Raw genomic sequence first — 83,940 nt, 5'->3', positions numbered from 1 at the left:
GGCCGCCGCGGAATCCGCCGCCGAAGCCGGCACCGAAACGGGGGTCCCACGGGGGGTTCATGGCGTTCATCTGATGTCTCCTGACAGTCGTGAGGGTGGATGCGGCCCGTTAGTCGATCGGATCGCGTGCCATCACGATATATCGCGACGGCTCGCGATGCAAACATAAGCCTCACGGAGTGTGCGCTGAGCCACAGGAGACGAGGTTCGGGAACACCGAGGGGTGTCCGGTTCGTATCCCGATGTTGCGCTCCGTCCGGAGCGCCGCGAGGAGGCGATGACGGTGGCGAGGTCGAAGGCGCGGACGGCGGCGGGCACCGGAACGACGGCAGGGGCGGCCGCCCGGTTCGGGCCCCGGCGCATCGCGGCGTTCCGCGCGCTGTGGACGCTCGTGCGCCAGGCCCGGCGACCCGGCGGGGCAGGCGTGGGGGAGATGCTGACCGCGGTCCCGCGGATGGCGGGTGCCGCGGTGACCGGCCGCTATCCCGGGTTGCCGGCGAGCAGGCTGCTGCTGTTCGTGCTCGCGGCGGGGTACCTGCTGTCGCCGGTCGACATCGTCCCGGAGCTGCTGCTCAGCGTGTTCGGACTCGTCGACGACGCCGTGGTCGCGCTGTGGCTGGGCGGCGCCGTACTGGCCGAGGCCGATCGCTTCCTGCGCTGGGAGCGGGAGTCCGGCCCGGACGCGCCCACCGTGCGCACGCGCACCGGCGTCGTCGACGGCGAGCTGGTCGACGTCCGCCCCGGCTGAGCCCCGGCCCCGGGTCGGGCGTGAGTGCCGCGCCGAAGCCCGGCTCCCGACCGATCCGGGGTCGGCCGCCGGTCGCGCACCCCGCGCGCAACCTCACGGTCGTGTCCGGGCTGATCGGCAGCGCGGGGCGTGCGATCTCCCGAGCGCTACCCGACCGGCCCGTCGGATCGGGATCGGCGCAGGTGCGTCCGGCATCAGGGGCGGCCGAGGAGCAGGAGGCGTCGTCGCAGGACGGCCCGGACCGAGGCGGCGGTCTCCTCGGATGTCTGCAGGATGTCGGCCGACACGAGGCGAACGGTCTGCCAGCCGAGCGCGCCGGTCCGGATGTCACGACGCCGGTCGAGGCGGTCGTCGTGCCCCGCGCCGTCGTACTCGATCGCCAGCCGCGCGTCCGGGTAGGCGAGATCGAACCGCGCGACGACCCGGCCGTCGACGACCAGCTCGTACTGGGGCACGGGCGTGGGCAGCCCGGCGTCGACGAGAAGGAGACGCATCCGGGTCTCCATCGGCGACTCCGCCCGTGCGTCGGCTCGGCTCGACGCGGCCCGCACCAACGCGGAGCCTCGGGTTCGCCGGAGGCGGGAAGCCATGTCCGCCAATGCCTCCAGTGGGAAGCTGCCGACCCGGGCGAGGGCATCGATGGCGACGACGGCGTCGGTCCGGCGCTCCCGGCGGGCGATGTCCCACGCGGTCCGCAGCGGCGTCGTGACCCGGCAGCCGTCGACGAGCGTGATCTCCTCGGGGAGCAGGCGCCAGCGGCCCACCTGGACGCCGGGGGTCGGCTTGACATAGCGCGGTACGACGATCTGTGCGTCGGCGTCGCGGGGTGCGCAGCCGGCGCCGAGCAGTTCGGCCGCCGACCATCCGCCGACGACCCCGCCGATGTCCTCGACGCGGCGGTAGGCGGCGATCGACCGCGTCGTGAGATCGAGGTCGGTGGGGGCGACGGCGTAGACGTCGGGTGCCAGCCGGACGAAGCCGCGCCCGCGCAGCCGTCCCGGGCTCACTCGCCCCGCCACCACGGCGGCGCTTCCTCGGAAGGGTTGGTTCTGCACCTCGCGATGGTCGCGATCGCGAGGTCGGCTGTCGGCGGATCGCCCGAGTCGTGCGCACGTGCGAAACCCCGCACCGACGACCTCGCTGCACACCCGGCGTCGTGTCGCGGCGCCCGCAGAGCAGTGGGGTTGCGCGCGGGGTGTCGGCCGCAACCTGACAGTCGGGAATCGTTCGTGCAGGAGCAGTGAGGTTGCGCTCGGTGGTGGGGGCCCGCCCGCGGGGGCATCGGCCGGCGTGGCCCGGCCCGCGCCACTGGGCGATCGGCCGGCGCGGCCCGGCCCGCGCGCCACCCCCGGGCGCAACCTCACGGTCGGTCCGCAGCCGACCGGGCGCGCTGAGGTTGCGCTCGGGGGTGGGGCGGGCGGCTGGGCCACCTGCCCCCGGCGGCCACCCCGACGGCCACCCCGGGGCGTCGGGCTGGGTCAGGGGGTGAGCTTGTCCCGGATCTCGGTCTTCACGATCTTGCCGACCTTGGAACGCGGCAGGTCCGGCCACACGAGGACCTGCTTGGGTGCCTTCACGCTGCCGACCCGGCCCTTCGCGAACGCGATGAGCTCGGCCTCCTGGGCGGCGGCGTCCGGGTGCAGCTCGACGACGGCCACGACGCGTTCGCCCCACTTGTCGTCGGGCAGGCCGACCACCGCGCAGTCGCGCACGGCCGGATGGGCCATGACGGCCTGCTCGACCTCGGCGCTGTAGACGTTGAACCCGCCGGTGATGATCATGTCCTTGGCCCGGTCGACGATGTAGAGCCAGTTGTCCTCGTCGAGGTAGCCGATGTCGCCGGTGTGGTGCCAACCGAACCGCGAGGCCTCCGCAGTGGCCTCCGGGTCGCGGTGGTAGCCGGCCATCACCAGCGAGCTGCGCACGACGATCTCGCCCCGATCACCCGCGGCCAGCAGCCGGCCGGCGTCGTCCATGATCGCGACGGTGACCAGCGGCGTCGGTCGCCCCGCCGAGGAGAACCGCTCGCGGGCGAGGCTCCCGTCGGGACGCAGATGGTCGGCGGGCGCCATCGTCGAGACCATCATGGGTGCCTCGGACTGGCCGAACAGCTGCCCGAGCACGGGCCCGAGCCGTCCGATCGCCTCCTCCAGCCGGGCGGCCGACATCGGCGCGGCGCCGTACCAGAGGCACTGCAGCGACGACGTGTCCGCGGTGTCGAGCGCGGGATGGTCGAGCAGCATGTAGATCAGCGTCGGCGGCAGGAACGTGTGCGTGACGTGCTCGCGCTCGACCAGGCCGATGAACTCGCCGAGATCCGGGCGCGGCATGACGACGATCCGGCCCCCCAGCGCCATCACGGGGAAGCACAGCACCCCGGCGGCGTGGGTGAGCGGCGCGAGCGCCAGGTAGACCGGGCGCCCGTCGAACGGGTAGCTCATCAGCGTGATCGCCGACATCGTCTCCAGCGAGCGGCCGGTGAGCACGACGCCCTTGGGCCGGCCGGTGGTCCCGCCGGTGCCGACGAGCATGACGACGTCGTCGGGTGGCGGTGTCTCGACCGGGCCCTCGACGGTGCCGGCCCGATCGAGCCAGTCCTGCAGCGCCGAGGCGCCGGGCACCTCGTCGTCGAGACAGACGAGCACGTCGAGCGCGGGCAGCGAGCCGGCGACGCTCTCCACCAGCGGCGCGAACGCCTTGGTGAACAGCAGCGCCCGGCACTCGAACAGGTCGAGCAGCTCGCGGTTCTCGGCTCCCTCGTTGCGCGGGTTGATCGGGCACCAGACCGCGCCGGCGCGGGCGATGCCGAAGACGCAGGCGAACGCCGTCGGGTCGTTGCCGGACAGGATGCCGACCTTGTCGCCCGGCCGGACGCCCGAGCGCCGCAGCGCCCGGGCGACGGAGTGGCTCAGGTCCTGCACGTCGCCGTAGGTCAGGACGCGGTCGCCCATGGTCAGGCAGGGCGCGTTCCGGCCGAGCGACGCCCCCTTGTCGAGGTAGGCGGTCAGCGACATCGGCGGTGACTCACATCCCCATGCCGCCGTCGACCGGGAGGCCGGCGCCGTTGACGAACCGTGACTGGTCGGAGGCGAGGAACACGACGGCGTCGGCCATGTCGGCGACCTCGCCGAGCCGCCCCGACGGGGTCAGCTCGACCACGGCGGCGACGGCGGCGTTCGGGTCGGGGAACAGGCCGAGCTCGGAGGTCTCGACGGCGAGCTTCATGCCCATCTCCGTCGGGACGAGGCCGGGGTAGACGCAGTTGACCCGCACGCCGTAGCCGAGCTTGCCCGACTCCATCGCCGCGACGCGGGTGAGCCGGTCGACCGCGGACTTCGTCGCCGAGTAGCCGGCGATGCCGGGGAAGGCGATCGTCGCCGCGACCGAGGCGACGTTGACGATGGCCCCGCCGTTGCCGGCCGCGCCACCGGGGCGCATCGCGCGCAGGCCGTGCTTGAGGCCGAGCATGGTGCCCAGGATGTTGACGTCGAGCATGCGGCGGACGTCGGCGGGCGCGGTGTCGACGATCAGCTGCGTGACCTCCACGCCGGCGTTGTTGACCAGCACGTCGAGGCCGCCGAGCTCGGCGACGGTGTGCGCGATCGCGGACTCCCACCCGGCGTCGTCGGTGACGTCGAGCTCGACGAAGTGCGCTCCGTCGATGTCGGCCGCGGTCTTCTGGCCGACGTCGGCGAGCACGTCGGCGAGCATCACCGTCGCCCCCGCGGCCGCCAGCGCCCGGGCCATGCCCTCACCGAGGCCGCGGGCCCCGCCCGTCACCAGTGCCCGGCGACCCGTCAGGTCGATCCCACCCATCGAACCTCCTCGTCCGGCCGCGCCGGTCGGGTCCCACGCGGCAAAGGTGATGCGGAGCACAACCCTGGAAGATCCTTGGACGACTGTCAAGATTCGTGGGAGACCGTCGCCCTACCGGTATCGTCGGGGCGGAGGAACGGTCCCGACCAGGGTGGATGCAGCACGTGACCGAGGCGGTCGAGCGGCCCGCGCGCATCTCGCGGCGGAGGGCCGACAAGGTCGAGGAGCGGCGTCGGGAGCTTGCCGACGCCGCTCTGCTGACCCTGTCCGAGCTCGGCTACGCCAGGACGAGCCTGCGCGAGATCGCGCAGAACTCCGAGTTCTCCCACGGCGTCCTGCACTACTACTTCCGCGACAAGGTGGACCTCATCACCTACTGCGTGCGCCGCTACAAGGCGGTGTGCGTGCAGCGCTACGACGACGTCGTCGCCACCGCCACGACAGCGCCCGCGCTGGCCGACGAGTTCGCCGCCGCGATGGCCGCGACGCTCGTGGCCGACGGGCTCATGCACCGCCTCTGGTACGACCTGCGGTCGCAGTCGCTGTTCGAGGCGTCGTTCCGCGACGACGTCGCCGCCATCGACGCGAGCCTCGAGCGGATGATCGAGCGGATCGTCGCGCGGTACGCGCAGCTGTCCGGCCGGCCGCCCGTCTGCGGCACCGGGGCGGCCTACGCGATGTTCGACGGACTGTTCCAGCAGGCGCTGTGGCGCCACCTCGCGGGCGACCCGCAGGCTCCCGACACCCTGCGGGCCGACGTCGTGCAGATGCTGGCGGTCGTCACCGGCACGACGTGAGGTCGCGAGTGGCGATGGTCGCTCCGGCGACCCCCGCCACTCACCGATCAACGACGCAGCAGCCGCAGCACGGCGGGCGGGCGGCCGCCGAAGCCCTCGGCCTCCAGCGCGGCGACCAGGATCCGCGGCAGGTCCCGGACGGCGGGGAACGCGACGTAGCGCGGCACCCAGCGCGGGCGGAACTTGTCGTTGAACCGGTAGAGGCTGTCGATCTGCCACCACCGCGACGCGAGCCGCAGCAGCTTCGCCCATGTCCGCGCGATCGGACCCGCGCCGATCCGCTCGCCGCGCTCCAGCGCGGCCCGGAACACCGCGAAGTTCAACGACACCCGCCGCACGCCCAAGCCCTCGGCCGCGGCCATCAACTCGGCGATCATCAGCTCGTTGAGCCCGTTCTCCGAGGTCGGGTCGCGGCGCATGAGGTCGAGCGACAAGCCGTCGGAGCCCCAGGGGACGAACTGCAGCAGCCCGCGGGTCCGTCCGTCGAGCTCGGCGACGACCAGCACGCCGCGGGGATCGCGGACGTCCGCGACCCGGGACAGCGCCATCGAGTAGCCGCGCTCGACCGCGTCGCCGCGCCACCGCGACGCGTGGGTCCGCAGCGCGGTGCGCTCGTCGTCGTCGAGCTCGTCGAGCCGGCGGACCCGGACGGTGTGCCCGGCGCGGGTGAGCCGGGCGGCCGCCTGCCGGATGCCCCGCATCGCGCGGCCCTCCAACGTGAAGCCGGCGACGTCGAGGACGGCCTCGTCGCCGAACTCCAGGACGTCGAGGCCGACGCGGGCCCACGCCGTCGCGCCCAGCTCGGAGCAGCCCAGCACCGCGGGAACCCAGCCGTAGGAGGTGCACTCGCCGAGGAACATCTCGATGGCTCCGGGCCAGGCCTCGTGGTCGCCGACGGGGTCACCCGAGGCCAGCGCCACCCCGGCCAGTACCCGGTAGGAGACCGCCGATTTTCCGGTCGGGGAGAAGACGACGGTCTTGTCCTCGCGCAGCGCGAAGTAGCCGAGCGAGTCGCGGCCGCCCTGCTTGTCGAGCAGTGCCCGCAGCCGGGCCTGGTCGTCGTCGGACAGCTGCGGCTCGGGCTCGGGGGAGCGCAGCAGGTGGTAGCCCGCGACGAGCACCGCGGCCACGCCGAACGACAGTCCCACGGCGCTCGTCAGGTCGTCGAGCCAGCCGGCCCGGAACTGGACCGGCCCCGACACCCCGACCAGCGACAGGGCGGCGTGGCCTGCCAGCTGCCACCACGGCGGCGCCCCGTCGAGGCGCCTGGGGTTGAGCGCCAGCAGCACCCACACGAGCACGAACCCGGCGACCGGGAGCTGCACGAGGACCAGCGCACCCCGGGTGAGCCCACCCGGGTCGGGCCGGGCGACGAACCGGTGGCGGGTGGCCACGAGGGCGACCAGCAGGGCGAGGGTCAGCCCGGCGGCGACGTAGCCGTGTCCGGTGGACAGCCCGTGCAGCACGTTGACGACGGTCAGCACCGCGCTGACGGCGATCGCGAGCGCCCAGGCCCGCCGCTTGCGCCGGCGCAGCCCCGCGGCCAGCAGCCAGAGCCCGACGGCCGCGACCAGCGAGATGACCGTCCCGGCCAGCCCGACGGCGGGCGGGAGGCCGAGCGAGGCGCGCAGCGAGGCCATGATGGCGCGCCGCGGCGCCGGGAACACCGAGGCGACGACCGTCACCAGCGCGACGACGCGCGCCGCCCACACGACGGCCCTGACGGCGGCGGCCTCGGTGAGCCGCAACCGCCTTGCCGCGGGGTCGGGCCGGACCGGCCCACGCCCGCCCGGCCCGCCGTGGGTCCGGGTGGCTCCCGCGAGGCCGTCAGAACGGGACATCGTCGGCTCCTGCCCGGTCCACAAGGGGTCCGGGGAGATGCTCCCCGAGCCAGCCGACGACGGCGCCGGGACCGTCCGCCGCGTCACGCAGAACGTAGTCCGTGACCTGTGCCGCCGGGGCCGGCGACGCGACCCGGTCGATGCCCCCGGTGTCCCCGGCGGCGGTCGTGACGGCGAGGAGCGCGGGCGGGGCGTCCGTCGTGCGCAGCGGGCCGATGTCGCAGGCCGGGCCGGCGGCCGCCGCGTAGGCGCCCGGCCGGGCAAGTGCCATCGCGAGCGGGCAGGCGGGGGAGCCGACCGGCGCGGCCAGCGCCCAGCCCGCCCGGTCGTCGCGGACGGCGAGCCCGGACCCGGACCGGGTGGCCCACGCGCGCAGGTCGGCCGCGTCGGCGACACCGGTGGCGAGCACGACGACCGGCGCGATGCGGTGCTGCGCGATCGCCCGGTCGACCTCGGTGACGAGCGGGTCGCCCGCGGCGAGCGGCCCGAGCCACTCGACGACGGGGAAACGCATCCCCGCCGACCCGGGGGAGGTCGCGGCCGAGGGCAGGTAGACCGTCAGCGGGGTGCCGCCGGGGCCCGCGACGGTGCGTACCGCGCCAGGGGTCAGGACCTCGGTCCGCGCCGCGCCGGGACCGGGAGCCGGCGGCCCGGAGGAGCCGGTCAGCGCGCCGAGGGTGGGGTAGAAGCTGCCGCTGCTGTTGGCGACGGCCGCGCCGGCCAGCACGATCAGCACCGTCGCGGCCAGCACGGAGATCGTCCGGCCGACCCGGAGGTGGCGCCGCCACCGGACGACGACCAGCACCCACGCCACGACGGCGAGGACCCCCGTACCGACGACGAACCACGGCGACGTGAGACGCACCGCCGAGGCATCGAGCGTGAGCACCGGGAGAACATGTCACGGCGCCGCAACCGGGCCGTCACCGGGCCGGATCGGGCGGTTCGCGCGTTTGGTCAGCTCGCGAGCGCCGACATCGACTTCCACGTGTTCCAGTCGATGGCCCAGTCGTAGACGTCGCCGTCGGCGGCCGACAGGTCGACGCCGCTGCCCGTGACCTCGACCGGGTCGCCGTACATCGCCGTGTCGTAGTAGGTCTTGGCGTTGGCCGTGGAGAGGTTGATACAGCCGTGCGTGACGTTGCGGCTGCCCTGGGCGCCGACCGACGCCGGGTTGGCGTGGATGAACTCGCCGTTGTTGGAGATCCGGACGGCCCACTTCTCCGGGACGTTCTGGTAGCCGTAGGCCAGGTTCGTCATCAGCACCTGGGGCGACTTCGTCATGACGATGTGGACGCCGCTGCGGGTGTTGCGGTTCGGGTCGCTGCTCAGCCCGTAGGACGCGGGCAGGTCCATCACCTGCTGCCCGTCCCGGACGACGATCATCCGGTGGCTGTTGACGTCGGCCTTGACGATCTGGCTGCGCCCGATGGTGAACGAGCTGGTCAGGTCGGCCGCGCCGTAGCCCGCGCTGCCCATGTCGACCCCGTAGACCGACGCGGTCATCTGCACCTGGGTGCCCGCGGGCCAGTACTCCTTGGGCCGCCAGTGCACCCGGGAGCCCAGCTGGTCGTCGGGCAGCCAGGCCCAGGCGCCCTCGACGGGCACCGACGTGGTGACCTTCAGGTTCTTCTCGACGGCGGCCTTCGCGGCCGCGTCGAGGTCGCGGTTGAAGTGCACCTCGATGGGCGCACCGACGCCGACGGTCTGCCCGTCGCCGATGTTGGTCGTGGCCTTCACCGTGCGCTTTGGGGTGACAGTGGTGAAGCTGCCGCCCAACGCGGTCGCGGTGCCGTCGGGGGCGACGGCGGTGCCCGACCACGTGTAGGTCCCGCCGTAGCCGAGCGGGGCGCTCGCCGTCCACTGCTTGCCGTCGGGGGAGAGCGTGCCGGCGACGGCGACACCCTTCGCGTTGGTCAGTGCCACGTCGCGCAGGGTCCCGGAGCCGCCGTCGGCCTTGATCTCCGCGGTCGGGTTGACGTCGGTGGCGCCCGCGGTCGGCGACACCGAGGCGGCGACGACCGGCGCGTTCTGCTGTGCCTGCTGCTGGGCGTGCGTGGCCCGCGCGGCGGCGGTCGCGCAGCCGCCGACGAGCGCCGTCGCGAGCACCGCGGCCAGCAGGGCCGTCACCCGTGGCGCCGTCCGACGCAGGCGCCCGCCCCGCGCCTGCGTCGCTCGGTCCCGCGGCCGCGCCGCCGGTCCCACCGCATTCCCCACACGCTCGGCCACGGCCGATCCCCCTCGTCATATCCGTGCTCGCCCGGTCGGGGCGCGGCGCCTCACCCCGCCGCGCGCCGCCGACAGGGCGGTCCGCCGGTCATGATCCCAGGCCGCAGCCGCCGGAACGCCCAGTTCAGGTTGCGTTTCGGTAGCGCTGCGGAGATCACTCCGATGGTCGTATCGATACGTGCCCGAAGCGGCGTTACCGCCGGGTTCGGTGATCACTCGTCCGGGGCCTGTGGTGCTCCGAACGGGTTGTGTGACACCGGCCCCGGACGGTTCCGTGTCACCGGTACGGCCGTCATGATGGGCGCCGCGGGCGTGTCCATCCCGGACGCGCGCCGCCGGACGGCCGGGCCCGGCAGCCGGCGACCGTTCGGACCCGCGACGCCGGCCGGGACGGGAGGTCGCCGTGGGCGAGCGCGTCCGGGCCTCGGCGGTCCGGCTCTGCACACTGCCGATGCCGGCCCACCTCGCCCGGCTGAGCGTCTTCGACGTCGTGCGCCGACTCGCCCGGCGCGAGCGCGTCACGGCGTGGTCGGGTGCGTGGTCGCGCGGCGCGCTGGTGACCTGCGACCCGGTGCGGACGGGCGAGGGCGACCCGTTCGCGGTGCTCGCCGACGTGCCCGAGGTCGTGGGGCCGGCCGGGCCGCCCGGTGCGGTGGGCGGCGGCTGGTTCGGTCACCTGCCGTTCCCGGCGAGCCGGTCCCGGCTCGCCGCGTCCCTCGCCTGGTACCGCGACGTGCTGCGCCACGACGGCTCCCGCTGGTGGTACGAGGCGCTGCTGGACGTCGCCGGCGACTTCGACGAGGCCGCCGCCCGGGCCCGGCGCGACGCGCTCGCCGCCGACCTCGCCGTGGACCCCGGACGCACCGACGTGCGGCTCGACGTCACCGCAATCCCCGACCCGGCCGAGCACGTCGCCGCCGTCGAGCACTGCGTGCAGGCCATCCGCCGCGGCGAGATCTACCAGGCCAACATCGCGACCCGCCTCGACCTGCGGCTGCACGGGTCACCCGCCGAGGCGTGGGCGCGCCTCGGCGAGGCGCTCCGGCCGGCGCGGGCCGGCTTCGTCGCCGATCCGCACTGCGCGGCCGTCGGTGCGAGCCCCGAGGTCTTCCTGCACCGTGCGGGTCCGACCGTGCGCACGGAGCCGATCAAGGGCACCCGGCCGCGGACCGGGACCGGCTCCGACGAGCGGGAGCGTGCCGTCCTCGCCGCGTCGGCAAAGGACGCCGCCGAGAACGTCATGATCGTCGACCTGATGCGCAACGACCTCTCGCGCGTGTGCGCGACGGGCACGGTCACGGTGCCGCGGCTGCTCGCGGTCGAGCCGCACCCGGGGGTCTGGCACCTGGTCTCGGAGGTCCGCGGCACCCTCGCCCCGGGTTCCGACGACGCCGCGCTGCTGGCCGCCACGTTCCCGCCCGGTTCGGTCACCGGCGCGCCGAAGATCCGCGCGGTCGAGGTGATCGAGGCGCTGGAGCCGGTGTCGCGCGGGCTGTTCACCGGCGCAATGGGCTACAGCGGCCCGCTCGCCGGCCTGGAGCTGGCCGTCACGATCCGCACGCTCGAGGTCTTCGCCGACGGCACCGCGCACCTCGGCGTCGGCGGCGGGGTCACGGTGGACTCGAGCCCGATCGAGGAGTGGCGGGAGTGCCTGACCAAGGCCGCACCGCTGCTCGCGGTCCTCGGCGGGCGGCTCCCGTCGGGCCCCGGCGTTCCGTCGGCGGGCGCCGCGCCGGACGCCGACCCGGCGCGTGGGGTCTTCGAGACGTTCCTGGTCGTCGACGGCCGGCCGCGCCGGCTCGCCGACCATCTCCGCAGGCTGCAGCGCTCCTACTGGGAGCTCTACGGCGTCGCGCTGCGCGCCGACGTGCCCGCCGCCGTCCGCGCCGCGGTCGCCGACACCCCCGGCCACCTGCGGGTCCGGGTCGACGCGCGGCCCGACGACCCGGGCCGGGTCGACGTCGTCGTCACGCCGTGGCCTGCGCCCGTGCCGCCCGCCGACCAGCCCGGGGTGACGCTCGTGCCCGTCCGGGACTCCGCGGGCCGCCCGCACAAGCTCGCGGACCGGGACCGGTTCGACGCGCTGGAGGCCGACGTGCCCGCGGGGACGTCGCCGCTGCTCGTCGGGACCGACGGCGCCGTCCTGGAGACGACGCGCGCGTGCGTCGCCGTCGTCCGCGGCGGCCGGCTCGTCACCCCGCCGCTCGACGGCCGGTTGCTCCCCGGCACCGCCCGGCAGGCACTGCTCGACGCCCTCGACGGGATGCGGCTGCCCTACGACCTGGTGCCCGTCGGGATCGACGAGCTCGCGGCCGCCGACGGCATGCTCGTCTGCAACGCGCTGCGCGGCGTGCAGTGGGTCCGGTCCGTGGCGGGGACGGGGGCGCGCTGGGAGCGACCGGACCCGCTCGTCGTCGCGCTGGGCGAGGCCCTCGCCGCGGACGAGCCCGGTGTCGACGCAGCGCGCCCGGGTGGGCACGGGGTGGCGCCGACGGTCCGGGTTCGCCCGCACGGGTAGTTTCGTGACGGACGGGCCGGTCGCGGAGTGCGCGGGCGGGCGACGAGCGACCGGCGAGGGGACGATGAGCGGCGTGACAAGCGAGCTGGGGGCGGCCCCGCTCGACCGTACGCTCGCCGAGCCGCTGTGGTCGCAGCTGCTGGGTGACCTGCGGCGCCGGTTGCGGGGCGGCGCGTTCGCCGACGCGTTCCCCGGCGAGCTCGCGCTGGTCGCCGAGTACGGGGTCAGCAGGCACACCGTCCGGGAGGCGCTGCGCAGGCTGCGCGACGAGGGCACCGTCGTCGCGGCGCGGGGCCGTGCGCCGCGGCTGGCCGATCCCGTCGAGATCGAGCAGCCTCTCGGCGCGCTCTACAGCCTCTTCGCCTCGGTCGAGGCCACCGGCCTGCGGCAGCGCAGCGTCGTGCGGACCCTCGACGTGCGGGCCGACGGCGTCGTCGCCACCCGGCTCGGGCTGGAGGAGTCGACGCCGCTGGTCTACCTGGAGCGGCTGCGGCTCGCGGGCTCGTCGCCACTGGCCGTCGACCGGGTGTGGCTGCCCGAGTCGCTGGCCGCCCCGCTGCTCGACGTCGACTTCACCCACACCGCGCTCTACGACGAGTACGCCGAGCGCTGCGGGGTGCGCCTCTCGGGCGGCGAGGAGCACATCCGGGCGGTGGTGCCGGTGGAGTCCGAACGCGAGCTGCTCGGCATCCCCACGGGCATCGCCGCGTTCTCGATCGAGCGCCTCGGCAAGGTGGGGCTGCGCGGCGTCGAGTGGCGCCACACCCTCGTGCGCGGCGACCGGTTCGCCGTGACGGCCCAGTTCTCCGCGCGCAGCGGCTACCGGTTCGGCCCGGCCGACGGTTCGTGAGCGGCGTCACCGGCCATGGTCGGTGCCACGGCCGGCAACGTCGTCCACGACTCAGGTGACCACCGCGCCGCGGAGCCGGTCCCTCGCAAGGCCCCGTGCGAGCTCCTCCAGCAGCGGGCCCGCGTCGGCGATGCACCGCGCGACGTCGGGTTCGAGGTCGGTGAGCGCGTAGGCCTGCTCGATCCCGGCCGCGCGCAGCCGGGCCGCGGTCAGCGCGCTGTGCCCGGTCACGGCGACGACGGGCACCCCGGCGGCACGGGCCACGGCGGCCACGCCGGCCGGGGCCTTCCCGGCGAGCGTCTGCTCGTCGAGCGCGCCCTCCCCGGTGACGACGAGATCGGCCCCGGCGAGGTGCTCGTCGAACCGCAGCAGGTCGAGCACGAGGTCGATGCCCGGGCGCAGCGCCGCCCCGAGCACCGCCCGTGCCGCGAAGGCCACCCCGCCCGCCGCGCCGGCGCCCGGGTCGTCGCGGTGGTCGGTGCCCGTCGCGTCGGCGACCAGGCCGGCCCAGTGGCCCAGTGCGGCGTCGAGCGTCGCGACGTCGGCCGGGGTCGCGCCCTTCTGCGGCCCGTACACCGCCGCGGCACCGCGAGGCCCGCACAGCGGGTTGTCGACGTCGCAGGCCACCACGAGGTCCGTCACGGCGAGCCGGGGGTCGAGCCCGGTCAGGTCGAGCGACGTGGCCCCGGCGAGCGCGGCCCCGCCGAGTGGCACCGGGCGGCCCGTCGCGTCGCGCACCACGGCGCCCAGCGCGGTGAGCAGCCCGGCGCCGCCGTCGGTTCCGGCACTGCCGCCGATGGCCACGACGATCTGCCGGCAGCCGGCCGCGAGCGCCGCCCCGATCACCTCACCGAGCCCGATGCTGCTCGCGCCCAACGGGTCCGGCCGTCCGCCGGGGAGCCGGACGAGCCCGCAGACTGCGGCCAGCTCGACGATCGCGACGTCGCCGCGACGCGCCCACCGGGTCTGCACGGGCTCGCCGGTCGGACCCGACGCCGTGGCGGGCACGGCGTGGAAGCCCGCCGCGAGGGCCACGTCGACGGTGCCGTCGCCGCCGTCGGCCACCGGGAGGGCGACGACGTCGACCTCCGGCGCGACCGCCCGCAGCCCGGCCCCGACGCGCTCGGCCACCTGGACGGCGGTCAGCGAGCCCTTGAACTTGTCGGGGGCGACGACGACCCGCATCAGACCGCCCGGGCGAGGATCGACGTCGGCGCGTCGGCCGGGTCCGAGGTGGCACCGCCGAACTCGTTCACGGCGTCGAGCGCCGTGCCCATCGCGATGTCGGTGACCCGCTCGAGGACGACCTCGACGACCACGGGGACCTTGTGCTCGGCCGCGAGCCGGCGTGCCTCGACGAGCGCGGGCGCGATGGCGTCCGGCTCGACGACCCGGATCGCCTTGCAGCCCAGGCCCTCGGCGACCTTGACGTGGTCGACGCCGTAGCCCTTGAGCCCGGGTGCGGCGTCGTCGTCGGCGTTGATGTTGTCGAAGGAGAGCTGGACGCAGAAGTCCATGTCGAAGTTGCGCTGCGCCTGCCGGATCAGGCCCAGGTAGGCGTTGTTCACCAGGACGTGGACGTAGGGCAGGTTGAACTGCGCCCCGACCGCCAGCTCCTCGATCATGAACTGGAAGTCGTAGTCGCCGGAGATCGCGACGACCTCCCGCGTAGGGTCGGCCGCGACGACGCCCAGGGCCGCGGGCACGGTCCACCCCAGCGGCCCGGCCTGGCCGGCGTTGATCCAGTGCCGCGGCCTGTAGACGTGCAGCAGCTGTGCGGCGGCGATCTGGGAGAGGCCGATCGTCGTGACGTAGCGGGTGTCGCGGCCGAAGACCCGGTTCATCTCCTCGTAGACCCGGTGCGGCTTGATCGGCACCTGGTCGTAGTGCGTGGTGCGCAGCATCGTCGCCTTGCGTCCGGCGCACTCGCCCGCCCACCCGGACCGGTCGGGCAGCGTGCCGTCCGACGCACGCTCGCGTGCGGCCTCGACGAGCAGCGCCAGGGCCGCGCGGGCGTCGGACGCGATGCCGAGGTCGGGGGCGAACACGCGGCCGATCTGGGTCGGCTCGATGTCGATGTGGGTGAACGTGCGGCCGGCGGTGTAGGTGTCGAGGTCGCCGGTGTGCCGGTTGGCCCACCGGTTGCCGATGCCCAGCACGTGGTCGGACGCCAGCAGGGTCGCGTTGCCGTAGCGGTGCGACGTCTGGATGCCCGCCATGCCGGCCATCAGCGGGTGGTCGTCGGGGATCGCGCCCCAGCCCATCAGCGTCGGGATGACGGGCGTGCCGGTGAGCTCGGCGAACTCGACGAGCAGGTCGGCGGCGTCGGCGTTGAGGACGCCGCCGCCCGCGACGATCACCGGGCGCTGCGCCGTGCACAGCAGGTCCAGCGCCCTGTCGATCTGTGCCCGCGACGCCACCGGCCGGTAGGAGGGCAGCGGTTCGTAGGCGTCGATGTCGAACTCGATCTCGGCGAGCTGGACGTCGATCGGCAGGTCGATGAGGACCGGACCGGGCCGCCCGGAGCGCATCAGGTGGAACGCCTGCGCGAAGGTCCCGGGGACCTGGGCCGGCTCGAGGACCGTCACCGCCATCTTGGTGAGCGGCCGGGCGATCGAGGCGATGTCGACGGCCTGGAAGTCCTCCTTGTGCAGCTTCGCGACCGGTGCCTGCCCGGTGATGCACAGGATCGGGATCGAGTCCGCGGCCGCCGAGTACAGCCCGGTGATCATGTCGGTGCCGGCGGGCCCGGAGGTGCCGACGCAGACGCCGATGTTGCCCGGCGCCGCGCGGGTGTAGCCCTCGGCCATGTGCGCGGCCCCCTCGACGTGGCGGGCCAGGGTGTGCCGCAGCCCCCCGTCGGCACGCACCGCCGAGTAGAACGGGTTGATCGCCGCGCCGGGCAGCCCGAACAGGTCGGTGATGCCTTCGCGGCGCAGGATCGCGACCGCCGCGTCGACCGTCCTCATACGAGGCATGACAGGTCCTCTCGTGGGTCGGGTCAGGAACCGGAGCGGCCGGAGAGCTGCTCGACGGTGGTGAACAGGGCGGAGTGGTCGAGGCCGCCGTGGCCCTGCGCGTTCAGCGCCGCGACCAGCTGGGCGACGTGCGCGCCGAGCGGGATCACCACGCCGGCCGCCCGCGCGGCGTCGGTCACGATCTTCATGTCCTTGTGGTGCAACGCGATCCGGAAGCCGGGCGTGAAGTCCCGGTTCAGCATGTTGCCCGCCTTGCGCTGCAGGACGGTACTGCCGGCCAGGCCCCCACCCAGTACCGTCACGCCCGCCTCGGTGTCGACGCCGTGGGCCTCCAGGAACACGATCGCCTCGGCGAGCAGCTGGATGTTCCCGGCGACGATGAGCTGGTTGGCGGCCTTCACGGTCTGGCCGGCGCCCGCCGGTCCCACGTGCACGATGGTCGCCCCGACGGCGTCGAACACGGGCTGTGCCGCGGCGAACGCCTCGGCGTCGCCGCCGACCATGATCGACAGCACGCCCTCGACCGCGCCCGCCTCGCCGCCGGAGACGGGGGCGTCCAGGACGCGCAGGCCGCGCTCGGCGCCCTGCGCGGCGAGCCGGCGCGAGACGTCGGGCAGGATCGTCGAGAAGTCGATGACGAGCGTGCCCTCGGCGGCGTTGTCGAACACGCCGTCGGGGCCCGCGAGGACCGCCTCGACGTCGGGGGAGTCGGGGACCATGACGGCGACGACGTCGGCGCCCTTGACCGCCTCGGCGATGCTGCCCGCCCCGCGGCCCCCCGCGGCGACGAGCGCCTCGATCGGCGCCGGGGAGCGGTTGTAGCCGACGACGTCGAAGCCGGCCGCGACGAGGTTGGCCGACATCGGGCGGCCCATGATGCCCAGGCCGATGAACGCGACGGTGGTGGTGCTCATTCTGGTGTCACTCCGGAGGTATCGCGGACAGGGAGGTCAGGCGGCGCCGCGCCGGGCGCGCGGCAGCCAGTGCAGGCTCTCGGCGGTGTCGCCGGTCGACGGCTTGTACTCCAGCGCGACCCAGCCGTCGTAGCCCTTGTCCTGCAGGGTCTGCAGCCGGCCCATGAGGTCCAGCTCGCCGGAGCCGGGCTCGCCGCGGCCGGGTACGTCGGCGATCTGCACGTGGGCGATCACGTCGAAGTGCCGGGTGATGGCCTCGTCGAGGTCGTCGCCGTTGGCCCCCAGGTGGAACAGGTCGAACAGGAAGCCGACGTTCGGGGCACCCGCGGCGCGCACCCGGTCGACGACCGCGACGACGTCGGCGGCGGTGCGCAGCGGGTAGGGCTTGGGCCCGCTGATCGGCTCGACGAGCACGGTGGCGCCCGCGGCCGCGACCGCCTCGGCGGCGAGGACGAGGTTCTCGGTGGCGAGCTCGTCCTGCTCCTGCGGGCTGACGCCGTCGGCACGGTTGCCGTACAGCGCGTTGAGGCCGCGGACGCCGAGGCGCCCGGCGATCGATGCCGCGACGGCGAGGTTCGCCCGGAACTCGGGCGAGCGCGCCGGGAGCGACAGCACGCCGCAGTCCGGGCCCGCGAGGTCGCCCGCGAAGAAGTTGAGCCCGACGAGCGCGACCCCGGCGTCGGAGATCGCGGTGACGAACGCCTCCACCTCGGCGTCGGCGGGCACGGCCTCGGCGAACGGCCACCAGAACTCGACCGCGTCGAACCCGGCGGCCTTCGCGGCGGCCGGCCGCTCGAGCAGCGGGAGCTCGGCGAACAGCAGCGAGCAGTTGGGCAGGTAGCGCATCGCGGGGCGGTTCACGGGGACGCCGCTCCTTCCAATTTCGTATCGTGGAAGTCAACTTCTGTTCTGCGAGAACTGTAAAGTGAGCGGGGACACCTGTCAAACACTCGACCTGCGTGGACGGCGGCCGACCGACGGATGCCGTGCGGGCGACGTCACGCCTGAGCAGGGCCTGGGCAGCACGGAGCAGCCGGCGGCCGGCGGGCTGCGCCCGGGGTGCGGCGGGTCCGGCCGCGGCGAAGGGGCGCGCTCGGCCTCGCGCGGCGTCCGGGGCCGGCCGGACCGGCGGGTAGGATTCCGGATGGCGGAAGACGATGTGCGCTTCCGGCCGGTTCGCGCATCGACACGGGAGCGGCGAGATGCCCAAGCAGTCCCCAGCGGGTCCGGAGCCCGGCGCGGACCCTGCGCCCGAGCGGGGGAGCGGCCGCGTCCAGTCCGTGGAGCGCACCTTCGAGCTGCTGGAGGCGATGAGCGACCTCGGTGGGACGGCAGGCCTGTCCCAGCTCGCGGCCCGTCTCGCGCTCCCGCTGCCGACGATCCACCGGCTCGTCCGCACCCTCGTCGACCTCGGCTACGTGCGCCAGCAGCCGTCACGGGAGTACGCGCTCGGGCCGCGCCTGATGCGCCTGGGGGAGCACGCCTCGCAGCTGCTGGGCACCTGGGCGATGCCCTACCTGCGCGAACTGGTCGACGAGATCGGCGAGAGCGCCAACCTCGCGATGCTCGACGGCGACCACGTCGTCTACACCGCGCAGGTCCCTGGCGTGCACGCGATGCGGATGTTCACCGAGGTCGGCCGCCGGGCGCAGGTGCACTGCACGGCCGTCGGCAAGGCCATGCTGGCGCTCATGCCGCCCGAGCAGGCCGACATGATCGTCGCCGGGTCGGTGATGCACCCGCAGACGGGGCACACGATCATCACGCCCGACGGGTTCCGCGCCGAGCTCGACCGGGTGCGCGAGGCGGGCTACGCCGTCGACAACGAGGAACAGGAGATCGGCGTCCGGTGCGTCGCGGTCGCCGTCCCGGGCCGCGCGCCCCGGGCGGCCGTCTCGATCTCGGGCCCGTCGCCGCGGATGTCCGACGCCCTGATCCAGCAGGCGGTCCCGCTGCTGCGCAGGGCCGCCGAGGGGGTCGCCGGTGAGCTGGAGCCGTTGCGCCCGGGAACGGCGCAGGCGGGCTGACCGCGGGTCGCGTCCGGCTCGACGGAGCTGACGGGTCGTCGAGCCGCGCCGAACGACGACGGCCCCGGGACCGCGGTCCCGGGGCCGTTCGCTCTTGAGGGTGGTCGTGAGTTCGTCGTGCGGCGCGACGGCTGGGGACGACGCTCCACGCCGTGGGTCGTGAGTGGCGATGTACCGCGGTAGCGACCATCGCCACGCACGGGTCAGTCGCCCTGCTGGGCCGCCTGCTCGGCCTGCTGCTGCGCGACGGCCTCGCGCACCTTCTCCATGTCGACGTCGCGGACCTTGCCGATGAGGTCCTCGAACGCCGGACCGGGCAGCGCACCCGGCTGCGCGTAGACGACGACGCCGTCGCGCACCGCCATCACCGTCGGGATCGACGAGATCCCGAAGGCCTGCGCCAGCTCGGTCTGGTCCTCGGTGTCGACCTTCGCGAACGTGATGTCGGTGTGCCGCTCGGAGGCTTCCTCGAAGACCGGTCCGAACTGACGGCACGGCCCGCACCACGACGCCCAGAAGTCGACGAACACGGTTCCGGGTCCGCCGACGACGTCGTCGAAGTTCTCGGTGGTCAGCTCAACGGTCGCCATGGTGGGGTCAACGGGTCGTGGGCGTGGTCTGTTCCCTCGCCGGTCGTCCGGTCCGTTCCGACGGCCCCGGCGTGGGGTGCTGCACCGCCGACCTGATCGCCCGCTCGAGGCGCGCGACGGCGACGCCGTACTCGGGCTCGAGCCAGTAGTCGCTGTGGATGCGCAGGTGCGGGTCGGCGAGGGCGGACGCGTCGACGGCCGGGTCGTGGACCGGCCCGCCGATCGGGTCGGTGTCGCGGTACAGGTTGCGCCAGCGCCGGTCGAGCGTGTCGACCAGCGCCGCCGTCGCTCCCGTGTCGAAGTAGCCGGGGAAGAACTCGCCGTAGAGGTGATGCCACGGCGAGCCGAACGTCAGCAGCGCGACCGGGGTCCGCGGGTTCGCGGCGAGCAGCGCGGTGCCCGCGATCACCGATCCCTGGCTGTGCGCCGCCACGACGAACACCTCGCCGGGCTCGACGTCCCCGATGCGGTCGGTCAGGCCCGTGACGGCGCGGTCGGAGTAGGTGGGCGGCGCGAGCGGATGGAACCACCGCGGCCAGAACGTGCCGACGTCCCACAGCACCCCGACGCCGCGCCGTGCGGCGACGCTGCGCACCGCGGCGTACATCCGCCGCAGCACCAGCGCCGTCGGCAGCAGGATCGCGACGACGAGCGAGAACTCGGCGAAGGTGCTCGGCGGCAGCGGCACCCCGAGGACCTGCCACGACCGGCCGGACCGCAGCGCCCAGACCACCACCGCGGCCACGGCGACGACCGCGACCGCGACGCCGATCGCGACCGGCGTCCGCACGTGGCGGTGCCGCAGCGCCGCGGCGAGCAGGCCGAGCGTGAGCACGATCAGCGTGCCGACGACCGTCGCCGACACCGCGACCGGGACCGCGCTCACCGGGGGGAGCCCGCCGCGGGCCAGCGCGACGGCGATCCCGGCGACGGTGGCCAGCGAGCCGAGCGCGCCGAGCAGCGCCGTCAGCCACGAGCCGCGGACGGTCAACGAGCGCAACGCGACCGCGGCCGGGGGTCGACGGCCGTCGGCCCGCGGGACGAGCCGCAGCGCGAGCCAGCACAGCGCGACGACCAGACCGACGGCCGCGAGGATCGAGGTGAACACGATGGCCATCCAGCCGACGGTGTCGCCGACGACCACGCACGGGCCCACACTGCACGTCGACCCGGCGAGCCGGGCCACCTGCTCGGCGATGCCCGCCCCCAGCGCGGCCCCGATCGCGGCGGCGAGCAGCAGGATCGACGGGGCGTTGGCCCGCCGCAGGTCCCGGCGCCGCGGCGGGGTTCCCGGCGCCGGGACCACCCTGCCCTGGACCACGCCGACCAGCGCCGCGACGACGAGTACGGCGAGGCTGAGCCACAGCGCGGAACCGCGCAGCGCCGGGAGGAACGGGTGTGCCCCGACCCAGGCCGTGTCGCCCCCGCCGGTGGCGACGGCGGCCAGCGCGAGTGCCGCCGCGGCGGGCGGCCACGTGCCGTGCCGCACGAGGGCCGCGGGCGGCAGCCCGTGCCCCCGCAGCGCCCGCGGAGGACCGGCCGGGTCGGCCGAGCCCGGCGCCTCGCCGTCCGCGAGGCTGATCCAGCAGGTCAGGACGGCGACGGCGGCCAGCGTCGCGACCGCGCACCACAGCCCCGCCGTCCGCCACGTCGTCCAGCCACCGGCGCTCGGCCAGCAGCCGGCGAGCGCCACGGCGCCCAGCGCGGCCGACAGGTGCAGCCGGCGCAGCCCGACGTTGATGCCCGGGCTGTTCCACATGGGAGGCTGGTCGTGGTGCAGCGACGCCCGGCCGGCCGGGTCGGTCCACACCGCCCAGGGATCGACGTGCCTGCGCGTCGGCCGGGTCCGGATCCGGCTGAGCCAGACGACCGCGAGCAGCACACCGGCCGTCACCGCGAACCCGGCGCCGACGGTCCAGCCGGGCCATCCGGCGTGCCGGACCAGCCACTGGTAGGTGACGAGATCGGCCACGACCAGCTGGGTCCAGAACGCGAAGATCGTCGTGACCAGCAGCGCCGCGAGCCGCACGAGCAGCACGCACCAGCGGATCCGGACGCCGCGCGCGGGACGTTCGCGGTCCGCGTGGTCGCCGGTGCCGGTCGGCGGGCCGCCGTCCGGGCTCGCCAGCAGCGCCCAGCCGGCGAGGTTCGCCAGCATGAACGGCAGCAGCACCAGATAGAACGCCTGGTACCAGCGGCCCGACGTCAGCGATCCCCACGACCACGCCCGCAGCTGCGGCCGGGCGGGCGGTTGGCGCCACTCGGTGATCGCGCCGTCGTCGTCGTCCGGCGGCTGCTCCGCGCGATCGGTCCGCACGGCGGGGACGAGCTGGAGCATGAGCTCCGGCGGGGTTCCCGCGACGCCGTGGACGCGCAGCTCCACAGGGGGGTCGCGGTCGTCGTGCGCGGCGGCGGGACCGGGCGCGTCGACGGGCGGTTCGGCGTCCACCGGCGCGAGGATTCCACGCACGGTCCACGTCGGACACCGCCGCGCCGGTGGCACGCGGTCGGCGGTGCGCGGGGTGGCGCCGAGTCGGCGGAGCGCGGGGTGGGGCCGAACCGGCGGACCGCGCGGTGGCGCCGGTCGGTCGTGGCGGAGTGGCGTCTGGTCGGCGCTGCGCGCGGTGGCGTCCGGTCGGGGCGGATCGCGCGGGGTAGCGCGCCGGGTCAGCGTTGCGGCGGTGGCGCCGGGGGGCGTCCCGCGCGCCGACGGCTGGCGGCGTAGACCGCGGCCTCGGTCCGGCGGGCGAAGCCGAGCTTGTGCAGCAGCGACGACACGTAGTTCTTGACGGTCTTCTCCGCGAGGAACAGCTCCGCCCCGATCTGCCGGTTGGTCAGGCCCGTCGCGATGAGGTCGAGGATCCGGCGTTCCTGTGGCGAGAGGGACTCGTAGCGCGGGTCCTCGGGCGTCCGCAGCCGTTCGAGCGCCCGGGCCGCGGTCTCCGGGTCGATGAGGCTGCCGCCCGCCGCGGCGGTGCGGACGGCCCCGACGAGGTTGGTCCCGGCCACGTCCTTCAGCAGATAGCCGGCCGCGCCCGCGACGATCGCGCCGAACAGCGCCTGGTCGTCGCTGTAGGAGGTGAGCATCAGGCACGCGGGCGGGGGGTCGAGCATCGACCGGACCTCGCGGCAGACGCTGATGCCCTCGCCGTCGGGCAGCCGCACGTCGAGGATCGCGACGTCCGGGTGCGCCGCGGGGATGCGCGCCAGCGCCTCCGTGGCCGACGCGGCCTCACCGACCACATCCATGTCGGGTTCGGCGTCGAGCAGGTGCGCGACGCCGCGCCGGACAATCTCGTGGTCGTCGACCAGGAACACGGAGATGCCCACCACGACCTCCTCGTCGAGCGGACACTGAACGTACCGAGGAACGGGCCGGACGGCATCGTCCGGCACCGTCCGATTCAGCAGTGTCGGCGGGCGTCGGGTGTCGAGGTGGGTCCGCGGCCGACCGCAGGACCCGCGGGGAGGGGATGTCGTGCGGGTGCTGATCGCCGCGCCGGGGTCGCGAGGGGACGTCGTGGGATTCGTCGGGCTGGGGCGCCGGCTGGCCTCCGCGGGCCACGAGGTCACCGTCGCCGCGAACCCGGAGTTCGAGCAGACCGTGCGTGTGGGCGGTGTCGCGTTCCGCCGCCTGGCGGGCGACGCGCGCACGATCGCGGACCTCGGCACCGGCCCGCGGAGCTCGCTGCGGTTCCTCACCGAGCAGGCCGAGGCGATGACGACGTACCTCTGCGGCGCGGCCGACGACCTCGTCGAGGCGGCCGCGCACGCCGACGTCCTGCTGGTCACCATGACGGCCCAGTTCGGTGTCGACGTCGCCGAGGGCCACGCCATCCCGAGTGCGGGGCTGTTCAGCCGGCCGGTCGAGCCGACCCGGGCGTTCCCGCCGGTCCTGTTCCACACCGCGCGGTCGCTCGGCCCGGCCGGGAACCTGGTGGCGGGCGAGCTCGCGCGGCTGTCGACGACGCCGTTCCACCGGGCGAGTGCGCACGTCCGCGCGGTGATGGGCCTGCCCCGGCGGTCGCCCGTCGCGTCGCTGCGCCGGTTGTGTGAGACCCGGTGGCCGGTGTGGCACGGGTGGAGCCCGCACGTGCTGCCGCGCCCGGTGGACTGGCGGCCCGGGCTCGAGGTCGTCGGCTACTGGTACCCGTACGTCCCCGACTCCTGGGAGCCGCCCGCCGATCTCGCCGCGTTCCTGCAGGCCGGGCCCGCGCCGGTCTACGTCGGGTTCGGGTCCATGGGTCCGGGACAGGGGGAACGGCTGTCGTCGATCCTCGCGGAGGCGTTGCGGCGCAGCGGAACCCGCGCGGTCGTGGGCCGGGGGTGGGCGGGTCTCGAGGTCGCGGGGGACGACGTCCTCGTCGTCGACGACGTGCCGCATTCCTGGCTCTTCCCGCGGACGGCGGCCGTGGTGCCGAGGCGCTCGCCTGCCGGATCACCACGGCCGTGACCCGGCCCGAGATGCGCCGGGCGGCGGCCAGGCTCGCCGAGCGCGTCGCCGGGGACGACGGCGCCGGCGCGGTCGCCGCGGCCCTGGAACGGCTGGGCCGCGGCGACCGCGCGCGGGTCGGGCTCGGCTGAGCGTGCGTCAGCGCTCGAAGACGCCCAGGTCGAACGCGCCGCCCTTGGGTCGGGCGATGCCCGCAGCGTCGACGGCCACCGCGAGGGTGCCCACGCCCGCGTTGATCGCGGGGGAGCCCGCCTGCAGGTGGAAGTCACCGGCCGCGGCGTCGACGAACTTCGGGTCGTCCGTCGTCAGGTTGTGGTCGACGGTGAAGCCGCCGGTGCCGCCACTGATCGGCGAGGGGTTGCCGGTCAGGATGTTGTTGCGGATGACGTTCGTGCCGCTGAACCCGCTGGTGCTGAACACGATCCCGGCCCGCTTGTTGGCGTAGGCCACGTTGTTGGTGATGTGGATGTCCGACATCGTGCCGCCGCCCTCCTTCCACAACCCGATCCCGCCGCCGGCGTTGCCGGTCAGGACGTTGTTGTAGACGTCGACGCGGGCCAACTTCTTCGTCGGCGAGTACGACTCGACGGCGATCAGGATCCCGGGCTTGCTGGAGTTCGTCGCGCCGGTCACGACGTTGTCGAAGATCTTCACGTCGTGCACGGAGTCGGCGTAGATGTTCGGTCCGCGGTTGTTGTAGACGCGGTTGCCGTGCACCTGGGCGTTGCGGGTCTCGTACTTGACGTCGATGCCCTCCTCGCCGTTGTCGTGCACCTGGTTGTTCTTGATGTCGACCGTGTCGTAGTTGACGAGGCTGACGGCCTCGTTCGACGCCGACGTCCCTGCCTGGTTGGTGTGGTGCACGTTGTTGCCGTCGATGACGGCGTTGGCGCCGTTGAGCAGCACGAGCCCGCCGTTGCGAGTGTTGGACACCTCGGTCTGCGAGATCTGGATGTTCGACGCGTTGGTGCCGTAGATGCCGTGCGTCGGGGAGTTCGTGATCGTCAGCCCGGAGATCCGGATGTAGGAGCGCCCGTCGAGGCTGACGAGCCCGTTGCCGCTCTTGAGGCTGTTGCGGCCGTCGACGACGACCTTGGCGCCGGCCTTGCTGCGCAACGTGATCCAGCCGGTGGAGGTGCCGCTGGTGGGGAACTTCAACGCCTCGGGGTAGGTCCCGGCCGACACCTCGACGGTGTCGCCGGGCCTGGCGGCGTTGAGCGCCGACTGGATCGTCTTGTACGACGATCCGCCTCCGACGCTGAGCGTCTGCGGCGCCGCGGAGGCGACGCCGTGGATGGCGAAGCCGGCTCCGATCGCGAGCACGGCCGCGGCGACGAACGTCTGCCGGCGACGGGCGCGCGACCATCGTCGGCGCACAGGGGTAGCCACTCGGTGTGAGGTCATTTCCTTCAATCCGCTTTCAGTCGCGTGGGGAGCGGGACTGCGCGGGTATCTTCGGCCACCCGTGACCATTGCGTTACCGAGCGTCTCGCCGAGATCGTGACGAACGGGGTGCATGTGGGTGGTCGTGGCAGCGAGAGGCCTCGAGGTTGGCCGACGAACGGGTGAAATACGGCGCGATCCGCGCAGGTCGCCGTGATGTGCCTGCACCACCCGGATGCCGAGGCGGTTCACCGTGACGGTCGCCAACCGAACGGCCCACCGGACGTCGCCGGCCGTCGGCCGCGCTCGGGAACAGCACCGCCGAGCGCCGGCTCCGGCACGGCTCGGCCGCACGGCGGGACCCTCGTCCGGAGGTGCCGAGGGCCGGGGCTCTGCCGCGGGCGCAGCGGTGTCCGTGGTCTGCGCGGCGCCACGGGCCGAGCGCGGCGCCGGACCGAGCGGCGCTGCGGGCCGGGCGTTGCGGTGCCGAGGGCCGGGGGCCGAGCCTCGGCGGGCCGAGCGGTGCCGCGCTCGTTCCCGCGCCGGGCCGACGAGCCCTCACGGTCGCTGCGGTGCGCGAGCCACCCGGCCGGGCGGACGAGGTGCGGGCGCCGCGGGCAGGGCGCGCCGGACGGCGCGATCTGGTTCGTGGTGCCCCCGGTGCGACTCGAACGCACACTGGGCGGATTTTGAGTCCGCTGCCTCTGCCGATTGGGCTACGGGGGCCTGACCGCACGACCGTCCGCCGGGGCGCCGGCGGGGGGTCCGGCGACGTGTCTCCGCCCACGAAACGGAGATCGTCGTCCGGGTCACGAGCTTATCCCGGTAGCCTTGCCCCTTCTCAGTCGCCCCAACCGTTCGAAGGAGAGACCCCGGTGGCTCAGCAGGTTTCCGAGGACGACGCCGCCGAGGCGGCCGGACCCGCCCCGGGCTGGCGAGTGCTCGTGGCCGAGGACGAGGCGCTCATCCGTCTCGATCTCACCGAGATGCTCACCGAGGAGGGCTATCAGATCGCGGGTGAGGCGGGCGACGGCGAGGCGGCGGTCGAGCTGGCCCGCAGCCTCGGACCCGACCTGGTGATCATGGACATCAAGATGCCCAAGAAGGACGGTATCGAGGCGGCGGGCACCATCGTCGAGGAGCGCATCGCTCCCGTCGTGATGCTCACCGCGTTCAGCCAGCGCGACCTCATCGAGCGGGCGCGCGACGCGGGCGCGATGGCCTACCTGGTCAAGCCGTTCGCCCGGCACGAGCTGGTACCTGCGATCGAGCTGGCCGTCTCCCGGTTCGCCGAGAAGAAGGCGCTGGAGGACGAGGTCGCGACGCTGTCGGACCGGTTGGAGACCCGCAAGGTCGTCGACCGGGCGAAGGGCCTGCTCATGAGCAAGCAGAACATGAGCGAGCCCGAGGCGTTCCGCTGGATCCAGCGCACCGCGATGGACCGGCGCACGACGATGAAGGCGGTCGCCGAGGCAGTGGTCGAGGGCCTCGCCGAGGCGCGCTGACCCGTACCCCGTGGCGACGACGACGCCCCGGCGGCCCACCAGGAGCCGCCGGGGCGTCGTGCGTCACGGCCTCAGGCCACGCCGAGGTAGGCCTCCTTGATCGCCGGGTCGGCGAGCAGCTCCGCGCCCGTCCCGGCCTTCACGATCCGTCCGGTCTCGATCACGTACGCGCGGTCGGCGCGGCTGAGCGCCTGCTGGGCGTTCTGCTCGACGAGCAGGACCGTGGTGCCCTGCTCGTTGATCTCGGTGATGATCCGGAAGATCTGGGCGATGAACTGCGGCGCCAAGCCCATCGACGGCTCGTCGAGCAGCAGCAGCCGGGGCTTGGCCATCAGCGCGCGGCCGATGGCGAGCATCTGCTGCTCACCGCCGGACAGGGTGCCCCCGGCCTGGGTGCGCCGCTCCGCGAGCCGCGGGAACAGCGAGAAGACCCGGTCGAGGTCGGCGCCCAACGACTTGCGGTCCTTGCGCGTGTAGGCGCCCATGTCGAGGTTCTCGAGCACCGTCATGCCCGGGAACACGCCGCGGCCCTCGGGGGACTGGGAGATGCCACGCACGACGCGCAGGTCGGCGCGTAGCGACTTGATGTCGTCGCCGTCGAAGAGCAGCTTGCCCGACGAGACGGGACGGATCCCGGAGATCACGCGCATGGTCGTCGTCTTGCCGGCGCCGTTGGCCCCGATCAGCGTGACGACCTCGCCCTCCTCGACGGTCAGGGTGATGCCGTCGAGGGCCTGGATCCGGCCGTAGTGGGCGCAGACGTCGTTCAGCTCAAGCAGTGGCATCGTCGGGCACCCCCAGGTAGGCGGCGATCACGGCCGGGTTCTCCCGGATCTCGGAGGGCAGCCCCTCGGCGATCTTGCGCCCGAACTCGAGCACGACGATCCGGTCGGTGACGCCCATGACCAGCCGCATGTCGTGCTCGATGAGCAGGACCGTGTAGCCGTCGTCGCGAATCTTGCGGATCAACCCCATGAGGTTGTCCTTCTCGGCGGGGTTGAACCCGGCGGCCGGCTCGTCGAGACACAGCAGCTTGGGCTCGGTCGCCAGCGCCCGCGCGATCTCCAGCCGCCGCTGGTCGCCGTAGGGCAGGTTGCGCGCCTTGTCGGCGGCCCTGTGCGCGATGCCGACGAACTCCAGCAGGGCCATGGCCCGGTCGATCGCCTGCCGCTCCTCGCGGTGGTGGCGGGGGAGCCGCAGCAGCGCACCGACGACGCTCGTGCGGTGCCGGGCGTCCGCCCCGACGACGACGTTCTCCAGCGCGGTCATCTCGCCGAAGAGGCGGATGTTCTGGAACGTGCGCGCGATGCCCAGGCGCGTGATCTGGTGCCGTGACCGGCGCCCGAGGGGCTGGCCCTCGAGCCGGACCTGACCCGACGTGGGCCGGTAGACGCCGGTGAGTGCGTTGAAGCACGTCGTCTTGCCGGCACCGTTGGGCCCGATGAGCCCGAGGATCTCGCCGCGCTTCAGGTCGAAGGACACCGCGTCGAGCGCCACGAGGCCGCCGAAGCGCATCGTGACCGCGTCCATGCTCAGCAGGGTGTCGCCGACCTCGACGGCGATGTCGCGGTCGGGCGCGACCACCTCCGCGACCTCGGCCTCGCGCTCGGCGAGCTCCTCCGCCGTCATGTGGGCGAGCTGCTCGACGATGCTGCCCTCGCCGTCGGGGACGAGGCCCGGGCCCTCGGCGGCGAGGTGCTCGGTGTGCTCGTCGGCCCGCTGGACGGCCTCCTCGCGGGTCTGCTCGTCGAGCTCGACGCCGCCCTCGGTGTGCGCGGCGGTGCCCGCGGGGGTCGCGTCGGCGGCGTGCCTGCCGATCCGCTCCGAGCCGGAGGCCCGCTCGGTGCCGGGATCCGGGGCGGCGGGGTCGCGCCGGTCGTCGCCTGTCGGCTCGGTCATGAGATCCGGTCCCCCTCGCCCTTCAGCGAGCTGTCCGAACTGAGTTGCTCGGGTTTGCCGACGATCCGCAGGTACGCCTGCCGCCCGTAGGCGAGCAGCCGCTGGCGGGCGCCGAGCAGACCCTGCGGCCGGAAGATCATCAGCACGATGAGCGCGACGCCGAAGATCAGGTACTTGTACGCCGCGAGCTCGACGAACCTGTTCGGGATGTAGGACACGACGAACGCACCCAGGATGACGCCGACCTTGTTGCCCGACCCGCCGAGGACGACGGCCGCGAGGAACAGCACCGACGTCGGCACGTCGAACTTCTGGTTGTTGACGAAGCCGATCTGCCCGGCGAACAGCGCGCCGGACAGCCCGCCGATGGCCGCACCGATCACGAATGCCCACAGCTTGAAGCGGATCGTGGCCACGCCCATGATCTCGGCGGCGTCCTCGTCCTCGCGGATGGCGACCCAGGCCCGGCCGACGCGGCTGCGCTCCAGGTTTCCGACGAGGAACAGGACGATGATCGTGATCGTGACGCACAGCCAGTACCAGGGTGTGCCGTTGGAGACGGCGAAGATCGCGTTGCCCTCGGAGTTGGTGCCCGGCGGGTGGCCGACGCTCTGGAAGCCGACCTGGCCCTTGAGGGGCTCGACGATCGTCGCGAGGAGCCGGACGATCTCACCGAACCCGAGCGTGACGATCGCCAGGTAGTCCCCGCGTAGCCGCAGCGTGGGCGCGCCGAGGATGAGGCCGAACACCATCGTCACGGCCATCGCCAGCGGCAGCGTCCACAGGTACGGGATGTGCCACAGCACGGAGTCCGGGCTGGTCAGCAGCGCCGCGACGTAGGAGCCGATCGCGAAGAAGCCGACGTAGCCCAGGTCGAGCAGGCCCGCCTGGCCGACGACGACGTTGAGCCCGATCGCGATGAGCGCGAACCGCGCGACGTCGAACAGCGCGAGCGGGAAGTTGGTCCCCGGCTCGGTGGTGAGCAGCGGCGGGTTGAGCAGCGGGAGCGCGTAGATCAGCACGACCACCGGGACGAGCCACGCCCACTGCTGCGGCCGCGGCAGGCTGTTCCACCGGTCGCCCAGCCCGAAGAACCAGCCGCGGCCCGTGGTGGGGGTGGCCTCGCTCGCGGTGCCGGTCTTCGGCGAGGTCGAAGAGGTCGTCATACCCGCGCCCTCCCGAGGGACTCGCCGAGGATGCCCGTCGGGCGGATCATCAGGATGCCCACCAGTACGACGAACGCGACGACGTCGGTCCACTGGGCGTTGCCCAGCAGCGTCTGACCGTAGTTGCCGATGACGCCGAGCAACAGGCCGCCGAGCAGGGCTCCGCGGATGTTCCCGATGCCGCCGAGGACGGCCGCGGCGAAGGCCTTGATGCCGAGGATGAAGCCGCCGTTGAACTGGACGCCCGCGGGCACCTTCATGACGTAGAACAGCGCCGCGGCGCCGGCGAGGATGCCTCCGATGAGGAAGGTCAGCACGATGACCCGTTCCTTGTTGACGCCCATCAGCGTCGCGGTGTCGGGGTCCTGGGCGACGGCGCGCAGGCCGCGCCCGAGCCGGGTCCGGTTCACGAACATGTCCGTGATGATCATCAGCACGATGGCGGCGCCGAAGATGACGAGCTGCTGGCTGTCGATGGTCGCGCCGAAGATCTCGAAGACCGGCTTCGGCCGGAACATGATCACGGCCGGCTCGGGGTTGGCGCCACGCCAGGCGAAGAGCGCGTACTGGATGGCGAACGACGCACCGATCGCGGTGATGAGGAACGCCAGCCGCGGCGCGTTGCGACGGCGCAACGGCCGGTAGGCCACCCGTTCGAGGGCGACCGCCACGAGCCCGGAGACGAGCATGGCGACGAGCATCGCGAGGACGAGGTCGCCGACCAGGGCGGCGACGCTCAGGTTCGGTGCCGACGGGCCGAAGCCCAGCGCGGAGAGCACGAAGAACACCGCGTAGGCGCCGACGATGAAGACCTCGGAGTGCGCGAAGTTGATCAGCTGCAGCACGCCGTAGACCATCGTGTAGCCCATCGCGACCAGCGCGTAGATCGAGCCGTACGCGAGCCCGTCGATGGTGTTGCTCCAGAACTGGCTCACGAAGGCCTCGACATCGAACTGGATCCAGTCGGGGCCTTGGGCGAGCACGATTGTCGAGATCACGGGCACACGTCCCTCATGTGCGACGGGCATGCCCGCCGACGACCCGTGAGGTCATCGGCGGGCATGCCCGAGAGTGTCGTACTGATGTGATGGCCGTGTCAGCCGATCGTTCCGATGTAGACGATCTTGCCGTTGTCGACCTTGTAGCCGTAGACGGCGGTGGTCGCGAGCTCGCCGGTCGAGTCCCACTTGAAGTGCTTGCTGAACCCGTCGGCGTCGTAGTTCTTGACGTAGTCCTTCAGCGCCGCCCGGTCCTTGATGCCGGAGTCGATGCCGCGCAGCAGGATCGTCGTCGAGTCGTAGCCCTCGAGCGAGTACGTGCCGGGGGCGGACCCGCCGCTCACGCCCTGGTAGGCGCTGGCGAAGTCGGGCAGCAGCTCACCCGGGACGCAGGGGCAGGTGAAGAACGCGTTGTTCGACGCGTCGCCCGCCTGCTGGATGAACTTGTCGTCCTTGACGCCGTCGGGGCCGACGAACTTGCCGGTGAAGCCCTTGGTGACCAGCTGCTGGTCGAGCGGGGCGCCCTCGGCGTAGTAGCCGGAGTAGAAGACCGCGTCCGGCTTGGCCGCGATCACCTTGCTGGCGACGGCCGAGAAGTCCTTCTGACCCGTGGTGACCTTGTCCTGGCAGTCGGCCGCGACGGCACCGAGCGCCTGGTTGGTCGCGTTGGCCAGGCCGATGCCGTAGTCGGAGTCGTCCTGGATGACGCAGACCTTCTTGGCGCCGAGCTTGCCGGTGATGAACTTCGCGGCGGCCGGGCCCTGCACGTTGTCGTTGCCCAGGGCGCGGAAGAACGTCGTCCAGCCGTTCTGCGTGAGCGTCGGGTTGGTCGCCGACGGTGTCAGGTGCACCAGGCCGGCCTGCTCGAAGATCGCGCCGGTCGCCTTCGACTCACCCGAGAACGGCAGCCCGACGACGCCGATGATGTCGGAGTCGCTCGTGACCTGGGTGACGATGCCGGGCGCCTTGCCCGGGTCGCCCTCGGTGTCGAACTTCTTCAGGGTCACCTGGCAGTTCGGGTTCGCCTGGTTGTGCTGGTTGATGGCGAGCTGGACGCCGTTGAGGATGTTGATGCCCAGCTGCGCGTTGCCGCCGGACTGCGCACCGGCGAACGCGATGCTCACGCCGCTGCAGGTCGCCTGGCCGTTGCCGGCAGGCTTCTGCGCGTCCGGCGGCACGGGCAGGGTCGTCACCGCCGGGATGTCGGCACTGGCGGACGCGGCGCCGGAGTCGGTGCTCGCCCCCTGGTTGGCAGCACAGCCCGCGAGCACGACGGCAAGAACCGCCCCGCTCGCGACCGCTGCGATGCGCCTTGCTCTAGCCACGTTGACCTCCTCGCACCTGCACCCCCCGGGCGTCAGGCTGGCCTCGGCCCCGCCACGAACGGGCGAGGCATAGGCGCGAAAGCTAGTCCCGGCCCCTGCGAGCTGGACAGTTCGCGCCGGACTGTTGTGTCCAAGTCGTGATCGGGACTCGGGCGACGGCCGTTACCTCCGTCCGGCGGGGATCAACCGGTCGGACCCGATCGTCCGGAGGGGCCCGGATCGGGCCGGGTGTCGCGGTGCAGACACGTCAGCCGGGCGGTCGCGACACGGCTGCCCGAATCGTCCGTGATCACGATCTCCGAGGTGGAGGTGCTGCGGCCGACGTGCAGCGGTCGCGCGGTGCCGGTGACCCACCCGCTCGTCGCGGACCGGTGGTGGGTGCACGCGAGCTCGAGGCCGACGGGGAAGCGGTCCGGGAGGGCGTGCAGCGCCGACAGCGTCGACCCCAGCGTCTCGGCCAGTACGCCGTTCGCGCCCCCGTGCAGGAGGCCGAACGGCTGTCTGTTGCCGGCGACGGGCATCCGCCCGACGACCTCCTCCAGCGACAGCGACACGAGCTCGATGCCCATCCGGGTGGAGAGCAGCTCGGCGGCGTCGATGCTCGGCAGCGCGGCGAGCTCCGCGGGATCGATCGGCACGGCGGGACCCTACGCGGGGGGTGCCGCCGTCGTGATCACCGCGGTCGCCGCGCCGGTCGCCGCGCCGGGGGAGTCGTCGGTCGCGGCCGGCTCGTCGGCGTCGGCGGCGCCGCGACGAAGCCGCCCTCCCCGTCCACCCGGACGTCGACGAGGGGGTCGGCGAGGGCGTCGGCGTTGGCGCGCAGGCCGCCGGGCCGGGGCGGGCACCTGCGCGTGCGCGCCACCCGGCGTGCGGGCGATCTCCGACGACGTCGGCGGATCCGTTGCCGCACAACAGCTCGCGCCGGGCACGCCAACGCGTGGCCTACCGCCACGTCACGTCGGGCACGTCGGTCATGCCGCCGATCCCGGCAGAGACCCCGACGGGCCCCGCCCGGTCAGCCGCCGGGACGGTGCGTCACGAAGATCGCGGTGCCGGGGAAGAGCCTGCCGCGCAACGGGGACCACTGTCCCCACACGCGCTCGTGGCCCTCGGGCCACTCGGGCTCGACGATGTCGTCGAGCACCAGCCCGGCCGCGACGATGTCCCGCACCCGGTCGCCGATCGTGCGGTGGTGCTCGACGTAGGTGGCCGCCCCGGCGTCGTCGACCTCCAGGTAGGGGGTGCGGTCGAAGTACGACTGCCCGACGGTGAGGCCGTCGGGGCCGGGATCGTCGGGGAACACCCAGCGCATCGGGTGGTTGACCGCGAACACCCAGCGCCCTGCCGGCCGCAGCACCCGCGCCACCTCCTGCATCACCCGGCGCGGGTCGGCGACGAACGGGACCGCGCCGTAGGCCGAGCACGCGAGGTCGAACGAGGCGTCGGCGAACGGCAGCCGCTCGGCCCCGGCCTGGACGAGGGGGACCGGGACACCGGTTGCCTCGCCCGCGGCGCGGGCGTGCCGCAGCATCGCGCCGGACAGGTCGAGTGCGACGGGCCGAGCGCCCTGTGTCGCGAGCCACCGCGAGCACGGCGCCGACCCGCACCCGACCTCGAGGACCCGGCGTCCGGCGACGTCGCCGAGCAGCCGGGCGTCGGCCTCCCGCAGCGCCTCCGGGGACCACACGAAGTCGACGTCGCCGATGTCGGCGCGGTGTTCGGCGAGGTAGTCGTCGGCGTCGGCGTCCCACCACGCCCGGCTCGCCCGCTGCGACTCCGCCGAACCGACGCCGCGCCGCGCGATCCCGGCGGTGCCGAGCAGTGCCTCGGCCGAGGCGCCCGGCGCGCGGGGCGTGGCCGCACTCACGTCCTGTTCACCGTCGCTCACGGGGCGTCACCGGCGGATGCCTGGCTCGCGGGTACCGGCAGTAGTGTCCGCACGGGCACATCGTCCCAGCTAGTCAGGCCTCGTCCGGGGGGACCCGCATTGCCCCGATATCCGGGCGCCGCGTAGCATGAACCACACACCGTGGTCAACGCGGCGGACACCGCAGGGCCCTTGCCCGGGTACCGCCCGCCGCGGCGTCAGCACCATCGAGCATGATCTGCGAGACCCATCGACGATCCAAAGGGTGACAGCTACAACGTCACAGCTACACACCGACAACCAGGTCATCAGGACCACGCCGCAATCCAGCACCGGAGCAACCCACTACATGTCCACCGACACCACCGCCGCCCCGACCACGCCGCAGGTCGCCGTCAACGACATCGGGTCGGAGGAGGACTTCCTCGCCGCCATCGACCAGACGATCAAGTACTTCAACGATGGCGACATCGTCGAGGGCACCATCGTCAAGGTCGACCGTGACGAGGTCCTTCTCGACATCGGCTACAAGACCGAGGGCGTCATCCCCTCGCGGGAGCTGTCGATCAAGCACGACGTCGACCCCGCAGAGGTCGTCGAGGTCGGCGAGTTCGTCGAGGCCCTCGTTCTCCAGAAGGAGGACAAGGAGGGCCGTCTGATCCTGTCCAAGAAGCGCGCACAGTACGAGCGCGCCTGGGGCACGATCGAGGCCCTCAAGGAGGCCGACGAGCCGGTCGAGGGTACGGTCATCGAGGTCGTCAAGGGCGGCCTGATCCTGGACATCGGGCTCCGGGGCTTCCTGCCGGCCTCGCTGGTCGAGATGCGCCGCGTGCGCGACCTGCAGCCCTACGTCGGCCGCAAGATCGAGGCCAAGATCATCGAGCTGGACAAGAACCGCAACAACGTGGTCCTGTCCCGCCGGGCGTGGCTCGAGCAGACCCAGTCCGAGGTCCGCAGCGAGTTCCTCAACCAGCTGGCCCGCGGCCAGGTGCGCAAGGGTGTCGTCTCCTCGGTCGTCAACTTCGGTGCGTTCGTCGACCTCGGCGGCGTCGACGGTCTGGTGCACGTCTCCGAGCTGTCCTGGAAGCACATCGACCACCCCTCCGAGGTCGTCGAGGTCGGCCAGGAGGTCACCGTCGAGGTCCTCGACGTCGACCTCGACCGCGAGCGGGTCTCGCTGTCGCTCAAGGCGACGCAGGAGGACCCGTGGCGCCTGTACGCCCGGACCCACGCGATCGGCCAGATCGTCCCGGGCAAGGTCACCAAGCTGGTCCCCTTCGGCGCGTTCGTCCGCGTCGAGGAGGGCATCGAGGGCCTGGTCCACATCTCGGAGCTGGCCGAGCGCCACGTCGAGATCCCGGAGCAGGTCGTCCAGGTCGGCGACGACGCCATGGTCAAGGTCATCGACATCGACCTCGACCGGCGCCGCATCTCGCTGTCGCTCAAGCAGGCCAACGAGGGCATGACGGTCGACACCGAGTTCGACCCGACCCGCTACGGCATGGCCGCCGAGTACGACGACCAGGGCAACTACATCTACCCCGAGGGCTTCGACGTCGACTCCGGCGAGTGGCGCGAGGGCTTCGAGTCGCAGCGTGAGGCCTGGGAGAAGGAGTACGCCGAGGCGCACGCGCGGTACGAGCAGCACATCGCGCAGATCAAGAAGACCGCGGAGGCCGACGCCGAGGCGGCGGCCGACGGCGGCGGCACCAACTACTCCTCGCAGGGTGGGGAGCCGGCCGAGTCCGGCGGCTCGCTGGCCAGCGACGAGCAGCTCGCCGCGCTGCGGGAGAAGCTCTCCGGCGGAGCGTGATCGTCGGTCGCCCGGCGGGTCTCCCGTCCGGTGACCATCCGACGACCAGCCGAACGGCCCCGGTGACCTCACGGTCGCCGGGGCCGTTCGTCGTCGTGCGTGGCGGTGATCGCGGTGGCCCGTCTGCCGTGCGGCCGTGGGGTAGCGCCCGATCGTCGCAACCTCCTGCGGGACAGAATGTTCGCCAACGAAAGATCCGGTCACGATTGGGCGGCTATCGACGATCGGCCGGGCGCGTCTGGTGCGTTGATCTTGGAATGCTCCTAACGTCACCCGGGTGCGTGACACACAGCGTCGGCAACTGATCACTGCGGGCGCCGTGTTCCTGGGTTCGGTCCTCCTGGTGGGTGTGACGGGCTGCGCACGTGGACCGTCCGGGCCGGACACGTTGCCCGTGCCCACGTTCGCCACGTCCGCCTCGGCGACCGCCGGGACCGACGGCGCGGCGAAGAAGACCGGCCTGCCCGACGACTGCTCCGTCCTCATGTCGCCCGACGACCTCGGCGCGCTCTTCGCGCAGCCCGTCGGGACCGTCGTCGTGAACACGATCCGCGGGGTCCCGGCCCCGTCCGTGGGCCGCACCGAGCGGATCGCCTGCACCTACAGCAACTCCGACGTCCGCACCGGCAACGCGCTGACCAAGCTCGTCGACGTCAACATCGGCCGCTTCACCGACGAGAACGCCGCCCGCAGCCAGTGGCAGCTCAACTCCGACCTGGAGCGGGGCGGTGCCACCTCGTCGGACCTCACGATCGGCGACGCGACCGCGGTGCTCGTCTCCCGCCCCACCGGCACCACGCTGTTGGTGTGCTACCGGCTCGACACCCTCACGTTCGTCCTGCCGCCCGAGCAGGGTGGCGGCCGTCCCCCGCAGGACGTCCTCGTCGATCTGGCCAAGCGCATGATCCCGACGCTCGTCGCGACGATGCCGCCCGTCACGACGGCGCCGCCGGCCGACGTGCCCCAGCCGCCCGCCACCACGGCCTCCGTCGCGCGTGACACCGCCGCGGGAGCCCGCCACCGGTGATCGGTAACGTGGCCGGGTGCTGAGTGTCGGGCTGACCGGCGGGATCGGATCGGGGAAGTCGACGGTCGCGAGCCGGCTCGTCGCGCTGGGCGCCGTGCTGGTCGACGCGGACCGGATCGCGCGCGAGGTCGTCGCCGCCGGGTCGGAGGGCCTGGCGCGCATCGTCGAGGCGTTCGGGCCGGAGGTCGTCGGCGCCGACGGCGAGCTCGACCGACCCCGGATGGCCGCGGTCGTCTTCGCCGACCCGGCCGCCCGCGACCGGCTCAACGCCATCGTGCACCCGCTCGTGCGGGCCGGCTCGGCGGCGCAGGTCGCGGCCGCGCCGTCGGACGCGATCGTCGTCCAGGACGTGCCGCTGCTCGTCGAGGGCGGAATGGGCGCGGGTTTCGCGCTGGTCGTCGTCGTGCACGCCGACGAGGAGGTCCGTGTCGAGCGCCTCGTCGGCAGCCGCGGCATGGCGGAGGACGACGCGCGGGCCCGCATCCGCGCGCAGGCGAGCGACGCGCAGCGTCGGGCTGCGGCGGACGTGCTCCTCGACAACTCCGGTAGCGCCGCGGACCTGCACGCCCGGGTCGACGCGCTCTGGACCGGACGGCTCGTCCCGTTCCGCGACAACCTGGTCGCCGGCCGTCCGGCGGTCGGCGCCGCCGGCACCGCCGGCGACGAGGACGACGCCGCCGCGGCCGCGCGGCTCCTCGCCCGGGTCCGGGCGGCGGTGGGGGAGAGCGGCGACGTCGAGCCTGCGGTGTCGCCCGCGGGCGACGGCGTCGTCGAGCTGCGGGTCAGGCTCACCGACCCCGCGGCACCCGCCCTCGCCGAGGCGTTCGCGCGTCGCGGGTTCGTGCCCGACGGCGACGGCGGCTGGGCCTCCGCCGATCCCGGACTGCCTGCCCGGGTGCGCACGTCCGGGCGCGCCGGATGACCCGCGCCGGTGGGGGGCGTCGGTCCGGCGGTCGCTCCCCGGATACGATGGCCCGGCTTTCCGGCCGTTGTAACAGGATCGAGACCACGGTCGATGCACGAGTGTCGGAACGCGCCGGCTCCCCCGTCGTGCGTGCGGTCCGATGCCCAGACGAAAGGGATGACCAAGGTCGTGAGCGCCCTCGTGGAGCATCGCTCTGACCCCGGGGATCCTTCGCGGCGTCCCGCAACGGACCCGGGCGGCCCCGAACCCGACGGCGTCGACGACGCCACCCGATCCACACCCGCGGCGCAGGACCGGGGCGGTGACGCCGGCCCCGGGGCCGACGCCTATGGGGCCGACGCCTACGGGGCCGACGGATACGGCTACGGCACCGACGACGCCTACGGGTACGGCACCGACGAGTACGGCGACAACGGGTACGGCTCCGGCGACGGGTACGACCCGGCCGACGCCGAGCAGGAGACGTCGTACGCCCCGGTCGGGCAGCAGCGGGCCGAGTTCGGGCGCCACCTCGAGGCGCACTACCCGCGGTTGGTCGCGCAGCTCTACGCGATCACGCTCGACGCCGGACAGGCGCACGACCTCGTCCAGGAGGCCTACGCGCGCGCCTGGCGCAAGTGGGGTGAGCTCGTCGGTCGCGGCGACCCCGCCGACTGGGTGCGCCGCGTCGCGGTGTCGACGTCGATGCGCAGCTGGAGCGCGCTGGTCGGGCGGGTGGCCCGCCGCAGGCGGCCGCCGGAGATCGAGACCATGGCGCCCAGGGCCGCGTCGCTCGTCGGTGCGCTGCACCGGATCTCGCCCGCCGAACGGCGCGCCGTGGTGCTGCACCACATGGTCGGCATGCCGGTGCAGGAGATCGCCGAGATCGAACACAGGCCCGCACGCAGGATCGAGGCGCGGCTGACCCGCGCCCGACTGGCCGTCACCGAGGACATGGGCGACGTGTTCCTCGACATCCTCGGTGCACACGTAGGGGAGACGCCGTGACCGACCCGCTCCGCGTCGTCACCGAGGAGTTCCGCCGCCTCGACGACGAGCTCGCCGCCGGGGTGACCCTCCCGTCGGTCGACGACGTCATCCGCCGCGCCGGCCGGCTCAACCGGGCCAGCACCGCCGCCGCGGCCGCCGTCATCACGGTCGGCGCGCTCGGCGGGATCACCGCCGTCGCGCAGGCGTCGCAGCCCGACTCGGTCCCCGCGCCCGGCGGGCCGCTGCCGGCGGGTGCGGTGCTCGCGCCGCCCGGCGCGGCGACCTCGGCCCCGCCGACGACCACGACGACGACCACGAAGGCGCCGACCCGGGTGGCACCGCGGACCACGACCAAGGTCGTGCCCCGGACCACGACGGTGAAGCCGACGACGGTCGCGCCCCCGGTCACGACGACGGTGGCCCCGCCGGTGACGACCACACGCCCGCCGGTGAACACGACGCGCCCGTCGTCGGCCGCCCCGCGTACGAGTGCTCCCGCGGCCGGAGCCGAGAGCCTCGTCGCGCCGGTCGGCTAGTCCCAGCTCAGCGTGATGCCCTCGGTCGCGAGCCACGCCTCGAGGTCGTGGCCGTGCGCCGCGAGGGCGGCGACCGTCGTGTAGGCGCGCTGCATCCCGTACTCGGCGAGCGCGGGCGTGAGGACCCCGGCGGCCACGGCGTCGACGAACTCGTCCACGTCGATCACCTCCGACGACCGCCCCGAGCGCACGACGACGTCGAGGTAGAGGTCGGTCATCGTCCAGTGTCCGCCGGCCCGGTCGATGCGCGCGATGTCGAGGTAGAAGTCCTGGTCGCGGACATGGCCCGGGGCCCAGTCCCAGACCGCCACGGCGATCCCCAGGTCGGGCAGCAGCCACTGCCGGATCCAGGTCGCGCTCGGGCGGTTGACGACCGCGCGGCTCATGTACAGCCCGAACGGCTCCTCGCGGTACTCGTGGACCTCCCGCACGATGCCCTTGGTGTCGGTGTTGACGGCGGCGTCGACGTCGAAGGTCTGGGTCTTCGGCGGGTGCACGGGCCGATCCTCCCAGAGCCGCGGGCCGCCGCCGCCCGCCGCGCACGGGAAATCGTCGGTGTGGGCTCGTAGTCTGGGTCCGTGGCATTCGCGACAGAGGTCCCCGGCAGCGCCGCCGACAAGCACATCCGGCAGGGCATGCCGGTGGCGCACTCCGAGCACCGCCCGGTCGGCGACATCCCGCGCACCGGCGGGCGCTTCGAGGTGGTCAGCGAGTACGAGCCCGCGGGCGACCAGCCCGCCGCGATCGACGAGCTGGAGCGCCGGCTGCGGGCGGGCGAGCAGGACGTGGTGCTGCTCGGCGCCACCGGCACCGGCAAGTCGGCCACCACGGCATGGCTGATCGAGCGCGTCCAGCGGCCCACGCTGGTGATGGCGCCGAACAAGACGTTGGCCGCGCAGCTGGCCAACGAGCTGCGGGAGATGTTGCCGCACAACGCCGTCGAGTACTTCGTCTCCTACTACGACTACTACCAGCCCGAGGCGTACATCGCGCAGACCGACACCTACATCGAGAAGGACTCGTCGATCAACTCCGACGTGGAGCGGCTGCGGCACTCCGCGACGCAGAACCTGCTGTCGCGCCGTGACGTCGTGGTGGTCGCGTCGGTGTCGTGCATCTACGGCCTGGGCACCCCGCAGTCCTACCTCGACCGCTCGGTGCAGCTCGACGTCGGCTCCGAGGTGGAGCGCGACGCGCTGCTGCGCGCACTGGTCGACGTGCAGTACACGCGCAACGACATGGCGTTCGCCCGCGGCACGTTCCGGGTGCGGGGCGACACGGTCGAGATCATCCCGGCGTACGAGGAGCTCGCGATCCGCATCGAGTTCTTCGGCGACGAGATCGAGGCGCTGTACTACCTGCACCCGTTGACGGGCGACGTCATCCGCCAGGTCGACACGGTCCGCATCTTCCCGGCCACGCACTACGTCGCGGGCCCGGAGCGGATGGAGCGCGCCGTCCGCGACATCGAGGCCGAGCTCGAGGAGCGGCTCGCCGAGCTGGAGCGCCAGGGCAAGATGCTCGAGGCCCAGCGGCTGCGGATGCGCACCCAGTACGACATCGAGATGATCCGGCAGGTCGGCTTCTGCTCGGGCATCGAGAACTACTCCCGGCACATCGACGGCCGGGCCGCGGGGTCGGCACCCGCGACGCTGCTCGACTACTTCCCGGACGACTTCCTGCTCGTGATCGACGAGTCGCACGTGACGGTGCCGCAGATCGGCGGCATGTACGAGGGCGACATGTCCCGCAAGCGCAACCTGGTCGAGTTCGGCTTCCGGCTCCCGTCGGCCGTCGACAACCGGCCGCTGACCTGGGAGGAGTTCGCCGACCGGATCGGCCAGACCGTCTACCTGTCGGCCACCCCGGGCGCCTACGAGCTCTCCCGCACGGGCGGGGAGTTCGTCGAGCAGGTGATCCGGCCGACCGGCCTGGTCGACCCCGAGGTCGTCGTCAAGCCGACCAAGGGTCAGATCGACGACCTGGTCCACGAGATCCGGCTGCGTACCGAGCGCGACGAGCGCGTCCTGGTCACGACGCTGACCAAGAAGATGGCCGAGGACCTCACCGACTACCTGCTGGAGCTGGGCATCCGGGTGCGGTACCTGCACTCGGAGGTCGACACGCTGCGCCGCGTCGAGCTGCTCCGCCAGCTGCGCACCGGCGAGTACGACGTGCTGGTCGGGATCAACCTCCTGCGCGAGGGGCTCGACCTGCCGGAGGTGTCGCTGGTCGCGATCCTCGACGCCGACAAGGAGGGCTTCCTGCGGTCGGGCACGTCGCTGATCCAGACGATCGGGCGTGCGGCCCGCAACGTGTCGGGCCAGGTGCACATGTACGCCGACACGGTCACGGAGTCGATGCAGCACGCCATCGACGAGACCGACCGCCGGCGCGCCAAGCAGATCGCCTACAACACCGAGAAGGGGATCGACCCGCAGCCGCTGCGCAAGAAGATCGCCGACATCCTCGACCAGGTGTACCGCGAGGCCGAGGACGGCGAGGTCCCGGTCGGCGGCTCGGGGCGCAACCAGTCCCGGGGCAAGCGGGCGGCGGGCGAGCCGGGCCGCGCGACGGCGTCGGCGAGCTCGGGGATCGTCGCTGGCCGCGACACCAAGAGCATGCCGCGGGCCGAACTGGCCGACCTCATCCAGCAGATGAGCGACCAGATGCTCGCCGCGGCGCGCGACCTGCAGTTCGAGCTGGCCGCGCGGCTGCGCGACGAGATCGCCGACCTGAAGAAGGAGATGCGTGGGATGGACGCGGCCGGCATCCGCTGACTCCCGCCGCGGGCGGCGTGGCGCGGCGCTCGCACGGGTACTCCGGTGACGGGGCGCGGCGCGTTGCTCGCCCCGTGCGACCGGGCGCCGACGCGCTTGGCTACCGTGAGGCGTGACCAGCACTGCGTTACCGGCCGGAGGACCCGTGTGACCGTCTCGAGCATGCCGACGGCCGCGGCTGCCCTCACCAGGGTGCTGCGCACGCGTCTGACGGTCCCGAGGTCGACCTTCGTCGTCACGGTGCCGATGCTCGCGGTGGCGCTGACGGCGCTGCTGCTGCACACACACGGCTACCACATCGACCTCGAGGTCTACCGGATCGGCGTCGACACCTGGCTGGCCGGCGGGGACATGTACGGGCCGCTGCCGCCGACGGTCAGCGGCCTCGCGCTGCCGTTCATCTACCCGCCGTTCGCGGCGATGGTGCTGACGCCGCTGGCGCTCGTGCCCTGGACCGTCGCGTGGGTGTCGCTGTTCGTCGTGTCGTTCGCGAGCCTGGCGGTGACGCTCTACGTCGTCGCGCTGCGGGCGTGGCCCGCCGGCGGCCGCAGCGGTGCGCTCGCGGCGGCCTCGCTCGCGGTGCCGCTCGCACTCTGGATCGAACCCGTCCTGCAGACGTTCGAGTTCGGTCAGGTCAACATCGTGCTGATGGCGCTGGTCGCGGTCGACTGCCTCACGGTGCGCACCCGATGGCCCCGGGGGCTGCTCGTCGGCATCGCGGCGGCCATCAAGCTGACCCCCGCGGCGTTCGTGCTGTTCTTCCTGCTGCGCCGCGACTACCGGTCGGCCGCGGTGGCCGCGGTGACCGCGGCCGCCGCGACGGGGCTGGGTTTCCTCGTCGACCCCGCGGCGTCGGCGCGCTACTGGTTCGGCGGCCCGGCCTCCGGCGTGAGCGGGTCGGTCTTCTACACCAACGAGACCATCCAGGCGGTGCTGGCGCGGATGGGCGTCAGCGGGTTCGCGCTCACCGCGATCTGGGCGCTCGCGTCGCTGGTCCTGCTCGTGCTGGTGGTACCGGTGATCCGGCGGGCCGACCGACCGCTCGCGCTCGTCGTGACCGGTGCGTTCGCACTGCTCGTGTCGCCGACGTCGTGGTCGCACCACTGGGTCTGGATCGCGCCGGCACTCGTCGTGACGATCGCCCACGCCCTGCGTGGCCGCTCCGCGGGCTGGGCCGCGGTGTCGGCGGTCCTGCTGGTGGCCTTCTACGTCGCACCGTTCCGGTTCCTCCCGCACGACGACGGGCGCGAGCTGCACTGGAACGGCTGGGAGCAGCTGGCCGGGGCGTCGTACGTGATCGTCGCGGTGGTGCTGCTGGCCGTCGGCTGGTGGCACTACGGTCCGCGACGCGAGCGCGCGGCCGTCGCCGGGCCGGCGGCCGAGGACTGACCGTGGACCATCCCGAGCTCGTCGCCTACGCCCTGGCCAAGCCTGGTGCCAGCGAGGACGAGCCGTGGGAGGGCGACCTCGTCGCCAAGGTCGGCGGGAAGATCTTCGCGTTCCTCGGCGGGGGCGGGCTCGGCGTGAAGTGCGGTCGCGACGCCGACGAGGCCGCCGAGCTGCGCGAGCGCTACCCGGAGGCGGTGACGATCATGGCCTACATCGGGCGCTACGGCTGGAACTCGATCGACCTCGACGCGGCGGCGGGCGCGATCCCCGACGACGAGCTCCGCGAGCTTGTCGACGCCAGCTACGACGCGGTCGTCGCGAAGCTGCCGCGGTCGAAGCGGCCGGTCTGACCGCCACTGCGCGCCCGGGTCGTCCCGGTACGGCCGGATCCTGCCGAGGCTCCGGAACTGTCGGACCCCGGGGCCAGGATGGGCCCATGGCCATCGGAGTGCAGATCACATTCGACGCCCGCGATCCCGCCCGGCTCGCGGAGTTCTGGGCGCTCGCGCTCGGCTACGTCGTGCAGCCGCCACCGCCCGGTTTCGACGACTGGCCGTCGTTCCTGGTGACGATCGGGATCCCGGAGGAGCAGCACGACCGCGCGTCCGCGCTCGTCGACCCCGACGGTGCCGGGCCGCGCCTGTTCTTCCAGAAGGTGCCCGAGGACAAGACGGCGAAGAACCGCGTGCATCTCGACGTGAACGTCGGGGCCGGCGCCGAGGACCGCAAGGCTGCTGCGGCCGCGCACCGCGCGACGCTGGAGCGGGCCGGCGCGACCTTCCTGCGCGAGGTCGACGAGCCCGCCGGCTGGTGCCTGGTGATGCGCGACCCGGAGGGCAACGAGTTCTGCCTGCAGTGAGGCCCGGGCGCTCACGCCGGTTCCGCGAGCCGGGCGTGGGCGTCGGCCGGGTCGATCGGGAGGTCGGCCGCGTCGGTCTCCCAGAACACGAAGCGTGAGTCCGCCATGGCCGCGGCGTGGCGACGCATCACCGAGCGGTGCGGTTCGGTGCGGACGAGCCCGTCGACGGCCTCGCGGCTCGTCCATGCCGAGAGCGTCGCGAACTCGCGACGCAGCGGATGCGCGACGAGCGACATGCCGACCGCTCCCGGTGTGCGCGCGACCTGGGCCCGGACCCGCATCGCGTCGCGCAGGAAGGGGACGACGTGGCGGAACCCGCGCACCCGGAAACGCGACGCCATGACGACGACCGGTCCGGTGTGCGAGGCGGCGGCGGGGTAGCGCGTCCAGCGCAGGGTGGGCACGGTGTCTCTCCTCGGTGTCGAAGGCGGGGGTGACGGGTAGGCCGTGGCAGGCGGGCCCGTGACGGGTCGGCCGGTCGCGGTCGCTCGCCCGCGGTCGTTCGGTCGTCGTCGCGGGTCCCGCGGTGGCAGGTCGGTGCGGTTCAGCGCGTCGCCTGGTCTGGCTGAGGCGGGTCGGGGTCGGTCGGGACAGGTCGGGTCGGCCAGGACGGGCCGGTCAGGACGCCGCGACGGCCGCGCAGCAGCCGACGTAGAGCACCTGCATCGCGGTGCGCGGCACGAGCGGGGTGACGGATCGGCCGCCGAGCGAGCCGCCGGTGCGTGCGGCGTGGACGTTGGCCGGGAACATCGCGACGAGCAGCACGGCCAGGCAGCCGGCCGCGAGGCGGTAGGTCGCCGGGAGGGCCAGCCCGGCGGCCCCGGCGATCTCCAGGACGCCGGTGACCGTCACCAGCAGGCCGGGGCGCCGAAGCCCCGGCGGGACCATCGCGACGAGCTCGTGGCGGCGCGGGGCCAGGAAGTGCGCGCTCGCGGTGAGCAGGAACATCGCGGCGAGCGCTCCGCGTAGCGCCGGCAGCCATCCGTCGAGCGCGGCGACCCCCAGCAGGCCGAGTACGCGCAGTACCGCGAACGCGCCGACGAGCGTGATCAAGGACGCCATCGGGAACCTCCGTCTGAATGTTGACACTGACAAGATGCGCGCCGACGTCCATCTTGTCAATGCCTAGATTCCCGCTAGGCTGCGCAGGTGACCGATCGCCCGTACCACCACGGCAACCTCCGCCGGGCGCTGCTCGACGCATCCGCCCAGCTCGTCGGGGAGCGCGGACCGGCCGCGTTGAGCCTGCGCGAGGTCGCCCGCCGGGCCGGCGTGTCGCACGCGGCACCAGCACACCACTTCACCGACAGGCGCGGTCTGCTCACCGCCCTCGCCGCCGAGGGCTGGGGGCTGCTCGCCGCTCGCCTCGAGGACACGCGCGCGGCCGGCGCCGAGTTCGCGGAGCTCGGCGTGAGCTACGTCCTGTTCGCGACGGAGCACCCCGCCCACTTCGCGGTCATGCGGACACCCGGTCTCCTCGACGACGCGGATCCCGATCTCCTCGCCGCGCGCGACCGGGCGAACGCCCTGCTCTACGCCGGGGCCGGCGTCCCGGAGAGCGACCGTGGACTCGCGGCGTCGGCGGGTGGCCGGGGTCGGGTGCTCGCGGCGTGGTCGCTCGTCCACGGGCTGGCGGTGCTGATGCAGGAAGGGCTCGTCGTGCCGGGCCCGGGGGAGGACGTCGCCGCGGTGGCCCGTGCGGTCACGGCGCAGCTCCGCGACGCCTGACGCCCGGCCGATCCGCGGGCGCGCCGAGGGGGCCGGGTCGCCGCTCGAACGGCAGTGGTTGCGCGCCGGTCGTCAGCCGCGGGCGACGACCGCGGCGGCCTCGGCGCACAGCGCGTCGAGGACGGTGGCCACGGCAGGGCGGGCGGCCGTCGCCGCGCGGGCGACGGCCTCGACGGTCCGCGCCGCACGCACCCCGCGCAGCGGACGCCGGGCGAGCCTGCGGCCGCCGCGGTCGTCGGTCGAGTACCGCGGCAGCAGGGCGATGCCCAGGCCGGCCGCGACGAGCTCCTCGGTGACGGCGAAGTCGTTGATGCGGTGGACGACGCGCGGCTGCACCCCGGTCCTCAGGGCGATGGTGCGCAGCACGTCGTCCACCGGCCAGCCGACGCTCACGCTGATCCAGTCCTCGCCGGTGAGGTCGGCCAGCCGCAGGCCGCGGCGGCGCGCCAGCCGGTGCCCGGGCGGCAGGACGACGTCGAGCGGTTCGCGCATCAGGGGCACGCTCACCCACCGCCGGGCGTCGCGGGTCGGCGGTGGGTTGAGCTCGTCGTGGTGGCTGACGACGACGTCCACACCCGCGGTGAGGGCGGGCACGTCGCCCGGGGGCGGGTCGGCGACGTCGGCCCGGATCCGGATCGGGCCGTCGGCGAAGCGCCGCAGCAGGCCCGGCAGGAGCATCCGCGCCCCGGACGGGAAGAACGTCAGCGAGACCGCCCCCGCAGGCTCGGAGCGCAGCGCGTCGACCGCCGCCTGTGCCCGCGCCATCGCCGCCAGCACCTCCTCCGCGCGCTCGACGAGCACGAGACCCGCCTCGGTGAGCCGCAACCCCCGGCCCGCCGGCTCGGTCACCGGGCTGCCGATCTCCTCGGCGAGTGCCTTGAGCTGCTGCGATATCGCCGACGGCGTGTAGGACAGGGCGGCGGCGACCGCCGTGACGCTGCCGCGGTCGGCGAGCTCGCGGAGGACACGCAGGCGCTGGACGTCCATGAAGCGATTCTGAACGATCTGTTCAGTTCTTTTCGATCGACTTCCCTGATTCGCCGGGTGACGGTGGACGGGTGACTCCCCGCGACCGTCTGCTCGCCGTGCTCGTCGCCGTCATCTGGGGCGTGAACTTCCTGGCCATCCACATCGGACTGGGGCACTTCCCGCCGCTGCTCCTGGCCTGCCTGCGGTTCGCCGTCATCGCGCTGCCGACGGTGCTCTTCGTGCCGCGCCCGGCCGTGCCGCTGCGCTGGTTGCTGGGCTACGGCATCGGGTTCGGGACGCTGCAGTTCGTGTTCTTGTTCGTCGCGATGGACGTCGGGATGCCGACGGGGCTCGCGTCGCTGGTGCTGCAGGCGTCGGGCCCCTTGACGGTCGTGCTCGCCGTGCTGCTGCTGCGGGAGCGGCCGAGCCGGCGACAGGTGATCGGCATCGTGGCCGCCCTCGTGGGCCTGGTGGCGATCGCGGTGGCGCAGGCGCAGTCCGCCGCGCTGCTGCCCGTCGTGCTGACGTTGCTCGGCGCCTTGGGGTGGGCGTTCGGCAACCTCTCGAGCCGCCTCGCGGCGCCGCCCGAGCCGATGCACCTGACGTTGTGGATGTGCGTCGTCCCGCCGGTGCCGCTCCTGGCGCTGTCGCTGCTCGTGGAGGGCCCGGCTGCCGACCTCGCCGCGCTGCGGACGTCGTTCACACCGTCGGGCTGGGCGGGGATCGGCGCGATCGGCTATCTCGCGCTGGTCGCCACCGTCGTCGGCTCCGGGATCTGGACGGTCCTGCTGCGCCGGTACCCGGCGGGCGTCGTGGCGCCCTACTCGATGCTGGTCCCGGTGGTCGGCATCTCGTCGGCGGCGCTCCTGCTGGGGGAGCGGCCCGGGATCGTGGAGCTCGTCGCGGGGGTGGTCGTCGTCGCCGGGGTGCTGCTCGGCTCGGCGCGCCCGCGCCCGTCGGACGGAACGGTCCCGCAGCCCGCACGCGGGCGGACGGCGCTGTCGCGCAACTGAGCCGCGCGACACGGACGCTCGCGCCGCCGGGACGGGGCCGGGGGCGACGCGACGAGGACGACGGGAGGGCAGGGACGACGGGAGGGCGGGAACGACGGAGGGCGGCGACCCCTGCAGGGTCGCCGCCCTCCGGCCGGGCGCGGGTCGGGTCAGGCGCCGGATGCGTACCGGTCGATCAGCTGGCCGAGGCGGGGCAGGGCCTCCTCGACGTTCTTCTTGCCGTTCGGACGCAGCTTCGCGTAGACCTTCTTGGCCGCGTCGCTGCTCGTGACCTGGGCACGCTCGTCGGTGACACCCAGAAGAGCGTCGGCCGCCGCGTCGGAGCGGGCGGTGAGGAAGGCGCCGAAGTCGTTGCCACCGGTCGCCCGGTACTCGCCGTAGAACGGCTCGAGGGCGTCGGCGAACTCGGGGAGCATGCGGTTCATCGCCGACTCGACGATGCCGGGCTTGATCTTCTTCACCGCGGTGTAACCGGTCTTGATGACCGCGCCGGACACGCCGTTCTTGTCGGAAACCTCGGCGTCGACCAGCAGCTGCAGGTCGTTGATCACCGCGGGACGGCGGGCGGGGTTCAGCAGGATCTCTTCAAGCGTCTGGGCCACGGCCTGACGGTCCTTTCGGTCATTCTCGGGGGTATCGGACCGCGCCGTCGGGGCGTCGCGATCTCGACGCGGGGACGCTACTACAAGATCAACTAGCGCCTGAAACTCGGAGGGTGGTCGCCCGGAGGGATGACCCTCAGCTGGTGATGTCCTTGCGCTGGAAGCGCCACACCGCGAGCGCACCGAACACCGCGGCGAAGCAGAGCGAGGAGAACACCCCGCGCGTCATGTCGCCCCAGTCGACCTGGCCGGCGAGCAGGTCGGACCAGGCGTTGACGTAGTGCGTCGGCAGGTAGTCGCGCAGGTTCTCCAGCGCGGTGATCTGGTCGAGGATCTGCGAGACGATCGATGTCATGACGGCGCCGCCGACGGCGCCCAGCGGCGCGTCGGTGCTCACGGAGAGCAGCAGCGCGAGCGCGGCGACCCAGCTCATGCTGAGCGCCAGGTAGAGCGCGCCCAGCAGGACCCGCCCGACCGCGGTCCAGAACTCGAGCGACTCCCCGGTGGGTGCGACGAGGTCGCCGGTGCCGTAGGCCAGCGCGCCGACGACGAGCGACACGACCGGCAACAGCAGCAGTGCGCCGAGCGAGAGCATCCCGGCGACGATCGCCTTCTGCCGCAACAGCCGGGCCCGGGGGATCGGTGCGGCCAGCAGGTAGCGCAGGCTCGACCAACTGGCCTCCGACGCCACCGTGTCGCCGAAGAACAGCGCCACCACGACGACGAGCAGGAAGCTCGCCGACGCGAACAGCGCGAACACGGCGAAGTTCGCGGCGCCGTCCTTCGCGAGGTCGACGAGGTTGACCGACGCGCCGGGCGGGCCGTCGGCGGCCAGGCTGAACGCGATCCACAGGATGATCGGCAGGAGCACGACGAGCGCGAACGCGACCTGCGTGCGGCGGCGCCGCAGCTGGCGGGTCAGCTCGACGCGGATCGGCATCGTCCGGCGGACGTCGTAGGGCTCGGTCGGCACGGGGGCCTCGAACCCGGCGACGCGGCCGCGGTGCGTGGACGCCTCGGCGGTGTCGACTGCGCCGGTCCGCGTCGGACGTCCGGCGGTGTCGACTGCGCCGGCCCGCGTCGGGGGGGTGCCGGGACCGGCCGGGTCGGGGGTGTTCACCGGGTCGCTCACGGGGTCGCGTCCTCTCCGACGAGCTGCAGGAAGGCGTCCTCGAGCCGGCGCCGCGGTCCGGCGGACTGCACGCCCACCCCGGCCGTGACCAGCGCCTGCACCGCCTCGGCCCGCGGGGTGCCGTTCAGCTCGGCGTGCACGAGCGTCCCGTCGACGGCGACCTCGCGCACCCCGGCCAGCCCGCCCAGCACCGCGGCGGCCCGGTCGGGCTCGTCGACGGTGAAGCTGGCCGCCCCGCCGCCCGCGATGATGTCGGCGACGGTGCCGTCGGCCACGACGAGTCCCTTGTGCATGACGACGACGTGCGTGCAGGTCTGCTCGACCTCGGCCAGCAGGTGGCTGGACACGAGGACGGTGCGGCCGTCGGCGGCGTACCGGCGCAGGACCTCGCGCATCGCGTGGATCTGGGGCGGGTCGAGCCCGTTGGTGGGCTCGTCGAGCAGCAGCAGCTCCGGCAGCCCGAGCATCGCCTGGGCGATCGCCAGCCGCTGCCGCATGCCCTGGCTGTAGGCGCCGACGCGGCGGTCGACCGACGAGCCGAGCCCGGCGATGGCGAGGGCCTCCTCGACGTGCGCGTCCGCGGGCGGGCGGCCCGTCGCGGCCCAGTAGAGCCGCAGGTTGTCCGCACCCGACAGGTGCGGCAGGAACCCGGGCCCCTCGACGAAGGCGCCGATCCGGGCCAGCACGGGCGCACCCGGGCCGATCGGCTCGCCGAACGCGCGCATCGTGCCCGCCGACGGCCGGATCAGGCCCATCAGCATGCGCAGGACGGTCGTCTTCCCGGCCCCGTTGGGACCCAGCAGCCCGAGCACCATGCCGGGCTTCACGTCGAACGACACGTCGCGCACTGCGGTGAACCCGCCGCGGTAGGTCTTGGCGAGGCCGCGGATCTCCAGCGGCGGTGCGTCGGGGTCCGGGGCGGGCGCGAGCAGCCGGCGCCGCCGCCACCGCGCGACCAGCCATGCCAGCAGTGCGCCGGCGAGGATCACGCCGATGCCGACGAGGTAGCCGAACGGGACGGTGTTCTCGGTGACGGCGCGGCCGGGGACGGACGGCACGCTGACGGTGGGGTCGGCGCCGAGCCCGATCCGCCACACCGCGGGGTCGTTCGCCGGGGCGTAGGCCTGGTCGGTGGTGCTGACGCCGACCACGAGCCGGTCGCCCGCCTGCAGCGGAGCGACGACGGCGGGCAGGGTGAGCGTCACCGTCGCGGGCGAGCCGTCGGCGGGCACGGGGACCCGCATGGGCGCGACCGACGAGCCGAGCAGCACCCGCCTGCCGTCGGGGGACAGCGTCGAGATCCGCCCGAACAGCACCGCCTCGTTTCCCGCAGGCTGCCCCGGTTCCCGCGACACCGTGACCGTGACGCGCGACGACCCGGCGAGGGTCGTGGGCGCGGCGAGCGGGTCGCTGCGGAACTCGGCCGACTGGCCCGGCAGGTTCGCGGTGAACGCCGAGAGCCTGCCGGCGAGGCTGCCGATCGAGCCGCCGAGCCCGGGCAGCGACGTGATCGCCGCCGGGTTGCCCCCGGCCGGGTTCACGACGTCCTGCGGCGACCCGCGCAGCGGCAGGTGCTGCGCGGCCACCGGCGGGTTGCCCGCCAGCCCGGGGTAGGTGTCGGCGACGATCGTGCGGCCGGTGGGCGTCGTGCTGCCTGCGCGGATGCCGCTCTGCACGGCGTAGGCGAAGCCCGAGGTCGGGGCGGGCCCGCTGCGCATCAGGTAGTGGTCGAACCACTGCGCGATGTCGTCGCGCACGGACTGGCCCGGGGCGCCGCCGTCGTGCCCGCCCGCGTACCAGACGACGCGGACCGTGCCGCCCGCCGCGGCGATCTGGCGGGCGTTGGCGTCGGCCTGGTCCAGACCGAAGAGCGTGTCCTGCTCGCCCTGGACGAGCAGCGTCGGGGCGGTGATGCGGTCGGTGACCGAGGCGGGCGAGGAGCGGTACAGCAGCTGGGCCGTCGCGGGGGAGATGCGGCCGGTCGTCGCGGCCTCGGTGTAGGCGGCGCACACCTGCGCGGTGAACCGCCCGCAGGTCAGCGGCGTCCCGTCCGGAGCGGCGGACGCGACGCCGGGCGCGGCCGTGCCCTGGACCGCGCCCGCGCCACCCTGGCCCGGAGCATCCTCACGCGAGGAGCCCTGGCCCCCTGAGCCCTGACTCCCTGAGCCCTGACCCGACGAGCCCTGGTCGCTCGAGCCCGTGTTCCCCCCGCCCAGCACCGACGCCGCCTGCGAGCCCGCGGCCCCGGCCGGGCTCGCGCCCGCGGAGAAGAAGATCCCGGCCCAGCCGCGTTTGAAGACGCCGTCGTCGCCGAACGTGCGCGCCGCGGGCGTGTCGGCAGGCGGCGGGGTCCCGCCCGCGGCGTCGGGGAAGAGTGCTTGACCCAGGTCGTTGTAGGTGATGACGGGCGCGATGGCGTCGATGCGCTTGTCGTAGCCCGCGAGCAGCAGCGACAGGGCGCCGCCGTAGGACCCGCCGGTGACGCCGACGCGGGGGTCTCCCGGCCCGTCGAGCAGCACCTCGGGACGCTGCGCGAGCCAGTCGACGAGCCGCCGGGCGTCGGCGACCTCGTAGTCGGGTGAGTCGAGCGCGATCTCGCCGCCGCTGGCCCCGAACCCCCGCGCCGACCAGGTAAGGACGACATAGCCACGGGCGGCGAGATCACGGGCGTCGGCGTCGACCGACGCCTTGCTGCCGCCGAACCCGTGCGCCACGAGCACCGCGGGGGCGGGCGTGCGCGCGGGCAGGTACAGGGTCGTGTCCAGACCGACGGGCGCCGCGACGCCGGGACCCCCGCTCACCTCGATGCGTTGTTCGACGGTGCGGACGTCCGAGCTGGCCGCGTTGCCACGGCCGGCGGTGACCAGTGCGACGACCGCACCGACCACCACGACGACCACGACGGCGGCGAGCGCACGCAGGCGTGCGCTCCGGAGGGGTCGGGACACACGACGACGTTATGCGGTCCGGTGTCGGGTACCGGTGAGTGGTCCTCAGCGCTCTCTCAGTGCCGGCCGGTACCGGGGGCGCCGGTCAGCGCACGTCCTGGGCGTGCTCGACCTTCGGGTCGCCCGCGAAGAACGGGCCGATGAGCTCTCGCCAGCGCGGGAACCGCTCGGACTCGCGGAAGCCGACGGTGTGCGCCTCGACGCTCTGCCACTCGACCAGCAGCACGAAACGACTGGGCGACTCGATGCTGCGCGTCATCCGCGCGGACACGAACCCCGGTGTTGCCGCGATCAGCTCCCGAGCCTCGAGGTAGGCAGCGGCGAACTGCTCCTCGGTCCCGGGGCGGATGTCGAAGTCGGCGATCTCGAGCACCATAGCGATCATCCTCGCCCATCGGTGGGGCGCCGGTCACGTCCTGTGACGACCCAATCGCCGAACGTCTGTGGGCCCCGTCACGTCCGGGTCGTCCCCGAGGTGCCCTCGAGGTGGTGCAGCACGACGTCGCCGAGCCGCCCGTCGTCGATCGTCGCGGTCATCCAGGTGTGGGTCGGCTGCCGCCTGCGGTCGGTCGGCGAGCCGGGGTTGAGCAGCCGCATCCCGGCGGGCGTCGTCGAGTCCCACGGGATGTGGCTGTGCCCGAAGACGAGCACGTCGGTGTCGGGGAACAGCCGGTCCATCCGCCGTTCGCGGCCGGCCGCCTGGCCCGTCTCGTGGACGACGGCCAGCCGCACGCCGCCGAGCTCGACGCGGGCGACCTCCGGCAGCCGGGCGCGCAGGGCGGGGCCGTCGTTGTTGCCGTGGACGCCGACGAGCCGCGCGGCGCGCGCCGCGAGCTCGTCGAGCACCTCCACGCCGACCCAGTCGCCCGCGTGGATCACGACGTCGGCCTCCCCGACCGCCGCCAGGACCGCGGCGGGCAGCTCCCGCCCGCGGCCCGGGACGTGGGTGTCGCTGACGATCAGCAGCCGGATCGGGCCGTCGGCGCTCAGTGCACGCCCAGCAGGTCGACGACGAAGATCAGCGTCTCGCCGCCCTTGATGACGCCACCGGCGCCGGCGTCGCCGTAGCCCATGTGCGGCGGGATCTCGAGCCGCCGGCGACCGCCCACCTTCATCCCCTGCACGCCCTGGTCCCAGCCGGCGATGACGCGGCCCTCGCCCAGCGGGAAGTCCAGCGGCATGCGGCGGTCCCAGGAGGCGTCGAACTGCTCGCCGGTGGAGTGGGCGACCCCGACGTAGTGCACGCTGACGAACGAACCCGCCTTGGCCTCGGCACCGTCGCCGACCGTGATGTCGGTGACCCGCAGGTCGGTGGGGGCGTCGCCGTCGATCGGCTCGACCTCGGGCTTCTGCAGCGTCACGAGGAACTCCTTCTCGGTCACGAGGAGCACCGGCCGGACCGGTGCCGTGCGGCCCACCACCCTGCCAGACGGCGCGGGCGCGCAGCCCTGCGGTCGCGTCACGCGTTCGTGCGGCACAGACTGGGGCCGTGTCGCAGCCCGGTCCCGACAGCGACGGGCAGTCCTACGAACCCGACCCGAAGCGCTGGCGCGCACTGACCGTCACGCTCGTCGCCGGCTTCATGGGCCTGCTCGACGTCAGCATCGTGTCGGTCGCGCTGCCGTCGATGCAGCACGGTCTGGGCACGAGCCCGGCGCAGGTGCAGTGGGTCGTGTCCGGCTACGCCCTCGCGTTCGGCCTCGCGCTCGTCCCCGCGGGCAGGCTGGGCGACGCCTACGGCAGGCGTCGCATGTTCCTGATCGCGCTGACGGGGTTCGTGCTGTGCAGCGCGCTGGCCGGGGCCGCGCCGACACCGCTCCTGCTGGTGGTCGCGCGGCTCGCGCAGGGACTCGCGGCAGGCGCGCTGGCACCGCAGAACTCCGGGCTCATCCAGGACCTGTTCCGGGACGGCGAACGCGGTCGCGCGTTCGGCTTCTTCGGCGCGACGGTCGGTATCTCGACGGCCGTCGGGCCGATCGTCGGCGGGATCATCCTGGCGCTGGCGGGCGAGCAGACCGGCTGGCGCTGGATCTTCTACGTCAACGTGCCCATCGGGATCGTGGCGCTCGTCCTCGCCGCCCGGCTCATCCCGCCGACCCCGTCGCGCGGGCGCCGCCAGCACATCGACCACGTCGGCGTGCTGCTGCTCGGCGGAGCGGTGCTGGCGGTGCTGCTGCCGCTCGTGGAGGCCGGGTCGGGCGGGGTGGCCCGGCTGTGGTGGCTGTTCCCGGTCGGGGCCGCCCTGGGCACCGTGTTCGTGATCTGGGAACGGCGCGAGCTGCGCCGCGAGCGGCCGCCGCTGATCGACCTGCGGCTGCTGTCGGACACCCCGGGCTACGCGTCGGGCGCCGGGCTGGGACTCGTCTACTTCGTGGGGTTCAGCGGGATCTGGCTGGTGTTCGCGCTGTTCTTCCAGACCGGGCTGGGCTACACCCCGCTGCAGTCGGGGCTCGCGGTGACACCCTTCGCCGTCGGCTCCGCGTTCTCCGCCGTGCTCGCGGGGCGGGTCGTGGAGCGCTTCGGCAGGCGGCTCACCGTCGCGGGGCTGCTCACGGTCGCGACGGGGCTCGCGATCACGACCATCCTGCTCACGACGGTGCCGGCGCACGTGGCGGGGTTCGTCATCATCCCGTCGATGCTGCTCGGCGGGATCGGGGGCGGGCTCGTCATCTCCCCGAACGTGACGATGACACTGCGCTGTGTCCCGGTCCGGATGGCCGGCTCGGCGGGCGGCGCGCTGCAGACCGGGCAGCGCATCGGCGCCGCGATCGGCACCGCCGCGCTCACGGGCATCTTCTACGCCGTGCTCGGGCAGGACCCGACCCGGCTGCGGGGCGCGGTCGGGGTCGCGCTCGGGACGGCCGTCGTCACGGTGCTGGTCGCGTTGGCGATCGCGGTCGCCGAGCTGCGGGCGGGGCGACGTGCGGTGTCCGAGGGCCTCCCCGAGGCCGCCCACCAGCACCAGTAGCTCACACGGGCGGCGCGGGCACCCCCAGCGCGTCGCGCAGGAACTCCACCTGCAGGAGCAGCAGGTTCTCCGCGACGACCTCCTGCGGCGTCATGTGCGTGACCCCCGACAGCGGCAGCACGCTGTGCGGGCGCCCCGCCGCCAACAGCGCCGACGACAGCCGCAGCGTGTGCGCGGCGACGACGTTGTCGTCGGCCAGGCCGTGGACCAGCAGCAACGGCCGGTGCGGCGTGCGGGCCGCCGCGGCGTCGGCGAACAGCGACGAGCGGGCGTAGGCGTCCGGGTTGCCGTCGGGCGTGCCGAGGTAGCGCTCGGTGTAGTGGGTGTCGTACAGCGCCCAGTCGGTGACGGGCGCGCCCGCGACGGCGGCGTGGAAGACGTCGGGTCGGCGCAGCACGGCCAGCGCGGCGAGGTACCCGCCGAACGACCATCCCCGGATGCCGACGCGGTCGAGGTCGAGGTCCGGGTGGCGCGTCGCGAGGTCCTGCAGGGCCTCGACCTGGTCGTCGAGGACCGGCTGGGCGAGATCGCCGTGCACGGCCCGCTCGAACGCCGGGCCACGGCCCGGGGTGCCGCGCCCGTCGACGACGACGACCGCGAACCCCTGCTCGGCGAACCACTGGCTGGTCAGATGCGCGTTGCGCGCCGCGACGACGCGCTGCGCGTGCGGCCCGCCGTAGGGGTCCATCAGCACCGGCAGCGGAGTTCCCGGCTCCCACCACGACGGCAGCAGCAGGGCCGTCGAGAGGCCGCGGGCGCCCGCCGTCGTGATCTCCAGCCGCGGGTCGAGCCCGGCGGGGTCGGCGAACGACGTGATCGTGCGCGTCGCGCCGGTCGGCAGCGTCGCCGTCGTCGTGGTGCCCTCCGAGTCCAGGCTCGCGCGGCTGACCAGCAGGGTGCCGCCGACGAGACGCCCGGTGTGGACGCCGCGCTCCGGCGTCACGGCCCTGACCCCGTCGGCGCGCGACCACGTCCACAACCGGGTCGCGGTCGGGTCCTCGTCGAACGCGCTGAACAGCATCGTGTCGCCGTCGACGTCGAGGAGGGCCCTGACCTGCAGCGACTTCGGAGTGACCGGCTCGCCGCCGACGCACAGCCGGTTCGCGCCGTCGGCGACGCCCGCCGTGACGAGGGCGTCGCCCAGGTACGTCGGGACTCCGGGGACGATGTCGACCCAGTCCTCGTCGTCGATCGCCGCGACCTCCGACGTCGCGCCGGTCCCGGTGTCGACCCGCAGCACCCGCAGCGCGCGCTGGTCGCGCGACTGCACCGTCAGCAGCAGGTCGTGGCTGGTCCACGACACGTCCACGACGTACTCGTAGGTCGCCGCGTCCCAGGTGACGGGCACCCGGAGGCCGTCGAGCGCGACCAGGTGCAGGGTGACCTCGGCGTTCGCGGTGCCCGCGGCCGGGTAGGCGACGGGGACGGGCTCGCGGTCGGGGTTCGCGGGGTCCGCGATGTGCCAGCGCGTGACGGGCGCGTCGTCGACGCGGGCGGCGAGCAGGCGCTCCCCGTCGGGGGCCCACCAGAAGCCGCGCATGCGGCCCATCTCCTCGGCGGCCACGAAGTCGGCGAGGCCCCACGTCGCGTCCTCGTCGTCGGGGCGGACGAGCAGCGACGTGAGTCGGGGCACGAGATCGTGCACGTACAGCGCCCCGCCGGCGACGAACGCCACTCGCCTGCCCTGCGGGTCGGGCCGCGGGTCGACGACGCCCGGCGGGGTGTCGATCAGCCTGGGCGACAGGCCCGACGCGAACTCGGCGACGTAGAGCCTGCCCGACAGCGCGAACGCCGCCATCGTCACCGGCCGGTCGGTGGCGTAGGCGACGATGCCGCCCGCCTGCTCGCGCAGCCGCTCCCGCCGCGCCCGCTCCTGCGGCGGCAGATCCTCCTCGTTGCCCGCGGCCTCGAGTGCGCGGGGGTCGGCGACCAGCCGCTCCTCGCCGCTGTCCAGGTCGAGGCTCCACAGACAGGTGACGGGGTCGGTGCCGCCGCGGCTGCGAAGGAAGGCCACCCGCCCGCCGTCGGGGGACACCACGGCGCCGCGCGGGGCGCCGAGCGTGAACCGCCGGGTGCGGGCCTGCCTGCGGGGGAAGCTGTCGGTCACGGTGGGTCAGTCTGCCGCCCGCTCGCCGACGGCACCGTGCCGCCACCCCCACGCCGCCGACCGTTGAGCGGCGTCCCCCGGGTGGGTGCGTGTCGTGACGGCCGTCACAGCGTTGGCGGGTGTGCAGTGGGTAGCAGGTTCCCGATCGAGGGGAGTGGTCATCGATGATCAACCTGTACCTGTCCGGGCGGTCCCTCGCCGCGGCCCGGTCGGTGGACCCGGAGGTGTCGCCCGCGGCGGTGCACGCCGCCGTGGAGGTGGCGATCGTCGAGCAGCTCCGCGAGGTCGCCGGCTGGTCGGCGGAGGAGATCCGTCGGTGGGCGGACCGCATCGCCTGCGGCGACTGACCCGCGCCGACCGCCCCGGGAGCGACCGGGCCGGCCCCTCAGCTCACGCAGGGCACCGTCGCGCCGGTGATCGGCCGGACGGTCGTGGTGGGTGCGCCCGTGGTGGGTGGCGTGGCGGGTGGCCTGGTGGTGGCCCCGGTGGTCGGGGCCCGGGTCGTCATGGCCGGGCCGGTCGGGGTGGTCGTCCGTGCTGTCGACGGCGTGGCGGTCGACGGGGCGGTCGAGGGGGCGGTCGACGGGGTGGCGCCGGCGGACGTGCCGGTCGTCGGCGGCACGGGCAGGCCGTCGAGGGTGGAGCGGACGAACGAGCGGACCGTCGCGGGATCGATCTGCACGGCGACGCCGTCGCCCGGGGTGTAGAGGTCGGAGCGCACCGTCGGGATCGTGTGGAACTCGACGTTCGACGCCGACACCCGACGCACCTGGTCGACGAGCTGGTCGAGGTCCCAGCCCTGGTCGAGCACGACGTAGCGGCCGACGATGCCCAGCAGCCGCTGCACGGTCGCAGGGTCGGCCAGCCGCCCGCCGCCGAGCAGGGTGTGGGCCAGGCCGGCCATGTAGGTCTGCTGACGGGTGATCCGGTCGAGGTCGCCCGCGGCCAGCCCGTGACGCTGGCGGACGAACGCCAGTGCCTCCGCGCCGTCGAGGGTCTGCGGGCCGGCGGGCAGCACGGCGCCGGAGTAGCGCGCGTCGTCGACGGGTTCGGTGAGACAGACCGGGACGCCGCCGATGGCGTCGGTGAGCTCGACGAAGCCGGCCAGGTTGATCTCGGCGTAGTGGTCGACGACGATGCCGGTGAGCTGCGAGACCGTCGCGACGAGCTCCTTGCGACCGGCCTCCTGGGCCTGGCGCTGCAGGGCGGCGCCGGTGACCCCCTGGGCCTCCAGAGTCCGCTTGGCGTCGGTGACCGCCCGGCCGTACGCCGAGTTGATCTTGTGGGTGCCGTAGTCGCCGGCGAGCTTCACGTAGGAGTCGCGCGGGAACGACACCGCGACGACGGGCTTCGCCGGGTCTGCCGGGATGCGCAGCAGCATGATCGTGTCCGTGTTGAGCTGGCCGTCGTCCGGGCCCGCGTGCATCCGGTCGAGGACGTCCTGCGGCAGCGGGCGGCCCTGCGCGTCGGTCCGGCTGTCGACGCCGACGAGCAGGGCCGTGATCGTCCGGGAGGGGCTCCCGCTCGCCGTGGTGCCGTCCGAGAGCACGTCGCTGGTGACGATCGAGCCCGCGAGCGCGCGGAACGTCGACCAGCCGTACCCCGCCGCCGTCAGTACGACGACGGAGACCACCGTGACCAGCACCTTGCCGGCCAGTCCCCACCGTCGCCGCGCGCCGCCTGCCCGCCGCACCCGAATCCTGCCCCTCGCCACGTGTCCGAGACCCCGACGTGTCCCGACGCGGCGACGCTGAACGGGGGCGTCGCGCGGTCGATGTGGACACTCTATGGATGCGGCGCCCGGGTCCGCATGTTCGAACGGGCGAGTGGACGTGACGTACGGCACCGTCGATCACGCAGGGTCAACGGTCGATCTCTGCGCGCGAGCATCCGGTGCGGCTGTGCCACCGCGCGCTCTCGGCGGCCGGGGGCTACTCGGCGGCGTGCGCCACACAGTGGACAGGAAGCCCACGCGGAACCGGCGGAACCCGGAACCCGGAACCCGGCCGTCTCGGGACCGCCCCCGTCGGCGTGCGGCCGCCGCGCCACGCCGACCACGGCGTCTTGATCGCCAGCAGTAGCAGGTACGCCGTGGCGACCCGGCGCAGGATGGTGAACAGGGTGTGCGAGCGGGCGGTCAGCGCGGCGCGACGGTCCGGTGGAGGATGCCCAGCGTCGCCTTGAGCGCCGACTCGGAGATCACCGGGAAGATGTCGCGTGCCCGCCAGACCGGGTCGATGCCGGACCAGTCGTAGTAGGAGACGACGCGGGTGCCGCCCTCGGTCGGCTGGAGCCGGTAGCCGTAGACGTGCCCGATCGGCGGGCGCACGACCCCGACGATCGTCCAGGAGATCTCCCGGTCGGGCTCGAACGTGCCGATCGTGACCGTGACGTCGTACTGCCCGAGCGGCACGTCGCCGAGCGCCTCCCGGTCCATGTGGACGACGAACGTGTCGCCCGACGCCGTGACGCGCTCGCCGGACGCGCCCATGAGCATCCCCGAGGAGTCGATCGCGACGTGGCCGCGCGGGTCGGTGAGCACCGCGAAGATCGCCGACGGCTCGGCCGGGATCGTCCGCGCGACCTCGATGCGTTCACGGGTGCCGTCCTGGACATCGCCCTGCGTCATGCGCCCATCGTCGCACCCGGCCGATCTCCGGTCGCGCGCGTCGCGCGGGCCTCCGGTCGACGAGACCTCGTCGCCGCCCGGTGGCCGGGCGCCGCTACCAGCCGCGGGCCTTCCACTCCGGCAGGCTCGGGCGCTCGCGGCCGAGCGTCGAGTCGTCGCCGTGGCCCGGGTAGAACCACGTCTCGTCGGGCAGCGGACCGAAGACCCGGGCCTCCAGGTCGCCCACGAGCGAGCCGAAGTCCTCGGCCGACCACGTCTTGCCCGGGCCACCGGGGAACAGCGAGTCGCCGGTGAACAGGTGGGGTCCGTCGGCGCCGCGGTAGAGCAGCGCGATCGAGCCGGGTGTGTGCCCGCGCAGGTGGATGACCTCGAGCTCGATCTCGCCGAACGCGATCGTGTCGCCGTCCTCGACGACCTCGTCCATCGGGATCGGCAGCGACGGCGCGTCGAGCGGATGGGCGATCTGGCGCGTCTGGAACATGCCCGCGACGGCCCCGAGCGCCTGCCAGTGGTCGTCGTGCCGGTGCGTCGTGACGAGGTGGCGGAGCTCCGGCCGGTCGGGCCCGCTGCCCACGAGATCGGCGATCCGCTCCGGTTCGTTCGCCGCGTCGATCAGCAGCGCCTCGTGCGTGGCCGTGCAGACCAGCAGGTAGGCGTTGTTGTCCATGGGGCCGACCGAGACCTTGGAGATCGTCAGCGGGCCGAGGTCGCGGCGGATGGCCGCGCCGCCGGGGTCGGTGTGACCGGTGTACTCGTCGAGGACGTCCACGGCGGAAACCTTAGCGGCGGTGACCTCGGCGTCGACGTCCGCGGCGGCGACCCGGCAGGCCGACCCGGCGGGTGACATCGGCCGGGTGACATCGGCGGGGTGCCAGCGGCCGGGTGACGACGGAGGGGTGACAGCGGCGGGGTGACAGCGGCGGGGTGACAGCGGCGGGCGCCCCGCCGCGCGGGCCGTCGAACATGTGTGCGACTCTGGTCGGGCTCCCGGTCCGGTGGGACGTCCCACGGATGATCCGCGGCGGCCGGGGCGTTGGACACGACGACACCGCGGCCCGTGTCGGCGGCCCGCGCGCGCACGGCTCGGCGCGCGCCGCGGACCACCCACCGGACGGCCGCCGGGCGAGCGGTTCCTGTCGGACCCCCCGCCTAGCATGGGCGGGGATGTCGACGGGTCCGGTGAACGAGATCCGGGTATCAGGGTCCAGGAGCCGTCGGGAGGGGCACACCGTGGCGGATCGTCTCGTCGTGCGAGGCGCGCGCGAGCACAACCTGCGCGGGGTCGATCTCGACATCCCGCGCGACAGCCTCGTGGTGTTCACGGGCCTGTCCGGCTCGGGGAAGTCGAGCCTGGCGTTCGACACGATCTTCGCCGAGGGCCAGCGGCGCTATGTCGAGTCGCTGTCGGCGTACGCCCGGCAGTTCCTCGGCCAGATGGACAAGCCCGACGTCGACTTCATCGAGGGGCTCTCCCCGGCGGTGTCGATCGACCAGAAGTCGACGAACCGCAACCCCCGCTCGACGGTGGGCACGATCACCGAGGTCTACGACTACCTGCGGCTGCTCTACGCGCGCGCGGGCGTCCCGCACTGCCCGGTGTGCGGGCACGTCATCGAGAAGCAGACGCCGCAGCAGATCGTCGACCAGGTCCTCGCCATGACGGAGGGCACCCGCTTCCAGGTGCTGGCGCCCGTCGTGCGCACCCGCAAGGGCGAGTTCGTCGACCTGTTCACCACCCTGCAGGCGCAGGGCTACTCGCGGGTGCTCGTCGACGGCACGGTGCACCCGTTGTCCGACCCGCCGAAGCTCAAGAAGCAGGAGAAGCACGACATCGCGGTGGTCGTCGACCGGCTGGTCGTGCGGCCGTCGTCGAAGCAGCGGCTCACCGACTCGGTCGAGACGGCGCTGCGCCTGGCCGACGGGCTCGTCGTGCTCGAGTTCGTCGACCTGGAGGCCGGCGACCCGCAGCGGGAGCGCCGCTTCTCCGAACGGATGGCGTGCCCCAACGGCCACCCGCTGGGCCTCGACGAGCTCGAGCCCCGCACGTTCTCCTTCAACTCGCCCTACGGCGCGTGCCCGACCTGCAGCGGCATCGGCACGAAGAAGGAGGTCGACCCCGAGCTCGTCGTCCCCGACCCCGAGAAGAGCCTGGCCGACGGCGCGATCGCGCCCTGGGCGGGCGGGCACACCTCGGAGTACTTCGGGCGGCTGCTGGGCGGGCTGGCCGGCACCATCGGGTTCCGGATGGACACCCCGTGGCGCAAGCTCGACGACGCGGCCCGCAAGGCCGTCCTGCACGGCACCGACGACCAGGTCCACGTCCGCTACCGCAACCGGTACGGCCGGGAGCGCAGCTACTACGCGAACTTCGAGGGCGTCATCCCGTTCCTGGAGCGCCGGCTCGACCAGACGGAGTCGGAGTCGCAGCGCGAGCGCTACGAGGGCTACATGCGCGACGTGCCCTGCCCCGCCTGCAAGGGCGCGCGGCTCAAGCCCGAGGTCCTCGCCGTCACGCTCGAGCACCGCGACCAGGGCGATCGGTCGATCGCCGAGGTCTCGGCGATGTCGGTGGCCGAGTGCTCGGCGTTCCTCGACGGGATGGTCCTCGACGCGCGCCAGGCGATGATCGCCGGCCGGGTCCTCAAGGAGGTGCAGGCGCGGCTCGGCTTCCTGCTCGACGTCGGGCTCGACTACCTCTCGCTCGACCGCGCCGCCGGCACGCTCTCCGGCGGCGAGGCGCAGCGGATCCGGCTCGCGACGCAGATCGGGTCCGGCCTGGTCGGCGTGCTCTACGTGCTCGACGAGCCGTCGATCGGCCTGCACCAGCGCGACAACCGCCGGCTGATCGACACGCTGACCCGGCTGCGCGACCTCGGCAACACACTGATCGTCGTCGAGCACGACGAGGACACGATCCGCGCGGCCGATTGGGCCGTCGACATCGGACCGGGCGCGGGCGAGCACGGCGGCCACATCGTCCACAGCGGATCGGTCGCAGGCCTCGAGTCGCACGACACGTCGCTGACCGGCGCCTACCTGTCGGGTCGCCGGAGCATCCCGGTGCCGGCCCGGCGCCGCCCGCTCGACCGCAAGCGGACGCTCACGGTCGTCGGCGCCCGGGAGCACAACCTGCGGGGGATCGACGTCGAGATCCCGCTCGGCGGGCTCGTCGCCGTCACCGGTGTCTCCGGGTCGGGCAAGTCCACCCTGGTCAACGACATCCTCGCGACCGTGCTCGCGAACCGGCTCAACGGTGCCCGCCAGGTGCCCGGCCGGCACACCCGGATCAACGGGGTCGAGGAGCTCGACAAGCTCGTCCGGGTCGACCAGTCGCCGATCGGACGCACCCCGCGCTCCAACCCTGCCACCTACACCGGCGTGTGGGACAAGATCCGCACGCTGTTCGCGTCGACGACCGAGGCCAAGGTGCGCGGCTACCAGGCCGGGCGGTTCTCCTTCAACGTCAAGGGCGGCCGCTGCGAGGCGTGCTCCGGCGACGGCACGATCAAGATCGAGATGAACTTCCTGCCCGACGTGTACGTGCCCTGCGAGGTCTGCCACGGCGCCCGGTACAACCGGGAGACCCTCGAGGTCCACTACAAGGGCAAGACGGTCGCCGACGTCCTCGACATGCCGATCGAGGAGGCCGCCGAGTTCTTCGAGCCGATCTCCTCGATCAGCCGTTACCTGAAAACGCTGGTCGACGTGGGTCTCGGCTACGTCCGGCTGGGCCAGCCCGCGCCGACGTTGTCGGGCGGTGAGGCGCAGCGCGTCAAGCTCGCGAGCGAGCTGCAGAAGCGGTCCAACGGCCGGACCATCTACATCCTCGACGAGCCGACGACCGGCCTGCACTTCGAGGACATCCGCAAGCTGCTGCTGGTGATCAACGGACTGGTCGACAAGGGCAACTCGGTCGTCGTCATCGAGCACAACCTCGACGTCATCAAGACCGCGGACTGGGTCGTCGACATGGGCCCCGAGGGCGGCTCGGGCGGTGGCACGGTCGTCGCGGAGGGAACGCCGGAGCAGGTCGCGGCCGTCGAGGGGAGCTACACCGGGCAGTTCCTGCGCGGTCTGGTGACGCCCGAGGTGCCGAAGAAGGTCCGCAGGCCCGCCCGCCGGAAGGCCGCGGCGGCGAGCTGACCGGCCGCCGCACCGGCCGTGACCGATCGGTGCGGCAGGTCGTGCGGACTCGTCGGGGGACGAGCCGGTAGAGGCGGAAGAAGTCGTCGTCGACGTCGAGCACGTCGTCGTCGGCGAATCCGGCCTCGGACGCGTAGCGGCGCAGCGTGTCGGGCCGCATCACGGTTCCGGTGGCCGCGGTCCGTGGATGGCACATGCCGTCGGGCAGTTTCCGGGTGGGGCCCCCGATCGACCGGCTCGTCGACCTCGTGCGGGTCGAGGCCGCGCCGGGCGACCCGGCGGCCGCGGTGCCCACGCTCGTCGCGCGGCTGCGCCGGGCGCTCGCGACTCCACCTCCCGGACCTGCGCCGCGCCCGTCTCGCCGCAGGTGGACGACTCGACGACGCCGCCGCGATCGCGCTCGCCCGTCGTCCGGCCAGGGGTGCGGGGTCGGTGTCGGGGTCGGTGTCGCCCGGGGCCTCGGACCCGGCACCGACCCCGGGTGACCCGGTGGGAGGGGGCGTGTACCCTTCGGAATGCGACCACCCTGTCGCGCGTTGACTTTTTCGCGCTGTTCGCAGCGCGGATCAGCAACACCGTGTCAGGGCGATCAAGTGGAGCCCCGCTCCCACCCGCAGTCACCCCAGGTGGCCGGGTCCAGGTCCGATGCCGAGGCGGCGCATGCCGTCCGCCTCGTCGTCGAATCCCGGGTCTCTCTTGTCGTCGCCGAGCACACGACGTCTATACGAGGAGACCCCATCAGCACAGAGACGCGCATCAACGACCGCATCCGAGTTCCCGAGGTCCGGCTCGTCGGGCCGAACGGCGAACAGGTCGGCATCGTGCGTATCGAGGACGCCCTGCGGCTGGCGCAGGAGGCCGAGCTCGACCTCGTCGAGGTCGCGGCCCAGGCCCGGCCGCCCGTCTGCAAGCTCATGGACTTCGGCAAGTTCAAGTACGAGAGCGCGCAGAAGGCCCGCGAGTCCCGCCGCAACCAGCAGCTCACGGTGATCAAGGAGCAGAAGCTCCGGCCGAAGATCGACACCCACGACTACGAGACCAAGAAGCGCAACGTCGTGCGCTTCCTCGAGGGTGGGAACAAGGTCAAGGTGACGATCATGTTCCGCGGCCGCGAGCAGTCCCGCCCCGAGCTGGGGTTCCGGCTGCTGCAGCGACTGGCCGAGGACGTCGTGGACCTGGGGGTCGTCGAGGCCGCGCCGAAGCAGGACGGCCGCAACATGACGATGGTGATCGCTCCGCTCAAGAAGCCGGCCAAGCGCCCGGCCCACGCCGACAACGCGGCGGCCGACGGCGCGGGTGCCGACGCTGCGGGCGACGCCGCCCCGGCCGACGAGTCGCAGGCCTGACCGGCCCGCTCCGCCGACCACCGCACGCCCCCACCGACGTCCCCGGACGTCACACGTGAACGGATCAGCCATGCCCAAGAACAAGACCCACAGCGGTATCTCGAAGCGGATCAAGGTGACCGGCAGCGGCAAGCTCCGCCGGCAGCAGACGGGTCTGCGCCACCGGCTCGAGGTCAAGTCGAGCAAGGAGACCCGCGACCTGTCGGGCACCGTGCCCGTGGCCAAGGCCGACGTGAAGCGCGTCAAGAAGCTGCTCGGGCGCTGAGCCACCGACCCCGCTGACCCCGGCCGACGCCGGCGACCACGCTCGCCCGGACCGGCCGACCGAGAGACAGGACCACACCCATGGCACGCGTGAAGCGCGCGGTCAACGCCCAGAAGAAGCGCCGCACCACCCTCGAGGCGGCGAGCGGATACCGGGGCCAGCGTTCCCGCCTGTACCGCAAGGCGAAGGAGCAGATGCTCCACTCGCTGAACTACGCCTACCGGGACCGTCGCGCCAAGAAGGGCGAGTTCCGGCAGCTGTGGATCACCCGCATCAACGCGGGCGCCCGCGCCAACGGCATGACCTACAACCGCTTCATCCAGGGCCTCAAGGCCGCGGGTGTCGAGGTCGACCGCAAGAACCTGTCGGAGCTCGCGATCAGCGACCCGGCCGCCTTCACCGCTCTGGTCGAGCTGGCCAGGGCCAACGTCCCGGCCCAGGGCGCGCAGGACGGCAACGCCGCCTGAGCGAGCCCGTGCTCGGAACAGAACGCACCCCGCGCGTCGCGGCAGCCCGGAAGCTGCTGCGGCGCGCGGGTCGTGAACGGGCCGGTCGCTTCCTCGTCGAGGGCGCCCAGGCCGTCCGCGAGGCGCTGGCCGCGCCGCAGGCCGTCCACGAGCTGTTCGTGACCACCGACGCCGCGCAGCGCCATCCCGAGCTCGTCGCCGCCGCCCGTACTGCGGGGGCCCGCGTCGTCGACGTCACCGACGGCGCCGCCGCGAGCCTGTCCGACACCGTCACCCCGCAGGGCCTCGTCGCGGTCTGCGACCTGCTCGACGTTCCGCTCCCGCAGGCGCTGGGTGCTGCGCCGCAGCTGGTGGCCGTGCTCGTCGGTGTCGCCGACCCGGGCAACGTCGGCACCGTGGTCCGGTGCGCCGACGCCGCGGGCGCCGACGCCGTGCTGCTCGCGGGCGACACCGTCGACCCGCACAACGGGAAGGCCGTCCGCGCCTCGACCGGCAGCGTCTTCCATCTGCCGCTCGCCCGTGACCGCGACGCGGGCGCGGTGCTCGCCGCGTGCCGTGCCGCCGGGCTCGTCCTGCTGGCCGCCGACGCGCACGGTGAGCTGGACCTGCACGACCCCGCGGCGGACGCCGTACTGGGCGGCCGGGTCGCCTGGGTGTTCGGCAACGAGGCCCACGGCGTCCCCGACGAGGTGCTCGCCGCCGCCGACCACCGGGTGTCGGTCCCGATCCACGGCCGCGCCGAGAGCCTCAACCTGGCTACCGCCGCCGCGATCTGCCTCTACGGCTCGGTCGCAGCCAGGACCCGGCGGCAGGGTGCGGATCCGGCGGGGATGCGCAGGTCGGGCTGAGGGCCCGACGGCCCCGCGCCTAGGATCGGCGCCACCATGAGTGACAGCACGCAGGAGAAGGCCCCGGCCGGGGACGGCACGGCCGCCGGCCCGCTCGACGCCGCCACCCTCGACGCCGCGGCGGACGCCGCGATCGCCGCCTTCGCCGCGGCCCCCGACCTGGCCGCGCTCGCGGCCGTGCGGCCGGCGCACCTGGGCGACAAGGCGCCGCTGCTGCTGGCCCGTCGCGAGCTGGGTTCGCTGCCGGGACCCCAGCGGGCCGAGGCGGGCAAGCGGGTCAACGCGGCGCGGGTCCGCGTGCAGGAGGCGTTCGACGCCCGGCGCGAGGTCCTGGTCGCCGAGCGCGACGCGCGGGTCCTCGTCGAGGAGTCCGTCGACGTCACGCTGCCGTGGGACCGCACACCGCGGGGCGCCCGGCACCCGATCACCCAGATCGCCGAGCAGATCGGCGACGTGTTCGTCGCGATGGGCTGGGAGATCGCCGAGGGCCCGGAGGTCGAGGCGTCCTGGCTCAACTTCGACGCCCTGAACTTCGGCAAGGACCACCCCGCCCGCACCATGCAGGACACGTTCTACCTGCGTGAGGACCACGAGACCGGGAAGGTCGACACCGCGTCCTCGACGCTGGTGCTGCGCACCCACACCTCCCCGGTGCAGGTCCGCGCGCTGCTGGAGCGGGAGCTGCCCGTCTATGTCGTGTGCCCGGGGCGGACGTTCCGCACCGACGAGCTCGACGCCACCCACACGCCCGTGTTCCACCAGGTCGAGGGCCTCGCCGTCGACAAGGGGATCACGATGGCCCACCTCAAGGGCACGCTCGACGCGTTCGCCCGCGCGATGTTCGGCGCGGACTCGCGGACGCGGCTGCGCCCGTCGTACTTCCCCTTCACCGAGCCGTCGGCCGAGGTCGACGTCTGGTTCCCGGAGAAGAAGGGCGGCGCCGGCTGGGTCGAGTGGGGCGGCTGCGGCATGGTGAACCCCAACGTCCTGCTCTCGGCCGGTGTCGACCCCGAGGTGTACTCCGGGTTCGCGTTCGGCATGGGGCTGGAACGGACGCTGCAGTTCCGCAACGGCCTGCCCGACATGCGTGACATGGTCGAGGGCGACGTCCGTTTCAGCCGGGCCTTCGGGGTCTGACCCCGCCACCCCCGCGAACACCACCGCAGAATCCTGGAGAACTCGTGCGCGTCCCCGTGTCCTGGCTGGCCGACCACGTCGAGGGCGACCTGCCCGCCGACGCCGACGAGATCGGCGAGGCGTTCGTGCGGGTCGGCCTCGAGATCGAGGACGTCCACCGCGCCGAGGAGATCACCGGACCGCTCGTCGTCGGCCGGGTCCTGGAGATCACCGAGCTCACCGAGTTCAAGAAGCCGATCCGCTACTGCCGGGTCGACGTGGGCGACGAGCACAACGACCCGGCGGGCGACGACCCGGCGGGCGGGACGGGCGGTGGCTCGCGCGGCATCGTGTGCGGCGCCCGCAACTTCGTCGTCGGTGACCTGGTCGTCGTCGCGCTGCCGGGCAGCGTCCTGCCCGGCGGGTTCGCCATCGCCGCGCGCAAGACGTACGGGCACGTCTCCGACGGGATGATCGCCTCGGCCCGCGAGCTGGGCATCGGGTCCGACCACGCCGGCATCCTCGTGCTGCCCGAGGGCACCGCCGTCCCCGGCGACGACGCCCGCCCGGTCCTGGGCATCGACGACCCGGTGATCGAGCTGAACGTGACGCCCGACCGCGGGTACTGCTTCTCGGTCCGCGGCCTGGCCCGCGAGCTGGCCGCGTCGTTGGGGCGCGACTTCACCGATCCGGCCGCGCGCGTCGCGGTGCCCGCCGAGGCGGCCGAGTCCTGGCCGGTGCGGCTCGACGACGCCGAGGGCTGCCCGCGCTTCGTCGCCCGCCGCGTCACCGGGGTCGACCCGAACGCGCCCAGCCCGTGGTGGCTGCGCCGCCGGTTGCTGGCGGCGGGGATGCGCCCGATCTCGCTGACCGTCGACGTCACCAACTACGTGATGATCGAGCTCGGCCAGCCGTTGCACGCCTACGACGCGTCGCGGCTGCAGGGCCCGATCGTGGTGCGCAGGGCCCGGGCCGGGGAGAAGCTGCGCACGCTCGACGACGCCGAGCGCGCGCTCGACCCCGACGACCTGCTCATCACCGACGACTCGGGCCCGATCGGCCTGGCGGGCGTCATGGGCGGCGCGAGCACCGAGATCCCGGAGACGCACGAGCCGGGCGCGACGATCGACGTGCTCATCGAGGCCGCGCACTTCGACCCGGCGACGATCGCGCGCGGCGCGCGCCGGCACAAGCTGCCCAGCGAGGCCTCGCGGCGTTTCGAGCGGGCCGTCGACGCGCAGCTGCCGCCCGTCGCGGCCGAGCGCGCCGCGCAGCTGCTCGTGGAGCACGGCGGCGGCACGATCGTCGCCGGCCGCACCGACGTCGGCGCGGCGCCGGTGCCCGCCCCGGTGCGCATGGCGCTGGACCTGCCCGACCGCACCGCGGGTGTGGCGTACGCCCGCGGCGCGACCGTGCAGCGGCTGACCCAGATCGGCGCGACCGTCGAGCTGGAGACGGGCCCCGACGGCAAGGGCGTCGTCGTCGCCACGCCGCCGTCGTGGCGGCCCGACCTCGCGATGGCGGCCGACCTCGTCGAGGAGGTGCTGCGGCTCGAGGGCCTCGACGTCATCCCGTCGGTGCTCCCGTCGGCCCCCGCGGGCCGCGGCCTGACCGCGGCGCAGCGACGCCGCCGCGCGGTGTCGCGGGCGTTGGCGGAGGCGGGCTACGTCGAGGTGCTGCCGTTCCCGTTCGTCGGCGATGCCGTGTGGGACGCGTTCGGGCTGGCCGCCGACGACGTGCGCCGGCGCACCGTCACGGTCGTCAACCCGCTCGACGCCGAGCGCGGCTCGCTGGCGACGACGCTGCTGCCGGGCCTGCTGGACGCCGTGGTGCGCAACCGGTCCCGTGGCCTCGACGACGTCGCGCTGTTCCACGTCGGGCAGGTCGTGCTGCCGCACGCGCAGCCCGTCGCGATGCCCGAGCCCGGAGTCCGGGTGCGGCCGAGCGCCGCCGAGTACGCCCAGATCGACGCCGCGCTGCCCGCCCAGCCGCAGCACGTCGCCGTCGTCCTCGCCGGTGAGCGCGAGCCGCGCGGCTGGTGGGGCCCGGGCCGCGAGGCCGGCTGGGCCGACGCGGTCGAGGCCGCGCGGCTGGTCGGCCGGGTCGCGGGCGTCGAGCTGCGCGTGACCAAGGGCGAGCTCGCCCCGTTCCATCCGGGGCGCACCGCGGTGCTGCGCGTCGGCGACTTCCCGGTCGGTCACGCCGGCGAGCTGCACCCCAAGGTCGTCGAGGCACTGGGGCTGCCGCCGCGGACGTGCGCGATGGAGCTCGATCTCGACCTGGTCCCGCTGACCGACCCGCGGCCGGTCCCGCGCGTGTCGCCGTACCCGCCGGTCGCCGTCGACGTCGCGCTGGTGACCCCCGACGACGTGCCGGTGGCCGACGTCGCCGACGCGCTGGAGGAGGGTGGCGGCGAGCTGCTCGAGGAGGTCCGGCTCTTCGACGTCTACAGCGGTGCGCAGGTGGGGGAGGGCCGGCGCTCGCTGGCGTTCTCGCTGCGTTTCCGGGCCGACGACCGGACGCTGACCAGCGAGGAGGCCAACGCCGCACGCGACGCGGCGGTGGCGCTCGCCGGCAGCCGCACGGGCGCGGAGCTGCGGGGCTGACGGGGCCGGTCGAGCGGCTCCACCGGGCGCCGTCCTCCTCGGCCTGGCCGCGGAAGGGGACAGGACGCCGCAGTCGCGCGGGACGCGCGGTGCGGCCGTCGGGCCGGTTCGGACGGATGTCAGAGGCGCTTGAGCGCCTCCCGCCGGGACAGCGGCGACAGCTGCGGGTGCGCGTCGACGAACGCGCGCACCCAGCCCGGGTCGGTGCGGGCATGCTGGCGCAGCGCCCAGCCGATGCCCTTGCGCAGGAAGAAGTCCCGGTCGTCGATGCTGGCCTCGATCGCGTCGGTGAGGAGGTCGAGGTCGGTGTCGCCCTTGGCCTGCAGCTGGCAGATGATCGAGGTGCGGCGCAGCCACGGGTCGGGGTCGGTCGACCAGGCCCGCACCACGGGGGTCAGCTCGGCGGGATGGGCGCGCAGGAGCGCTCCCACGCGCCGCGACGCGATCTCGTCGACGTGGTCCCACCACGCCCCGGTGACGATCCAGTGCCGCAGCCGCGGCACCCAGGAGACGTCGACGAGCCGCGCGTAGCGGCGGTGCCCGACCAGCCCCGACGCGAGGTAGCGCTCCTCGCGCCGGGTCGCCCCGTCCCACAGCGCGTCGGCCGCGGCCCCGACCTCCCCACCGCCCGGTCCGCTCCCGTCGAGGGGATGCTCGTCGACGAGCCGGCGCAGGAGCGTCTCGCGCGCCGGGGCGGGGACGCCGTGGAACGGCATCTCCGATTTCATGTAGCGCTGCATGGCGGCGGCCGCGACGGGATCGCCGAGCTGCGCCAGCCCGGTGCGGACGGCCTCGACCAGCGCGGCCGCGGCAGCGGCGAGCGGGGCCGGGACGGCCGGGGTGGGGGTGGCGGTGACGGGCGCGTCGGTCACGTGGCGCACACTACGGCCGCGCACCGACGAAACGCGTTGCATCTGAATTCGTCGACGTGCATACTCATGCACATGATCAGGGCAGCGGTGGCGGGCGCGAGCGGGTACGCGGGAGGCGAGCTGCTCCGGCTGCTGCTCGCCCATCCCGACGTGGAGATCGGGACGGTGAGCGCGGGCGGGAACGCCGGGACCCGGTTGGGGGAGCTGCAGCCGCACCTGCTCCCGCTGGCCGACCGGGTGCTCGCCGAGACGACCGTCGAGAACCTCGCGGGGCACGACGTCGTCTTCCTCGCGCTGCCGCACGGGCACTCCGCCGAGATCGCCGCCCAGCTGGGCGAGGACGTGCTCGTCGTCGACTGCGGGGCCGACCACCGGCTCGCCGACGCGGACGACTGGGAGAAGTGGTACGGCGGCCCGCACTCCCCGAACTGGCCCTACGGGCTGCCCGAGCTGCCCGGCGGGCGCGACGCGCTGCGCGGCACCAGGCGCGTCGCCGTTCCCGGCTGCTACCCGACGGTCTCCAGCCTCGCGCTGGCCCCGGCGCTGGTGGCGGGTCTCGTCGAGCGCGAGGTCGTCATCACGGCGGTGTCCGGGACGTCGGGCGCGGGCAAGTCGCCCAAGCCGCACCTGCTCGGCTCCGAGGTGATGGGGTCGCTGTCGGTCTACGGCGTCGGCGGCGCGCACCGGCACACCCCCGAGATCGCCCAGAACCTCTCGCATGCGACGGGCGGCCCCGTGGCCGTGAGCTTCACCCCGGTGCTCGCCCCGCTCCCGCGTGGCATCCTCGCCTCCTGCTCGGCCGCGCTCGCCGCCGACGTCGACCCGGCCGGCGCCGCCGACGCCGCCCGCGCGGTCTACGAGAAGGCCTACGCCGACGAGCCGTTCGTGCACCTGCTGCCCGTGGGCCAGTGGCCCACGACGGGCGCCGTGCTGGGGTCGAACGCCGTCACCCTGCAGGTCGCCGTCGACGTCGCGGCGCGGCGGCTGGTCGTCGCCGCCGTGGTCGACAACCTGGCCAAGGGCACCGCGGGCGCGGCCGTGCAGTGCATGAACATCGCGCTCGGCCTGCCCGAGACGGCCGGGCTGCCGCTCACCGGCGTCGCTCCCTGATCAGTACGCTCCCCGAAGGACTTCCGACATGACCGTCACCACCCCGCGCGGGTTCCGGGCCGCGGGCGTCGCCGCCGGGCTCAAGGCCTCCGGCGCGCTCGACCTCGCGCTCGTCGTCAACGACGGGCCCGAGCACCACGCGGCAGGTGTCTTCACCCGCAACAAGGTCAAGGCCGCGCCCGTCCTCTGGTCCCAGCAGGTACTCACCACCGGCACACTCACCGCTGTCGTCCTCAACTCCGGCGGGGCCAACGCCTGCACCGGTCCCGAGGGCTTCCAGGTCGCCCACGCGACGGCCGAGAAGGCCGCCGAGCTGCTGGACTGCGGCGCGATCGACGTCGCCGTCTGCTCGACCGGGCTGATCGGCAAGCAACTGCCGCGCGAGGTCGTCCTCGCCGGCGTGGAGAAGGCCTCGGCAGCGCTCGACACGTCGGGCGACGCGGCGCTCGCGGCCGCCACCGCGATCATGACGACCGACACCGTCGCCAAGCAGGCCGTGCACGTCGACCCCGCGGGGTGGAGCGTCGGCGGCCTCACGAAGGGCGCCGGGATGATCGCGCCGTCGATGGCGACGATGCTCTCGGTCGTCACCACCGACGCCGTCGTCGACCCGGACTCGCTGGAGGAGGTGCTGCGGGCCGCGGTCCGCGTCAGCTTCGACCGGCTCGACGTCGACGGGTCGATGTCGACCAACGACACCGTCCTGCTGCTCGCCTCCGGCGCGTCCGGGGTGCGGGCCGACGCGCAGGCGCTGACCGCGGCCGTCACCGCGGTCTGCCGCGACCTGGCCCGGCAGATGCAGGCCGACGCCGAGGGCGTCACCAAGCGGATTGTCGTGCGGGTCACCGGCGCGCGGACCGAGGACGAGGCCGTCGTCGTCGCCCGGACGGTCGCGCGCGACTCGCTGGTCAAGACCGCGCTGTTCGGGTCCGACGGCAACTGGGGCCGGGTCGCGGCCGCCGTCGGCTACTCCGACGCGCACGTCGACCCCGACCGCATCGACATCACGATCAACGGTGTCCGGCTGTGCACGGGCGGCGTCGCGGCGGGCGGGCGCACCGACGCCGACCTGTCCGGCCCGGACATCGTCGTCGACATCGCCCTGGGACTGGGCGACGGCGCCGGGGAGATCCTCACCACCGACCTCTCGCACGCCTACGTGGAGGAGAACAGTGCCTACCCCTCCTGAACCGGGCGCCGCCGCCGCGCGGCTCAAGCGCGCCGGTGAGAAGGCGGGCGTGCTCGCCGAGGCGCTGCCGTGGCTGCAGCGCTTCCACGACAAGATCGTCGTCGTCAAGTACGGCGGCAACGCGATGATCGACGACGAGCTCAAGCAGGCCTTCGCCCAGGACATGGTGTTCCTGCGGCTGGCCGGCATCCACCCGGTCGTCGTGCACGGCGGCGGCCCGCAGATCAGCGCGATGCTCGACCGCCTCGGGCTGCCGGGGGAGTTCCGCGGCGGCCTGCGGGTCACCACGCCCGAGACCGTGGACGTCGTGCGCATGGTGCTCGTCGGCCAGGTCGGGCGCGAGCTCGTCGGGCTGATCAACCAGCACGGGCCGTACGCCGTCGGGCTGTCCGGCGAGGACGCGGGGATGTTCACCGCGGAGAAGCGCACGGCGCTCGTCGGCGGCGAACCGGTCGACATCGGGCTGGTCGGCGACGTCGTCGCGGTCAACCCCGACGCGGTGCTCGACATCGTCGCCGCCGGGCGCATCCCGGTCGTCGCCGGCGTGGCACCCGACGTCGACGGGCAGGTCTACAACATCAACGCCGACAGCGCCGCCGCGGCGCTCGCCGGCGCCCTCGACGCCGCGAAGCTCGTGGTGCTCACCGACGTCGAGGGGCTCTACGCGAACTACCCCGACCCCGACTCGATCATCAGCGAGCTCACCGCCGACCAGCTGGAGCCGATGCTCCCGACGCTGGAGAGCGGCATGGCGCCGAAGATGGAGGCCTGCCTGCGGGCGGTGCGCGACGGGGTCGGCCAGGCACACGTGATCGACGGGCGGGTACCGCACTCGGTGCTGCTCGAGGTGTTCACGTCCGAGGGAGTCGGAACGATGGTGATCCCATGACCGAGACAGGATCGACGCGGACCTACGCCGACAGGTGGCAGGCCGCGATGATGAACAACTACGGCACCCCGCCGCTCGCGCTGGTGCGCGGCCAGGGCGCCGAGGTCTGGGACGCCGACGGCCGACGCTACCTCGACCTGCTGGGCGGCATCGCCGTCAACGCGCTCGGGCACGCCCACCCGGCCGTCGTGGAGGCGGTCACCCGCCAGGTCTCGACGCTGGGCCACACGTCGAACCTCTACGTCAACGAGCCGGCGCTCGCGCTGGCGGAGAAGCTCCTGGAGCTGCTCGGCGTCCCCGGTGCGCGCGTGCTGTTCGGCAACTCGGGGGCCGAGGCCAACGAGGCCGCGTTCAAGATCGCGCGGCGCACCGGCCGGCTGAACATCATCGCCGCGGAGAACGCGTTCCACGGCCGCACGATGGGCGCGCTCGCACTCACCGGACAGCCGGCGAAGCGGGCGCCGTTCGAGCCGATGCCGGCCGGCGTCTCGCACATCCCGTACGGCGACGTCGACGCGCTCGACCAGGCCGTCGACTCCGACACCGCCGCGGTGGTGCTCGAACCGATCATGGGTGAGGCCGGGGTGATCATCCCGCCGGAGGGCTACCTGCGGGCCGCCCGCGAGATCACGGCCGAGCGGGGGGCGTTGCTGGTCCTCGACGAGGTGCAGACCGGTATCGGCCGCACCGGTGCCTGGTTCGCCCACCAGCCCCTGGGCGTCGTCCCCGACGTCGTGACCCTCGCGAAGGGGCTCGGCGGCGGGCTGCCGATCGGCGCCTGCATCGGCATCGGCGCGGCAGGTGAGCTGCTCGAACCCGGTCACCACGGCACGACGTTCGGCGGCAACCCGATCAGCTGCGCCGCCGCGCTCGCGGTGCTGTCGACGATCGAGTCCGACGGCCTGCTCGACCACGTGACGCGCGTCGGCAAGGAGATCGTCACCGGCGTCGAGGGCCTCGGCCACCCGCTGGTCGACCACGTCGACGCCGCCGGCCTGCTCGTGGGCATCGCGCTGACCGCGCCGGTCTCGGCCGATGTGGCCAACGGGGCGCGCGACGCGGGCTTCCTCGTCAACAACGCCGTGCCCGACCGCGTCCGGCTCGCCCCGCCGCTGGTCCTCACCGAGTCCCAGGCGGGCGAGTTCCTGGCGGCACTCCCCGGAATCCTCGACGGAGCGGCACCGTGATCCGCCACCTCCTGCGCGACGACGACCTCACCCCCGACGAGCAGCGGGAGGTCCTCGACCTCGCCGACGCCATGAAGGCCGACCGGTTCGCCCACACGCCGCTCGCGGGGCCGCGGTCGGTCGCGGTGATCTTCGACAAGTCCTCGACCCGGACCAGGGTGTCGTTCGAGGTCGGCATCGCCGAGCTCGGTGGCAACCCCCTGATCATGGACGCCGGGTCGAGCCAGCTCGGCCGCGGCGAGACGATCTCCGACACGGCCCGGGTGCTGTCGCGCTACGTCGACGCGATCGTGTGGCGCACCGGCGCGCAGACCCGCGTCGACGAGATGGCCGCCGCGGCGACCGTGCCGGTGGTCAACGCGCTGACCGACGAGTTCCACCCCTGCCAGGTGCTGGCCGACCTGCAGACGATCCGCGAGCGCAAGGGCAGGCTCGCGGGGCTCACGCTGACCTACTTCGGCGACGGCGCCAACAACATGGCCCACTCGCTGCTGCTCGGCGGCGCGACGGCCGGGCTGCACGTGCGCATCTGCGCGCCGCAGGGCTTCGCCCCGCACCCGCAGTTCCTCGCCGACGCCAAGGCCCGCGCGGCCGAGACCGGCGGCGGCGTCGACGTCGTCGCCGACCCGCAGGCCGCGGCCGACGGTGCCGACGTCCTGGTCACCGACACGTGGGTGTCGATGGGCCAGGAGAACGACGGCCTCGACCGGACCGCGCCGTTCCGCGCGATGCAGCTCAACGCGGACCTGGTCGCCCGCGGCGCCGCCGACGCGATCGTGCTGCACTGCCTGCCCGCGCACCGCGGCGACGAGATCACCGACGACGTGATCGACGGTCCGGCGTCGGCCGTGTGGGACGAGGCCGAGAACCGGCTGCACGCGCAGAAGGCCCTGCTCACGTGGCTGTTGCAGCGGTCGGGGTCGGAGCGGTCCCGACGATGACCGTTGCGCGCAGCGGCGCCGCGTCCCGGGCGACGCGGCAGGCGAGGATCGTCGAGCTGATCGCCTCCCGGGCGGTGCGCAGCCAGGGGGAGCTGCTCGCGCTGCTCGCCGATGCCGGGATCGAGACGACCCAGGCCACCCTGTCGCGCGACCTCGACGAGCTCGGTGCGGTCAAGGTGCGCGGCGCCGACGGCGGCACGGCGGCCTACGTCATCCCGGAGGACGGCAGCCCCGTCCGCGGGGTCGAGGGCGGCACCGCCCGGCTGTCGCGGTTGCTGGGGGAGCTGCTCGTCTCCGCCGACCACAGTGGCAACCTTGCCGTGCTGCGCACCCCACCCGGCGCGGCGCACTACCTGGCCAGCGCGCTCGACCGGGCCGCCCTGCACGACGTCGTCGGCACCGTCGCCGGCGACGACACCCTGATGGTGGTGGCGCGCGAGCCGCTCACCGGCGCACAGCTCGTCGCCCGCCTGCGCGACCTCTGAACCTCGACCAAGGAGCACCCAACCCGTGAGCAAGGTCCTGACCTCACTCCCCGCGGGCGAGCGCATCGGCATCGCCTTCTCCGGGGGCCTCGACACGTCCGTGGCGGTGGCCTGGATGCGCGACAAGGGCGGGATCCCCTGCACCTACACCGCCGACCTCGGCCAGTACGACGAGCTCGACATCTCCGGCGTGCCGGCCCGCGCGAAGCAGTACGGCGCCGAGATCGCCCGCGCCGTCGACATCAAGCCGCAGCTCGTCGCCGAGGGCCTCGCCGCGCTCGCGTGCGGGGCGTTCCACATCCGCAGCGGCGGCCGCACGTACTTCAACACCACGCCGCTGGGCCGTGCCGTCACCGGGACGCTGCTGGTCCGCGCGATGCAGGCCGACGACGTCAACATCTGGGGCGACGGCTCGACCTTCAAGGGCAACGACATCGAGCGGTTCTACCGCTACGGCCTGCTGGCCAACCCCGAGCTGCGCATCTACAAGCCGTGGCTCGACGCCGACTTCGTCGAGGAGCTCGGCGGGCGCGACGAGATGAGCCGCTGGCTCACCGCCCACGGCCTGCCCTACCGCGACTCCGCCGAGAAGGCCTACTCCACCGACGCCAACATCTGGGGCGCGACGCACGAGGCCAAGACCCTCGAGCACCTCGACGTGTCGCTGGAGACCGTCGAGCCGATCATGGGCGTCAAGTTCTGGGACCCGTCGGTCGAGATCGGCACCGAGGACGTCTCGATCACCTTCGAGGCCGGCTACCCGGTCGCGATCAACGGCAAGCGGTTCGCCGACGACGTCGCGCTCGTCCTGGAGGCCAACGCGATCGGCGGCCGGCACGGCCTGGGCATGTCCGACCAGATCGAGAACCGGATCATCGAGGCCAAGTCGCGCGGCATCTACGAGGCGCCGGGTATGGCGCTGCTGTTCATCGCCTACGAGCGGCTGGTCAACGCGATCCACAACGAGGACACCGTCGCGAACTACCACAACGAGGGCCGCAAGCTGGGCCGGCTGCTCTACGAGGGCCGCTGGCTCGACCCGCAGGCGCTGATGGTCCGCGAGTCGGTGCAGCGCTGGATCGCGTCGCTGGTCACCGGCACCGTCACGCTGCGGCTGCGCCGCGGCGACGACTACTCGATCCTCGACACCCGGGGTGAGGGCTTCTCCTACCACCCGGAGCGGCTGTCGATGGAGCGCGTCGAGAACGCCGCGTTCGGCCCGACCGACCGGATCGGCCAGCTCACCATGCGCAACCTCGACATCGCCGACTCCCGGGCGAAGCTGGAGGCCTACGCAGGCCAGCCGCTGGAGCAGGGGACGGTGCTCGTCGAGCACGGCACGCTGTTCGGGGAGCTGCCCGCGGGCGGTTTCGACTCGATCGCCGCCGCCGACGAGGACGTCGAGCCCGACGCCGAGCGGCCGCTCGACGAGGCCGCGCTCGAAGCCGGGAACGACTGATGGCGCTGTGGGGCGGGCGGTTCGAGGGCGGGCCCGCCGACGCACTGGCCGCGCTGAGCAAGTCCACGCAGTTCGACTGGCGGCTCGCGCCCTACGACCTGCGGGCGTCGATGGCGCACGCGCGGGTGCTGCACGCCGCGGACCTGCTCACCGACGACGAGCTCGCCGGCATGCTCGACGCGCTGGCCAAGCTCGCCTCCGACGTCGAGACCGGGGTGTTCGGCCCCGCCCCCGACGACGAGGACGTGCACTCCGCGCTGGAGCGCGGCCTCATCGAGCGGGCCGGACCCGACCTGGGCGGCAAGCTCCGTGCGGGTCGCTCCCGCAACGACCAGGTCGCGACGCTGTTCCGGATGTGGCTGCGCGACGCCGCCCGCCGCGTCGGCGCGGGCGTGCTCGACGTCGTCGACGCGCTCGTCGAGCAGGCCACGGCGCACGCCGACGCCCCGATGCCCGGGCGCACCCATCTGCAGCACGCCCAGCCCGTGCTGCTCGGCCACCACCTCGCCGCGCACGCCCACGCGCTGCTGCGCGACGTCGACCGGCTGCGCGACTGGGACCGGCGCACCGCGGTGTCGCCCTACGGGTCCGGTGCGCTCGCGGGCTCGTCGCTGGGGCTCGACCCCGAGGCCGTCGCCGCCGAGCTGGGCTTCGACGGGAGTGCCGCGAACTCCATCGACGGCACCGCCGCCCGCGACTTCGCCGCCGAGGCGGCGTTCGTGCTGGCCATGATCGGCGTGGACCTGTCCCGGATCGCCGAGGAGGTCATCGTCTGGGCGACGGCGGAGTTCTCCTACGTCACGCTCGACGACGCGTTCTCCACCGGCAGCTCGATCATGCCGCAGAAGAAGAACCCCGACGTCGCGGAGCTGGCGCGCGGCAAGGCGGGCCGGCTGATCGGGAACCTCGCCGGGCTGCTGGCCACGCTCAAGGGCCTGCCGCTGGCCTACAACCGCGACCTGCAGGAGGACAAGGAACCGCTGTTCGACTCGGTCGAGCAGCTCGACCTGTTGCTGCCCGCGGTCGCCGGCATGGTCTCGACGCTGGTCTTCCACACCGACCGGCTGGCGGAGCTGGCCCCCGCGGGCTTCACGCTGGCGACCGACGTCGCCGAGTGGCTCGTCCGGCAGGGGGTGCCCTTCCGCGTCGCGCACGAGGCGGCCGGGGGCTGCGTCCGCGCCGCCGAGGCCCGCGGCGTCGGGCTCGAGGACCTCACCGACGACGAGCTCGCCGGCGTCCATCCGGCGCTCACCCCGCAGGTCCGCGAGGTCCTGACGGTTGCCGGGTCGATTGCCTCCCGCGACGCCCGCGGCGGCACCGCGGGCCCGCGCGTCGCCGAGCAGCTCGACGGCCTGCGCACCGCCGTCGCCGCAGCGCGGGAGTGGCTGTAGCGGCGGGCGGGCAGACCTCGGCCCTGCGCGCACGACACCGCGCCGCGTCAGGGACCGTACCGCTCGTCGGTCCGGGGCGGCGGCCGTCGCCACAGGCGCTGGACGAGGGCGAGCACGATCACGGCGGCCACGACCGCGAACACCACGTCCCAGCCCACCACCCCGGTGGCGGCCAGCACGACGAGGACGGCCACCGGCAGCCCGAGCGGGAGGACCGACGTCGCGGCGTTCATCGGCGCGCCGCCCTGGCCTGCTCGACGTAGTCGGCGAGGTCGCGCCACGACGCCGCGACCTCGGCCGGCTGGCCCGACATCGCCGCCGGGTCCTCGCGCCACGCCCGGCGTACCCCACCCCCGCTCGGCGCCCCGCCGCTGCCCGGGGTCGCGCCGCCCGCGGTGTCGTGCGGGCGCTGCCCGTCGCGGCTGCCGCCGACGAGCGCCGACAGCTCGTCGAGGCGGGTGGCGATCCGGCGCATCCGTGGGTCGTCGGTCGGGACGCCGTCACGTCGCAGGGCGTCGGCCTCCCGGTAGAGCTGGGGCCACTCGACCTCCAGCAGGTACGGCAACGCCGGTCCGGCCTGCGGGGCGCCCTCGGCGAGCGCGGCGCGTTCCTCGTCGTCGAGATGACGGTCGAGCAGTGCCTGCACGCCCGGCCGGGCGTCGCGCATGAGCGTCAGCAGCTCGCGGGGGTCACCGAGGTGCGTCCCGGCGCCCGCCCGTTCGCGGACGTCCGCGACCCGGGCGCGCAGCCGTCCGAGCTGCTCGATGGTCACGTCGAGCTGCGCCAGCTGGTCGGTGAGCAGCCGCGGCGCGTCGACGGGCGCCGCGAGACACGTCCGGATCGACTCCAACGGCAGCCCGAGATCGCGCAGTACGAGGATCACGTACAGCCGCGCCAGGTCGTCCGCGGTGTAGGCCCGGTGCCCGCCGTCGCTCCGCAGCGTCGGGCTGAGCAGCCCGATCTCGTCCCAGTGATGGAGCGTGCGCACCGTCAGCCCGCTCGTCTCGGCGACCGCGCCGACCTTCCAGGTCCCGTCCATGACGCGATCATGCGACCTCACGCCGCGTGAGGTGCAAGCCCGACGTAGCATCCGCCGCGTGCCGGACCCGCTCGTGAGTCGTGCCGAGCTCGCCGCCGACGTCCTCCAGGTCGCCCCCCGCCTGCTCGGCACGGTGCTCGAGGCCGACACGCCCGACGGCCCGGTCGCCGTCCGCGTCGTCGAGGTCGAGGCCTACCGCGCCGCCGACGATCCCGCGTCGCACAGCTACCGGGGCCGGACCCCGCGCAACGCCGTGATGTTCGGTCCGGCGGGCCACCTGTACGTCTACTTCGTGTACGGGATGCACTTCTGCGCCAACGTGTCCTGCCTCCCGGACGGCGAGGCGGGCGCGGTGCTGCTGCGCGCGGGTGAGGTGCTCTCCGACCTGGGGGTGGCGCGCCTGCGGCGCCCGACCGCCCGCCGGGACGACGACCTCGCCCGCGGCCCCGCCCGGCTCGCGTCGCTGCTCGGGCTGCGGCGCGAGCACAACGGCATCGACGTCACCGACGCCGCGTCGCCGGTGCGGCTGCGCGTGGGGGAGCGGGTCCCGGACAGCCGGATCGCGACGGGACCCCGCGTCGGCGTCGCGGCCGCGGCGGCGTTGCCGTGGCGGTTCTGGGACGCCGCGTCCCCCGCGGTCAGCGCATACCGGCCGGGCCGGGAGCGGCACCGGATCGCGCCCGGACGCAAGCGATAGGGCAGCCTGCGTGCACGCGCGGTACGCCCGTTCGTCGTCCTCGCCTCCCTGGTCGCGCTGCTGGCCGTCGCTGCTGTGTGGGGGACGTGATCCGTCGACGGGCTCGGCCGCGCCGTCCGGGTCAGCGGGCGCCGCGTTCCCCGCGACCGTCAGCCACACGTTCGATACGACGACCGCTCCGGCCGCTCCGCAGCGTGCCGTGTCGCTCGGCTGCACCGACCAGGACGCGATCCTCGCGCCGGGGGTCGTGCCCGTCGCGATCCGCGAGTTCACCGGCAACCGGCCGCCGGCGACGTGGCCGTGGGCGCAGCCCGGACTCGCCCGCCGGACGCCGACCGTGCCGCCGGTCGGTGACGTGTCCACGGAGTCGGTCGCCGCACCGGGCCGGACCTGATCGCCGGCATCTCGGCGGGCCGCGCCCAGGAGCAGTACGGCATTTACTCCACGATCGCGCCGACGGTCGCCGCCCTGCCCGGGTTCGTCGACCACGGCACGCCGTGGCAGGACGCCACCAGGCTGACCGGACTGGCGCTGGGCAGGTCGACCGAGGCCGAGAAGCCGGTCGCCGACCTCGAGGCGCGGCTCGCGCGGGCCAGGCAGCAGTACCCGGCGCTGCAGGAGCTGCGGGTGTGCTTCCTCGAGGCGCTCGGCCTGACGACCGCCCGCCGGGTTCGACCTGCTCGCCGGCAACCGGTTCTCCGCCCGGATCAGCACCGAACAGCTGGGCACGCTCGACCAGGCCGACCTCCTCGTCCTGATCACGGCGTCCGCGCAGGAGCGGGCGGCGTGCGGGCGCTCCCCGGCTACGCCGACCTGACGGCGGTGCAGCAGAACCGGACCGTCGCGTCGACGACCGGCAGTCCGCCGCCCTGTCGTTCAGCAGCGTGGAGGGCCTCCCGGCGGTGCTCGGCACCCTGCCCGGCCGGCTCGCGAGCACGGTCGGCGGACCGTCCGACGTCCCGCCTGCGCGCCCGGTGTCCACCCGGCCACCGGGCGCGTCGCGTTGTCCGGCACGACGAACCCGCTGTGCCGCAGGGCATGCGGGCACCGAACGGCCGGGCACCGACCCGCGGCGCGTCGCCGTGCCGCCGCACGCCGCTCGCGGCGGCCCGGGCGCACCGGGCGGACGAGGTGCGCGGCGATCACCCGGGGGACCGGACGCGGCGGCCGGGGCACGGGCCGGTCTCCCTCGGCGCCCTCGTGCCGGATTCGAGGCATCGCACACTGCGTGAGCTGGGAGAACAACGAAAAGGGACCCCCCCTGCAGAAGGCCTCGTGGGGTCGTGTAACTTTCTCCAGGTCGCCACGGCGGGCAGCACGACAGACCGGGACGGTTCTCCGGCCCAGAGTCAGCCCGACAGACGGCGACAACCTCCGGCAGGACGAACACTTCGGTGTAGGCCTGACGGGCGTGGGCCGAGCGGGTTGACCCCGGCACTCTGGACCACGTAACATAAGAAAGTTGCTCCGGACCCGGTCCGCGTGGCAGCATGACAGACAAGCCCCGGACGTCGCTCGCAAGGCGATCATGGTGTGCGGGTGTCTTTTGAGAACTCAACAGTGTGTCGAGCTTGTTTTTCGGATTGGCGGTT

76 protein-coding genes and 1 tRNA gene are annotated in these 83,940 nt (G+C 73.7%); 38 read left to right on the top strand and 39 right to left on the bottom strand.

Annotation, left to right across the window (positions count from 1 at the left end; translation table 11 throughout):
- Positions 1-277 precede the first annotated feature (277 nt).
- Complete coding sequence (locus PSD17_RS08040; protein ID WP_339122289.1) at positions 278-748, top strand: YkvA family protein; 471 nt, start codon at positions 278-280, stop codon at positions 746-748.
- Between the two features lie 194 nt (positions 749-942).
- On the opposite strand, the gene PSD17_RS08035 is transcribed toward PSD17_RS08040, so the two are convergent.
- The 3 genes from PSD17_RS08035 to PSD17_RS08025 form a co-directional block, all read right to left on the bottom strand.
- Positions 943-1,770: a hypothetical protein gene (locus tag PSD17_RS08035; RefSeq protein WP_339122288.1), complete on the bottom strand. Its 828-nt coding sequence runs from the start codon at positions 1,768-1,770 to the stop codon at positions 943-945.
- A 456-nt stretch (positions 1,771-2,226) separates the two neighbouring features.
- Positions 2,227-3,762, bottom strand: a complete 1,536-nt coding sequence (locus PSD17_RS08030; RefSeq protein ID WP_339122287.1) for an AMP-binding protein — start codon at positions 3,760-3,762, stop codon at positions 2,227-2,229.
- Between the two features lie 10 nt (positions 3,763-3,772).
- Positions 3,773-4,564 carry an SDR family NAD(P)-dependent oxidoreductase gene (locus tag PSD17_RS08025; RefSeq protein WP_339122286.1) on the bottom strand — a complete coding sequence of 264 codons (792 nt, stop codon included), beginning with the start codon at positions 4,562-4,564 and terminating at the stop codon, positions 3,773-3,775.
- Positions 4,565-4,719: 155 nt separating this feature from the next.
- Between PSD17_RS08025 and PSD17_RS08020 the strand changes: the two genes are divergently transcribed.
- Positions 4,720-5,361, top strand: a complete 642-nt coding sequence (locus tag PSD17_RS08020) for a TetR/AcrR family transcriptional regulator (protein WP_339122285.1) — start codon at positions 4,720-4,722, stop codon at positions 5,359-5,361.
- Between the two features lie 47 nt (positions 5,362-5,408).
- On the opposite strand, the gene PSD17_RS08015 is transcribed toward PSD17_RS08020, so the two are convergent.
- The 3 genes from PSD17_RS08015 to PSD17_RS08005 all read right to left on the bottom strand — a co-directional run bounded on the left by PSD17_RS08015 (position 5,409) and on the right by PSD17_RS08005 (position 9,332).
- Positions 5,409-7,202 carry a phosphatidylglycerol lysyltransferase domain-containing protein gene (locus tag PSD17_RS08015; protein ID WP_339122284.1) on the bottom strand — a complete coding sequence of 598 codons (1,794 nt, stop codon included), beginning with the start codon at positions 7,200-7,202 and terminating at the stop codon, positions 5,409-5,411.
- Positions 7,189-8,091: a hypothetical protein gene (locus PSD17_RS08010; RefSeq protein ID WP_013675981.1), complete on the bottom strand. Its 903-nt coding sequence runs from the start codon at positions 8,089-8,091 to the stop codon at positions 7,189-7,191. Before PSD17_RS08010 ends, PSD17_RS08015 begins: the two co-directional genes overlap by 14 nt.
- Positions 8,092-8,159: 68 nt before the next feature.
- Positions 8,160-9,332 (bottom strand): L,D-transpeptidase, encoded by a 1,173-nt coding sequence (locus PSD17_RS08005; RefSeq protein WP_233899083.1) that lies wholly within the window; start codon positions 9,330-9,332, stop codon positions 8,160-8,162.
- Positions 9,333-9,834: 502 nt separating this feature from the next.
- Here PSD17_RS08005 and PSD17_RS08000 point away from each other — a divergent pair.
- Both PSD17_RS08000 and PSD17_RS07995 read left to right on the top strand, forming a co-directional pair.
- Positions 9,835-11,949, top strand: coding sequence for a bifunctional chorismate-binding protein/class IV aminotransferase (locus tag PSD17_RS08000; RefSeq protein WP_339122283.1), 2,115 nt, complete (start codon positions 9,835-9,837; stop codon positions 11,947-11,949).
- A gap of 64 nt (positions 11,950-12,013) precedes the next feature.
- Positions 12,014-12,799, top strand: coding sequence for a GntR family transcriptional regulator (locus tag PSD17_RS07995; protein WP_013675978.1), 786 nt, complete (start codon positions 12,014-12,016; stop codon positions 12,797-12,799).
- A gap of 51 nt (positions 12,800-12,850) precedes the next feature.
- Here the strand turns inward: PSD17_RS07995 and PSD17_RS07990 are convergent, their stop codons facing one another.
- From PSD17_RS07990 to PSD17_RS07975, 4 genes are read right to left on the bottom strand one after another with little or no spacing between them, the layout of a single operon-like run.
- Positions 12,851-13,984, bottom strand: a complete 1,134-nt coding sequence (locus PSD17_RS07990) for a glycerate kinase (protein ID WP_339122282.1) — start codon at positions 13,982-13,984, stop codon at positions 12,851-12,853.
- Positions 13,984-15,777, bottom strand: a complete 1,794-nt coding sequence (gcl, locus tag PSD17_RS07985; RefSeq protein ID WP_339122281.1) for a glyoxylate carboligase — start codon at positions 15,775-15,777, stop codon at positions 13,984-13,986. The genes PSD17_RS07990 and gcl overlap by 1 nt, the downstream gene beginning before the upstream one ends.
- A 23-nt stretch (positions 15,778-15,800) precedes the next feature.
- Positions 15,801-16,691, bottom strand: coding sequence for a 2-hydroxy-3-oxopropionate reductase (locus PSD17_RS07980; protein WP_013675975.1), 891 nt, complete (start codon positions 16,689-16,691; stop codon positions 15,801-15,803).
- 36 nt (positions 16,692-16,727) lie between these two features.
- Positions 16,728-17,552 carry a hydroxypyruvate isomerase family protein gene (locus tag PSD17_RS07975; protein WP_339122280.1) on the bottom strand — a complete coding sequence of 275 codons (825 nt, stop codon included), beginning with the start codon at positions 17,550-17,552 and terminating at the stop codon, positions 16,728-16,730.
- Positions 17,553-17,893: 341 nt separating this feature from the next.
- Here PSD17_RS07975 and PSD17_RS07970 point away from each other — a divergent pair, with 341 nt between their 5' ends.
- A complete protein-coding gene (locus tag PSD17_RS07970; protein ID WP_013675973.1) occupies positions 17,894-18,718 on the top strand; it encodes an IclR family transcriptional regulator in 825 nt (274 codons plus the stop codon).
- Positions 18,719-18,921: 203 nt separating this feature from the next.
- Here PSD17_RS07970 and trxA read toward each other — a convergent pair whose 3' ends face one another.
- From trxA to PSD17_RS07955, 3 genes are all read right to left on the bottom strand, one after another.
- On the bottom strand, positions 18,922-19,308 hold the full coding sequence (gene trxA / locus PSD17_RS07965; protein ID WP_013675972.1) for a thioredoxin: 387 nt from the start codon (positions 19,306-19,308) through the stop codon (positions 18,922-18,924).
- Positions 19,309-19,315: 7 nt separating this feature from the next.
- Positions 19,316-21,757, bottom strand: a complete 2,442-nt coding sequence (locus PSD17_RS07960) for a hypothetical protein (RefSeq protein ID WP_339122279.1) — start codon at positions 21,755-21,757, stop codon at positions 19,316-19,318.
- Between the two features lie 218 nt (positions 21,758-21,975).
- Entirely contained in the window at positions 21,976-22,638 is a 663-nt protein-coding gene (locus PSD17_RS07955; protein ID WP_013675970.1) for a response regulator, read from the bottom strand.
- A 148-nt stretch (positions 22,639-22,786) separates the two neighbouring features.
- Between PSD17_RS07955 and PSD17_RS07950 the strand changes: the two genes are divergently transcribed.
- Both PSD17_RS07950 and PSD17_RS07945 read left to right on the top strand, forming a co-directional pair.
- Positions 22,787-23,761 (top strand): glycosyltransferase, encoded by a 975-nt coding sequence (locus PSD17_RS07950; RefSeq protein ID WP_339122278.1) that lies wholly within the window; start codon positions 22,787-22,789, stop codon positions 23,759-23,761.
- Positions 23,758-23,892, top strand: coding sequence for a hypothetical protein (locus PSD17_RS07945; protein WP_339122277.1), 135 nt, complete (start codon positions 23,758-23,760; stop codon positions 23,890-23,892). Before PSD17_RS07950 ends, PSD17_RS07945 begins: the two co-directional genes overlap by 4 nt.
- A 7-nt stretch (positions 23,893-23,899) precedes the next feature.
- Here PSD17_RS07945 and PSD17_RS07940 read toward each other — a convergent pair whose 3' ends face one another.
- On the bottom strand, positions 23,900-25,150 hold the full coding sequence (locus PSD17_RS07940) for a right-handed parallel beta-helix repeat-containing protein (RefSeq protein WP_339122276.1): 1,251 nt from the start codon (positions 25,148-25,150) through the stop codon (positions 23,900-23,902).
- A gap of 643 nt (positions 25,151-25,793) precedes the next feature.
- Positions 25,794-25,870, bottom strand: a tRNA-Leu gene (locus PSD17_RS07935).
- 149 nt (positions 25,871-26,019) lie between these two features.
- On the opposite strand from PSD17_RS07935, the gene PSD17_RS07930 reads away from it, so the two are divergent.
- Positions 26,020-26,649 carry an ANTAR domain-containing response regulator gene (locus tag PSD17_RS07930; protein WP_013675966.1) on the top strand — a complete coding sequence of 210 codons (630 nt, stop codon included), beginning with the start codon at positions 26,020-26,022 and terminating at the stop codon, positions 26,647-26,649.
- A gap of 71 nt (positions 26,650-26,720) precedes the next feature.
- On the opposite strand, the gene PSD17_RS07925 is transcribed toward PSD17_RS07930, so the two are convergent.
- The 7 genes from PSD17_RS07925 to PSD17_RS07895 all read right to left on the bottom strand — a co-directional run bounded on the left by PSD17_RS07925 (position 26,721) and on the right by PSD17_RS07895 (position 33,925).
- Positions 26,721-27,434, bottom strand: coding sequence for an ABC transporter ATP-binding protein (locus PSD17_RS07925; protein ID WP_013675965.1), 714 nt, complete (start codon positions 27,432-27,434; stop codon positions 26,721-26,723).
- The gene (locus PSD17_RS07920) at positions 27,421-28,278 is read right to left on the bottom strand and encodes an ABC transporter ATP-binding protein (protein WP_143770947.1); all 858 of its coding nucleotides are present in this window, start codon (positions 28,276-28,278) and stop codon (positions 27,421-27,423) included. The genes PSD17_RS07925 and PSD17_RS07920 overlap by 14 nt, the downstream gene beginning before the upstream one ends.
- Positions 28,279-28,544: 266 nt before the next feature.
- Positions 28,545-29,714, bottom strand: coding sequence for a branched-chain amino acid ABC transporter permease (locus PSD17_RS07915; protein ID WP_234027923.1), 1,170 nt, complete (start codon positions 29,712-29,714; stop codon positions 28,545-28,547).
- Complete coding sequence (locus PSD17_RS07910; protein ID WP_013675962.1) at positions 29,711-30,718, bottom strand: branched-chain amino acid ABC transporter permease; 1,008 nt, start codon at positions 30,716-30,718, stop codon at positions 29,711-29,713. The genes PSD17_RS07915 and PSD17_RS07910 overlap by 4 nt, the downstream gene beginning before the upstream one ends.
- Positions 30,719-30,810: 92 nt before the next feature.
- Positions 30,811-32,037 (bottom strand): branched-chain amino acid ABC transporter substrate-binding protein, encoded by a 1,227-nt coding sequence (locus PSD17_RS07905; protein ID WP_013675961.1) that lies wholly within the window; start codon positions 32,035-32,037, stop codon positions 30,811-30,813.
- 182 nt (positions 32,038-32,219) lie between these two features.
- A complete protein-coding gene (locus tag PSD17_RS07900) occupies positions 32,220-32,675 on the bottom strand; it encodes a PaaI family thioesterase (RefSeq protein ID WP_339122275.1) in 456 nt (151 codons plus the stop codon).
- A 377-nt stretch (positions 32,676-33,052) separates the two neighbouring features.
- Positions 33,053-33,925, bottom strand: coding sequence for a class I SAM-dependent methyltransferase (locus PSD17_RS07895; RefSeq protein WP_339122274.1), 873 nt, complete (start codon positions 33,923-33,925; stop codon positions 33,053-33,055).
- Positions 33,926-34,253: 328 nt separating this feature from the next.
- Between PSD17_RS07895 and rpsA the strand changes: the two genes are divergently transcribed.
- The 5 genes from rpsA (at position 34,254) to PSD17_RS07870 (ending at position 39,174) form a co-directional block, all read left to right on the top strand.
- Complete coding sequence (rpsA, locus tag PSD17_RS07890) at positions 34,254-35,717, top strand: 30S ribosomal protein S1 (RefSeq protein ID WP_013675958.1); 1,464 nt, start codon at positions 34,254-34,256, stop codon at positions 35,715-35,717.
- Positions 35,718-35,994: 277 nt separating this feature from the next.
- On the top strand, positions 35,995-36,744 hold the full coding sequence (locus tag PSD17_RS07885) for a hypothetical protein (protein WP_041759875.1): 750 nt from the start codon (positions 35,995-35,997) through the stop codon (positions 36,742-36,744).
- 16 nt (positions 36,745-36,760) lie between these two features.
- On the top strand, positions 36,761-37,666 hold the full coding sequence (gene coaE, locus PSD17_RS07880) for a dephospho-CoA kinase (RefSeq protein ID WP_103383358.1): 906 nt from the start codon (positions 36,761-36,763) through the stop codon (positions 37,664-37,666).
- A 159-nt stretch (positions 37,667-37,825) separates the two neighbouring features.
- Positions 37,826-38,656 (top strand): RNA polymerase sigma factor, encoded by an 831-nt coding sequence (locus PSD17_RS07875; protein ID WP_339122273.1) that lies wholly within the window; start codon positions 37,826-37,828, stop codon positions 38,654-38,656.
- On the top strand, positions 38,653-39,174 hold the full coding sequence (locus PSD17_RS07870) for a hypothetical protein (RefSeq protein ID WP_339122272.1): 522 nt from the start codon (positions 38,653-38,655) through the stop codon (positions 39,172-39,174). The genes PSD17_RS07875 and PSD17_RS07870 overlap by 4 nt, the downstream gene beginning before the upstream one ends.
- Here PSD17_RS07870 and PSD17_RS07865 read toward each other — a convergent pair.
- The gene (locus tag PSD17_RS07865; protein ID WP_339122271.1) at positions 39,171-39,671 is read right to left on the bottom strand and encodes a DUF402 domain-containing protein; all 501 of its coding nucleotides are present in this window, start codon (positions 39,669-39,671) and stop codon (positions 39,171-39,173) included. The two genes, PSD17_RS07870 and PSD17_RS07865, sit on opposite strands and share 4 nt — an antisense overlap.
- Positions 39,672-39,752: 81 nt before the next feature.
- Between PSD17_RS07865 and uvrB the strand changes: the two genes are divergently transcribed.
- The 4 genes from uvrB (at position 39,753) to PSD17_RS07845 (ending at position 44,202) form a co-directional block, all read left to right on the top strand.
- Entirely contained in the window at positions 39,753-41,954 is a 2,202-nt protein-coding gene (uvrB, locus tag PSD17_RS07860) for an excinuclease ABC subunit UvrB (protein WP_013675952.1), read from the top strand.
- A 147-nt stretch (positions 41,955-42,101) separates the two neighbouring features.
- Positions 42,102-43,343: a glycosyltransferase 87 family protein gene (locus tag PSD17_RS07855; protein WP_339122270.1), complete on the top strand. Its 1,242-nt coding sequence runs from the start codon at positions 42,102-42,104 to the stop codon at positions 43,341-43,343.
- Between the two features lie 2 nt (positions 43,344-43,345).
- Positions 43,346-43,693 (top strand): MmcQ/YjbR family DNA-binding protein, encoded by a 348-nt coding sequence (locus PSD17_RS07850; RefSeq protein WP_339122269.1) that lies wholly within the window; start codon positions 43,346-43,348, stop codon positions 43,691-43,693.
- An 86-nt stretch (positions 43,694-43,779) separates the two neighbouring features.
- Complete coding sequence (locus PSD17_RS07845; RefSeq protein ID WP_013675949.1) at positions 43,780-44,202, top strand: VOC family protein; 423 nt, start codon at positions 43,780-43,782, stop codon at positions 44,200-44,202.
- Positions 44,203-44,213: 11 nt separating this feature from the next.
- On the opposite strand, the gene PSD17_RS07840 is transcribed toward PSD17_RS07845, so the two are convergent.
- Together PSD17_RS07840 and PSD17_RS07835 are read right to left on the bottom strand one after the other, a co-directional pair.
- On the bottom strand, positions 44,214-44,606 hold the full coding sequence (locus PSD17_RS07840) for a hypothetical protein (RefSeq protein ID WP_339122268.1): 393 nt from the start codon (positions 44,604-44,606) through the stop codon (positions 44,214-44,216).
- 214 nt (positions 44,607-44,820) lie between these two features.
- Positions 44,821-45,264, bottom strand: coding sequence for a DoxX family protein (locus PSD17_RS07835; RefSeq protein ID WP_339122267.1), 444 nt, complete (start codon positions 45,262-45,264; stop codon positions 44,821-44,823).
- An 87-nt stretch (positions 45,265-45,351) separates the two neighbouring features.
- Between PSD17_RS07835 and PSD17_RS07830 the strand changes: the two genes are divergently transcribed.
- Positions 45,352-45,930 carry a TetR/AcrR family transcriptional regulator gene (locus tag PSD17_RS07830; RefSeq protein WP_013675946.1) on the top strand — a complete coding sequence of 193 codons (579 nt, stop codon included), beginning with the start codon at positions 45,352-45,354 and terminating at the stop codon, positions 45,928-45,930.
- A 72-nt stretch (positions 45,931-46,002) separates the two neighbouring features.
- On the opposite strand, the gene PSD17_RS07825 is transcribed toward PSD17_RS07830, so the two are convergent.
- Complete coding sequence (locus PSD17_RS07825) at positions 46,003-46,917, bottom strand: LysR family transcriptional regulator (protein ID WP_339122266.1); 915 nt, start codon at positions 46,915-46,917, stop codon at positions 46,003-46,005.
- A 71-nt stretch (positions 46,918-46,988) separates the two neighbouring features.
- Here PSD17_RS07825 and PSD17_RS07820 point away from each other — a divergent pair, with 71 nt between their 5' ends.
- Positions 46,989-47,912: an EamA family transporter gene (locus PSD17_RS07820; RefSeq protein ID WP_013675944.1), complete on the top strand. Its 924-nt coding sequence runs from the start codon at positions 46,989-46,991 to the stop codon at positions 47,910-47,912.
- A gap of 149 nt (positions 47,913-48,061) precedes the next feature.
- On the opposite strand, the gene PSD17_RS07815 is transcribed toward PSD17_RS07820, so the two are convergent.
- The 6 genes from PSD17_RS07815 to PSD17_RS07790 form a co-directional block, all read right to left on the bottom strand.
- Positions 48,062-48,514, bottom strand: a complete 453-nt coding sequence (locus PSD17_RS07815; protein ID WP_013675943.1) for a DUF6918 family protein — start codon at positions 48,512-48,514, stop codon at positions 48,062-48,064.
- Positions 48,515-48,650: 136 nt separating this feature from the next.
- On the bottom strand, positions 48,651-49,646 hold the full coding sequence (locus PSD17_RS07810; RefSeq protein WP_339122265.1) for an ABC transporter permease: 996 nt from the start codon (positions 49,644-49,646) through the stop codon (positions 48,651-48,653).
- Complete coding sequence (locus PSD17_RS07805) at positions 49,643-52,594, bottom strand: alpha/beta fold hydrolase (protein ID WP_339122264.1); 2,952 nt, start codon at positions 52,592-52,594, stop codon at positions 49,643-49,645. Before PSD17_RS07805 ends, PSD17_RS07810 begins: the two co-directional genes overlap by 4 nt.
- 85 nt (positions 52,595-52,679) lie before the next feature.
- Entirely contained in the window at positions 52,680-52,970 is a 291-nt protein-coding gene (locus tag PSD17_RS07800; RefSeq protein WP_013675940.1) for an antibiotic biosynthesis monooxygenase family protein, read from the bottom strand.
- 77 nt (positions 52,971-53,047) lie between these two features.
- Positions 53,048-53,566: a metallophosphoesterase family protein gene (locus PSD17_RS07795; RefSeq protein ID WP_013675939.1), complete on the bottom strand. Its 519-nt coding sequence runs from the start codon at positions 53,564-53,566 to the stop codon at positions 53,048-53,050.
- Positions 53,567-53,580: 14 nt separating this feature from the next.
- Positions 53,581-53,955 carry an FKBP-type peptidyl-prolyl cis-trans isomerase gene (locus PSD17_RS07790; protein WP_041761686.1) on the bottom strand — a complete coding sequence of 125 codons (375 nt, stop codon included), beginning with the start codon at positions 53,953-53,955 and terminating at the stop codon, positions 53,581-53,583.
- A 128-nt stretch (positions 53,956-54,083) separates the two neighbouring features.
- On the opposite strand from PSD17_RS07790, the gene PSD17_RS07785 reads away from it, so the two are divergent.
- On the top strand, positions 54,084-55,562 hold the full coding sequence (locus PSD17_RS07785) for an MFS transporter (protein ID WP_339122263.1): 1,479 nt from the start codon (positions 54,084-54,086) through the stop codon (positions 55,560-55,562).
- A gap of 1 nt (position 55,563) precedes the next feature.
- On the opposite strand, the gene PSD17_RS07780 is transcribed toward PSD17_RS07785, so the two are convergent.
- A complete protein-coding gene (locus PSD17_RS07780; RefSeq protein WP_013675936.1) occupies positions 55,564-57,669 on the bottom strand; it encodes a S9 family peptidase in 2,106 nt (701 codons plus the stop codon).
- A gap of 164 nt (positions 57,670-57,833) precedes the next feature.
- Between PSD17_RS07780 and PSD17_RS07775 the strand changes: the two genes are divergently transcribed.
- Complete coding sequence (locus PSD17_RS07775; protein ID WP_013675935.1) at positions 57,834-58,016, top strand: hypothetical protein; 183 nt, start codon at positions 57,834-57,836, stop codon at positions 58,014-58,016.
- 38 nt (positions 58,017-58,054) lie between these two features.
- Here the strand turns inward: PSD17_RS07775 and PSD17_RS07770 are convergent, their stop codons facing one another.
- The 3 genes from PSD17_RS07770 to PSD17_RS07760 form a co-directional block, all read right to left on the bottom strand.
- Complete coding sequence (locus tag PSD17_RS07770; protein ID WP_339122262.1) at positions 58,055-59,362, bottom strand: LCP family protein; 1,308 nt, start codon at positions 59,360-59,362, stop codon at positions 58,055-58,057.
- Between the two features lie 444 nt (positions 59,363-59,806).
- Positions 59,807-60,298, bottom strand: coding sequence for an SRPBCC family protein (locus PSD17_RS07765; protein WP_339122261.1), 492 nt, complete (start codon positions 60,296-60,298; stop codon positions 59,807-59,809).
- Between the two features lie 94 nt (positions 60,299-60,392).
- On the bottom strand, positions 60,393-61,067 hold the full coding sequence (locus tag PSD17_RS07760; protein WP_339122260.1) for an MBL fold metallo-hydrolase: 675 nt from the start codon (positions 61,065-61,067) through the stop codon (positions 60,393-60,395).
- 461 nt (positions 61,068-61,528) lie between these two features.
- Between PSD17_RS07760 and uvrA the strand changes: the two genes are divergently transcribed.
- From uvrA to pheT, 7 genes are all read left to right on the top strand, one after another.
- The gene (gene uvrA, locus PSD17_RS07755; RefSeq protein WP_339122259.1) at positions 61,529-64,441 is read left to right on the top strand and encodes an excinuclease ABC subunit UvrA; all 2,913 of its coding nucleotides are present in this window, start codon (positions 61,529-61,531) and stop codon (positions 64,439-64,441) included.
- 722 nt (positions 64,442-65,163) lie between these two features.
- Positions 65,164-65,787 (top strand): translation initiation factor IF-3, encoded by a 624-nt coding sequence (gene infC, locus PSD17_RS07750; protein ID WP_041761682.1) that lies wholly within the window; start codon positions 65,164-65,166, stop codon positions 65,785-65,787.
- A 70-nt stretch (positions 65,788-65,857) separates the two neighbouring features.
- Positions 65,858-66,052 (top strand): 50S ribosomal protein L35, encoded by a 195-nt coding sequence (gene rpmI, locus PSD17_RS07745; protein WP_013675929.1) that lies wholly within the window; start codon positions 65,858-65,860, stop codon positions 66,050-66,052.
- Between the two features lie 80 nt (positions 66,053-66,132).
- Positions 66,133-66,519: a 50S ribosomal protein L20 gene (gene rplT, locus PSD17_RS07740; RefSeq protein ID WP_013675928.1), complete on the top strand. Its 387-nt coding sequence runs from the start codon at positions 66,133-66,135 to the stop codon at positions 66,517-66,519.
- Between the two features lie 8 nt (positions 66,520-66,527).
- Entirely contained in the window at positions 66,528-67,367 is an 840-nt protein-coding gene (locus PSD17_RS07735) for a TrmH family RNA methyltransferase (protein WP_013675927.1), read from the top strand.
- 36 nt (positions 67,368-67,403) lie between these two features.
- On the top strand, positions 67,404-68,504 hold the full coding sequence (gene pheS / locus PSD17_RS07730; protein WP_013675926.1) for a phenylalanine--tRNA ligase subunit alpha: 1,101 nt from the start codon (positions 67,404-67,406) through the stop codon (positions 68,502-68,504).
- Positions 68,505-68,548: 44 nt separating this feature from the next.
- Positions 68,549-71,089, top strand: a complete 2,541-nt coding sequence (gene pheT / locus PSD17_RS07725) for a phenylalanine--tRNA ligase subunit beta (protein ID WP_339122258.1) — start codon at positions 68,549-68,551, stop codon at positions 71,087-71,089.
- Between the two features lie 119 nt (positions 71,090-71,208).
- On the opposite strand, the gene PSD17_RS07720 is transcribed toward pheT, so the two are convergent.
- Positions 71,209-72,003, bottom strand: coding sequence for a DNA alkylation repair protein (locus tag PSD17_RS07720; RefSeq protein ID WP_339122257.1), 795 nt, complete (start codon positions 72,001-72,003; stop codon positions 71,209-71,211).
- A 24-nt stretch (positions 72,004-72,027) separates the two neighbouring features.
- On the opposite strand from PSD17_RS07720, the gene argC reads away from it, so the two are divergent.
- Genes argC through argH form a run of 8 tightly spaced genes read left to right on the top strand, consistent with a single transcriptional unit; the run spans position 72,028 to position 80,612 of the window.
- A complete protein-coding gene (argC, locus tag PSD17_RS07715) occupies positions 72,028-73,071 on the top strand; it encodes an N-acetyl-gamma-glutamyl-phosphate reductase (protein ID WP_013675923.1) in 1,044 nt (347 codons plus the stop codon).
- 28 nt (positions 73,072-73,099) lie between these two features.
- Positions 73,100-74,260 carry a bifunctional glutamate N-acetyltransferase/amino-acid acetyltransferase ArgJ gene (gene argJ / locus PSD17_RS07710; RefSeq protein WP_013675922.1) on the top strand — a complete coding sequence of 387 codons (1,161 nt, stop codon included), beginning with the start codon at positions 73,100-73,102 and terminating at the stop codon, positions 74,258-74,260.
- The gene (gene argB / locus PSD17_RS07705) at positions 74,244-75,149 is read left to right on the top strand and encodes an acetylglutamate kinase (RefSeq protein WP_013675921.1); all 906 of its coding nucleotides are present in this window, start codon (positions 74,244-74,246) and stop codon (positions 75,147-75,149) included. Before argJ ends, argB begins: the two co-directional genes overlap by 17 nt.
- A complete protein-coding gene (locus tag PSD17_RS07700) occupies positions 75,146-76,336 on the top strand; it encodes an acetylornithine transaminase (RefSeq protein ID WP_339122256.1) in 1,191 nt (396 codons plus the stop codon). Before argB ends, PSD17_RS07700 begins: the two co-directional genes overlap by 4 nt.
- Positions 76,333-77,277 (top strand): ornithine carbamoyltransferase, encoded by a 945-nt coding sequence (gene argF / locus PSD17_RS07695; protein ID WP_013675919.1) that lies wholly within the window; start codon positions 76,333-76,335, stop codon positions 77,275-77,277. Before PSD17_RS07700 ends, argF begins: the two co-directional genes overlap by 4 nt.
- Positions 77,274-77,762, top strand: coding sequence for an arginine repressor (locus PSD17_RS07690; protein ID WP_013675918.1), 489 nt, complete (start codon positions 77,274-77,276; stop codon positions 77,760-77,762). The genes argF and PSD17_RS07690 overlap by 4 nt, the downstream gene beginning before the upstream one ends.
- A 25-nt stretch (positions 77,763-77,787) precedes the next feature.
- A complete protein-coding gene (argG, locus tag PSD17_RS07685) occupies positions 77,788-79,221 on the top strand; it encodes an argininosuccinate synthase (RefSeq protein ID WP_013675917.1) in 1,434 nt (477 codons plus the stop codon).
- The gene (gene argH / locus PSD17_RS07680) at positions 79,221-80,612 is read left to right on the top strand and encodes an argininosuccinate lyase (protein ID WP_103382636.1); all 1,392 of its coding nucleotides are present in this window, start codon (positions 79,221-79,223) and stop codon (positions 80,610-80,612) included. Before argG ends, argH begins: the two co-directional genes overlap by 1 nt.
- Before the next feature lie 47 nt (positions 80,613-80,659).
- On the opposite strand, the gene PSD17_RS07675 is transcribed toward argH, so the two are convergent.
- A complete protein-coding gene (locus tag PSD17_RS07675) occupies positions 80,660-80,845 on the bottom strand; it encodes a hypothetical protein (protein ID WP_103382637.1) in 186 nt (61 codons plus the stop codon).
- On the bottom strand, positions 80,842-81,651 hold the full coding sequence (locus tag PSD17_RS07670) for a MerR family transcriptional regulator (RefSeq protein WP_106096864.1): 810 nt from the start codon (positions 81,649-81,651) through the stop codon (positions 80,842-80,844). Before PSD17_RS07670 ends, PSD17_RS07675 begins: the two co-directional genes overlap by 4 nt.
- A gap of 58 nt (positions 81,652-81,709) precedes the next feature.
- Here PSD17_RS07670 and PSD17_RS07665 point away from each other — a divergent pair, with 58 nt between their 5' ends.
- Both PSD17_RS07665 and PSD17_RS07660 read left to right on the top strand, forming a co-directional pair.
- The gene (locus PSD17_RS07665; protein ID WP_233899081.1) at positions 81,710-82,348 is read left to right on the top strand and encodes a DNA-3-methyladenine glycosylase; all 639 of its coding nucleotides are present in this window, start codon (positions 81,710-81,712) and stop codon (positions 82,346-82,348) included.
- Positions 82,349-82,547: 199 nt separating this feature from the next.
- Positions 82,548-82,742, top strand: a complete 195-nt coding sequence (locus PSD17_RS07660) for a hypothetical protein (protein WP_143770546.1) — start codon at positions 82,548-82,550, stop codon at positions 82,740-82,742.
- The last annotated feature ends 1,198 nt before the right edge of the window (positions 82,743-83,940 follow it).

It is taken from the genome of Pseudonocardia sp. D17, assembly GCF_036984265.1.
GTDB classification, from domain to species: domain Bacteria; phylum Actinomycetota; class Actinomycetes; order Mycobacteriales; family Pseudonocardiaceae; genus Pseudonocardia; species Pseudonocardia benzenivorans.
The sequence above is the reverse complement of the archived record's forward strand: the minus strand, read 5'-3'. Positions and strand labels throughout refer to the sequence as shown.

Coding starts and splice junctions, on each gene's coding strand:
- PSD17_RS08040 (WP_339122289.1), top strand. CDS start 278: ATGACGGTGGCGAGGTCGAAGGCGCGGACGGCGGCGGGCACCGGAACG.
- PSD17_RS08030 (WP_339122287.1), bottom strand. CDS start 3,762: ATGTCGCTGACCGCCTACCTCGACAAGGGGGCGTCGCTCGGCCGGAAC.
- PSD17_RS08025 (WP_339122286.1), bottom strand. CDS start 4,564: ATGGGTGGGATCGACCTGACGGGTCGCCGGGCACTGGTGACGGGCGGG.
- PSD17_RS08020 (WP_339122285.1), top strand. CDS start 4,720: ATGCAGCACGTGACCGAGGCGGTCGAGCGGCCCGCGCGCATCTCGCGG.
- PSD17_RS08015 (WP_339122284.1), bottom strand. CDS start 7,202: ATGTCCCGTTCTGACGGCCTCGCGGGAGCCACCCGGACCCACGGCGGG.
- PSD17_RS07995 (WP_013675978.1), top strand. CDS start 12,014: ATGAGCGGCGTGACAAGCGAGCTGGGGGCGGCCCCGCTCGACCGTACG.
- PSD17_RS07990 (WP_339122282.1), bottom strand. CDS start 13,984: ATGCGGGTCGTCGTCGCCCCCGACAAGTTCAAGGGCTCGCTGACCGCC.
- gcl (WP_339122281.1), bottom strand. CDS start 15,777: ATGCCTCGTATGAGGACGGTCGACGCGGCGGTCGCGATCCTGCGCCGC.
- PSD17_RS07980 (WP_013675975.1), bottom strand. CDS start 16,691: ATGAGCACCACCACCGTCGCGTTCATCGGCCTGGGCATCATGGGCCGC.
- PSD17_RS07970 (WP_013675973.1), top strand. CDS start 17,894: ATGCCCAAGCAGTCCCCAGCGGGTCCGGAGCCCGGCGCGGACCCTGCG.
- trxA (WP_013675972.1), bottom strand. CDS start 19,308: ATGGCGACCGTTGAGCTGACCACCGAGAACTTCGACGACGTCGTCGGC.
- PSD17_RS07925 (WP_013675965.1), bottom strand. CDS start 27,434: ATGCCACTGCTTGAGCTGAACGACGTCTGCGCCCACTACGGCCGGATC.
- PSD17_RS07920 (WP_143770947.1), bottom strand. CDS start 28,278: ATGACGGCGGAGGAGCTCGCCGAGCGCGAGGCCGAGGTCGCGGAGGTG.
- PSD17_RS07915 (WP_234027923.1), bottom strand. CDS start 29,714: ATGACGACCTCTTCGACCTCGCCGAAGACCGGCACCGCGAGCGAGGCC.
- rpsA (WP_013675958.1), top strand. CDS start 34,254: ATGTCCACCGACACCACCGCCGCCCCGACCACGCCGCAGGTCGCCGTC.
- PSD17_RS07875 (WP_339122273.1), top strand. CDS start 37,826: ATGACCAAGGTCGTGAGCGCCCTCGTGGAGCATCGCTCTGACCCCGGG.
- PSD17_RS07845 (WP_013675949.1), top strand. CDS start 43,780: ATGGCCATCGGAGTGCAGATCACATTCGACGCCCGCGATCCCGCCCGG.
- PSD17_RS07835 (WP_339122267.1), bottom strand. CDS start 45,264: ATGGCGTCCTTGATCACGCTCGTCGGCGCGTTCGCGGTACTGCGCGTA.
- PSD17_RS07825 (WP_339122266.1), bottom strand. CDS start 46,917: ATGGACGTCCAGCGCCTGCGTGTCCTCCGCGAGCTCGCCGACCGCGGC.
- PSD17_RS07800 (WP_013675940.1), bottom strand. CDS start 52,970: ATGGTGCTCGAGATCGCCGACTTCGACATCCGCCCCGGGACCGAGGAG.
- PSD17_RS07775 (WP_013675935.1), top strand. CDS start 57,834: ATGATCAACCTGTACCTGTCCGGGCGGTCCCTCGCCGCGGCCCGGTCG.
- PSD17_RS07765 (WP_339122261.1), bottom strand. CDS start 60,298: ATGACGCAGGGCGATGTCCAGGACGGCACCCGTGAACGCATCGAGGTC.
- rpmI (WP_013675929.1), top strand. CDS start 65,858: ATGCCCAAGAACAAGACCCACAGCGGTATCTCGAAGCGGATCAAGGTG.
- rplT (WP_013675928.1), top strand. CDS start 66,133: ATGGCACGCGTGAAGCGCGCGGTCAACGCCCAGAAGAAGCGCCGCACC.
- pheS (WP_013675926.1), top strand. CDS start 67,404: ATGAGTGACAGCACGCAGGAGAAGGCCCCGGCCGGGGACGGCACGGCC.
- PSD17_RS07720 (WP_339122257.1), bottom strand. CDS start 72,003: ATGCAACGCGTTTCGTCGGTGCGCGGCCGTAGTGTGCGCCACGTGACC.
- argC (WP_013675923.1), top strand. CDS start 72,028: ATGCACATGATCAGGGCAGCGGTGGCGGGCGCGAGCGGGTACGCGGGA.
- argJ (WP_013675922.1), top strand. CDS start 73,100: ATGACCGTCACCACCCCGCGCGGGTTCCGGGCCGCGGGCGTCGCCGCC.
- PSD17_RS07700 (WP_339122256.1), top strand. CDS start 75,146: ATGACCGAGACAGGATCGACGCGGACCTACGCCGACAGGTGGCAGGCC.
- PSD17_RS07690 (WP_013675918.1), top strand. CDS start 77,274: ATGACCGTTGCGCGCAGCGGCGCCGCGTCCCGGGCGACGCGGCAGGCG.
- argH (WP_103382636.1), top strand. CDS start 79,221: ATGGCGCTGTGGGGCGGGCGGTTCGAGGGCGGGCCCGCCGACGCACTG.
- PSD17_RS07675 (WP_103382637.1), bottom strand. CDS start 80,845: ATGAACGCCGCGACGTCGGTCCTCCCGCTCGGGCTGCCGGTGGCCGTC.
- PSD17_RS07670 (WP_106096864.1), bottom strand. CDS start 81,651: ATGGACGGGACCTGGAAGGTCGGCGCGGTCGCCGAGACGAGCGGGCTG.